Below are 113,756 nucleotides of genomic sequence, written 5' to 3' on the forward strand. Positions count from 1 at the left end.
ACGCCACCGGCATGGCTATCTGGTAGGCCTGCCAGACCAGCGACATGAAGCCCTCGGCCATCCCCGCGTTTACGGCCGTGATCACGATGGTCATCAAAAACGCCATGATCGAGGACATGTAGAAGGCGAAGACCACGGGCGTGAACTTCGGGTGCAGCTTGCGCGCCGCCAGCAGGCGCTGCTCGGGGTAGCGTTTTGAGCTCATGAACAGGGTCTTCGTCTATTTAATGAGCCTGCTATCTTAACGACTCCCGAGCGTATTATGAAGGCGGCTCAAGCGAAGCGTGCCTTGGCGCCCTTTTCCCGAATGAGACGCCCGATCCGGTAGAGATCGTTCAGGTAGAAATCCAGCTGACCGAGCAGATGATTCACCGGCAGAAGCAAAAAAATAAGCCCCATCAGGATCGCCGGCTCGTTGAGCCAGACAAGCGCCGGCGCTTGCACCGGGTAGAGCAGCGTATAGATGCTCATGCCGCCCAAAAACTGCGCGATCAGGCTATTGATGATCACCAGCGTAATGAACAGCGCCCGCCAGTCGCGCCGGGGCAAATGAGCGCGGCCCAACGGCCCCATGCGGGCGCTTACGCGTGAGCCAAAGCGTAGATCGTCGTGGCGGCGTAGCAGCGCGCGTGCGGCGTTCTCATCGTTGCTTTCGATCGCCTCACGCGCCAGCGTTTTATCGAAGTGCTCGCCCAGGGTCGCATCAACAGCGTGATCGAAGGTTTCCGCGTGCGTGTCTTTCCCCTGCCCGCCTTGCCCTGCCGCCGCGCCCAGCCGCGCAAGCTTTGCGCGATTGGTGGAGGAGAGCTTTTGTGCGTTGTCGAAATTGATGGCGTAGTTCACCGCGTAAAGCTGATAGAGCGTGGCGGTGACGCCGACGAAGATCAAACCGTAAACGAGTGCGATGAGCATGGGCCGGCCTATTGACGAGGGTGAAAGGAGGGGGTGAAGCGTGCGTCCTTCATATTTAACAGATCTACCACCATGGTCAAATGCGGCATGAAAGCGCAGGCGAGCCAGGCTACCATAGCGCCACGCTCAGCGAAGGCCATAACAATCATACCGCCTGGCTGGTTATCCGGCTCACAAGGAACTCCCAATGCCCTCTCAAGACTCCGCTTCACTGCGTGACGACGTGGCGCGCTCACCGTCGCGCGCCAAAAAGTACCTGGCCGCGCTTGGCCCCGGCTTCCTGTTTGCCGGCGCGGCCATCGGCACCTCCCACGTGGTGCAATCCACTCGCGCCGGCGCCGAGTACGGCGTAGGGCTTTTAGGATTTATTCTGCTCGCGGTGCTGTTGAAGTATCCGTCGTTTTTCTTCGGCCCGTTTTATGTCAGCGTGACCGGCAAGTCGCTGGTCGAAGGCTACCGTCAGACCTTCGGCCGCTCGGTGGTGGGGCTCTTCGCGCTGGTGCAGATTCCGGTCACCGCGATCATCATCGCCGCCATTGCGATCACCACGGCGGGTCTGGCCGGCAGCATCGTGCCGCTGACGCTCAGCCCGCCCACGGTGGCGGTGATTCTGATCGCATTATGTGGCGTGCTCACCTTCGCCGGCGGCTACCGGCTGCTGGACTGGGTGAACAAGGTGTTCGTGGTGATTTTGAGCGTGACCACGGTGCTGGCGGCGATCGTTGCCCTGCCGCTGGTGGACTGGACCTTTTATCCGGCGACCGCGGCCTCGCCGCTCTGGAGCGTGGCCACCTTCGTGACGCTGGTCGCGGTACTGGGCCTGATGCCCTCGGACATTACGCTTGCCGTCATGAACTCGCTGTGGTCCGAGGCGCGCAACAAAACCCAGGGCAAGCGTAGCGACACTACCGCCGAGAAGATCGATTTCAACATCGGCTATATCGGCGCCGGCGTTTTGGCAGCGTGCTTCGTGATCATGGGCGCCGGCGTCATGCACAGCCAGGGCGTGAGCCCCGCCGACGGCGCGGTAGGCTTTGCAAGCCAGGTCATCAGCCTTTACACCAGCACACTCGGCGAGTGGAGCGGCGTGGTCGTGGGCATTTCCGCGTTTACTGTCATGCTCACCACCCTGCTGACCGTGCTCGACGGCTTCCCGCGCATGATCAGTGCTTCCTGGTACACCTTCACCCGCCCGGTGGGCGCGACCGAAGAGTCGCGCACGATCGAGGGCAGCCCGGCGTTTCTGATCTCGCTGATCGGGCTTTCACTGTTCGCCGCGGTCATTCTCTACACACTGATGGGCAACTTTCGCCTGTTCATGGACTTCGTGATGGTGGTGGCCTTTTTGTTGAGCCCGATTCTCGCCGCACTCAACCACTTCACCGCCAACGGCGCCACCGTGCCGGTATCACTTCGCCCCTCCAAACTGATTAATGCCTGGAGCTGGCTGGCGATCGCCACGCTGACGCTGTTGTCGGTGGGCTATATCGTCGTCCAGTTCATCATGTAAGCCTCAGGCAAGCGCATCACGCACGTTCATCGTGCAAATTCGGCGGGCGGTCACGCAAGTGGGCCGCCCGCCACCGTTTTGCGAATCCCTTCGAGCACGCCGTGGCCATCCTCGCGGCCAAGCTCCTCGTACCAGGCCTGGGTCTCGGCGGGGTTCTCGCCGTGAATCATCGCCGCCCGCTTGCGCGCGCGCGCCACGATCTCCCCAACCCGCTCGACGCGCGCGCCGTCGTAGCGTTCGAGCGCTGTCGCAAGCGCCGTCGTGGTATCAGGCGCTTCATCAAGCGCGGCGCTGACGGCCTCGCTCAGCACCCAGGCATCCTCCATCGCCTGACAGCCGCCCTGGCCAAGATCCGGCGCCATGCCGTGGGCGGCGTCGCCCATCAGTGCCACCCGCGTGTCGGTCAGCCGCTCGAGCGGCTCGATGTCGTGAATCTCGACCCGCGCCATGCGAGCGGGGTCGAACTGCTCGATCAGCGCCTGCACCGCCGGGCTCCAGCCCTTGAAATGCGTCTTGAGCTCGTCGCGATAGCGGCTTGGGTCACTTTGCGAGCCTGCCGCCATCGGCACGTCGAAAAAGCAGTAGAACTCTTGCTGCCCCTCGTCATTACCGCCGGTCCCCATGGGCATGAGCGACACACGCTTGCCCTCGCCCACGTACTGATCCCAGCTTTCGAGCGGCGCCAGCGCCTCGGTGGCCGCCACGCGCACGTTCCAGTTCACATAGCCCACGTACTGGCGCGCCACCCGCTGCCCGACGATTTTATCGCGAAGCCTTGAGTGCGTGCCGTCGGCCACGACCAGCAGATCAGCGCTGACACGCTCGCCGTCCTCCATCACGGCCGTCACACCCTCATCATCGCTTTCAACATCCACACAGTGGCGCCCGAGCCGAATATGCTCGGCGCCCACGGCGTCGAACAGGGTCTTTTGCAGCGCGGCGCGGGAAATCGGGCAGGCGCGCTGATTCACCGCCTCGTAAAGCGGGGTGAGCGAGAAATCACTTAACAGGTGACCCTCGTGGCTCAGGTAGCGCATGCGCGTCATCTCGCCGCTGATCTGTTCTATGGCGCTGCCCAGCCCCAGCCGATGCATCACTTTTACCCCGTTGGGCCATAGCGAAATCGCGGCCCCCACCGGGCGCATCTGTTCGACGCGCTCGAAGACCCGCACGCGGTGGCCCTGGCGTTTGAAGGCCAGCGCCGCGCTCAACCCGCCCATGCCCGCACCAATGACGACAATATCCAGCGCCATAACGCCTCCTGATCAAAATGAAATTGCGTTGTGAAACGACGTGGCGACGCTCGTATACAAAACGCGTTCCTTCGAGCCTACCGCATCCGCCGGGCAAAGCGTATAGCCACGCCCTGCCAGCCACACGTCACCGGGTTCGATGCCGTGGGCCCGAACGTTACGGGCAAGAATCGGGCCAGCCCGAAGCCGTTTGGCTTGCGGCGAAGGCGCGAAGCTCATCGAACAACCAGGCCGTGGCGGGCTCGCGCGCGTAGAGTTCGTGCTGGATCAGGGTGAGCGTCAGCGCGCCGAGTTCCGGCGGCGCCTCGACCAGGCGCACCGGCAGTAGCGCGATGAAGCGCTCGGCCATGTGCCGGGGCAGCGTCATGATCGCCCCGGTTAGCGCCACGACCCGGGCCGCGGCGATATAGTTGAGATTGCGCGAGATCACCCGCCGGCTCAATCCGTGCGCACGCAGGCAGCCGTCGATGGGCCCCAACCCGAGCCCGCTGATGTCGGCGAGTTCGACGTGGGCAAGTGCGGCAAAGTCGCCAAGCGTTAGCGATGCCCCCACCTGGACATTGTCTGCCGCGGCCAAACACACCCACTCCTCATCGAGCCACGGCGTACTCACCACTCCGGTAGGCAGCTCGACGCGGCTATCGAGCCCGACCACCATATCCACCTGGCGGCTTTTTAGACCCTCGTCGAGTGCGTCAGGCGTGATCAGCTCGATCGAGAAACTCAGCCCCGGCGCCTGGCCGAGCAGCCGGCTCAAAAATAGCGGGTACATCACCTCCTCGAAGTAGTCCGTGGTGGCCAGGGTAAAGTGGCGCGCGCTGGTCGCCGGGGCAAAGCTTGCGGGCGGGGCGAGCCCCTGCTCGAGCAGCGCCAGTGCCTGCACGACGGTCGGCAGCAGCGCCTCGGCCCGTGGCGTGGGCTGCATGCCCTGCTCGATGCGAACGAACAGCGGATCGTCGAGCCCTTCGCGCAGCCGCTTGAGCGCGTGACTGATGGCGGGCTGGGAAAGATGCAGCTTTAGCGCCGCCCGAGTGACGTGGCGCTCCTGCATGAGCGTCACGAAAACGCGCAGCAGGTTCAGATCGAAATGCCGAAACAACTTCATGGCGAATCACCATTCATATAGCGAATGATCCGATTCTAAACATTCATTTCATTCATTACTCAAAACCTTTTATCGTCTTCGCCTTCACTCCCTTTCGAGGAGGCGCCCGCGAGTGGCCCAGTCCCCTATCATGCCAAGCCTGTTCGGCGATGTTATCTCGACGTTCATGAACGTGGAAAAAGCCACTGACCCAAAAGCGAGTAATGCGGACGTCGTGATCAGCGGTGTGCCCTTCGATCTCGCCTGCTCGGGACGCGCCGGCACGCGCATGGGCCCCAACGCCATTCGCCAGGCCACGGCGAATTTGATCTGGGAAGGCAAGCGCTGGCCCTGGGACTTTGCCCTGGAAGAGCGCCTTTGCGTGGTTGACGCGGGCAACCTGGACTACGCCTACGGCGAGCCGGAAAGCCTGGTGGATAACCTGGAGAGCCACGCCGGGCGCTGGCTGGCCGCGGGCAAGAAAATGCTGACGCTCGGCGGCGATCACTACATCAGCCTGCCGCTACTGCGCGCGCACGCCCGTGAGCATGGCCCGCTGGCGCTGATCCACTTCGATGCCCACACCGACACCTACGAGCAGGGCACGCGCTTCGATCACGGCACCATCTTTCACCACGCGCTCAAGGAAGGCCTGGTGGTGCCGGAGCACTCGCTGCAGATCGGCATTCGGACAAGCTATGATCGCCACAATCATCCGTATGAAGTGCTGGACGCCGACTGGGTGAACGACCACGGTCCGAAAGCCGTGCTCGAGAAGATCCGCGCCCGCGTCGGCCACCACCCGGCCTACGTAAGCCTCGACATCGACGGCCTCGACCCGGCGTTTGCCCCGGGCACCGGGACGCCGGTGTGCGGCGGCATGTCGACCGACCTGTTATTGAAGGTCATTCGCGGGCTGGTCGGCATGGAGCTTGTCGGCATGGATGTGGTCGAGGTGAACCCGGCGTATGATCACGGCGACATCACCTCGCTTGCCGCCGCGACCCTGGGGCTTGAATTTCTGTACGTGCTGGCGGCGGGCAAAGCCCACGCCTGACCAACGCCTTCGCGAGCGACGCCGTGACGCCCTGCGTTACGGCGTTTGCGTTTCCAGTGCCTGGCACAGATCCCCCAGAAAGTCCGCCACGCCCTTGGGCAGCACGCGCCCGGCAAGCGTTTGCACCTCCAGCGTGCGTCCGCTCATTTCCCGATCACGAATCGGCAGCGACACCAGCTCGGCGGACTCACCCAGATGCCGGATCGACACGTCACCGATCAGCGTGATGCCGCCCTGGCACATCGCAAAGTGCACCAGCGTCGTGACGAAGTTGCTGGTCATCACCGGCTCGATCAGAAGTCCCTGACGGCTGCAGCTGACGTTGAAGAGCTGGCGGATGGTGGTGTTCTCGGTGGGCAGCGCCAGATCGAAACTTCCCAGCTGCGCAAGCGACACCTGCTTTTTGTCGGCGAGCGGATGCGAGCGGTGCATGACCGCGTGAATCGGCGCCATGACGCGCTTTTCCACCTTGATGTTCTTCTCCGGCGACGGTGAGATGGTCAGTCCGATATCCACCAGCCCCTCGCACACCCGCTGAATCACGTCCGTCGAGGACGTCACCGTGACGTCGAAATGAATGCCGTGGTGTTTTTCGCGGTAGAGGCTGATCACGTGAGGCAGAAGATAGCTCGCCAGCCCCTCGATGCTGGCAATGCGCACCGTTCCCCGCTGAATACCCTCGAGCCCGGTGATCTCCTCGATCACCCGGGCGGCGTCCAGACGCGCCTTGCGCGCGTGAGCGGCCAAAAGCTCGCCGGAGGGGCTCAGGCGCATGCCGGCGGGGTGGCGCTCGAAGAGCTGGCTGCCAAGCTCCGACTCCAATCGTGCGATCTGACGGCTGACCGCCGAGGGCGCCACGTGCAGTGTCTGGGAGGCCTTGTTGATCGACCCGTGGCGCACGATTTCCAGAAAATAGCGCAGCGCGGGGTCGATCAGAAGCCGCTCGTTCATTGAAAACCTCCAGGTCGGGACGGGTTCGGGTATTGCTTAAAAGGCAATACCGCTTTCGAAAAATACCGCTAACGTGATGGGCTTTGCCAGCACTAGTATCGAGAAAGAAGCACCGCCCGAGGCAAATCGACAAGGCGCCCCACCAATAACAAGCGCCGATCTGCCCACCATCAACGTGGTAATCGCCAGCCGCCAACAATACCAATGGAGATTGCGATGAATCCGACGTTCCCTGCCCGTTTCCCCAAAAAAACGCTGCTGACCGCTTTGGGCTTGGCCAGTGCCTTATCCTTCAGCGCACAAACCAGCGCCGACACCACCGTCAACGCCGTGATGCACTCGGCGCTGCGCGCACTCGACCCGGTATCGAGCAGTGCCACCATCGCTCGCAACCACGGCTATATGATCTACGATACGCTGATTGGGCTGAATGCGGATCTGACGCCGCAGCCGCAGATGGCGGACTGGGAGGTCTCCGAGGATGGCCTCACCTACACCTTCACCCTGCGCGAGGGGCTGACCTGGCACGACGGAAGCCCCGTGACCGCGGCGGACTGCATCGCCTCGCTCGAGCGCTGGTCGAGCTTCGACCCGGGCGGCACACTGATCTTCGATCATCTCGAGAGCCTGACGGCGCTGGACGAACACCGCTTCGAGCTCAAACTGACCACCGAGCTTGGCGATGTCATCGGCCTTTTGGCCAAGCCCTCGGCGGTGGCCGCGTTCATGATGCCCGAGGCGGTCGCCTCGATCGAGCCGGGCCAGCCGCTGCCCAACCAGATTGGCTCCGGACCGTTTCGCTTCGTGAGCGACGCCTTCCAGCCCGGCGTGAAGGCGGTCTACGAACGCTTTGACGAGTACGTGCCGCGCGACGAGGCGCCTTCCGGCACCGCGGGCAGCAAGGAAGTGTTCGTCGACCGGGTGGAGTGGATCCACATGCCGGACGTGCAGACCATGGTCAACGCCATCAACAGCGGCGATATCGACTACATCGAACGCACGCCCTTCGATCTGCTGCCGCTTCTGGAGAGCAACCCCGAGATTCACGCCGAGGTGCTCGACCCGCTCGGCATGCTGACACTCGCCCGCATGAACTTCCTCCACCCTCCCTTCAACGACGAGCGCATCCGCCGCGCTGCGCTGCTCGCCATCGGCCAGGACGACGTGATGGCAGCTCTCGTCGGCGACCCGCGCTTCTATGAAACCTGCGCGTCGGTCTACGGCTGCAACACCGCGCTCTCGAGTGAGGCCGGCGGCGAGTCACTGACCAGCGGCGGCAATCTGGACGAGGCGCGCGCGCTGCTCGAGGAGGCGGGTTACAACGACACCCCCATCGTGCTGCTTCAGCCGTCGGATGTGGCCACGCTGACGCCACAGCCGCTGGTGGTCGCCCAGGCGCTTCGAGCCGCCGGCTTCAACGTCGAGCTTCGCCAGATGGACTGGCAGACCCTGGTCAGCCAGCGCGCCAGCCGCGAGGCCTCGAGCGACGGCGGCTGGGACATGATCTTCACCAACTTCGGCGTGGACAGCCTCTGGTCGCCGAGCATCAACCCACTGTTGATCAGCACCGGCGAAGAGGATAGCTGGTTCGGCTGGCCCACGGACCCGGACATGGAAGCGCTGCTCGACGAGTTTGCTCTCGCGACCGAAGGCGACGAGCGTCAAGCACTTGCCGAGGATATTCAGCGCCAAGCCATGGAGCAGGTCACTTTCGTGCCCCTGGGCCAGTTCCAGAACGTGATCTCCTGGCGTGACGAGTTAAGCGATGTCGTCGCCGGCCCCATCCCGGTGTTCTGGGGCATGCACAAGGCCGAATGACCCGCCGCCCCCGCCTGCGGGCGGGGGATTCTGCCTGCCCATGTGAGGAGTTTCCCATGCTCAGTTACTTCATTCGCCGACTGCTGGCGGCCATACCGGTAATGCTGGTAGTCGCGCTCAGCGTCTTTCTTCTACTGCGCCTGGCCCCGGGCGACCCGGCGGTGATCATCGCCGGCGACATGGCAAGCCCCGCCCAGGTGGAGAGCATTCGCGTAGCACTCGGGCTCGACCAGCCCATCTACACCCAGTTCGTCATCTGGATGGGCAACATGCTCCAGGGTGATTTCGGCACCTCGCTGATCTCCCAGACCTCGGTGCTGTCGATGATCACCCAGCGCCTTGCGCCCACCGTTAGCCTCGCGGTGGCGGCCATCGTCTTCACCGTGCTGATCTCGGTGCCCCTGGGTGTCATCGCCGCTTGGCGTCAGGGAAGCTGGATCGACAACCTCGTCATGTCGATTTCCGTGGTCGGCTTCTCCGTGCCCGTCTTCGTGATTGGTTACATCGTCATTCAGGTGTTCGCGATCAACCTGGGGTGGCTGCCGGTACAGGGCTATCGCAGCCTGGAACACGGCTTTACTGAATTCGCCAGCCGCCTGGTGCTGCCAGCGCTGACGCTGTCGTCGGTCTATATCGCGCTGATCGCGCGCATGACCCGCGCCAGCATGCTCGAAGTGCTCAAGGAGGATTACATCCGCACCGCCCGCGCCAAGGGCCTGGGCGAGCGGCTGGTGCTGTTTCGCCACGCGCTGAGAAACGCCGGCGTGCCGATTCTCACCGTTATCGGTACCGGTTTCGCGCTGATGGTCTCCGGAGTGGTGGTAACCGAAAGCGTGTTCAACATCCCCGGGCTCGGGCGGTTGATCATCGATGCCGTGCTGGCACGGGACTACCCCGTGATCCAGGCGATCATCCTGCTGACCGCCGGGCTTTACGTGCTGATCAATCTGTTGATCGATCTCTCCTACGCCGTGACCGACCCGAGGATCCGCTACTGATGACCACCTATACCTATCCCCGGAGGTTCGACATGCGCCCATCACTGCACGCCGTGACCTCTCGACTGCTGCACCTGCGCCCGCGCACCACCACGTGGATCGCCGCCATCATTTTGATCGTCATTACGCTGATGGCGCTGCTGGCCCCGCTGATCGCGCCTTTTGATCCGACTGCGATCAATCCCGCCAACCGGCTACAGGAGGCCAATGCCACCTACTGGCTGGGTACCGATGCCTACGGCCGCGATCTTTTTTCACGCGTGGTGTACGGCGCCCGCGTCTCGCTCACCGTCGGTGTCGGTGTGGCGGCGCTCACACTTCTGATCGGTCTGCCGCTGGGCCTCATTGCCGGCTACTTTCGCGCCATCGACGCGGTGTTGATGCGCTTCATGGACGGGCTGATGGCGATTCCCGGCATTCTGGCGGCCATTGCCATCGTCTCGCTCACCTCGGCGAATCTCTGGATGCTGATGATCGCGATCACGGTACCGGAGATCCCGCAGATCGTACGTCTGGTGCGCTCCAACGTGCTCGCCACGCGGGAAGAGGCCTTCGTGGAAGCCGCGACGCTCATGGGCACACCCACTCGCACGATTCTCTGGCGCCACCTGATGCCCAACACCTTCGCCCCGCTCATCGTGCAGTGCACTTACGTGTGCGCCGCGGCGATTCTGACCGAGGCCACGCTGTCGTTTCTGGGCGTGGGGCTAAGCTCTGAAATCCCCACCTGGGGCAACATCATGTCCGACGGGCGCATCTACTTTCAGCTCAAGCCGTCGCTGATCTTCTGGGCGGGCTTTCTGCTGTCGCTGTGCATTCTGTCGATCAACCTGCTGGGCGACGCGGCGCGCGACTCGCTGGACCCCACCATGAAGCGCAAGGAGAGTTGAGATGCCAATTGAGCCTCCCGTACTGAGCGTCGATCAGCTGATAGTCGATACCACCGACAAGACGCCCAAGCGCATTCTCAAGAGCGTCTCCTTCGACATTCACGCCGGCGAAACCCTGTGTCTGGTGGGCGAGTCCGGCTCCGGTAAATCGGTATCATCGCTGACCGCCATGGGGCTATTACCCAAGCGAAGCCTCATCGCCACCGGCGGGCGCATCACTCTGGACGGCGAATCGCTTTTAGAAGCCACGCCCAAGCGCCTGAGCCAGCTTCGCGGCAGCCGCATGGCGATGATCTTCCAGGAGCCGATGACCGCGCTCAACCCGGTGCTAAGCGTCGGCAAGCAGCTCGACGAGGTGCTGGCCTGTCACACCTCGCTATCCGGTGCCGAGCGCTTCGCCCAGGTGCTGGACGCGTTGGCCCAGGTACACCTGCCGGATATCGAGCGCATATATCACAGCTTTCCCCACCAGCTCTCCGGCGGGCAGCGCCAGCGCATCATGATCGCCATGGCGCTGCTCTTGAAGCCCAGACTCTTGATCGCCGACGAACCCACCACGGCGCTAGACGTCACCACCCAGCACCAGATACTCAAATTGATTCGCGAACTGCAAGAGCGCCACGGCACCGCGGTGCTGTTCATCACCCATGACATGGGCGTGGTGGTGGATATCGCCGACCGTGTCTGCGTCATGAAGACCGGCGAGATCGTGGAAACCGGCCCGGTGCGTGACGTTCTCGGCCGCCCGCAGCACGCCTACACCCGGCGCCTGCTGGAAGCGGTGCCCAGCCTGACCCCGCGCCCCGCCCGTCCCATCAAGAGCGAACGCCGCGTGCTCGGGGTTACCGAGCTGCACAAGGAATTTGCGCCCAAACGCGGCCTGTTGGGCTTTTTGAAACCGCGCCGCGCGGCCACCCACGCGGTCAATGACGTCAGCTTCGAGCTCCAGGCCGGGCGTACGCTGGGCATCGTCGGCGAGTCGGGCTCCGGCAAGTCGACGCTGGCGCGCTGCGTGATGCGCCTGATCACCCCGACCGGCGGCACCGTGCGCGTCAACGGCCAGGACATCGCCGCTCTTCGCTCGCGAAGCCTCAAGCCGCATCGCGGGCGCATTCAGATGGTGTTTCAGGACCCCTACCGCTCGCTGAACCCGCGTCTGACCATCGGCCAGAGCCTGACCGAAGGCCCAACCAACTACGGCAAGCCGTACCGGGAGGCCCTGGCCCGGGCGCGCGAACTGCTAGAACTCGTGGGTCTGCCGGCGGATGCCATCGAGCGCTACCCGCACCAGTTTTCCGGCGGCCAGCGTCAGCGGATCGCCATCGCCCGGGCGCTGGCGATGGAGCCGGACGTCATCGTGGCGGATGAAGCCGTCTCGGCGCTGGATGTCTCGGTGCAGGCCCAGGTACTAGCGCTTTTGGACGACATTCAGGAACGTCTCGGCGTGGCGGTGTTGTTCATTACCCACGACCTGCGCGTCGCCGCTCAGATCTGTGATGACGTCCTGGTGATGCAGCGTGGCCAGGTAGTCGAATACGGCCCCGCCGAGCAGGTGCTGGGCAACCCGCGCGCCGACTACACCCGCCAGCTGATCGAGGTCGCGCCCGGGCGAAGCTGGGATTTCACCGCCTTTGCCCCGGTCGCGTGACACGGGCCGCCCGGCCGATTTTTTGCTACAAGGAAGCGATATCGATGAATGCCTGTGACCTGAGCGCCGTCGAGGCGCGACGTTTGATGAGTACCAAAAAGCTCTCCGCCGTGGAGCTGACCGAGAGCTGTCTGGCCCGTATCGAAGCGATCAACCCTGCCGTCAACGCGTTGGTGGCCCAGGATGTCGACGCCTGGCGCCAGGGCGCGAAGAGCGCCCAGCGCGCCATCGACCAGGGCGAGCGTCTCGGGGCACTGCATGGCCTGCCGCTGTGCGTGAAGGATATGGTCGATGTGACCGGCCTGCCCACCACCTTCGGCAGCCAGATCTACGCCGACAACGTCGCCCAGGGCGACGACCCGATGGTGGCGCAACTGCGCGAGGCCGGCGCGCTCATGGTCGGCAAGACCAACAATCCTGAATGGAGCGCCGGGGGCAACACCCGCAACGCCGTTTATGGTGCGACCGCCAATCCGTTCGACGTGACGCGCTCCGCCGCGGGCTCCTCCGGCGGCTCTGCCGTGGCCCTGGCCTGCGGCATGGCACCGCTTGCCACCGGCTCCGACACCGGCGGCAGCCTACGCAACCCGGCGGCGTTTTGCGGCGTGGTGGGCTTTCGAGCCACTCCTGGGCTCGTGCCGGGCAACCGTGCCCAGGCCTGGCTTCCGATGTCGATGAACGGCCCCATGGCGCGCACCGTGGAGGACGCCGCGCTGATGCTTTCGACGATGATTCGCCCGGACCGCCGCGATCCCTGGACGCCGGTGGTCGACGGTCAAGCCGTTCACACGCCGGCAGCGTTTCGTCAGCTGCCCCGAGTGGATCTCTGCAGTCAGCGCGTCGCCTTCACGCCGGACTTCGGCTTCGCCATGACCGAAAAACTCGTGCGTCGAAGCTTCAGCGACAAGCTCGCCCGCTTTGGCCACGTGTTCGGCCGGCTCGACGACACCCACCCGGAATGCCCGGAAGCCGACGACACCTTCGCGGTGATTCGCGCGCTCTGCTTTTCCGGCATGCACCGCGAGCTCTTGCAGCAGTACCCGGAGCTGGTCGGCCCCAACGTGCGCGACAACGTGCGCGAGGGCGAAAGCTACTCGGCACTGGACGTGGTGCGCGCACTGACCAATCAACAGCATCTGTACCGCCATTGGCAGACGTTTTTCGAGCATCACGACTTCGTGTTGGCGCCTACTACCACCATCAGCCCGCGAGACTGGCACGAACTCTACCCCACCGAGATCGACGGCGAGCCAACCCAGAGCTACTACCACTGGCTCTCCATGGCCTACGCCTCCACACTCGCCGGCCACCCCTCGGTGACGCTGCCGACCGGTCGCGACGAAAGCGGCCTGCCCTTTGGGCTTCAGATCATCGGCCGGCGCGGCAGCGACCTGGAGACCCTGGCCTTCGCCCGGGAGCTCGAAACGCTCTTCGAGGGCGACGATGCGCTGGCACGCCCCCGGGTCGATCTGAACGATCTGCTGAAGGCGGCGCCGCTCAAGAGTGCCGAGGGCTTCATGGGGTTCTAGCGCGAACCTGACGCTTTACTTACGCCGACTGAACAAAAGGACACCGTATGGCCGACCACGCCCTCGACCACTGGCAGGCGCTCGCCCGCGCCGGCACCGACCCGCTGCTGCGCGCGCTGACCCGGCGCGAGGCGACCTTCTGGGTCAACTCGAAACGCACGATGTTTGAGAGCGTTCGCGACACGCTGCCGCTGCGCGCGGCGGACATCGACGAAGCCGCCGCACGGCTTGAGCGCTTCGCCCCCTACTTCGCTCAGGTGTTTCCGGAAACCGCCGCGGCCGGGGGCATCATCGAGTCGCCGCTACACCGCGCCGATACGCTCTCCTTCGCCGCCGCCCAGCGCTGGCGGGTCTCCGCGCCGGCAAGCCTGTGGATCAAGTGCGATAGCCACCTGCCGATTTCGGGCTCGATCAAGGCCCGAGGCGGCTTTCACGAAGTGCTGCTCCACGCCGAAACCCTGGCCCTGGAGCACGGACTGGTTGCACTCGCCGACGACTACGCCTGCTTCGCCACGGCGGCGTTCAAAACGCTGTTCGCGCACCACTCGATCGTGGTGGGCTCGACCGGCAATCTGGGGCTGAGCATCGGCATCCTGAGCGCCCAGCTCGGTTTCAAGGTCACGGTGCACATGTCCGCCGACGCCAGGCACTGGAAGAAGGCGCTGCTGCGCGAGAAAGGGGTTGACGTAGTCGAGCATCCCTCCGACTACAGCGTCGCCGTTGCCCAGGGCCGTGAGGAAGCGCTGGCCACACCGCGCTGCCACTTCGTCGACGATGAGGACTCGACGGCGCTGTTTCTGGGCTACGCCGTCGCCGCCCGGCGCCTGGCACGCCAGCTCGACGCAGAAGGCATTCGGGTAGATGCAGAGCACCCGCTGATCGTCTACCTGCCCTGCGGGGTCGGCGGTGGCCCGGGCGGGGTCGCCTTCGGTTTGAAACACGCCTTCGGTGACGCAGTGCACTGCGTGTTCGCCGAGCCCACGTCGTCACCCTGCATGCTGCTGGGCATGGCCACCGAACTGCACAACGCCATCAGCGTTCAGGATATCGGCCTCGATAATCTCACCTGCGCCGACGGCCTGGCGGTCGGGCGGCCCTCGGCGTTCGTCGGCACGCTCATGGAGCCGATGCTCGACGCGCTCTACACCGTCAGCGACGAGGAGCTCTACGCCCTGGTCGCCATGACGCAAAAGCACGAAAAGCTGGCGCTGGAACCCTCCGCCGTCGCGGGCCTGCCGGGCTTCGCGCACCTGGCCCGCGCCGACCGCGCCACGCTCGACACCCTCGGCCTTGCCGGCCACCTCGCCAAGGCCACCCACCTGGTCTGGGCCACCGGCGGCTCGATGGTGCCCGAGGAGCAGATGCGGGAGTATCTGGACAAGGGCCGCGCGGCGCTGTCCAGGGCCGAGGCGCCCATCGCCTAACCGGTCTGCGGATGCGAGCCCAGCAGGGCCTCGCGCCGCCCCGCCGGCCGCCGCAACCACAACGTCATCAGCACCACCGCCAGCAACACCTCGGCCAGGTCGCCGCCGTAGTACATCCACTGGGCGGCGGCCTGGACGTGCTCGAGAGCGTGGCCGGTGTCGCGGGGAAACCCCCAGCCGTACATCAGCTTGCCCAGCAGGCTGTGGGTGGCGATCGCGGCGAATAGCACGATCAGACGAAAGCACAGGCTTAACCGGTGGGGCGAGGTGTCGGGCTCGGCGAGGATCGCCCAGCAGAAGAGATACCCCGCAAGCAGAAAGTGCAGGTGAATCATGTAGTGAAGTAGGGAGCTTTCCAGCGAGGCGGCGTAGAGCGGCGTCAGATAAAGTACGTACATGCCGCCCACGTTGAGCAGCGTTGCGGTGACCGGGTGGGTCACCAGGCGCATGAAACGGCTGTGCAGGAACCTCACCATCCATTTCCCGCCCGCCTGGGGCAGCGTTTTGAGTAGCAGCGTCGTCGGCGCGGCCAACACCCAGAAAAGCGGCGCAAACATGCCGATCAAAAGGTGCAGCGTCATATGGCCGACCAGATCGCCATGCGCCCAGGCCATCAACAAGGGCCAGAAGGCAATGGCCAGAAGTGCGCTGCCAAAAAGGAAAAAGCCGCAGCGCCAGAGGCTCCAGCCAGACCCACCCGCCCGCTGAAGCCCGGCCGCCGCCAGATACTGGCAGGTGACGAGCACGACCAGTAAAAACGGCAGCCAGTCGAGCGGCGAAGCGGGGTGGCCGGCGTGCATTCAGCGCGCGGGCAACACGCGGGCGCGGCGCCAGAACCACGCACCGATCAGCAGAAACCCGACCGCGAAGGCATTCCAGACCAGGTCGTACATCAGCGGGTCCACTCCGTAGCGAATCTGGTGCAGGCGTAAAATCTTGTGGTTGATGAGGCCGTCGAAGAGCTGAAAGCCGCCCATCCCCAGAAAGAACCCCGCCTTCGCCCAGGCCACGCTCAAGCGCCCGCGCTGGGAGAGATCCAGCAAAAGAAACACGCCGACCACCACTGCCAAGAGCTCGAAGGCGTGCAAAAGGCCGTCGGAAAGAATGCCGAAAGCGGGGGTGGAAAAGTCGAAAAAGTGGTGCCACTGCAGCAGCTGATGAAAGACGATCTCATCGAGCGCCGCCATCGCGCCGATGCCGACCAGCACCGCCGCCCAGCGCGAGCGCTTGATGTCATGGATGTCGCGTTTGTTCGCATCGTACGTCATGGCCGAACTCCCTGATGTCGCTATCAGCGTAGGCAAGGCATTGGATGAGCGCCACCGCGGCGCGGGCCGTGATTGCCCTACCCTGCAGCGCTCTCTAGAATGGCCGGCATCGGTGTTCCGTACGGAACTTGATAGGGAATCCGAAGCGCTTCGCGCGAACCGGAACTGCCCCCGCAACTGTAGGCGGCGAGCGATGCTCACACGTGCCACTGGACATCCGTCCGGGAAGGCGAGCTAGCGACGACCCGTGAGTCAGGAGACCTGCCGACGCATCCTCACAACCAGGCCGCGCCATACGCGCGCCGATCATGCACGGGAGTGTACATGATGTTGAAGCGATCCCCGGCGCTGGCCCTGGCAGGGCTGTGCGTCTCTCTGGGCGCGCCCCCGCACGCCCAGGCCGCCACCGCCTACCCGCTAACGCTCGAAAGTTGCGGCCACGAAATCACCCTGGAAAAAGCGCCGGCGCGCGTGGTCACCATCGGCCAGGCGCCGACGGAAATGCTCTACCTGCTGGGCCTTGAAGAGCACGTGGCAGGCACCTCGCTCTGGGTCAATCCGGTGCTCGAGGCGTTTGCCGAGGCGAATGCCGACGTCGAGCGGTTGTCCGACAACGCGCCGAGCTTCGAGAGCGTGCTGGCGCAAGAGCCGGACCTGGTGATCTCTGCTTACGAGTGGATGGTCGGCCCGGCCGGCGTCGTGGGTACGCCCGCGATGTTCGATGACGCCGGCGTGCCGCTCTGGACGCTGCCCACCGAGTGTGTGGGCAAGGACAACCATCAGAGCATGGATGGCGCCCGCGAACGCCTGTTTGACCCGGCGCTGGTGTACCAGAGTATCGAAACGCTGGCCGAGATCTTCGACGTCGTCGAGCGCGGCGAGAATGCCGTGAGCGATCTTCAGGCGCGAGAAACCGCCGCAATCGAGGCCGCTCAGGCGCTCGATTTGCAGGGCGAACTGCGCGGGGTGTTCTGGTACTCCTCGGCGGACCTGGGGATCGATCCGTACGTTGCCGGCGTCAACAGCGTGCCGGACTGGATGATGACGACGCTTGGCATCGACAACGTGGTGCGTATTGATCAGGAGTGGCCGACGGTGGGCTGGGAGAGCATCGCCCGCGCCGACCCCACCTTCATCGCTGCCGCGCGCATGGATCGGCGCCGCTTTCCCGCCGACGACATCGCTGTGAAACGCGAATTCCTGCAAAACGATCCGGTCACCCGGCTGCTCGAGGCCGTCGAGCAGGACCGGCTGGTCGAGATCGACGCCCACGCCATGGATCCGTCGATTCGCAGCATCTACGCCCTCGAGACGCTGGTCGAGGCGCTGGCCGAGATGGATCTGTCGTCCTGATGGGGGCGACACGTATCGGCGCAGGTTCCGCGCGGTGGGTCTGGCTGATGCCGCTTTGTTTGATCGCGGCGCTTTTGGTCGGCGCCTCGATCGGCGAGACGCGCATCCCGCTCTCTACCGTGCTGAACGTATTGGCGAGCAAGCTTGGCATGATCGACCGGCCGCTTTCCACCCTCGACGAGGCGATCGTGTGGCACTACCGCCTGGCGCGCGCCGTCGTGGCGGCCTGCTGCGGCGCGGGGCTGGCGGTGTCCGGGGTGATTCTGCAGGCGCTGTTACGTAATTCGCTGGCCGACCCGTACCTGCTGGGCATCTCGGCGGGCGCTTCCACCGGCGCGGTCACGGTGACCGTGGCAGGCCTCGGGGCGGGAATGATCTCGATGTCCATGGGCGCCTTCGCCGGGGCACTTGCCGCCTTCAGCTTCGTGGCGCTGCTGGCGCATCTGGCCGGCGGCGGCCAGGGCGTGCGCGGCGCGGGCATTCTGATTCTCGCCGGTATCGCCGGGGCGCAGCTGTTCAACGCCTTGACCGCCTTCATCATCGCCCACTCCGCCAACGCCGAGCAGGCCCGGGGCATCATGTTCTGGCTGTTGGGCAATATGTCCGGCGTGCGCTGGCCGGACGCCTGGCTGGCGCTGCCGGTGGCCGGGGCGAGTCTGGCGGTGGCGCTTGGACACGTGCGCTCGCTCGACGCCTTCGCCTTCGGTGCGGAAAGCGCGGCGTCGCTCGGTGTGAATCTGCGGGCAACGAAGGGGCTTTTGATCGGCACGGCGGCGCTGGCGACGGCAGTGATGGTGTCGATCACCGGCGCGATCGGCTTCGTCGGGCTGGTGGTGCCCCACGCCTGTAGGCTGCTGGTCGGGGTGCGCCACCGCCGGCTGGTGCCGGCGACCGCCTTGTGCGGGGCGGTGTTCATGGTGCTGTGCGATGTCGTTTCCCGGGTGGTGATTCCCGGCCAGGTGCTGCCCATCGGCGTGATCACCGCGCTGGTCGGCGCGCCGGCGTTTGCCTACCTGATGGTGCGGGGGCGGCAGTGAGTCAAGCGATCCCGCCGCTACTGAGCGCCCGCGGCGTGAGCTTTTCGGCATCCGGGCGAAGGCTCGTCGACGGCATCGACCTCGACGTCTTTCCCGGCGAGACGCTGGGCGTGATTGGCCCCAACGGCGCGGGCAAGTCGACGCTTTTACGTCTGCTGGCCGGGCTCTTGCCGCCAGGCCGGGGCGAGGTGCGCTTCGAGGGTACGCCGCTTTCGCGCTTGAGCCGGCGCCAGATCGCCCGGCGCATGGCGCTGGTAGCGCAGCAGGCGGACACCGACGAGCGGCTCACCGCCCGCGACGCGGTGGAGCTTGGTCGCACGCCCTGGCTTGGGCGGCTGGGCCACTGGCGCGCCGAGGACACCGCCGCCGTCGACCGGGCACTTGGCGCGGTGGAGATGGAGGCGCTGGCCGACCGGCTCTGGGCCTCGCTTTCCGGCGGCGAGCGCCAACGCGTGCACATCGCCCGCGCCCACGCGCAACAACCGCAGCTGATGCTGCTCGACGAGCCCACCAACCATCTCGATATCCACCACCAGCTCGCCATTCTGGCGCTGATCAAGGCGCTGCCGATCACCGCCGTGGTCGCGCTGCACGATCTTTCTCACGCGCTGCGCTGTGACCGGGTGCTGGCGCTTCTGGAAGGCCGCGAGGTGGCGCTCGGCCCGCCGCTCGAGGTGCTGACGCCCACGCTTCTGCGCGCGCTGTTCGGCGTCGAGGCGCGGCTGGTGGACGACCCCGACGGCGACATCCCGCTCATCGCTTTCCGCCGGCTCTGCTGAAGGCGCCCACGCGGCCGGTTTCTCGAAGGGCGGCACTAGCCGCTATAATGAAACGTCAGACGCGCCCCGCCTCACTTGTCCGGGCCTTCTTCCGCTTTCAAACGAGCCTTTCATGACCCGCGTCGCCCTTTTCGTGGATACCCAGAACGTCTACTACACCGCGCGCGACGCCTTCGGTAAGCACTTCGACTACGGCGCCTTCTACCGCCGGGCGAGCGCCCATCGCGAGGTCGTCGCGGCCTTTTGCTACGCCACCGACAAGGGAGATTCGGGGCAGCGCAAGTTTCAAAACGCGCTGCGCCATATCGGTTTCGAGGTCAAACTGAAGCCTTTCATTCAGCGCGGCGATGGCTCCGCCAAGGGCGACTGGGACGTGGGCATTACGCTCGACGCCATCGAGTACGCCGAGCGGGCCGATGTCATCGTACTGGTGTCGGGCGACGGCGACTTCGACCTGCTGGCCGAGAAGATTCGCCGGGTGCACGGTAAGCGCGTCGAAGTGTACGGCGTGGCCGCCCTCACCGCCGCCTCGCTGATGCGCGCGGCGAGCGAGTTCGTGCCCATCGAGGGCGAACTATTGCTCAGCTAGACTGACCAAGCCAGGCATCGATTTCACGAATGACGGTCTCCGGGTGGGTCATGTGAGTGCAGTGCCCGACGCACGGTAGCTCCCGGAGCGTGCTCTGCGGCATGCGCGCATGCATATAGCGCCCCACCGCGGGGCTTGCCAGTGAGTCGACCTGGCTTTGCAGCAGCAGCGCCGGAGGCGTCACCCGGGGAAGCAGGTGCCGGTAGTCGGCGAAGAAGGTCGCCTTGGCGAATACCTTGGCCACGACCGGATCGGTGGAGCAGAAGCTTTCCGAGAGCTCGCCGATCAGCTGTTCCGAGCTTTCCGGGCCCATCACCAGCGGCGCCAGATAGTGAGCCCAGCCGATGTAGTTGCGATCCATCAGCTCGATCAGTTCTTCGAGATCGGCGCGCTCGAAGCCGCCCTGGTACTCCGGCCCCACGTTGAGAAAACAGGGCGAGGGGCAGATCATGATCTGGCTGGCAATACGCTCGGGGATCTCGAGCGCCGCCAGCTGCCCGATCGTGGCGCTGACGGAGTGGCCGACGAAATGAACGTCGCGTAAATCGAGCGTCTTACAGATCTCCACGACGTCCTGCGCGTAACCCTCCAGCGTGGCGTAGCGCGCCTGGCTGAACGCCGACAGCTGCGAGCGCCCCGAGCCGACGTAGTCGAACAGCACCAGCGTGTAGCGCTTTGAAAGCGTGGGCACGACGTACTGCCACACCCGCTGATCGCAGCCGAAGCCGTGGGCCAGCACGAGCGTTTTTGCCCCTTCTCCTGTCACGGTCACGTTATTGCGCGCCGTGATGGATGTCCTGTTCAGCAAACCCGGTGACTCCTCAGTTATCCTGTGTGCCGTGCGCTTGTGTGCCGTACTTTTGATCAAACTCGCTGTGTGTCCACCGCTCAACCCAGCCGGGGAACTCGTCAGCGGGCATGGGGCGGGCGATATAGTAGCCCTGGCCCGCTTCGCAGCCCAGCGCCACCAGCTTTTGACTGTGCTGCAGCGTTTCCACCCCTTCGGCGATCACGCCGCACTCGAAAGCGCCGGCAAAGCCGATCACCCCCTTGAGGATCGCCAGGTCGCCGGGGCGAGTGAGCATGTTCTGCACGAAGCTGCGATCGATCTTGAGCGTATCCACGGGCAAGTCGCGCAGCTGGCTCAGGGAGGAGTAGCCGGTACCGAAATCGTCCAGCGACACCTTGAGCCCCAGCGCGCGGCAGGCGTTGATGATCATGGCCGCCTGCGCCGCATCCTCGATCGCGCTGGTTTCCAGCACCTCCAGTTCGATATTTGCTTTCGGCACCTCGGGTACGTCCGCCAGCATCGTGCCCAGCTCCTGCAAAAATTGCGGATGCTGTAAATGGTAGCCATCGATATTGATGCTGACGCTCAGGTTCAGGCCCTGTTCGCGCCACGTCTGCATTTGCAGCAGCGCCGTCATGATCACCCAGCGCCCAAGCCGAATGCCGCTTGGCGTGTTCGAGAGCACCGGCAAAAACGCCTGCGGGCCCAGCAGGCCCTGCTCGGGATGCAGCCAGCGGATGAGCGCCTCGGCGCCCAGCACCTCCCCTGTTCGCATGTTGACCTTGGGTTGATAGAAGAGCCGAAACTGTTCGGCGACCAGCGCCTCGTCGAGGCCTGAAAGCGCGGCATGGCGTTCTTTCTGAACGATCTCGCCGTCGCTGTCGAAAAGGCAGACCTGGTTCTTGCCCGCCAGCTTGGCCTGATACATCGCCTGATCCGCTTGGCGAATCAGCTGGTCGGGCTCCAGCGTGTTGGACTGCGGATAAAACGTGATACCGATACTGGCCGAAAGACTCAGCGACACGCCATCGATCAATAGCGGCGCTGCCAGCCGTTGCGTCAGCCGGTTCCAGATCGGCTCATCCAGCGCCCGGGAAAAGCGGCCATCGAGCACCACGACGAATTCGTCGCCGCCGAACCGTGCGACCAGATCCTGCTGGCGCAGCGTGTCGGCCAAGCGCCTGGCGGCCTGCTGCAGCGCCTTGTCACCGGTCTCGTGGCCATGGCGGTCGTTGATCGCCTTGAAGCCGTCCAGATCGATGAGCGCCAGCGCGAAACCGGCGCTCCCCGGGCGGGCGCAGTCGATCTTGTGATCCAGATGTTTGCTCAAGGCTGCCCGGTTGGGCAGCCCCGTCAGCGGATCGGCGTGCGAGAGCGAACGCAGAAGCGCCACCTTCTGCTCCAGCAGTTGCTGGGTCTTCTTCAGTTCCACGTAGAGCTGCTCGGAGCGCTGGGCATTGGCGATGCTCCAGAAACAGCGCTGACAGGCGTCATCGTGCACTGCGCTGACCATCACCGGCAGGCTCTGGCCACTGGGCGACCTCATCGTCAAGCGAATCTCTTCGCACTGCCCCTCTCGCGCCAGCGCCGGAACGATGAACGACTCACAAAGAATCTGCGACGCCTTGCTGAAAAGATCGAACAGCTCCCTCCCCGCCAGCGCCGCGGGCGAGTGGCCATACTGCTCCATCATGTACTGATTGCTGTAAAGCACCCGGCGCCGCGCATCCGTCACCAGGCACCCCACCGGGAATTCATCTAACGAGAGCAGGCTGGGTGTGTACATGGCGGCGCGGGCCTTAAAAACGAACTGACGAGTTTAAATGGGGCGGCGATCATCCGGGGAAAAACGAGGTGTTCCATCGCGTCTGCCAACGTAAGGAATTGATACAATAGGGCAGGTTCTTACTGATCCCCATATGCTCAATAAATTACTTTAACTCATATTAAAGAATGAGTAATCCTTCATCGAAACCGACGATCCGCAGGGCTTGATGTAGCGGCGATGTCGCCAAAAGAAATCCCCTGTTTAAAACGCGCGAGATTTTACAGCAGGTCAACAATTACCTTAGCGGTTCCTGCTAGAGCGGCAAAATCGGAGGCGCAAGAGGTATCGCCCGTTTTGAGAGGCAGCATACGAGCGGCTACCTTGTTTATCATGGCAACCCGCTCAAACGAGTCATCCAACGAGGAAAAGCTTCATGCAGTATGTCATCACGGCCTACGACTTTACCGATGAAGACGCCCTTTCACGCCGAATGGCGAATCGTGAGGCGCATTTAGCAGGGGTTAAAAAGCTGATCGCACAAGGACGCTTTTTAAGCGGCGGTGCGATTCTGGATGACGAAGGGCAAATGATCGGCTCCACGATTCACGTCGCTTTCGAGAATCGTTCGGCGCTTGACGAGTGGATCGACCAGGATCCCTATACCCTGGGGCGAGTATGGGAAACCTTCGATATCCGCGAAGTACGCCTCGTGCCGGTCGACGCGTGAACGTACTTCTCTAAAACGCCACCGCTCCGTCGGCATCGAGCCGATGGGGCGGTGAGAGCGCTATCGTAAAGCAGCGCTATGATTTACGCTCGGCGTTTACTGGTCGCCTTTGAACTCGTCAAGGCCGTAGCTGCGCTCCATTTCGCGCTGGTCACCATCGAAGCCGCTGACGTCGACCGTACCGTCTTCATCAATGTCGATATCTTCGAAGCGGTCAAAACCGTCCTGGCTTGCGCGGTCGAGCACGCTGTTGAGCTGCTGCGCGTCCAGCCCCCAGGGCGCGACCTGGGTCGGGGTGGACGACTGCTCGTCCAGCCCCCAAGAGGCAACTTGGGTCTCGGTAGACGACTCGTGCATGACTTCCCCGCTTTCGACGTTAAGCGTCAGCTCATACCCTTGGCCGCCGGCATCCCAGCCTTCGACCTCAAACTCCATCGCGCCGCGTTCTTCATCGATTTGAATTTCACGAAACAAGGCGACACCGGCGTTGTTGGCTTGCTCAATCATGTTGGCAAACGCTGCCTGGTCGAGCGCTTGTTGGTAGTCGTCCTGCTCGGCCATGGCAGCTTGACCAAGACCCAGCGTGGCGATGGCGGTGATAGCGAGTGCGATTGCTGTCTTTTTCATGGTGACCATCCTTTTTCAATGAAATGACGCTTCGCTGTACAAGATAGCTTGTTGATGCTGGGCTGTCTCATTCAGTGGAGAGCACTCTACGGCGCGCTAACTTACTCGCGCGTGATGCATACGTTCACATTGCGTTCACACACCGAGACGTCACCTGCGGACTCGCTGTGCCTTGATTTTTTCATGCTGCACTCCGTTTGCCTCCTTATAGGCCGGAGAATATTGACGGCGCATGCACCTATTTTAGGGAATGGTTACGCAGGCAAACCGCTCCCTTACGTACGAAAACTACAAATTTTGATAAAAGGTGAAAAATGACTCTTCGTTATTCGACTAATTAATCATATGAGCAAATGATCAACCCGCCTTATATTCATGCAATTGATACACAAATTCGCGATACCAGCTTTAAACATGCAATCCATGCACGCCATAAATACCTTAAAAATACTATAAAATTTGAGTTTAGATATGCATTTCAACAAGTTGGACCTTAATCTACTGGTCGCCTTGGACCATATGCTAGCTCTTCAGTCGGTCAGCCAAGCGGCAGAGCGCATGAATCTTACCCAATCTGCCATGTCAAACGCCTTGACAAGATTAAGAGGCTACTTCGACGACCCTCTCCTTGTTCAGGTAGGACGTCGAATGGAACTGACCCCCCGCGCGCAATCAATGAAGCACTCTGTACGCGATATTTTGGTACGTGTAGAGGCTACAGTATCGACAGATATCTTATTTGACCCGAGTCAATCTACCCGCAAATTTCGTATCATCCTATCGGATTTCGTCATGTCCACGTTGATCCCCAGGGTGCTAGAACTAATCGATATAAAGTCATCAGGTATTTCGTTCAGCTTTTTACCTCAGATTGAAACACCTCACTTAGCGATCGAAAAAGGCGATGCCGATCTGTTGGTGGCGCCTGAGCCACTCCTCTCGACCGAGCATCCTAATGAGCACCTTTTCAATGAAAGATACGTATGCATAACGTGTGCTCAAAGCCGGCATCATGGCCAGGAAATGAACCTGGCACGCTACTGCGGCGCACGCCATGTAAAGATGGTACCTTCGACTGGAGCTGCAACGTTTGAACAAAAGTGGGTTGAAAAACTGGGTATAGAACGCGACATCGCTTTAACCAGCTATACGTTTTCTTCGCTTCCTCACTTGATTATGGGCAGCGACCGTATTGCCACTGTGCACGAGCAACTTGCAGAGACTTATAAAGAATCATTACCCATAGATATTCACCCTCTTCCCTTCGACATTCCTATGCTTGAAGAACGTATTCAGTGGCATGCCTATCGTGATCAGGATCCCGGTATTCAATGGTTAGTAGAAATGATGAGGCGAGCAGCAAAGGAGCTTCTTTAACCTATCGTCGCTTTCCTGAGGGGGCCATAAAATGATGATTGCCAAGGCATACCGTTATCGGTCAGCACTACTGTCAGGATATTAAAGGGACTCTTCTCTTCCACCCGCTTAATGAACGCCCGTGCATCTTTCATGGGCTGGCTGTGCCCGACTTTCCGATACACCCAGCACCCTGAACGATCAGTAGCCACGTACAGGTGTTTCTACTGCTCGGCAGGCATCTGGGGGAGGTGCTTGGATGACGAAGGGCGCATGATCGGCTCTACGATTCACGTCAATTTCGAGAATCGTTCGGTGCTTGACGAGTGGATCGACCAGGATCCCTATACCCTGGGACGAGTATGGGAAACCTTCGATATCCTCCAAGTACGCCTCGTGCCGGTCGACGCTTGAACGTACTTCTCTAAAACGCCACCGCCCCGTCGACATCGAGCCGACGGGGCGGTGAGAGCGCTATCGTAAAGCAGCGCTATGATTTACGCTCGGCGTTTACTGGCCGCCTTTGAACTCGTCAAGGCCGTAGCTGCGCTCCATTTCGCGCTGGTCACCATCGAAGCCGCTGACGTCGACCGAGCCGTCCTCATCGAGGTCGATATCTTCGAAGCGGTCAAAACCGTCCTGGCTTGCGCGGTCGAGCACGCTGTTGAGCTGCTGCGCGTCCAGTCCCCAGGGCGCGACCTGGGTTGCGGTGGACGACTCGTGCATGACCTCACCGCTTTCGCCATTGAGCGTCAGCTCAAACGCTTGGCCATCGGCATCCCAGCCTTCGACTTCAAACTCCATCGTGCCGCGCTCTTCGTCGATCTGTAGCTCACGAAACGATGCAACACCGGCGCTTTCGGCTTGCTGGATCATGTCGGCAAACGCGGCCTGGTCGAGCGCTTCCTGATAGTCGTTCTGGTCGGCCATGGCGGCTTGGCCGAGACCCAGCGTGGCGGCGGCGGTAATAGCGATGGCGATTGCTGTCTTTTTCATGGTGATCATCCTTTTCAATGAAATGACGCTTCGCTGTACAAGATGCCTGTTGGTGCAGGGCTGTCTCATCCAGTGGTGATCACTCTACGGCGCACTACCTTACTCGAGCGTGATGCAGACGTTCATATTTTGTTCACACTCCGCAACCTGGATTTCCCCTTCGCCACGCATGTGCGCAGGTCCCTGACAGCGGCGTTCATGCCTTGCAGAATTAAAGATCGTCGGTTACGGGTCGATTTAATAGGCCGGGGGCATTTCACTTTTCTTACAGGTTACCGAGCGCTCAATGACCGAAAACGCATCGACACCTTTCAGGAATGACGCGCACTACGCTGCCGCTACCCGGGGCGCCTCGCGGGTATTCATTGGTGTCATCTGCGCACTGTTTCTGGCAGCGGGAGCAACGCTCGTTTATCTGGCGCTTTCCCTGGATGCTCATCAGGTGCGCCAAAGCGAAGTCTACGCCGCAAGAGCGCTCCAGAGCCGCGAGGACAAGACCGGCACGGCACTGGCGGACTACGCGTTCTGGCTCGACGCCTATCGCTATACCCAGGATACCATCGATACGAACTGGACCTTCGAGCGCGACAATATCGGCCCGTCGCTCTTTGAGACGTACGGCCTGGAAGGCGTTTTCATTGTGGGGCCAACGGGCGCAACGCGCTACGCCGTTGTCAACGGCGCCCGCAGCGATGTCACCGCACGCGACTGGATCACGGGCGATTTGGTAGCGCTGCTTGACCGCGCTCAAACGGCCTCGCTGGAAGATGATATTTCCTACGCCTACTTTTCGGTCAACGGCACTCCCGCCATTACCTACGCCGCCGTCATCCGGCCGGACAGCACTTATCAACAGTTCGATCAGCTCTCCTACCTGGTGTTCGTCGATATATTGGGCAAGGCCGACCTTCTGGAGCTCGCGCAGGACTTCAACCTGCGCGAGCTGGCGGCGGTACCGGGTATCACTCGGGCGCCCTCCCCCTCGCTGGCGCTTCAACGGGGTATCGGCGAAGGTGTCACCTTTCAATGGAAAAGCGAAGCGATGGGCCGCTCGGTTCTGGTTCGCTTTTTGCCGATGCTGTTGCTGCTGGGCGTTCTGACCACGCTGCTGATCGTGCGCCTGCGTCGACGCGTTCATCAGGCGAGCGAAAAAATAGAGCGGGCACAGCACGAACTGCGTATCAGCGAGCAGCGGTTCAAGAACATCTCCGAGGCGTCATCGGACTGGATCTGGGAAACCGACGCCCAACAAACGCTGACCTATCTCTCCGAGCGCTTTGCGCAACTCACTGGCCTTGCGCGCCGCGACTGGATTGGACGCCCCTTGAGCGACCTGCTCGGCCACGACCCCGCCAGGCTTGCCTGCGCGGCGAAACACGGCAACGCGCCTGGACGCAAGCCGATAGCCTGTGACCTGCGCGACAGCCAGGGCCAGCGGCGCCATTGCCAGCTTTTCGCCTGTGAAGTGCGCGAGGCGCAGCGTCTTCAGGGCTATCAGGGCACCGTGTGCGACATCACCCCAGAAATCGAGGCGAGAGCCCACATCGAGCACATCAGTCATCACGATGCGCTGACCGGACTGGCGAACCGCCACTACCTACATGACTATCTCGATCACTGCCCTGGCATCAGTGCAAGCGCCAGCCAGCCGATGTTCCTGTTTGCCCTGGACCTTGACCGCTTCAAACCGGTCAACGACACGTTCGGTCACGCTGCCGGCGATACCGTGCTCAAGGAGGTAGCCCGCGCTATCCGCCGCTGCACTCGTGAAAACGACTTTATCGCACGCCAGGGCGGCGACGAGTTCGTCATCGTGGCCCCCGATTGCCATACGAAGGAGCACGCCGAGCGTCTGTGTCAGCGCCTGATCGAGCAGATCAACCAATCGATTAGCCTCGGCGACAGCGAGGTCAACATAGGCACCAGTATCGGCGTTGTCGCCGCCCCGGAACATGGCTCCAGCGCCGAGGAGCTCTTACGCTACGCCGATATTGCGCTTTACGAGGCAAAAGCAGGCGGCCGTAACCGCTTCTGCTTTTTTGAGCCGACGATGACTGAGCGCCTCATGGAGCGCCGGCAGCTGGAAATCGATATGCGTCAGGCGCTTTGCCGGGGCGAGTTTCGCATCGTTTTCCAGCCGCGTTACGACGCGCTCTCGCAAGCGGTGCTGGGCGCCGAGGCGCTGGTGCGCTGGGCGCATCCGACCCGCGAGCTGCTGAGCCCCGCCTGTTTTATTCCTTTAGCCGAAGAGACTGGATTCATCTTCGAGCTCAGTGATTGGGTGCTGCGAGAAGCTTGCCAAAATGCCCTGTCCTGGGAGGAGGCGCTGATCGTGTCGGTGAATCTCTCCGCCGTGGAGTTTCAGCGCTCGGATCTGGTCGAGCGTATCGATCGCGTGCTCAGGGAAACCGGCATCGCGGCACACCGACTGGAGCTTGAGATCACTGAAAACGTCATGCTCGAGGACGCTACGTCCGCGCTGACCACCATGCTCGAGCTCAAGGCGCTTGGGGTACGGCTGTCGATGGACGACTTCGGCACCGGCTACTCTTCGCTGAGCTACCTGCGCCGCTACCCTTTCGACGGCATCAAGATCGATCGCAGCTTCATCATGGGGCTGGATCAGTCGCAGAGCAGCCAGGCCATCGTGGACGCCATCATCAGCATGGGCCACGCGCTCTCCCTGACCGTGACGGCGGAAGGGATCGAAACCGCCGAGCAGCTGGGCCGGTTGACGGCGCTCACTTGCGACCAGGCACAGGGCTTCTACCTGGCCAAGCCCATGTCACCAGAAAGTTTTCAGCGCCTTCTCACAACGCCGACCAACCCGTAATGTAACCACCGCCGCCAGCACGGGTTTATCTCTTTAGCCACGCGAGCGTGGGCCGCACCCGTTTGTCTTGCGCACCAATGTTTTAACGCTCAACGCCGTCAAACGGGTAAGATGAGCGCATGCGCTCGCCTCTCTCTTGCTGGCGCAGCGTATCGGCATCTTTTTCCCGTTTGGGGCACAAGGAGCGTGGCTCGCTATGGTTCGACATCGCACACTGCTCGAGAGCGTTCTGCTCCTGATCCCCCGACTTGCGGCCTTCGCCTGGCGGGTGCTTACGCACTTTCTGCACAACCGCGGCATCCTGCTGGCCGGTGGCGTGGGCTACAACATCCTGCTTTCCATCGTGCCGCTTTTCGCCCTGCTGGGCGTGATGCTGACCCGCGTGGTGGACGAGCAGCATCTGCTCAACGTGCTCTCGGTGCAGGCACGCCACTTGGCCCCAGCGCACGCCGAGGTGGTGATGGACGCGGTACGCGGGCTACTGGATTCGCGCGATGTCATCAGCATTCTGAGCTTTCCGATTCTGCTGCTTTTAAGCTCGTTTGCCTTTCGCATGCTCGAAGACGCGCTGGCGCTGATCTTTCACACCTCGGAAACCCCACAGCGGCGCCTCTGGGTATCGGTGCTGCTGCCCTACGCCTTCATGCTGGTACTCGGCGCGGGGCTATTGGCGCTCACGCTGGTCGTCACGCTGATCAGCTCGCTCAATACGCTGGCGCTGGCGCTCTTTGCTCAGCAACTGCCGCTGGCCGGTCTCTCCGGGCCGGTGCTCAACCTGATCAGCTTTTTTGGGGTGTTTCTGCTCTTCAGCGCCGTCTACAAGATTCTACCGGTGGTCAAGATCGCCCTAAAGCGCGCGATCATCGGCGGCTTCGTCGCCGCGCTTTTGTGGGAAGGGGTCCGGCTCTTGCTGGTCTACTACTTCGCGCATCTATCCTTCGTCAACGCCATCTACGGCTCGCTGGCCGCGCTCATCATCGTGCTGCTGAGCCTGGAAATCGGCGCCATCATTTTGCTGTTGGGCGCGCAAGTGATCGCCGAACTCGAGCGTAACTCGCGGCTGGGGCTCAAGTGGTACGTGGATCCGGATCGGGCGGCGATTAGTCGGGTGGATTGAGGGAATGACTTCAAAAGAACTCGCTATTTTGTCGTCAAATCAAATGCTCTCCTCTATTTAGACCTATTAACACCTTACTGCGCTCAAAAGGGAACTGACCTTCAAAATGGCTTACGCCTTTAAACTCATGGTTTGTGGCAGCTAATCTCCACTCTTCCCTAGTGGTTAAGTGCAATTGACATAGCCTATACATGGGGTTACTTCGCCTCCTCTAGCCAGTGAAACAAATCACGTAGTGAAATTTGAACAGGATCAGGCTATCCATTTAAGAAGACTATCTACTCTGTATTTCACTCCTTACATGTTGCGTCATACGTCATCATTGGAGTAAAAAGAATTTATGAAAGCAATCAAGACGTAAAATATCATTCATATAGTGAGGTATATGACATGAATCCAACGCCAAGCCAGATACGAGTCGCAGTAAAACTGGTGCAAGAAACCGACTTTAACAAGCATGCTTATCTTCCCAGTCCTGAGCAGCAGGAAATTCTTCGGTTAGCAGGGATAGCTCCACTAGAGGGTGGAGATCCCGATGCTCCGGGGTTAAAAGGACTTTGGGTACCAAACCCAAGCTCTGGACAAGCGCCCTCACCTATTGAGTTCAGTTACTATAAGTCTCTTCGAAATGCTAGGCGAGCTCCCGAGCACCGGATAGGCAGGGAGGTCACTTCCAGAATTGAAGTAGGCAGGTATTTGTATATAGCGTGGGACGGTACTTCCGTATTATTTTATATGCGCAACTCTCCTGCTTCATCTGTATAAGTTATTTATACAAAGCAACATCGACAACTATATTATTCTTGGATTTTTTCGCTACAGAGCAACTCCAGGTTCAAAACAGGTTGGTGCATGTTCGTATTAAAAATACTCCCCCTTATGTTGATCATTTTCAATGCGAAGATGAGAATTGTTCTTATTAACCTGAGCAGTTACTAGCCATTCGTAATGGCCTACGCCCATTCCTGCAACTTGGTTGAATAAACAGAAACCCAATCTTTAATATTATATCGAACGCCCTTCCTAGACATAGCAATAGCAGCCTTGATCGCTTTTCGATGCAATAATCGGCTTATTAAAGGTAAGGAACAGTTAAAATCAAAAAGCCCACGACAACGTCGTGGGCTTTTTAGCAATTCTGGCGCGCCCGGCAGGATTTGAACCTGCGACCCTCGGCTTCGGAGGCCGATACTCTATCCAACTGAGCTACGGGCGCGTAGGGGGCGTATCCTACCTGTGTGGGCGGGCGCTGTCCAGCGGTGGGCGGTTTTAGACGGGGGTCGCATTGCCGCCCGAAGCGCCCTGGGGCATGCTGAACGGGCACGGCTTTTCGCAACCCATCGGGAACCCAATAACATGAAAAAATTCACGCTGAGCACGCTGACCCTTTCGGTCTCACTGGCGGCGGTGGGCAGCGCCCATGCCAATGATTTCGACGACATGGACCCGGTCACGCTGCGTCTGGCCCACGTGGTCAACGAGCAGGACGGCTTTCACATGGCCGCGACCAAATTCGAGGAGCTGGTAGAGGAGCGCACGGGCGGCAAGGTCGATATCGAGATCTACCCCAACGCGAGCCTCGGTGACGAGCGCACGCTGCTCGAAGGCATGCAGATCGGCACGGTCGATATGGGTGTGATCACCAACGGGCCGGTGGCCAACTTCGTCGAGGAGATGGCGGTATTCGAGCTGCCCTTCCTCTTCCCCTCCCCCGAGGCCGCCTACCGCGTGCTGGACGGTGAAATCGGTCAGGAGCTTCTGGATAAGCTCGCGGACGTGAACCTGAAGGGACTGGCCTATGCCGAGCGTGGCTTTCGCAACCTGACCAACAGCGAGCGCGCGGTGAATACACCGGACGATATGGACGGGCTGCGCATCCGCGTGATGGAGAACCCGGTCTACACCGACACCTTCCGGGCGCTGGGCGCCAACGCGGTGCCGATGGCCTGGACCGAGGCACTCACCGCCATGCAGCAGGGCACCATCGACGGGCAGGAAAATCCGGTCAACGTGATCCACTCCTTCAACCTGGAGGAGACCCAGAACTACATGACGCTGTCGCGCCACACCTACGCGCCGGCGATCTTCGTGATGGGCCTGCCCGCCTGGAACCAGCTCCCGGAAGCGGCTCAAACGGTATTGGAAGGCGCCGCTCAGGAAGCTGCGGAGTACGAGCGCGCGCTCAACGCCGACATGGAAGCCGAGCAGCTCGCCTCGCTCAAGGAGTCCGGCATGCAGATCAATGAATCGCCGGATATCGAGGCCTTCCAGAGCGCCGTCGAGCCGATCTACGAGCAGTACGGCGAACGCTTTGGTGACTACCTGCCGCGTATTCGCGAGGCGATCGCCCAGTAGGCGTTTTCGCCAGCGTCACAAAAAAAGGCCACCGTCGCGGTGGCCTTGTCGGCTCCAAGCGCCTCGAGGCGATCAGGCCAGAACCTTGCCCGGGTTCAAAAGCCCTTTCGGGTCGAGCGCGAGTTTCATACGCTTCATCAGCGCAATCTCTTCCGGCGTGCGGGAGATGCTCAGGTAGTCGCGCTTCTCGAGTCCGACGCCGTGCTCGGCGGAGATCGAGCCGCTGTACTGACTGAGCGTGCCGTAGACGATCTCTTCTACCGCGCGGCGGCTGTGCGGGCTCGGGTCGCGCACGGTGATCATGATGTGCAGGTTGCCGTCGCCCAGATGACCAAAGACCACGATTTTAGCAACGCCCGGCCACTGCGCCTCGAGCTTCTCCTCGAGGGTGGTGACGTAGGCGTCCATGTGTGCGATCGGCAGACTGATGTCATAGGAGAACATCGGGTTCAGCTCGTATACCAGCGTCTCGATGTCTTCACGAATATCCCAGATGCCTTGGCGCTGGGTGCTGGAGTTCGCCAGCACCGCGTCCGTGATCAGCTCCTCTTCCAGCGCCTTCTCGAGCACCGCGGCGAAGGCCTCGGCGTCCTTCTCTTCATCAGCGCCAAGGGTTTCGATGATGGCGTAGAAGGGCGAGTCGCCGGCGAGAATCTCCGCGTGTTTGGTGGCCTCGCTGGTCATCAGCGCGTAGTGATTGTTCCACAACGCCTCGAACGCGCTCAGGCTGTTGGCAAGCTCCTTGGAGGCGAACTGCAAAAGCCGCGTGAGCGCCTCAAACGACGGCACCGCGACCAGCGCGGTCTGCTCGCTGGGCATTTTGGGCTGCAGGCGCAGCACCGCACGGGTGACGATGCCAAGGGTGCCTTCGCTGCCGATAAAGAGCTGCTTCAAATCATACCCGGCGTTGTTCTTGAGCATGGTATTCATCGAGCTGACCACGGTGCCATCGCTGAGCACCGCTTCAAGGCCCAGCACCTGCTGGCGCATCATGCCGTAGCGAATCACGCGGATACCGCCGGCGTTGGTGGCGATGTTGCCGCCAATCGTACAGGAGCCGCGCGCGCCGAGATCCAGCGGGAATTGCATATCGATATCGTCGGCGGCTTCCTGCACGCGCTGCAGGGTCGCGCCCGCTTGTACGCGCATGGTCGAGCCCACCGCGTCGACCTCTTCGATCTGGTTCATCAGCTCGAGCGAGACCACGAGCTCGTTGGGGCTGGCGACGGCGCCATGCACGACGCCGGTCAGGCCGCCGTGGGTCACCACCGCCTGTTTGGCCGAATGACACGCCGCCATCACCTGGCTGAGCTGCTGCGTCGTCTGCGGCCGAATGATCGCCATGGCCTCGCAGGGGGCCTTGGTGAACCAGTCGACGCTTCGCTGGGCGACGTCGTCTCCCAGCAGAATGCCTTTTTTACCGACGATGTTTTCAAGCTCGTTAATCAGCGTGTTCATGATCTCTACCTGTCGAGCGAGGCCTGCAAAGCCGGCCCGCCTGTTTTAATTTAGCCAAAGCGAATGCAACGTTATCCTGTCATCGCCTCCCGCGAAAGCATTGATGATGTGTGCGGGGCCATGAAGGCTACCGCCAACGCCATGTTGGCTCAAGCGCCAGCCGCCTCCGCATGGTCTGGCGCCGTTATGATAAAGTGCCCCGGCAAAAATGCCCTCCAACGATTAAAACAGCGCTCTCAAGGAGTTCACGTGGAACACGCCCCCTCTCGTCTCACGCCCCGTCTGCTCGTTCTGGCTGCCGCCGGCCTGTTCGGCATCGCCACCGCCAGCGCCGATATTCCCTCAACCTCTCTGCGCCTGGCCCACGTGGTGAATAGTGACGACACCTACCACCTCGCCGCCACGCGCTTTCAGGAAATTCTGGATGAGCAGAGCGACGGCGCGGTCAGCGTGGAGATTTTCCCCAACGCGAGCCTCGGCGACGAGCGCACGCTGTTGGAAGGCATGCAGATCGGCACCGTGGACATGGGCGTGATCACCAATGGCCCGGTGGCCAACTTCGTCGACGAGTTTTCGGTGTTCGAACTGCCGTTTCTGTTCCCCACCGCCAACGAGGCGTATGACGTACTCGACGGCGAGATCGGCCAGGAGATTCTCGACAAGCTCGAAGGCGTGAACCTCAAGGGGCTGGCGTTTGCCGAGCGCGGCTTTCGTAATATCACCAATAGCCGCAACCCGATCAACGAGCCGGCGGATCTGGACGGGCTGCGCCTGCGCGTGATCGAAAACGAAGTCTACGTGGACACCTTTCGCACCCTGGGCGCCAACGCCGTGCCGATGGCCTGGACCGAAGCGCTGACCGCACTTCAGCAGGGCACCATCGATGGCCAGGAGAACCCGGTCAACGCCATCTACGCCTTTGACCTGGCCGAGACTCAGGATTATCTCACCATGACGCGTCACATCTACGCCCCAGCGCTGTTTGTGATGAGCCTGCCCAAGTGGAGCGCGCTGCCCGACGAGGTGCAGACGCTGGTGCAGGACGCCGCCCGTGAGGCGTCCGCCTACGCGCGCGCGCAAAACGCCGAGGCTGAAGCCGAGCAGCTCACAGCGCTGCGCGAAGCCGGCATGGAGATCAATGAGTCACCGGATATCGACGCCTTCCGCGAGGCCGTAGCGCCGGTGTACGAGCGCTACGGCGATCGGTTCGGCGACTACCTGCCGCGCATTCAGGCCGCCCTCGAGTAAGCCGCCATGTCCTCAAGACCGCCATCGACTTCGTTGCTCTCGTTGCTTGACCCCGTGGTGAGCGTTCTGCGGGCCATCGAGCGCGGCCTGGACGCCGTGCTCAAGCCCGTGGTGTTTCTCGGCATGGCCGCGCTGATCGTCGTGATCACGCTGCAGATCGTTTCCCGGGTGTTCTTCACCGCGGCGGGCTGGACCGAAGAGGTCGCCCGCTTTCTGCTGATCTGGATCACCTTTCTCGCCGGCACGCTGGCGTTTCAGCGCGGCCACCATATCGCCGTCACCTTCGCCGTCGACGCCCTGCCGCCCACGCTACGCCGGGTGGCGCGCTTTCTCGCCGTGCTGGCGGTGATCGCTTTCATGATCACGCTGATCGTGATCGGCTACCGCTACATGCAGGTGCAGAGCTTTCAAAAATCCGCTTCGCTTCGCGTACCGATGTCGTATGTCTACGCGGTGATGCCGGTCAGCGCGGCGCTCATGGCCTGGTACGCGCTGGTGGATCTTTTCGAAATCGTACTCGAGGGCGAGCCGCGAAAACCGATGGGAGAGCAGACACCATGACGCTTCTTCTCTTCGGGCTCTTCTTTCTCCTCATGCTGCTGGGCGTGCCGATCGCCTTCGCCATCGGCGCAAGCTCGCTCTACGCGCTCTACCAGGGCGGCGTGCCGCTGATGGTGGTCACCCAGCAGATGTTCCAGGGCATCAACTCGTTTGCGCTGGTCGCCATTCCGATGTTCATTCTGGCCGGCGATTTGATGGCCCAGGGGCGGGTGAGCGAGCGGCTGGTGAGCTTCGCCGACTCGCTGGTGGGTTTTCTGCGCGGCGGGCTCTCGATCGTCTCGGTCATGGCAGGCATGTTTTTCGCCGCGATCTCGGGCTCCGGCGCGGCCACCACCGCGGCGGTGGGGTCGAGTCTCGTGCCGGAACTCAAGCGCAAGGGGTATGAGCCGGCCTCCGCAGCGAGTTTGATCGCGGCGAGCGGCACCATCGGTGTGGTCATACCACCGTCGGTGCCGATGATCATCTACGCGGTGATCGCCCAGCAGTCGGTGTCCGAGCTGTTCTTGAGCGGCTTTCTACCGGGTTTGGCGATGGGGGTGGGGCTGATGGCGATCGCCCTGGTGCAGGCTTACAAGCGCCAGTACCCCAAGGGTACGCCGCTGTCGTCTGCCACCATCTGGCGCACCTTCAAGTCCGCCAGCTGGGGGCTGATGACCCCGGTGATCATTCTGGGCGGTATCTTCACCGGGATCTTTACCCCCTCCGAGGCCGCCGTGGTAGCGGTGAACTACGCGCTGTTGGTGTCGCTATTCGTCTACCGCGATTTGAACGTGGCCCAGGCGTACCGGCTGTTGATCCGTTCGGCGATGACCACGGCGGTGATCATGCTGGTGATCGCCATGTCGGCAGTACTCAGTTGGACGCTATCGAGCTGGCAGGTGCCCGGCGCCATCGCCGAGTCGGTGCTGTCGCTCTCCACCAATCCGCTGGTGATCATGCTGCTGGTCGTTGCGGTGATTCTGCTCACCGGCGTGTTCATCGAAACCGCCAGCGCCTTGATCATTCTCACCCCGGTGCTGCTGCCGCTGGTGCTACAGCTCGGGATCGACCCGATCCACTTCGGGCTGATCATCGTGGTGGGGCTCTCGATCGGCATGATCACCCCGCCGGTGGCGATCAACCTGTACGTGGCGTCATCGGTGACCCAGCTGCCGCTGGAGCGCATCACCCGCGCGATCATTCCCTATCTACTGGGGCTGATCGGCGTCTTGCTGCTGGTGGTGTACGTGCCGATTTTCATGGGCTGGTCGGGAAACTGACCATATAGTATCTGCGCGTCGAGGGAGCCCACATGGGCTCCCTTTTTTATGTTCAAAAAGCGGCGACGGCGCTCAGGCGCCCTGGTCACCCTGCTGGCAGGATTTGCGAAACTGCCCCGGCGTGATGTCGAAGAGCTGATAAAAACAGTTGCGAAAATGCGAGATGCTGACGAAGCCCGTGGCCACCGCCACCTCCGCCAGCGGTTTGTTGGTCTGCTGTAGAAGCTGACGCGCCCGGGTCAGGCGAAGCTCCATGTAGTAGCGTGACGGGCTTGCGCTGACGTAGATCGAAAACATGCGCTCGAGCTGGCGCCGGGAAATGTTCACCCAGTTACTGATCTCGGCAATCGAAAGGGGCTCTTCGATGTTGTTCTTCATCAGCTGCAGCGAGATCTTGAGCTTCTCCGGAAGGGTGTGGTTTTGATCGACCCGAAGTGTCGAGATATCCGGCGAGTCCAGACCCTTGTCGCAGCTGAGCATCTCCTCGACAGCGCCGACCACCGCGTTGCCGCAGTCGGAGCGAACCACTTCGAGCATCATACTCAGCGAGCTGCTGGCCCCGGCGCAGCTCAGTCGATTACGGTCGACGATAAAGCTTCTGCTGGTCACCGATACATCCCAGAACTGCTCCGCCATCATCGCCCGGCCGTCCGGGTGATAAGCGCACTGATAGCCGCTCATCAGCCCCGCCTCGGCCAGAAAATAGGCGCCGTTCCAGAGCCCGCCCAGCACCGCGCCGTGGTGATCCGCGCTCTTGAGCCGGCTGCGTAAAAGCGCGGTGGCCTGCGCCTTGACGCGCAGCCCACCGCAAACGATGACCACGTCTACGTCCAGCGCAGCACTGTCGAAATCTGCAAGCGTCATATCCGTCGACACTTCGATTCCCAGATCGGACACCGTCGCCGCTCGCTCGCCCACCACCCGCACCTCGTAGAGCGTCGAGGACTTCATCAGGTTCGTGGTCACCAGCGCATCCACCGCGCCGGTAAACGCCATCATCGAAAAGTTTTCCAGCAGGATGAAGGCCACGCGCCGCGTGCTTTTGGCGCTGTCATCCGTGTTTTTTGGGGCGATATACGCCATGTTCTTGTTCTTTAACGTACTCGAGAATCTGTCTCGCATAACGCCCCCTGACGTTAGGTCCACCTGATAGTAATGGCGCTTTTTCCAACTCCGCTCAAGTCTTTCACTCGCTTTGCGAATCGACATCCAGCACGCTCTCCACCTCCATCACTTCGCCACAGCGGCTCGGGCGATAGCCGGGCAGGGCTTGTACGGCCTGCTGGAATGCTTCGCCGCTGAGTACCTCGAGAAAGCTTTGGAGCCGTGGCTCCTTCAGGGCGTGGTGGTGGCAGGCGAGCAGGTAGTCCTCCACCGCCAGCGGGATGAAATCGAGGCCGAACTTTTCGGCGCCGGCCTGTACGCCGAAGCCGACGTCGGCCATGCCGGCGGCCACGTAAGCGGCGACGGCGGAGTGGGTGAACTCCTCGACTTCGAAGCCGCGAATGGCGACGCTTGCCACCTCCGCCTCGCTCAGCAGGCAGTCGAGCAGCGAGCGCGTCCCGGAAGAGGCCTGGCGGTTGACGAAGCGCACGCCCTCAAACGCGAGCGATGCGACACCCTGAATGCCAAGCGGATTGCCCGGCGCCACCATTAACCCCTGGGTGCGGGCGATGAAGCCGATCACCCGATGCTCGCGGGGTTTCAGCAGGCCCTGGTAGGTGGCGCGAATGCGCTCGCCCACCGCCCCGCGGGGCAAATGAAAACCCGCCACGTCACAGCTGCCGCGGTTAAGCGCAGCGAGCGACTCCTGAGGACTGCAGTACTGCAAGTCCAGCGGCAGCGCCGTGAGGTGTTTGGGCAGAAGCTCGACGGCGAAGCCGTGGCTGGCGTGCAGGCGCAGCACCGACACCTGGCCCTGCTGTTCGCGCGCGATGGCGAGATTCAGCTCCGAGCCGAGACTTTCGAGCTGCGGGCCCAGGCGCGCCACCGCGCGCTGCTCCGCCCATAGAAGCTTTTCACCCAGCGGCGTGAGCTGCGCGCCGCGCCCACGCTGCATCTCGACCAGCGCCACGCCGAAAAACGCACTCCCCTGGCGCAATAAGTTCCACGCGTGCCGGTATGAGATACCCACGTCCTCGGCGGCCTGGGTTAACTTACCCCGCCGGTAAACCGCGCCCAGAAGGCGAAGTAGCTGTAAATCCAGCTGGTTTCCCGCATCGTCACGAAAGCACCAGGTAGGAAGCACGGTGATTTTCTTCATTGGCAGCATCTTTCATATTTTGTCGTTATGGGCTTGATGCTAGCGTGACATTGACCGTGGTGCACGCCTTTTAAAATCGATTTCAAATAAGCATCAGCGTGCATATTGATAACAAACAATCCGTACCGGGAGAGACACGATGAAGCCGTCTCCAGAATGGTCGTCGGCGTCGATTCAAACCGAGATCGACGCGCTCAAACACAAGCCCGGCGCGCTGCTGCCGATTCTTCACGCCCTGCAGGACCGCTTCGGCTTCATCCCGACCGATGCGATCCCCCTGATCGCCGCCTCGCTCCAGCAGACCCGCGCTGAAATCCACGGCGTCATCAGCTTTTACCACCACTTTCGCACCACCCCGCCGGGGCGCCACGTGCTGCAGATCTGCCGTGCCGAGGCGTGCCAGTCCGTCGGCGCGCGCGCGCTCGAGGCCCACGCCAAGTCGCGCCTGGGCGTGGATTATCACCAGACCACGCCGGACCGTGAAATCACGTTAGAGGCCGTTTACTGCCTCGGCAACTGCGCCTGCGGGCCCTCGATCAGCGTCGACGGCCAGGTCCGCGGCCGCGTGACCCAGGACACCTTCGACGAGCTTGTCGATGAGCTGCAGACCCGGCCCTTGGAGATCAGCGCATGAGCATCCGCGTTTTCGTTCCCCGCGACACCACCGCGCTTTCACTGGGCGCCGACACCGTTGCGCGCCGCCTGGAGCGCGAAGCCGCCGCTCGCCACGAAGGCATCGATATCGTGCGTAACGGCTCCCGCGGGCTTTTCTGGCTCGAGCCGATGGTCGAGGTCGAAACACCGAAAGGCCGCGTCGCTTATGGCCCGGTCACGCCCGCCGATGTGCCCAGCCTGCTCGACAGCGGCCTGCTCGAAGGCTGCGTCAGCCACCCGCTGGCGCTCGGCCCGGTGGATGACATCGACTATCTCGCCCGCCAGCAGCGCCTGACCTTTGCGCGCATCGGCGTGACCGACCCGCTGTCGATTGACGACTACCGCGACCACCGGGGTTTTGCCGGGCTCGAGGCGGCGCTTTCGCTTTCGCCCCAGGCCATCGTCGATGAAGTGAAGGCCTCCGGGCTTCGCGGGCGCGGCGGCGCGGCGTTTCCCACCGGCATCAAGTGGCAAACGGTGCTCGACGCGCCTTCTGATCAAAAATACATCGTCTGCAACGCCGACGAGGGTGACTCCGGCACCTTCGCCGACCGGCTGGCGATGGAGTGCGACCCCTACATGCTGATCGAAGGCATGACGATTGCCGGGCTCGCGGTGGGCGCAACCCAGGGCTATATCTATCTGCGCTCGGAGTACCCGCTGGCGAAAGAGATCCTCGATGAGGCGATCGAGCGCGCCGAGGTAGCGGGGTATCTGGGCGATAACATCCGCGAAAGCGGGCGCGCCTTTCATCTGGAAGTGCGCCTGGGCGCCGGCGCCTATATCTGCGGCGAAGAGACGTCGCTGCTGGAAAGCCTCGAAGGCAAGCGGGGCCTGGTGCGCTTCAAGCCACCGTTGCCCGCCATCGAGGGTCTGTTTGGCCGGCCCACCGTGGTCAACAACGTGCTGTCACTTGCCGCAGTGCCGCTCATTCTGGCCGAAGGCGGCCAGGCCTATGCCGATTACGGCATGGGCCGCTCGCGCGGGACGCTGGCGCTGCAACTGGCGGGCAACGTCAAGCGCGGCGGATTAATCGAGCTTGCCTTTGGCACGACGCTTCGCACCTTGATGGAGGAGTTTGGCGGCGGCACGTTGAGCGGGCGGCCGCTTCGCGCGGTGCAGGTGGGCGGGCCGCTGTGCGCCTACCTGCCCGAAAGCCAGTGGGACATGCCGCTCGACTACGAAACCTTCGCCGAGGTCGGCGCGGGGGTGGGCCACGGCGGCGTGGTGATGTTCGACGATAGCGTCGACATGGCCGAGCAGGCGCGCTTTTCGATGGAGTTCTGCAAGGAAGAGTCCTGCGGCAAGTGCACGCCGTGCCGCATCGGCTCGACCCGCGGCGTGGAGGTGATCGACCGCATTCGCAAGGGCGAGAACCGCGACGCCAACCTCGCGCTGCTCAATGATCTTTGCGAGACGATGGTGGATGGCTCGCTGTGCGCCATGGGTGGCATGACCCCCTTCCCGGTGCAGAGCGCGCTCAAGCACTTTTCCGAGGACTTCCAGCGTCCAGCCAGCGGAGAACACTCATGATTGAACATTTCGATCCACGGCGTCAGGCCAATAGCGTCGATTTCGCGAAGGACGATTTCAGCAAGGACTATGGCACCCCCGCTGCCCGCCCGGGCGCGGCCTCGGTCAGCGTCGAAATCGACGGCATCACCTTGAGCGTGCCGGAAGGCACCTCCGTGCTGCGCGCCGCCGCCCTTGCCGATATCAGCATTCCCAAACTCTGCGCCACCGACAGCCTCGAGGCCTTTGGCTCCTGCCGGCTCTGCGCCGTCGAGATCGAAGGCCGCCGGGGCCTGCCGGCCTCCTGCACCACGCCGGTGGTTCAGGGCATGAAGGTCACGACGCAAAACGAGCGCCTGGCGAAGCTTCGTCGGGGCGTGATGGAGCTCTACATTTCCGATCACCCGCTGGATTGTCTGACCTGCTCCGCCAACGGCGACTGCGAGCTGCAGGACATGGCGGGCAGCGTCGGGCTTCGCGAGGTGCGCTACGGCTTTGAAGGAGAGAACCACCTCGACAAGCCAAAGGACACCTCCAACCCCTACTTCACGTTTGACCCGAGCAAGTGCATCGTCTGCTCGCGCTGTGTGCGCGCCTGCGACGAGGTGCAGGGCACCTTCGCGCTGACCATCGACGGGCGCGGCTTCGATTCCAAGGTCTCCGCCGGCCAGGACGAGGCGTTCATGGACTCGGACTGCGTCTCCTGCGGCGCCTGCGTGCAGGCCTGCCCCACGGCCACGCTGATGGACAACAGCGTAATCGACCATGGCGTGCCGGATCGCAGCGTAGTGACCACCTGCGCCTACTGCGGCGTGGGCTGCTCCTTCGAGGCCCAGATGAAGGGCGACAAGCTCGTGCGCATGGTGCCTTACAAGGGCGGCGACGCCAACCACGGCCACTCCTGCGTGAAGGGGCGCTTCGCCTTCGGCTACGCCTCTCACCCGGACCGGCTGACCACGCCGATGATTCGCGATTCCATCGACCAGCCCTGGCGCGAAGCGAGCTGGGAAGAGGCGATCAGCTTCGCCGCCAAACGCCTGAAAGCGATTCAGGCCGAGCATGGCCGCGAAAGCATCGGCGGTATTACCTCCTCGCGCTGCACCAACGAGGAAACCTATCTGGTGCAGAAGCTGATCCGCGCGGCGTTCGGCAACAACAATACCGACACCTGCGCCCGGGTCTGCCACTCGCCCACCGGCTACGGCCTGAAAACCACGCTAGGCGAATCTGCGGGTACCCAGACGTTTGATTCGGTGATGCAATCTGATGCGATCATCGTTATCGGCGCCAACCCCACCGATGCCCACCCGGTGTTCGGCTCGATGATGCGTAAGCGCCTGCGCCAAGGCGCGAAGCTGATCGTCGCTGACCCGCGCCGCATCGATCTGCTGAAAACGCCGCACCTGAAAGAGGCCCAGCACCTGCCGCTGCGCCCGGGTACCAACGTGGCGCTGGTCAACGCCCTGGCCCACGTGGTGATTACCGAAGGCCTGGAAGACAAGGACTTCGTCGCCAAGCGCTGCGATACCGATGCCTACCAGAGCTGGCGCGCGTTCATCAGTGAAGAGCGCCACTCGCCCGAGGTGTCTGAGCCCATCACCGGCGTGCCCGCTGACGCCGTCCGTCAGGCGGCGCGCACCTACGCAACCGTTCCCAACGGCGCGATCTACTACGGGCTGGGCGTGACCGAGCATAGCCAAGGCTCGACCATGGTGATGGGCATCGCGAACCTGGCGCTCGCCACCGGCAACATCGGCCGCGAAGGCGTGGGCGTGAACCCGCTGCGCGGCCAGAACAACGTGCAGGGCTCCTGCGATATGGGCTCCTTCCCTCATGAGCTTCCGGGCTACCAGCACGTGGCGGACCCCAACGCCCGCGGCCGTTTCGAGGCCAAATGGGGCGTGCAGCTTGACGATGAGCCGGGGCTGCGCATTCCCAACATGTTCGACGCGGCGATCGAGGGCACCTTCAAGGCGCTCTACGTGCAAGGCGAGGACATCGCCCAGTCCGACCCCAACACTCAGCACGTCGAAGCCGCCCTGCGCTCGCTGGACTGCCTGATCGTGCAGGATATTTTCCTCAACGAAACCGCCAAGTTCGCCCACGTGCTGCTGCCGGGCTCGAGTTTTCTGGAGAAGGACGGCACCTTCACCAACGCCGAGCGGCGCATCAACCGCGTGCGCAAGGTGACCCCGCCGGTGGCCGGCAAGCAGGACTGGGAAGTGACTCAGGATCTCGCCAACGCCCTGGGCTACCCGATGAACTACGCCCACCCGTCCGAGATCATGGACGAGATCGCAGCGCTTGCGCCGAGCTTTGCCGGGGTGAGCTACGAAAAACTCGAGCAGTACGGAAGCCTCCAGTGGCCCTGCAACGACGAAAACCCGCAAGGCATGCCGACCATGCACGCGCTCAACTTCCCGATCGGGCTTGGCCGCTTTGCGATCACCGAATACGTGGCCACCGAAGAGCGCGCCAACCGCCGCTTCCCGCTGCTGCTGACCACCGGGCGGATTTTGAGCCAGTACAACGTGGGTGCGCAGACGCGGCGCACGCACAACCAGCACTGGCACAACGAGGACGTGCTGGAGCTGCACCCGAGTGACGCCGAGCTTCGTGGCGTGAGCGACGGCGACTGGCTCGGCATCACCAGCCGCTCGGGCCAGACGGTGCTGCGCGCGCGCATTAGCGAGCGCATGCAGCCCGGCGTGGTTTACACCACCTTCCACCACCCGGGCAGCGGTGCTAACGTGATCACCACCGACAACTCGGACTGGGCCACCAATTGCCCGGAATACAAGGTGACCGCCGTGCAGGTAGAAAAAGTCAGCCAGCCCTCCGCCTGGCAGCAGCGCTTCAACGCCTTCGATCAGACCCAAAAGCGCCATTTGGCGAAGGCGCAGCAGGAGGCGCCGTGAACGCTACCGAGCGCGAAGAGCAGGCGCTAACGCGCCTGCCGGTCGAGGTGCGTCGCCACCAGAGCGGCTGGCAGGCTGATGTCGATGAGGACGCGCTGGCCGAAGAAGTGCCGGTCGCGCTGATCTACAACGGCATCTCCCACGCGGTGATGATGGCAAGCCCGAAAGAACTAATGGATCTGGCGCTCGGTTTTAGCCTGACCGAGGGCATCATTGCCCACCCGCACGAGTGCTACGACTGGGAGATCCGTGAGGAGGAGAACGGCCTGGCCGTTCACCTGACGATTGCCACCGAGCGCCTGATGGCGCTCAAGGAGCGCCGGCGCAGCATGACCGGGCGCACCGGCTGCGGGCTCTGTGGCACCGAGGCGCTCGATCAGGCGATCCGCCCGATTCCCGAGGTTCGCGCGCCGGTCCTTACGGATGCCGCCATCGCCCGTGCGCTCGACGCCTTCTCCGCCCACCAGCCGCTGAAAGCCGCCACCGGCGCGGTGCATGGTGCGGCCTGGTGCAGCCTGGAGGGAGAGATTCTCTGCGTGCGCGAAGACGTGGGCCGCCACAACGCATTGGACAAACTGATCGGCGCGCTGGCGCGCGAGAAAGCGGCGCTCGACAACGGTTTCGTGCTGGTCTCCAGCCGGGCCAGCTATGAAATGGTGCACAAGTGCGCCAGCGCCGGCATCGGCGCGCTGGTGGCGGTTTCCGCAGCCACGGCGCTCGCCGTGCGCCAGGCCCAGGCGGCGAAGCTGCTGCTCGTGGGCTTCGCCCGCCGCCACCGCCACGTGATCTATCACCGCCCGAGCGCGGCACCTTCCAAGGGAGCAACGTTATGTCGAACAACGACGACAACCTGATTCACATGGTCAACCAGATCGCCGCCAACCTGAGCGGCGGGCGCGATGACGACACCGCGGCCAGCGCCACCTGCCGTCACCTTGAAACCTTCTGGGCGCGGACGATGAAAAAGCGCCTGGCTGAGCGCGTGCAGGGTGACGCGACGGGCTTTTCGCCGGTGGCCAGGCAGGCAGCAATGCTGCTCGCCGAGCGGCTAAGCCAGCGCCAGGCCAGCTGAATACGAGTGCTATCAAAAAGCCCTAACGTGCGCGTTTGCCCTTTCACAATCGCCGGTTAACCAATCAAGTAGGCTACAAACGGTGTAAAACGCCTCTTATTAACCTGAGTTAAGGCGATTGAGAGGCGCGAGGTTCACTGTGGGAGCCTTGAGGCCAAAAACGGCCCACCTGGACACGGATGTGCCGCACCGTTTGGGCTGCTCTGACCATTTAACCGCCTGGCCAGGGCAGCCATTTTATTGCCTGTACGCCGACCTGTTTTTACGCGCTAGCGCTTTCGGGCCGGCGCTCCTCCAGCATCCCCTTGTCCAGAATGAAGCGGATGATCTCCTCGAGCCCGACACCGTCGTAAAGATTGGTGAATACGAAGGGCCGTTCGCCGCGCATCTTTTTCGAATCCCGCTCCATGACCTCGAGTGAGGCGTGCACCTGCTCGGCGATGTCGATCTTGTTGATGATCAGAAGATCCGATTTGGTGATGCCCGGGCCGCCCTTGCGCGGAATCTTGTCGCCGGCGGAGACGTCGATCACGTAGAGCGTGAGATCGGAAAGCTCCGGGCTGAAGGTCGCCGAGAGGTTGTCGCCGCCGGACTCCACCAGCACCAGCTCCAATCCCGGGTGGCGGCTCTGCAGCTCGTCGATCGCCGCCAGGTTCATCGAGGCGTCCTCGCGGATCGCGGTGTGCGGACAGCCGCCGGTCTCGACCCCGAGGATTCGATCTGCCGCCAGCGCGTCGTGCTTGAGCAGAAAATCCGCGTCTTCACGGGTGTAGATATCGTTGGTCACCACGGCGATATCGTAGTGATCGCGCAGCGAAAGGCAGAGCTGCTTGAGTAGTGCGGTCTTGCCGGAGCCTACCGGTCCACCGACTCCTACGCGTAAACAGTGTGTCATATCGTTCTCCTGAATCGGTCAATCAGCTTCTAAACGTTAACTTCTAAACAACCGGGAATACTGGGTTTCGTGCAGCGCGCTTGCCAGCGCCACGCCGGGCAGCACCGGGCCGAGCGCGTCATCATCAAGCGTTAGCGCCTGGTCCACAGCGTATGAAAGCGCAGGACGCAGCCGCTCGATGATGCGCTGGGCGGCCGTGTGGCCCAGCGGCAGCGCCTTGCACGCCACCGCCAGCTGGTTTTCGAGCCACGCCCAGCCAAAGCCGAGCAGGGCCTGGCGCGGGCTTACGCTGCGCGTAAAGGCGGTGTAGGCGAAAAGCGTTACGTAACCGGCCTGCTCGGGCAGCAATTTCCCTTCAGGCAGAAGCTCAAGACTGCCCAATAGCCGCTTGAGGGATGCGCCGAGGCGGCTGTCCTCGGCGACAAGCTCCGCGGTTTCCCGGGTGGCGGCAAGCCACGCGTCCCACTCGGCAACGTCGGCGGCGTCGCCGCGCTCGAAGGCCTCGAACAGGCGTGCGATCACCGGCAGCTCGCAGCGGGTCAGGCCGTCGTCGAGCACGCCGGACAGCCACTCGGTCAGGCTCTCTTCATCGTCCACCCAGCCAAGCTCAAACGCGCTCTCGAGCCCCTGGGAAAAGGCGAAGGCGCCGATCGGCAGCGCCGGGCTGACCAGCTGCAAAAGCCCCAGCAGCGCCAGATCGTTTTGGGACTCAGTGGCCATGGGTGTGGTCATGGCCATGTTCATGCGAATGCTCATGCGAATGTTCGTGAGAGTGTTCATGCGCCGTCTCCACCTCTTCACTGTCGTGGTGGCCGTGGTCGTGCGCATGCGCGTGGCCCAACTGCTGGTAGGCGCCGGGCTCCGGGTCGAAGGTATCGTTATGGTGCTCGAGGCGCGCGCCCAGAAGCGTTGCCAGCTCCTCCAGCACGTGATCCGGCGGGAAGCGCACCCAACCGCCCTTCTCGTCTTCGCCCAGCGCCAGCTGCACGTGGCGGTTGCCCAGGTGATAGGCCAAGCGCGCCAGCGGAAGGCCAGCGGATACGCGCGCGGTGACCACCGGCTCGATGGCAGCGCACACCCGCACCACGGTGCCGTCCTCGGCTTTCAGCCCCTCGCCGTCACGCAGTACCGGGCCGCGATCGAGAAACAGCCCCAGTGCCTGGCCGGCGTCGCTTTCGGCCTTCAGGCGGCCACGGATGCGCAGCTCGAAGGGCAGCGTGAGCGTATCGCTGGCGGCGCTCGCTTCCACGGGGCCTAACCGTTCTATCAGTTTCAGCATGATCGACCTCTTAGCCATTCAATAAGTGGCGCGCCTTGTCTCGTCCAGCCCCCCGTAGGAGCAGCTTCAGCTAGCGACCGACGGTGGCACCTCACCAAGGTAAGGCTAACGCCTTCCATCGCCGAAGTGTCGGACCACTAATAAATCGGGCTCCTACAATACGTTCGTGCACCGTAGGAGTAGCTTTAGCTAGCGACCTCTTTAAGGGGGCACCTCATCAAGGGAAGGCTAGCGCCTTCCATCGCCGGATGAATCCAGCTCCTACAAGGGCGAGCCCGCACCCTGTAGGAGTAGCTCCAGCTAGCGACCGCTCCTAGAACAGGTGATACCGCTGCGCCAGCGGCAGCTCCGTGGCGGGCTCGCAGGTCAGAAGCTCGCCGTCGCAGCGTACTTCATAGGTCTGCGGGTCCACGGTCAGTTCCGGGCAGGCGTCGTTGAGCTTCATGTCCTTCTTGCGCACCCCGCGCACGTTCTTGCACGCCGACAGCGCGCTTTGCAGCCCCAAGCGCTCCTTGAGCCCCGCATCGATGGCGGCCTGGCTGACAAAGTTGAGACGGGTCTGGCTCGCCGCGCGGCCAAAGGCGCCGAACATGTGCCGATAGTGCACCGGCTGGGGCGTCGGGATCGAGGCGTTGGGGTCGCCCATGGGGGCCGCAGCGATCATCCCGCCCTTCAGAATCAGCGAGGGCTTCACGCCAAAAAACGCCGGCTTCCAGAGCACCAGATCGGCCAGCTTGCCCACCTCGATAGACCCCACGTCGTGACTGATCCCGTGGGTAATCGCCGGATTGATGGTGTACTTGGCGATGTAGCGCTTGGCGCGCAGGTTGTCGGCGCCCAATGCTTCGTCTTCCGGCAGCAGGCCGCGCTGCACCTTCATCTTGTGCGCGGTCTGCCAGGTACGGCAGACCACCTCGCCCACCCGGCCCATGGCCTGGGAGTCCGAGGCGATCATCGAGATCACGCCCAGATCATGCAGGATGTCTTCCGCGGCGATGGTTTCCCGGCGAATGCGCGAGTCGGCAAAGGCGACGTCTTCGGGGATATTCGGGTCCAGGTGGTGGCAGACCATCAGCATATCCAGATGCTCGTCGATGGTGTTGACCGTGTAGGGGCGCGTCGGGTTGGTGGAGGACGGCAGCACGTACTCCAGCGAGCAGGCGGTGATGATGTCCGGCGCGTGGCCGCCGCCCGCCCCTTCGGTGTGGTAGGTGTGAATGCCGCGCTCCTTGAACGCCGCGAGCGTATCCTCGACGAAGCCCGACTCATTGAGCGTATCGGTGTGAATCGCGATCTGGACATCGTACTTCTCCGCCACGCTCAGGCAGGTGTCGATGGACGCCGGCGTGGTGCCCCAGTCCTCGTGAAGCTTGAGCCCCATGGCGCCGGCCTCGAGCTGCGCCTCGAGCCCTTCCGGCAGGCTGGCGTTGCCCTTGCCGAGCAGGCCGATGTTCATGGGCAGATCGTCCACCGCCTGGAGCATCTTGCCGATATGCCAGGCGCCGGGCGTACAGGTGGTAGCGTTCGAGCCGGTGGCGGGGCCAGTGCCGCCGCCGAGCATGGTGGTCACGCCGCTCATCAGCGCCTCCTCCACCTGCTGGGGGCAGATGAAGTGAATGTGGGCGTCGATGCCGCCGGCGGTCAGAATCTTGCCTTCACCGGCGATGATCTCGGTGCCCGGGCCGATGACGATCTCCACCTCCGGCTGGGTGTCAGGATTGCCCGCCTTGCCAATGGCAGCGATACGCCCGGCTTGCAGGCCGACATCCGCCTTGACGATGCCCCACCAGTCGAGAATCAGCGCGTTGGTGATGACGGTATCCATCACCGCGGAATCGACGCGCTGGCTCTGGCCCTGGCCATCGCGGATCACCTTGCCGCCACCGAACTTCACCTCGTCGCCGTAGTGGGTGGCGTCACGCTCGACTTCGATCCAGAGCTCGGTGTCGCCCAGGCGCACGCGGTCGCCTACCGTGGGGCCGTACATGTCGGCGTAAGCCTGACGGCTGATTCTGTTCGTGGTCATTGCGTGTCTCCTTCCAGCGCACCCATGACATCGCCACGGAAACCGTAGATCTCGCGCTTGCCGACGAACGGAATTAGCGTGACCTCGCGGCTCTGACCCGGCTCGAAGCGGATCGCGGTGCCAGCGGCCACGTCGAGCCGGTAGCCACGGGTTTTGGCGCGGTCGAACTCAAGCGCCGGATTGGCCTCGGCAAAGTGGTAGTGAGAGCCGAGCTGGATGGGCCGGTCGCCGGTGTTGGCGACCTCCACGGTGATGCGCTCGCGGCCGGCGCACAGCTCGATCTCACCCTCTTTTAACTGATACTCACCAGGAATCATGGCTGCCTCCAAGGGGTGTAACGCTAGTTGATCGGCGTATGAACGGTCACGAGTTTCGTGCCATCGGGAAACGTTGCCTCGACCTGCACCTCGTCGACCATCTCGGCCACGCCCTCCATGACGTCATCGCGGGTTAATATCTCGCGGCCGAAGCTCATCAGCTCGGCCACGGTTTTGCCGTCGCGGGCGCCTTCGATGATCTCGAAACTGATCAGCGCCACGGCTTCCGGGTAGTTGAGCTTCAAACCGCGCGCCTTTCTACGCTCGGCTAGCTGCGCGGCGGAGAACAGCAGCAGCTTGTCCTTGTCTCTCGGGGTCAGTTCCATGCGGCGTTATCCTCTCAAAAAGATGAAGCGTCAGGTCAGCCAGATGCGCGGCGTGTGGGCCTCGCGGTCGATCAAGCGCGGGCGCAGAAGCTGCCAGGCCCGCTCGCAAAGCGCCCAGGCATCCACCCGCGAGCCGCCCAGGTAGCGCAAAAGCAGCACGCCATGGCGAAGAGTCACTGCCCAGTTCGGCTCGGCCGCAAGCGTCTCGCGCAGCACCTCGATGGCGGCGGGGCCGTCCTCGAGTCCTATCGCCCAAAGGGTGGCCTGCACCGTGGCGCCGCCCTGGCCCCAACGGCCGACGAAACGCGGGTGCAGCGGGTCCAGCGGCTGGCGCTCGAGCCACAGGGGCTTGCCATCCAGCGTCAGGCGAAAGTGCTGCTCGATGCGCCCGGACACGAACGGAAGCTGACTTGCCGGGCGGCCCAGCGCCATCACCTCCCAGCCCAGGCATTTGGCACTACCGTGAAGGGCGATATGGGTGCGCTGCTCGCCTTTCGAGCCATCGAAGGCGATGGTTTCCTGGGGGAGCCACTCGAGCACCGCGCCATCCTCCACGGTAAGCGCAGTGCGCTGGGTCCAGGCCACGCCCTGGCTGTCTGCCTTGTAGAGCTTGTTGGCGGCGGGGGTGGTCAAAAGCGCGTGGGCGCCCTTTTCCACCTGTGCCTCGATGCTCAGCGCATCGCCGCTGACCAAACCACCAGGCGGGTGCAGCACGTAGATATGGCAGGCCTCACCGCGGCCTTCCGGGTAGAACGGGCGCTGTACGCGAAGCGGGCCCTGATGGCGCGCCTGAGTCATGCGCGTGGCGCCGTCGCGCTGGGCAAAACGCAGCGCAAGCGACGCCGCCCAGCGGCGCTGGTCGTCGAAACGGTGGCCGGAGGGGGTGTATGATGCGTTGCTATCGCATGCCGTCATCAGACGGTCGCTCTTGATCGATTGATTCATATTCCCTGACCAATGCAATTAATGCGCCAAAATGGTGAAAGGATGCCAAGCGGCCCTTTGCCGGGGCAGAGCAACTCATCGTGACCAACGTCATGCACCAGAATTGAACATTCTGACTGAAAAGGCACCATAAAAGCGCAAGCCGTGTAATAACGGGACCGAGCCCGGGACAAAAGGCCACATCGCGAACCTCTTAACGGGTCACGTTTTACGCTACCATGGCACGATCAATCGGGCCGCCTGCCCCTCAAGGCCCGCTATCGACGTTTTGCCAAGGGTCGTCATCTTGCCACTTCAGCGCTTTACCCATCGTCGTTGGTACCGCGTTGCGCTTCACGCGGCGCTCACGGCCATGCTGTTGCTGCTGATCGGCCCGCTGATTTCGCAGTCCCAGGCCGGTCATCACGAGGCGCATCGACACGCCGCCTCCGGCGCGCACCACGACCACCCATCCTCGGCGCACCGCTCTCACGCCGCCCCAGAAACGTCGCCTGAGCCGTCGATCGAGCCCATCTTCACCTGGTTTCACGAGTGCGGCTACTGCTCCCTGTGGCAGCAGTTTCCCTCGGCTCATGCGTTTTTGCCCGCCATTGCGCGGCAGGCATTCGTTCACCACGCCCCGCGGCCAAAGTCGCCGCATCAGGGGTTCGCGTCCTTCGACAACTACCTGCATGCGCCTGTCCGCGCCCCGCCGCTCGCCTGACGACACCCATCAGTTTGTATGACCCGATTCTGACGACCTGACGGCCGCCCCTGGCCGCCGGGTGCGTGTCGCTATCACTCGGGCGCCCCTTCGAGCGGGCGCTGCAGGAGCCGTAATGACTGCTCATGTCGACCCCCGATCGGCGGCGAAGACGCCGTTCGATCTCTACCGCGCCATCTGGCGCTGGCACTTCTACGCGGGCCTTCTGGTGCTGCCCTTTCTGATCACCCTCTCGATCACCGGGGCGCTGTATCTCTTCAAGGACGAGATCGATGCCATCGTCCACGCCGACGTCAAACGCGTCGCGGTGCAGCAAAGCGTAGAAACGCCCGCCGCTCAGGTGAGCGCCGCCCTCGACGCGCATCCGGGAACGGCGCTCAAGTACACGGCCCCGGCCACGCCGGAGAGCTCGGCGGAAGTCACCGTGCGCACGACCAACGACGAGCGCCTGGCGGTGTATGTGAACCCTTACACCGGGCGCGTGCTCGGCGCACTGGACGATCGCGGAACGATCATGTGGACGGTGCGAAAGTTGCACAGCTTCAAGCTCTTCGGCGCCACGCCGCGCAAGCTGATCGAGATCACCGGCGGCTTCGCGATTTTGCTGGTGCTCACCGGCGTGTATCTGTGGTGGCCACGCACCAACGCCAGGGGCGGTGTGGTCAGCGTACGCGGCGCGCCGCAAAAGCGTGTCTTCTGGCGCGACCTGCACGCGGTGACGGGGCTGTTCGTCGGCGCCTTCATCCTGTTTCTGGCGATCACCGGCATGCCCTGGTCCGGCGTGTGGGGCGCTCAGGTGAACCAGTGGGCCAACGGCAACAACTTCGGCTACCCCGCCGGGGTTCGAACCGAGGTGCCAATGTCCAGCACGCAACTGAGCGAGCAGGCGCCGACGAGCTGGTCGCTGGAGCAGGCGCAAGTGCCCGAATCGACCGAATCGACCGAGTCGACGGGCCAGGCGGATATCGGCCTGAACGAGGCCGTGGCCACCTTCGAGCGCCTTGGGTTGCACTCGGGCTTTGCGGTCAGCCTGCCCACTACCCCGACCGGCGTCTACTCCGGCTCGGTCTACCCGGACGAGGTGAGCCAGCAGCGGGTGGTGCATCTGGACCGCTACAGCGGCGAGCCGCTCGTGGACATGCGCTACGCCGATTACGGCCCGCTCGGGCGGTGGCTGGAGTTCGGCATCAACGTGCACATGGGTCAGCAGTTCGGGCGAGCGAATCAGCTGCTCTTTCTGGCGGTGTGCGTGGCGATCATCCTGCTGTGCGTCAGCGCCGGCGTCATGTGGTGGAAGCGTCGCCCGAAAGGCGGGCTGGGCGTGCCGCCGCTGCCGCGGGACAAACGCGCGTTTCGCGGCATTCTGGCGATTCTCGTCGGCGGCGGGGTGCTCTTTCCGCTGACCGGCGCGGCGATTCTCATCATGCTGCTCATCGATGGGTTTGTGGTGCGTCCTTTGCAGCAGCGCCGCCTCGCCGCACGCGGCGCTTGATCCTTTTCCCCGGCCCTTTTCCCGGGGGCCGGGGCACGTCTTCTCGCCCTTGCATCGCTTGACAGGCAGCGCCGCTGGCAGGAAACTTAGCAAAGGCTATACTTCTTACCAGACGCAAAAAAAACGCCCGCTTTTCGATCACCGCGAGGATCCATCATGGCCGTACAACGTCTCGTTGCCGCTATGGCGCTACTGCCGCTGAGCTCGCTGTCGCTGGCCGACGAGCCGCCGTTGAACGTGGTGGCGACCATCGGCATGATTGCCGATGTGGCCCAGAACGTGGGCGGCGAGTGCGTCAGCGTCGAGGCGATGATGGGCCCAGGCGTCGACCCGCATCTCTACCAGGCCAGCGCCAACGATGTGGCCATGCTGCGCGGCGCCGAGCAAATTCTCTACTCGGGTTATGCGCTGGAGGGCCAGCTTGGCTCGGTGCTGGAGAACTTTGCCACACGCACGCCGACGCTTGCCGTCGCCCCCGCGTCGATCGAGGAGGATGCGCTGATCACGTCCCAGGGCGCCTACGGGGTCGACCCGCACCTGTGGATGGATGTCTCGCTCTGGGCGAACATCGTCCCGACCTTGAGCGACACCCTGATCGAGGCGCGCCCGGCGTGTGCCGCAACCATCGAGGCCAACACCGAGCGCTACGAAACCGAGCTTCTCGCGCTGCACGAGTGGGTCAAGGAGAGCATCGCTTCCATTGCCGAGGAGCAGCGCGTACTGGTCACCGCCCACGACGCTTTCAGCTATTTTGGCCGCGCCTACGATATCGACGTCGAGGGCATCCAGGGCATCAGTACCGAAACCGAAACCGGCATTGCCGATATCCGCAACATGGCCAATAGTGTGGTAGAGCGCAACGTGCCGGCGGTATTCGTCGAAAGCACCATCAACCCGCGCACCATTCAGGCGGTGATCGACGCGGCGCGCCAAAAAGGTCATGAGGTCGTGGTCGGCGGCGAGCTCTACTCCGACGCCATGGGCGACGACGGCACCGTCGACGGCACCTACATGGGCATGATCTACCGCAATACCGAACACATCGTCGAGGCGCTGGGCGGCTCCCTCGCCCCCCTGCCACAAGCGCTCGAGGGCTGGGCAAGCGAATGGCAGCTCGACACCTGACGATCAAAGGCACTGTTTGATGACAACGACCGGTAACGCTGAGCCGGCACTCAGTATCAAGAACCTGACCGTGAGCTATCATAACCAGCCGGTGCTGTGGGATATCGAGCTGGATATTCCCGCCGGCGTCATGGCGGGCATCGTTGGCCCCAACGGGGCGGGCAAAAGCACGCTGATCAAGAGCCTTCTGGGGCTCGTACCGTCGCTTTCCGGCGAGGTGCGGGTGCACGGCAAGTCCTACGCCTCCCAACGCAAGCGCGTGGGTTACGTGCCGCAGCGCTCGAGCGTGGACTGGGACTTTCCCACCACGGCGCTGGACGTGGTGATGATGGGGCTTTACGGGCGCCTTGGCTGGCTCCGGCGCCCGGGCCGACGCGAGCGCAGCGAGGCCATGGAAGCGCTGGCGATGGTCGGCATGAGCGAGCTTGCCAACCGCCAGATCAGCCAGCTCTCCGGTGGTCAGCAGCAGCGGGTGTTTCTGGCCCGCGCGCTGGTGCAAAAAGCCGACGTCTACTTTCTCGACGAGCCCATGGCCGGGGTCGACGCCACCACCGAGCGGGCGATCATCGACATCCTGCGCCGCCTGCGCGATGAAGGCAAAACGGTGATCGTCGTTCATCACGACCTGCAAACGGTGAGTACGTACTTCGACTGGCTATTGCTTTTGAACGTGCGCGTGATCGCCGCCGGCCAGGCGCGCGACGTGTTCAAGATCGATCATCTGCGCAAGGCCTACGGCGGCCAGATCGCCCTGCTCGGCGACAGAGAATCGCTGATGTTCCCCGCCTCCAAAGTGACGTGATGCATGCACTGGCTTGAGCTTTTATCGGACTACACCTTTCAAAACGTGGTGATCGGCGCCTCGCTTCTGGGCTTGATCAGCGGGCCGCTGGGCTGCTTTGCGGTGCTGCGCCGTCAGAGCCTTCTGGGCGACGCCATCTCCCACGCCGCACTGCCGGGAATATGTCTGAGCTTCATCATCACCGGCAGCCGCGATCTGGGCGGCATCATTATCGGCTCGCTGGTCACCGGCACGCTGGCCGCGCTCACCATGCTGCTGCTCACACGTAAAAGCCGGCTTAAAACCGACGCCGGGCTGGGCGTCTGCCTGAGTCTCTTTTTCGCCGTGGGTATCGTGCTGCTCACCTACATTCAGGGCACCCGCAACGCCGCCCAGGGGGGGTTGGAGGCGTTTCTGTTCGGCCAGGCCGCGGCAACGCTGCGCTCGGATCTGTGGGTGATGGGCGCCATTACGCTGGCCACCCTCGCGCTGCTCGCCGCGTTCTGGAAACAGGCCAAGCTGGTTACCTTCGACCCCGAGTATGCCCGTACCCTCGGCATGCCCGCGGCGGCCATCGAGGCGGTACTCACGGCCATGGTGGCACTCGCCGTGGTGGTCGGCCTGCAAATGGTCGGGGTGATTTTGATGGCTGCGATGATCGTGGCGCCGGCCGCAGCAGCGCGGCAGTGGAGCCGCCATTTGGGCGGCATGCTGGTGATCGCCGCTGGCGTTGGCATCATTAGCGGCGTTTCGGGCGCCACCATCAGCACGCTGTCGCGCGGACTTGCCACCGGCCCGCTGATCGTACTGACCGCCACCGCCATCGTGTTGCTGTCGCTGGCGCTGGCCCCCGGCCGAGGGCTTTTGTGGGGCATCGTGAAGCACTATCGCCAGAAGCGCGAGCTGCACACCCAGCAGCTGCTCTACGCTCTTCACAAGCATCCGCAAACGCCGCCGCGCCTGAGCCCCAGCGCCCGGCGCACGCTGGCAGCGCTCACCCGTCAGGGCCACGTTGCCCGCTCGTCAAACAAGGCAGGCGTGGCGTTGACCGCGTCGGGCCGCGCCCGCGCCCGGGAAGTGGTCGCCGCTTTCGAGGAGGCCACGCCATGATCGCAGAGCTTTTGAACAGCACGGCGCTGCCGATCATTCTGGTCGGCGCCATGGTCGGCATCGCCTCTTCCGCGGTGGGCACCTTTCTGGTGCTGCGCGGCAACAGCATGCTGTCGGACGCGATCAGCCACTCGATCGTTTTCGGCATCGTCATCGTCTGGATACTGACCAAACAGCAAAGCGGCCCGGTGCAGCTCATTGGCGCCGCGCTGACAGGGCTTCTGACCGTTTTTCTCACCGAGGCGCTCGCCAGCACCAAGCGAGTGAAGCAGGACGCCGCCATTGGCCTCGTGTTCCCGGCGCTGTTCTCCATCGGCGTGTTGCTGCTCAACCTCTATGCCCAGGACGTTCACATCGACACCCACACCGTCCTGCTCGGCGAAATCGGCTTCGTCTGGCTCGACACCGTCGAGCTTTTTGGCCTCCCCATTCCTCAAGCGCTGGTGTCGATGAGCGCAATGACGCTGATCAACTACGCCTTCATCGGGCTCTTCTACAAGGAGCTGAAGCTCGCCACGTTTGATCCGGCGCTGGCCAAGACCTTCGGCTTCATGCCGACGATCCTCTTTTACGTGCTCCTGATGCTGACCAGTTCCACCGCCGTGGCGGCGTTCGACGCCGTGGGCGCGGTGCTGTTCATCGCCTTCGCGATCGTCCCGGCCTCGGCGGCATACCTGCTCACCGACCGGCTGTGGATGATGTTTCTCATCGGCGCGCTGATCTCGATCGCCTCGAGCATTAGTGGCTACTTACTCGCCGTGCACCTGAACGTCTCGATCGGCGGCATGATGGCGGTAATGACCGGCGCGTTCCTGATCCTCGCCTTCCTGTTCGGGCCGCGCTACGGGCTGGTCACGCGCGCCTTCAAACAGCGGCGGGCGCCGGTGGAGCCGCCTTTGGGCTTGTCCAAGGAGCATATACCGTGAGTATTTTCAACGCGCTCAAGGACTCCCTGGAAGAAGCCGTCGATATAAAGACGCAGAAACGCCAAGCCGACCGAGTCACGCGTTTCGAAGTAGCGGATGTCAAACAGATTCGGGCGTTACTCGCTGTTTCCCAAGCCGAGTTCGCCCAAGCAATGGGCACCAGTATCGATACCATCAAAAGCTGGGAAAATCGCCGTCGCAATCCAACAGGGCTGGCGGCCAAGGTGCTGGCCACCATTCAGGACAACCCAGCCTTCTACCGCGAACTGGCAGAGCACTAACGAACGACGCTCTTGTACATAAAATTGCGCCCGCCATCTGGCGGGCGCTTTATTTGTGGACTAAACCCATTGTGGATAACTCACACCGTCAGGTGCTGTTTGATCAACTGCTGGGATAATTCGCCGATCTCACCTTTTGCCACCGGGCGGCCGCGGTCCATGATCACGAAGCGGTCGGCGTATTTTCTGGCAAAGGGCAGCTTCTGCTCGACCAGCAGTACCGTCAGGCCGTCCTCCTCGATCAGCTGGCGGATCACCTGGCCGATCTGGGTGACGATATTGGGCTGAATGCCCTCGCCGGGCTCGTCCAGAATCAAGAGTTTGGGCTCGATCACCAGGGCGCGTCCGATGGCGAGCTGCTGCTGTTGCCCGCCGGAGAGATCGCCGCCGCGGCGGTGCTTCATTTCTTCGAGCACCGGGAAGAGCTCATGGATCCGCGCGGGGATCTTCTTGAGCCCGTCGCCCCGGGCGGCAAGGCCCGTGCGCAGGTTCTCCTCGACGGTCAGCATGGGAAAGATCTGCCGGCCCTGAGGCACAAAGCCTATCCCCAAGCGCGAGCGCGCCTCGATCGCCTTTTGGGTCAGCTCGACCTCGCCGCCTTCCGCCTGAAATTTGAGCGCGCCGCTTTTGACCGCGACCTCGCCCATGATCGCTTTCATCAGCGTGGTCTTGCCCACGCCGTTTCTGCCCATCACGCAGGTGCACTGCCCCTTCGGCACGTCGAGATCCAGATCCCATAGCGTATGGCTTTCGCCGTAAAACTGGTTAAGTTTTTCGATCGCGAGCATCAGGCGGCCTCCTCGTCGTCCGCACCCAGGTACACCTCGACCACGCTCGGGTCGCTTGCGACCTGATCCATGCTGCCCTCGGCCAGTACGCTGCCCTGGTGGAGCACCGTCACCTTGCGGGCGATGGAGCGCACAAAGCCCATGTCGTGCTCGACCACCACTACCGACTGCTTGCCGGCGAGACGCGTCAGAAGCTCGGCGGTGCGCTCCATCTCCTGCTCGGTCATGCCGGCCACCGGCTCATCGACCAGCAACAGGCGCGGGCGCTGCATCAAAAGCATACCGATCTCAAGCCACTGCTTTTGGCCATGAGAGAGAATGCCCGCCGGCTGGAATCGAAGAGCAGCCAACCCGACGGTCCCGAGCACCTCGTCGATGCGATCGCGCGCCTCACCGGTCATGCGTGCGGTGAGCGTCGGGAAGATGCGCTTGTCCGCGGCCATGGCGAGCTCCAGATTCTCGAACACGCTGAGCGCCTCGAACACCGTGGGCTTCTGGAACTTGCGTCCTATTCCCAAACTTGCGATCTCGGGTTCGTTCATTTTCAAGAGATTATGCCGGCTACCGAACCAAACGCTGCCCTCATTGGGCCGTGTCTTGCCGGTAATGATATCCATCATGGTGGTCTTGCCCGCGCCGTTGGGGCCGATGATGCAGCGCAGCTCGCCGTCATCGATGGTCAGGTTCAGCTTGTTGATCGCCTTGAAGCCGTCGAAGCTGACGGTGACGTCCTCCATGTAAAGGATCGGGCCGTGGCGCACGTCCACGGTGGATGCCTGAGGGGTCATGAAATCGAAGACCCGGTCGCGCTCTTTGAGCGACTCGAAAAAGCTCATGCGCTCGCCTCCGGTGAGTAGATGGAACCGCGTTGGCGACGGTGGGACAAGAGCCCGGCCACGCCCTTGGGCAAAAGCACCGTGACCAGCACGAAGAGCCCGCCAAGAGCAAACAGCCAGGCATCCGGCATCACGCCGGTGAACACGGTCTTGGCGTAGTTGACCAGAATCGCGCCGATCACCGCGCCATACAGCGTGGCCCGCCCGCCCAGCGCTACCCACAGCACGATCTCGATGGAAAACAGCGGCGAGAACTCGCTGGGGTTGATGATGCCGACCTGCGGCACGTAAAGCGCCCCGGCCACACCCGCGAGCATGGCAGATACCACGAACACGAAGAGCTGAAAGCGCTCGACCCGGTAGCCGATGAAGCGCGTACGCGCCTCGGCATCGCGGGTGGCCACGCAGACTCGGCCAAGCTTGCTGGTCACGATGGCCCGGCAGAGAAGATAGCCCAGCGCCAGTGCTACCCCGGACGCCAAAAATAGGCCAAGGCGCGTGTCACTGCTTCGCAGGTTGAAACCCAGAATCTCGCGAAAATCCGTCAGGCCGTTGTTGCCGCCAAACCCCATCTCGTTGCGGAAAAACGCCAGCATCAGCGCAAAGGTGAGCGCCTGAGTGATGATCGAGAGATACACCCCGGTCACCCGCGAGCGAAACGCCAGAAAGCCGAAGATCAGCGCTAAAAGCCCCGGCGCCAGCAGCACCATGGCAAAGGCAAACCAGGCCATGTCGAAGCCGAGCCAGTACCAGGGCAGGCTATCCCAGTTGAGAAATACCATGAAGTCCGGCAGTACCGGGTCGCCGTAGGTGCCGCGATCGCCGATCTGGCGCATCAGGTACATGCCCATGGCGTAGCCGCCGATGGCGAAAAAGGCGCCGTGGCCCAGGCTCAGAATGCCCAGATACCCCCACACCAGGTCCACCGCCACGGCCAGCAGCGCATAGCTCAAGTACTTGCCGAACAGGTTCACCGTGTAGGCGTTCACGTGCAGCGCGTGGCCTTGCGGCACGGCCACGTGCAGCACGGTGACGATGACGAGCGCGGCCAGCAGCACGCCGAGAAAGATTTGCGTCGCGCGCTCGGTGAAAGGGCGGGCGAGCCAGAAGCGGCTCGAGGTTGCCTGAAAGCTCATCGGTTAACCCTCCGCCGCGCGGCCCTTCTGCGGGAAGAGTCCCCGCGGGCGCTTTTGAATGAACAAAATGATGAATACCAGCACGATGATCTTGGCCAGCACCGCGCCCGCCCAGGGCTCGAGGACTTGGTTGATTACGCCAAGCGACAGCCCCGCGACCAGCGTGCCCCAGAGATTGCCCACCCCGCCGAATACCACCACCATGAACGAATCGATGATGTAGTTCTGGCCAAGGTTTGGCCCCACGTTGGTGAGCTGGGAAAGCGCAACGCCGGCAAGCCCGGCAACGCCGGAGCCGAGTGCGAAGGTCAGGATATCCACCCGGGTGGCGCGAATTCCCATCGAGCGCGCCATGGCGCGGTTTTGCGTCACGGCGCGCACCTCGAGCCCCAGGCGCGTGCGGCGCATGATCAGCATCAGCCCGACAAAAACCAGCAGCGCAAAGCCAAGTACGAACATGCGATTGAGCGTCAGCGACAGGGCGTCATTGATGACGAGCGACCCGCTCATCCACTCCGGGGTGATCACCGTGCGGTTGAGCGGCGAAATTACCGTGCGTACCAGTTGCTGCAGGATCAGGCTGATGCCGAAAGTGGCCAGCAGGGTTTCCAGCGGGCGGCCCTTGAGAAACTGAATGACGCTACGCTCGATGGCGATACCGGCCAGTGCGGCCACCAGAAAGCCGGCGGGTATCGAGAGCATCAGCGCAAGGCCGGGCTGGCCGGGCAGAAGCTGCTGCATCATCCACGTGGTGTAGGCGCCCAGCATCATCAGCTCGCCATGGGCCATGTTGATCACGCCCATCACCCCGAACGTGATGGCAAGTCCTATCGCGGAGAGCACCAGCACCGAGCCAAGGCTCAGGCCGAAGTAGAGCGTCTCGACGCCGCGGTTGATCTTCAAGTTCTGCTCGACGCTTGCAAGGGCTGAGCGGGCGGCGTCCGCCACCGCCGGGTTCTCGGCATTGGTGGCGCGGTTCAGCGCCACGCGGGCGCGCGGATGCAGGCTTCCGGCCAGCGCCTCGACCCCTGCCATCTCCCCGTTTTCGGTTTGGTAAATCGCCACCGCCTGGGCCAGGCGCCGGCGCACGTAGTCGTCCTCGGCCTCCTCGATCAGTGGGGTCAGCGTCTCGAAAAGCTCATCGTCCACCTCGCCCAGCAGGCGGTCGGCGGAGGTGCGTCGGCGCTCGACGTTGGGCGAGTAGAGATCCACCACGGCAATCGCGCTTCTAAGCTGATTGCGCAGCGCGTTGTTGATCCCGATACGGTCGAGCTCGCGGCGCGACATCTCACCCAGCGGCTCACCGCTCAGCGCGTCTTCGACGGGCCAACTGCGCCCGGTATTGTTCAGCACGATGACGAAGCGGCCGTCATCGGTGCGCTGCAGGCGGCCGTCGAGCAGCGCCTGCAGCCAGCCGCGGGCGCGCTCGTCATCGCTTTGCAAAATCTCGTTGATCGCCTCGCCCTTATCGCGGTAGGAGTCAACGTCCAAGGTTTCGAGCAGCGAATAGCCGGGGTCACTATCTTGTGCGCTGGTTTGTGCTGCGGCACCTGGCAGAAAACCGGCCAGCAACAAGCAGACGAACGACCAGAAAAGGAAGCGCCTCATGGGTTGTTCCTTTGAGTGTCAGTGGGAGGTGGCGTGCCCCGGGCCGCGACGGCGGCCCGGGTGAAGGGAGCGTTACTCGGCCAGCGCCGCTTCGGCTTCTTCCGCTGCGGTGCTGCCACCGCAAGAGCCGCTGACGACGTTGAAGTTGCCGCACGCCAGTGGCTTGCGCCAGTCAGCGATCAGATCGCGGGAGCCCGGCAGATAGTCGGACCAGGCGTCGCCGGCCACGGTAGAAGGTGTTTGCCAGACGATGTCGAACTGGCCGTTGTCCTGAATTTCACCGATCAGCACCGGCTTGGTGATGTGGTGGTTGGGCATCATGGCCGCATAGCCGCCGGAGAGGTTCGGCACAGAAACACCGATGATGGCGTCCTTGATCGCGTCGACATCTGTGGTGCCGGCCTTGCGCACCGCTTCGGCCCACATGTTGAAGCCAATGTAGTGCGCTTCCATCGGGTCGTTGGTCACCGACATCTCATCGCCGGTGTGATCGATCCAGGCGTCGATGAAGTCGTAGTTCTCGTCGGTATCCACGCTCATGAAGTAGTTCCAGGCGGCCAGGTGGCCGACCAGCGGGCCGGTGTCGATACCGGAAAGCTCCTGCTCGCCCACCGAGAAGGCGATGACCGGAATGTCGGCGGCGTCGATGCCCTGGTTGGCGAGCTCGCGGTAGAACGGCACGTTGGCGTCACCGTTGATGGTCGAGACCACCGCGGTGGGCTTGCCCTCTTCACCGAAGCGGCGAATCTCGGAGACGATGTTCTGCCAGTCCGAATGGCCAAAGGGCGTGTAGTTGACCATGATGTCTTCTTCCGCCACGCCGTGCTCGTCTTGCAGGTAGGCCTCGAGGATGCGGTTGGTGGTGCGCGGATAGACGTAGTCGGTGCCGACCAAGGCGAAGCGCTCGATGCCGACTTCGTTGATCAGGTAGTCGACGGCGGGAATCGCCTGCTGGTTGGGCGCGGCCCCGGTGTAGAAGACGTTCTCGGACGACTCTTCACCCTCGTACTGCACCGGGTAGAACAGCAGGCCGTTGAGCTCCTCGACCACCGGCAGCACGGCTTTACGGGAAACCGAGGTCCAGTTGCCGAAGATGACATCCACCTCTTCCTGAGCCAGCAGTTCGCGGGCGCGCTCGGCAAACAGCGGCCAGTTGGAAGCGGGGTCGACCACCACGGCTTCCAACTGACGGCCCAGCAGACCACCAGCCTCGTTCTGCTGCTCGATGAGCATTTCGACGGTGTCCTTCAGCGTCGACTCGCTGATCGCCATGGTGCCGGAGAGCGAGTGCAGGATACCGACCTTGATCGGGTCGTCGCTTTCCTGGGCAACGGCCTGAGCGCCGGCGCCCATGACGGCGGCGGCGAGAAGCGAGGTGACGAAACGGCGGGAGAGCGAATTGTGCGTTGGATGGACCACGTGAATCTCCTTGCACCCCTTGCGCGGGGATTGTTATTGAGCCCCATCGAGCACAGCCGCCCGATGACCACTAGCTCAATGACCCTGCAAGGAGTGCGCCACCTCGGAGCATTAACCGCTTATGCATTTTTAATCATAAACTTAAACACGCGATTTAAAATTGGACGCACCCCTTACGCACTAAAAGAGCGCGGCGTTTTCGCAGCGGCGGGCAAACAGGCTGCACCACTATGATCACGCGCACCATTAGCGTGCGCTCGCGCTCAAAACACGGCCCCCACAAAAAAGCGGGGCGCCGACTGGTGTCGACGCCCCGCTTTCAGAGCCTTGCGAGCAGCTGGATCAATCGCTCTCCGGCGTGCCCTTTTCAATGGGTTTATGCATACGCCGGCGCAGCAGCGGGCCCAGCAGATACGGCAGGATCAGCCCCACCCCGGCGAAGACCCACAGGCCGATCGCCAAGCCGCTGTCCCACAAGATCATCCAGTCGCCGTCGGAAATTTCCATGGCGTGGCGCAGGTTCTTCTCCATTTCCGGGCCCAGCAGCAGTCCCAGAATGACCGGCACCAGCGGTATTTCCAGCTTGCGCAGGATATAGCCGCCCACGCCGAAGGCCACCATGAAGTAAAGGTCAAACGTCGTGTTGCTGATCGAGTAGATCCCCACGAACGCGACCATCGTCACCACCGGCAGCAGGTACATCGGCGGAATCGACAAAAGCTTCACGAAGATGCCCACCAGCGGAATGTTGAGCACCAAAAGCAGGAAGTTACCGATCAGCAGCGCCGCGATCACGCCCCAAACGATATCGGCGTTCTGGGTGAACATGAGCGGGCCGGGGGTGATGTTCAGCGAAATCAAAAGCGCCAGCAGCACCGCAGTCGTGCCGCTACCGGGCACACCGAGGGTCAGCATGGGCACCAGTGCGCCGCTCGAGGCGCCGTTGTTGCCTGCCTCCGGGGCGGCCACGCCGCGCGGGTCGCCTTCGCCGAAGCGGCCTTTCTTGCCAACCGCTTTCTTTTCCAGCGTGTAGCTGATGAAACTTCCAAGCGACGCCCCGGCACCCGGCAGCACGCCGGCGACGAAGCCCAGCACCCCGCCGCGAAAGCTCGAGGGCAGAATCTCGCGGATCTCCCGCCAGCTTAGCGCGAGCTTGTTGACCTTCATGTTCTCCTTGCCACCGCCGGCGCGCTCCTCGATGAAGAACAAAAGCTCGGAAATGGCGAACAGGCCGACGATGGCGATGATGAAGTCGACGCCCTCGAACAGCTCGAGCACACCGAAGGTATAGCGCTGCACCCCGGTGTTATCGATCCCGACAGTCGCGATCATCAACCCCAGGCACGCCGCCACCACCGTCTTGATCGGGTTCTTGCCGGTGATGCCGCCCAGCGTTGCGAACGCCAGCATGAACAGCGCAAAGTACTCCGCCGGCCCGAAGGTCAGCGCGAAGTTGGCCAAAAGCGGCGCCAGCAGAATCAAGCCCACGGTCGCCACCAGGCTGCCGATGAAGGAAGCGATGGCAGAGATCGCCAGCGCCTCGGCGGCCTTGCCCTTCTGGGCCATGGGATAGCCGTCCAGGCAGGTCATCATGGCCGGCTCGTCGCCGGGAATGTTGAGCAGTATCGACGAGATACGCCCGCCGTACATCGCCCCGGCGTAAACCGAGGTCAGCATGATCAGCGCGGTTTCCGGCGCCAACCCCAGACTGAAGGCCAGCGGAATCAAAATGGCGACGCCGTTGGCCGGGCCCAGCCCCGGAAGCGCGCCGATCAGGGTGCCCAAAAAAGCGCCCAGCAAGGCGAACATCAGGTTGTGGGGCTGTAGCGCCACCCCGAACCCGTCCATCAAAAAGCCAAGGGTTTCCATCAGTTCACCTCCAGAAAGGAGAGCAGCCCCAGCGGCAGGGCAAGATCCAGCCCGTAGCTGAACAGGAAGTAGACGATCACCCCGGCCACAGCCCCGGTCACGTAAGCTTTCACGGGCGGTGCGCCCATGCGCCAGCAAAGCGTGCCCACGGCAAGCGTCGTGCTGATGATGAAGCCCAGCGGCTGCAAGAGCATCGCGTAGAGAATCAGCACCACCACGGCGACGATCAGCTCGACGCCGGTGCGACTCCAGGGCCAGGCGTTATCCGGGTCGGGGCGCACGATCAGGTAGAGACTGGAGATCGCCAATACCACGGCCAAAAGCTTGGGGAACGTGTCCGGCCCCACCGCCTCGCCGCCACCAAACGGTACGGGAAACTGCGAGGCGGCCCAGCCGTACGCGACGGCCAGGACGATAAGCAGGATCCCGAAGATGCGGTCGTTGAAGGTCATTACTGAATCAGCCCGATGTCCTGGGAAATTTGTTCGATTTCATCGATCTGATTGAGCACGAAATCCTCGAACTCGCCGGCGGTCATGTGAAACGGCATCAGGCCGTTTTGCGACATGACGCTTTGCCACTCTTCGCTCTCGTAGATCGTATCCATGGCGTCGGTCCAGTAGGCCAGGGCGTCGTCGGAGATATCGGCAGGCATGTAGAAGCCGCGCCAGTTGGGGCCGAGCGCATCGATGCCCTGCTCACGCGCGGTGGGGATGTCGGCGAACTCGCCGGGCAGGCGCTCTTCGGAAAGCACCGCCAGCACGCGCAGATCGCCGGACTCCATGAAGCCCTGGGCTTCGGTGATGTCGCCGGTGAAGGCGTCCACGTGGCCACCGATCACCTGGGTCAGCGCTTCGCCGCCGTTGTTGTAGGACAAATAAGCGACGCGCGGTAGATTCTCGACCTCGGCGGCCTGAGCGGCGATCAGCACCTTGAGATGATCCCAGCCGCCCCGGGCGCTGCCGCCGGCGAATTTGACGCTGCGCGGGTCCTCTTTTAGCGCGTCCATCAGGTCGTTGAGATTCTGGTATTCAGAGTCTGCCGATACCGCAATGATGCCGTAATCGGCGCCCAGCGCGCCGACCCAGTTGACCATGTCCGCGGAAAGCCCCGGAAACTGCCCCTGGGCCAGGCGCGTGGTGGTCGCGGTAGAGGCGGCGACCAGCAGCTGGTCATCGCCAGCGCGCTTGCTCACGACGTGGGCAAACGCCACGCCGCCGCCGGCGCCGGCCATGTTGATGGTCTGCACGTTGGCCGGCACCAGGTCGAGCTCCTGCATCACGTTACCGACGCTTCGGCAGGTGAAGTCCCAGCCGCCGCCCGGGTCGGACGGCGCGATGCACTCGACCTTACCCGTGGGATCGAAGGCGACGGCGGTGGTGGCGACGGAAGCGGCGGCCAGCGGCAGAGCCAGCAGCGTGACGTACTTGAATGAGGACGTGAGGGTCATGGCGCTCTCCTGAAGGTGATCTATTGTTGTGGTGCTTATTAAGTCGTGCGCAGCACTTATTGTGATGATGCACCGCGCTGATCATGCAACGCGTAACGGCGAGACGTTAGAAGAGGATAGGACTTGGCAACAAGCTTCTGAACATAATGCACAAAAAGAGCATTGTGGGCATTTTGTTCATTGTGTTCACGAGCGCCGGCCCAGACGTTGAAGGCGGGAACGGCGGCAACCATTACAGCGTTTCGAGATACTCGGTGCTGGTGCGCTGTAAGCGGTAGCGGCGTTCGGGCCTGCCTACATCACCATAGCCCAATTCCGCCTCGACCACGTGCACCGACACCAGATACTCCAGATAGCGCCGCGCGGTGGAGCGGCTGGCCCCCATGGCCCTGGCGACCTGAGCGGCGGCCAGCGGCTGGTCGGCGTGCTGCAGCGCCTCGACGATCGCGCGAAGCGTCAGGCGGTCGATGCCCTTGGGCAGGCTGCGCCCGGCGACCGGCGGGGCGGGCGGCTGCACGCGCGCCAGCATGCGATCGAGTTCGGCCTGGCTCATCTGCTGGCGACAGGCGAGCTGGGCCCGCTCGCGCTGAAAGCGCGCCAGCATCTGCTGCATGCGCTCGGCCTCGACGGGCTTGATGAGGTAGTCGAAAACGCCGCCGCGCAGCGCCTCGCTGATGGTCTCTACCTCGCGGGCGGCGGTGACCATGACGATCTCCACGTGGACATGATCGCGGCGCAGCGCCCAAAGGAGCTCGAGCCCCTGAACGTCCGGAAGGTAAGCATCCAGCAGCACCAGGTCGACGCTGTCGCCGCGGCGCGCCATCTGCTCACGGGCTTCAATGCCGCTTCGCGCCTGACCAACCACCTTGAACCCGTCGTTTTGTTCGATGAATGCGCGGTGAATATCGGCGATACGAAAATCGTCCTCCACCACCAGAATACCGTACTCGTGTGCCGCCATAGCGCTTCCAGGGTCGATGTCGTTATGGATGTTGTCTTTATTAATGTTGTCGTTATGGCACTGACGTGATGCGTCGCGCTGGCTTAGCAGTCTACCACGGGCGGCTCGGGCCCGGCCTGCACGCACAGCGAACGGTTCAATACGGCGATGAAGCAGGCCCCGCCCAGCTCGCTCTCCTCGAGTGTGATGCTTCCCCCGTACTGCCGGCAAAGCCGCGCGACCAGGGCCAGGCCCAACCCCTGGTGCTGGCCGGTCTTGGTCGAAAAGCCCTCGCTGAAAATCGACTCGACGTGCTCGGCGGACACGCCCGGACCGTTGTCGTCCACCTCGATGACGAGCTGCTCGCCCAGATCGGTAAAGAACAGCCGCACCGTCGGTGAATCCGCGCGGGGGCCGTGAAGCGCGGCAAAGAAAGCGTTGTCGAGCAAATTCCCCACCACGGTCATCATCGCCTCCTGGCCGCTCGGGGTCAGCGGCTGAGAGAGCGAGCTCTGCTCGTCGATCTCGAGCGCCACGCCAAGCTCACGGGCCCGGGTCAGCTTGCCCAAAAGCGTGCCGCTTAGCACCGTGTCTGCCACGTGGCTCATCAAAAAGCTCATCTGTTTTTGCGCGCGCTCGCTCTCCTGGTGGATCAGCTTGAGCGCCTCCTCAACACGCCCGAGCTGCAAAAGCCCGGAAATAGTGTAGAGCTTGTTGGAGAACTCGTGGGCCTGAGCGCGCAGCATGTCGACATCGCGACTCGCCTGGGTCAGCGCCTCGGATAGATCGACGATTTCGCGCCGGCTTCGAAAGGTCGCCACCGCCCCTTCGACCTCGCCCTCGTCGATGATCGGCACGCGGTTGACCACCACCGGATGATCACCCAGCCACATCTGCTGGTCGAACTCCTGCTCGCCACGCTTGAGCACCTCTAAAAGCCTCGAGTTGGGCACCACCTCGCGAATCGGCTGGCCCAGCAGCGCCTGGTCATCGGGCAGCTCCATTAGGCGGCGCGCCTGCTGGTTCACCAGCGTAATGTTTCCTTCCCGGTTCACCGCCAGAATGCCTTCGTGGATGGACTGCAAAATGGCCTCTTTCTCAAGCGCGAGCCGGGCGATCTCGTAGGGCTCGAGCCCGAGGATCACCTTTTTCAAGTGCTGGGAGAGCACGTACGCCCCGGCGAAACCGAGCAGAATCATCAGGCCCACCAGCATCCAGCCAAGGCTTGTGTAGCGCGCCGCATCCATCTCCACCCGGTCGACCAGAAAGCCCACCGAGACCAGCCCAATGATGTTGCCCGCCTCGTCTCGAATCGGCGCCTTGCCGCGCATCGCCGTGCCCAGCGTGCCAGTCGCCTCGGAGACGTAGGATCGTCCCTCGCGAAGCGCCTGGTCGTTGTCGCCGCCGACCATGCGCTGGCCAAGGCGCTCCGGCACGGGGTGGGAGTAGCGAATCGACTGGGTATTGCCCACCACCACGTAGCGGGCGCCGGTTTCCATGCGCACCCGCTCGGCCAGGGGCTGGATGATGCGCGCCGGGTCGTCGGTGTCAAAGGCGGCGACGATGCTCGGCATGCTCGCCACGGTGTTCGCCACCGCCAGCGCCCGCTCGCCCATCTGGGCGGTAACGATGTCGGCCTTGCGGTGATTCAGATACGTGCCCTGGGCCAGCAGCATACCGGCCAGCAACAATCCCACCAGCAGCATGACCTGCAGGCGAAAGCTGCGTTTGTACCAGCGGCGCCGTGAGCGGGGCCGCTGGCCGGGTTTCAAATCGGCAAGCGAAGGCCGTGACAACGTCATGGGGGGAACTCAGCGGGCGCAAAAGCGTCATTATGGCACGCAGGCCAAAGCCGGGGTAATCTATGGCGCTTTTGCGCGACCGGGCGTGGTTCGCTTTCGTGGATTCTGGAAAAGAAGGTAACGTGCTTACTTTATTGAGAAGCAGTGTACTGATGAGCTGGCCGCTCTTGGCTGGTGCAGCGCTGGCCAACCCGTTCTACGCCCCGCCCCCGCCGGATGACAGTTCACCGAACTTCACCGGCGATGCCGAACTCGGCTTCACCCATCTTTCGGGCAATACCGACAGCCAGACGCTGATCGGCAAGACCCGCTTGACCTGGCTGACCGGCGACTTAACCCACTCGCTGCGCGGTGAGGTCAGAAACGTCACCAAGGATGGCGAAACCAGCGCCGAGCAGTATCTGCTGGCCGGGCGCGAACGCTTTGATTTCAACGGCCCGCACTATCTGTTCGGCTTCGCCCGTTGGGAAAAGGACCGCTTCGCCGGCTACGACCAGCAGCTCTCGGTGATCGGCGGCTACGGGCGCCAGCTGCTTGCAGGCGATAGACAGTCGCTGTCGCTCGAGGCGGGCCCGGGCTATCGCAATGACCGGCTGCGCGAGTACGACGATCAGCGCTTGGCCGTCGCCTACACTGCGCTGGCGTATCGTTTCGGGTTCGCCGAGGGCACGGATTTCGAGCAGGAGATGTCCGTCGAGTACACGTCGGAAAACACCACTTCACGCTCCTTCACCGCCCTGACCGCTCGGGTGACGCCGCGCATCTCGATGCGCTTGTCCCACGAGATCAAGCACAACTCACAGCCGCCGCCGGATACCATCGAGCGCACCGACAACACCACCAGCGCCTCGCTTCTGTACCGCTGGTAAGGCGATGCGCATCCCCCCTTACTGACCGCGGTGCGCCCAGGCCGTCATGCGCTTTTCCAGCACCGCGAACAGCTCGTACATCACCATCGCCATGGCGCTGATCACGATCAAGCCCGCAAACACCAGCCCCATGCGCATCTGCGAGCCGGCGCTCATCATCAGATAGCCAATCCCCTGATTCGACGCCACGGTTTCCGACACCACGGTCCCCACGAAGGCGAGTGTGATCGCCACCTTCAGCGAGGCGAAAAAGTAGGGCAGCGAGCGCGGCATGCCGACCTTGAGCAGCACGTCGATGCGCCGCGCACCGAGCACGCGCAGCACGTCCTCCATCTCCGGCTCCAGCGTGGCAAGGCCCGTGGCCACGTTGACCACGATGGGGAAAAAGCAGATCAAAAAGGCGGTCAGGATCGCCGGGATCGAGCCGATGCCGAACCAGACCACCAGGATGGGCACGAAGGCGACCTTGGGAATGGCGTTGAAGCCGACCAGCAGCGGGTAGCAGGCGTTATACAGAAAACGTGACGAGCCGATGATGAAGCCCAGCACCAGCCCCACCGCCACGCCGAGGCCAAAGCCGATCAGCGTGGTCCAGAAGGTTTGCCAAGAGTGACGCCCGATGGGCCCGGCGTAGTCGACGAGCGCCTGGGCGGTGTCCAGCGCGCTTGGGAAGATGAAGCCTGGTACATCGAAAAGCCGCACCGCGGCCTCCCATACCAGCACCAGCACTGCCACGGCGATCCAGGGCGCCAGCCGCTCGGTGGTTTTACCCGGTCGTTTCATAAGACACCTTTTAGCTTGCACGCACGTCGCCGATCCGGCTTCGCAATGCGTGCACCAGATCGATAAAGGGCTTTTCGTAGGTGGAGTCGATCGAGCGCGGGCGCGGCAGGTCGATCGCGCGCTGCTCGATCACCCGGCCCGGGCGGCGGCTCATGACGTAGACGGTATCGGCCAGAAACGCGGCTTCACGCAGGTCGTGAGTAACCAGCACCACGGTAAAGCGCTGCGCCTCCCACAAATCGCGCAGCACGCACCAGAGCTCTTCTCGGGTGAAGGCATCGAGCGCGCCGAAGGGCTCGTCGAGCATCAGCAGTTTCGGCCGGTGGATCAGCGCCCGGCAGATCGAGGCGCGCTGCTGCATACCGCCGGAGAGCTGCCAGGGGTATTTATCCTCGTAGCCTTTTAGCCCAACGGTTTCCAGAAGCTCGCGCGCCCAGCCGACGAACTCGTCGCGGCGGCGGCGAAACTGATGGCGATAGGGTTTGACGATCTCCAGCGGCAGCAGGACGTTATCGAGCGTGGTGCGCCAAGGCAGCAGATTGGCGTTTTGAAACGCCATGCCGGTGATCTTGAGCGGGCCGGTCACCGGGTCGCCGTCCACGCTCACGGTGCCGCTACCTGGGGCTTTGAGCCCGGTGCAGAGCTTCATGAAGGTCGATTTACCGCACCCCGATGGCCCCACGAAAGCGACGAACTCACCTTCATGAATCGACAGGTCGATCTGCTCGATGGCGTTCTCCACGCCGTCATAGGAGAGGCTGACATCGTCAAAGTGAACGAACGCCTGCCCCATTACTCGGCCTCCGAAAACAGCGCCCGGTCCTCGGCAGCGGGAAGATACCGTGAGCTAAACACCTGTTCCGGCGTCGGCACGGTGGGTAAATCGTAAATGTCGGCGACCAGCTCGATCGCCTGGCCAAGGCGCTCTTCGTCGACGTCGCCCACGCCGTTGGCACGCGTGTAGGGCGTGTCGATGACGCTCTCGATGGCAAGCTCCAAACGCTTGGTCTCGACGGCGGCATCGATCAAGCCATCGCGCTCGCTGACGTACGCCACCGCGGCTTCGGGGTCGTCGATCGTCTCCACCAGCGCCCGGTTGAAGGCGCGCAAGAAGCCCTCCACCGCCTCGGGATGCGCCTGGGCGAAGGCGTCGCTTGCGATGATGGCATTACCGTAGATCGGCACGCCGAACTCGGGGAACGCCATGATCGTCAGATCCTCTTCGCTCATGCCGCGCTCTTCCAGATTCAGCAGGCTGGTGAAGTAGAAGCCCGTAATGGCATCGACGTCGCCGCGCATCAGCAGCGTTTCGCGAAGCGTAGGGTCGACGTTTTGCCACGTTACTGCGTCCGGGGCGAGATCGTTGGCCGCGGCAAAGGCGTCCCAGGCGCGGTAGCCCGTATCGAAGGTAGGCGCGGCAATGGTTTTACCGGCCAGATCCGCCGGGGTGTCGATGCCCCGGTCCTTGCGCGCAAAGACCGCCGCGGGCGTGCCGTCGTAGAGTACGTAGACCCCATGAACACCGGGGCCCTCGGGGTTTTCAGCCAGAAACTCGATCACCGCGTTCAAATCGCCAAAGCCCATTTCGTAGGCGCCGGAGGCCACCCGGTTGACCGCCCCGGCCGAGCCGCTGCCGGAATCGATCTGTACGTCCAGGCCCTCTTCGGCGAAATAGCCCTTCTCCTCAGCCATCAAAAAAGGCGCGGCCGGGCCCTCGAAGCGCCAGTCCAGCTGAAAACGAATCGGCGTGTCGGCCAACGTGACCGAGGGCACCATCGCCAGTGCGCAGGCGTGGCCCAGCCAGAGCGCTTTTTTTACCCCGAACGAGCTATTGCGATGAGTCATCGAGAGCACCTTGTATACAAATGAAAATGGTTTGAGCGTTGCAGCAACGCTGCCAGACCCAAGCAATCTCAATGAATTCAGCAGCTTGAAGTGCGCTACGAAGGATCCACCGTGTCACGGGCGCGCCCAAACGGTGCGCGAACCTTTTTTTACGCACCAAAGAAAAACATATTCGACTTTCGTCTACTCGGCTTGTATACTAAACACTGTTTCCTGTCCTCGCGCCATTTCCCCAATGGCGCTTTTTTTTACCCGCGATTTACGCACTGACGCGTTTTCTTCTCGTCCCACCAAAGGTGTTCTTCTTGATGAAACCATCGGCTCACGACGCTGACAGCCGCAGGCGTTCTACGCTAGGCGACCCCGTAGTACTTATCCTAAGTATCGGATTTATCGTCGCTTTCCTTGCCTTCTCTTTCTATGACCTGAATCTGGTCGCCGACACCATCAGCCAGGGCTTCGCCTGGAGCGCGCTCAAGTTCGGCACCTACTTCCAATTCATGATGCTGGTGACCTTCTTCATCGCCATCGGCCTTGCGCTGTCACCGGCGGGCAAGGCCAAAATTGGCAACCTGGATGCACCAGAATTGAGCACGTTCAAGTGGATCTCGATCATTCTGTGTACGCTTTTGGCCGGCGGGGGCGTATTCTTCGCCGCCGGTGAGCCGATTTACCACTTCGTGGTCGTGCCGCCGGCCTTCGACACCGACCCGGGCGTGCCCGCCGCGGTACCCGGGGCGCTGGCGCAATCCTTCACCCACTGGGGCTTCGTCGGCTGGGCGATTCTGGGCTCGCTCACCGCGATCGTGCTGGCCCACGCCCACTACGTGAAAGGCCAGCCGCTGCAGCCGCGCACCCTGCTCTATCCGGTGCTGGGCGAGCGCTTGCTGCGCGGCCCGCTGGGTGGGCTGATCGACGCCTGCTGCGTCATTGCGGTGGTCGCGGGCACCGTCGGGCCGGTCGGCTTTCTGGCAACCCAGGTGAGCTTTGGCTTGCACGACCTGTTCGGGTTACCCAACAACTTCTATACCAAACTGGCCGTGCTGGTCGTACTGGGCGTGGTCTACATATTGTCGTCGGTGAGCGGCGTGCAGAAAGGCATGCAGCTTCTTAGCCGCTTCAACGTCATCCTGGCGCTCATCATTGGCGCGGTGATCTTCGTGTTCGGCCCGACGCTATTTTTGTTCAACAGCTACTTCGCCGGCATGGGCACTTATCTGGGCGACTTCTTCAAGATGGTCACCATGACCGCGGAAACCGCCCCGGCGGAGTGGATGCAGTGGTGGATCGTCTTCTTCTACGCCTGGTTCATCGCCTTTGCGCCGCTGATGGCGATTTTCGTCGCGCGAATTTCCCGCGGGCGTACCATTCGCGAAATGATCCTCGCCGTGTCGGTCATCGCGCCCATTGCCACCACGGTGTGGTTCACGCTGCTCGGCGGCTCCGGCATCTTCTATCAAATGACCGGCGCGATCGATTTAAGCGATGCCCTGCAGGCCTTCCAGTTCGACATCGCCACGCTCACCGTGGCCAAAGCGCTGCCCGGCGGCACCTGGATGGCGCTGGCGATTTTGCTGCTGACCACGATCTTCGTCGCCACGACCGGCGACTCGATGAGCTACTCCATCGCCATGGTCGGCGCCGGTCACGACGAGCCCAGCCGCTTTCTGCGCGCCTTCTGGGGCGTGATCATGGCGATCATGGCCGCGGTGCTTCTGGCCATGCGCGAAGGCCAGATCGCCGCCCTCCAGCAGTTCATCGTCATCACCGCCGTGCCGGTCTCGTTGTTCCTGCTGCCCTCGCTCTGGAACGGCCCGCAAGCCGCGTTTGCGATGGCCCGCGAGCAGGGAATTATCGACTGACGTCTTTCGGGAGGCGCTGACGTTTGCGCTATGATGGCTCGCCCATCTGCTCCGACCATCGTCGGAGCAGCCCAGACGATCAGGAGCGCCCGTGGTATCGCGACATCTCCCCTCCACCGCCGCCATGCAATGTTTCGAGGCGGCGGCCCGCCATCTGAGCTTTACCCGCGCAGCCGAGGAGCTGAACCTGTCGCAGAGCGCGGTGAGCAAGCAGGTAGCGCACCTGGAGGCGACCCTTCAACACAAGCTGTTTCGCCGCGTGCGTCGAAGCCTTCTGCTCACGCCGGAAGGCGCCATGTTTTTGAGCGATGTGCGCAAGGTACTCATTCAGATCGAGATGTCGGCTCAGGCCGTCATGACCTATAGCGGCAACAGCGAAGTATTGAAGGTGGCCACCCTGCCAAGCTTTGGCAGCCGCTGGCTAGCGAACAAACTGCCCGATTTCATTGCCGCCAATCCGGGCATTAGCCTGGAGTTTCACGAGCGAGTGGAGGATTTCGATCTCGAGCAGCAGTCCATCGATGTCGCTTTTTTCTACGGGCACGGAAGCTGGCCGAACCTGGCCTGTCACAAGCTGCTCGACGAAGAGATGGTGGTCGTTGCGTCCCCGGCGCTGATCGAGCGCCACCGCATCACTCGGCCAGAGGATCTGGCTGGCCTGTCGCTACTGCATCTATCGACGCGCCCCGATGCCTGGCATCACTGGTTCGCCGACCAGAGTGTCGCGACCGATCGAAGCTATCACGGCCATCGCTTCGAGACCTTTCCCATGATTCTGCGTACGGCGATGGCCGGCGGCGGGGTGGCGCTGGTGCCCTACTTTACCGTGGAAGAAGAGCTGGCCGCTGGCAAACTGGCGATCGTCTGGCACCACCGGTTCAGTAGCGCCAACGCTTATTATCTGGTCTACCCGGAGCACCTGGGCGAGTTGGCCAAGGTGCGCCGTTTCGTCGAGCACCTGACCAGGTGTGCCGCCCAGGGCTGAGCCACCCTGCTTTGCGACCTACCCTGCTAGTGCCGCAAGCACTTGTTGCCGCGAGGTTCTCTCGCGTTCGGCGTAAAGCGCCAGTTCGTCGGTCACCGGTGCGCCGAGCGCTTGCTCGAAGGCATCGCGGTTGGCGTTGCCCGCATAGGCGTCGTTTTCGCCGCCGCCCAGGTTGGACTGGAAGATACCCGCAGCGCTGACCGGGAGGAAATCCTCGTAGGTGATCGGCTGCGCCTCGACCAGTCCCTCAGTGATCAGCGCCTCGATCTCTACACCGGGCTGAGGGGCAGACGCCTGGCCCGCCTCGGTCAGGTGGTAGTGAAAGTATCCCAGCTGCTCCTGACGCATGGCCTCCAGATCATCCGGGAAGGCCTCGAAGACTTGGCCCATTACCGCCTGGTGAGCGTCGTTGTCGAGCCCCGCCGCGCGCTTTCGCCCCTCACTCAGCAGTTGATCGTACAGGGCGCGCCCCTTGGGGGTGAGCGCCGTGCCGCGCTGCTCGATCTCGCCGAAACGCGCGGTGTGCGTGCCTTCGCCGTCGCCGGCAAAGCGGGTCGTCTCCTCCAGCGCCTTGAAACTGGTCTGGCGCAGCAGGATCGGGCACTCCCGGCGGGGTGGGCCTTCGATCACCGCCTTGGGCGTGATACCCACGCTTGGCATACGCCGCTGTACTTCGTCGATATCCAGCGTGCGCGGCGTCAGGTGATTGATGTGGGGGCCGCGAAAGCAGACCACGTCGGCAATGAGGCGGTGCTCATCGTGAAGCGCCTGATAGGTGTCGAGATCGACCGTGGCGTCCTTGTGCCAGCGAAAGGTTTCCAGCGCCTGCTCGACGAACTGCGCGGCCTCCTCCTCGGTGAGCCCGCCCTGGGCTTCGAAGCGTTCGATCAGCTCGCGGGCTTGCGGGGTGAAGATATCGCGCGCGTCAAGAATTCGCTTGGCGCGCTGGCGCAGCGCGTCGCTTTCGATCAGCTCGAGACGCAAAAGCGAGGTGAACACGCGAAAGGGGTTGCGCGCCAAGGCGTCATCGTCGATGGGACGAAAGGCGGTCGAGTGTACCGGCACGCCCGCCTCGGACAGATCGTAATACCCTACCGGGTACATCCCCATCACGGCGAACAGGCGGCGCAGCATCGAAAGCTCGTTGGGTGAGCCGACACGGATGGCACCGTGGCGCTCGACGCCGAGCCGGGTCATCTCGTCCTGCGCCTCCAGACGCTGGCGTAACGCCGGCCGTTCTTCTAGCGTTTCCCGGTTCACCTCGGCTACCAGCTCCAGCAGCGTACCGTACTGGGGCACTTCCGTTTGATACATATCGGACATCGCCTTCGAGAAGCGATCGCGAATCTCGTTGGCGGGCAGACAACGTTGCTGTGTCATGGGGGGGTCTCCGGGATGCGGTGCACGCCTGAGCGCACGGCCGGCGGCTCACGCGGCTAAAAAAGGATGCCTTTCATGAAAGCAGAGGTGCACGCCCTTCACAAACGAAAAAAACCGCCCAACTCATGCCCTGTAGGAATGCATCGAGCCGATAACGCCTTGCAGAAACTCGGCACTGGCCCGAAAAGGCAAAAAAGGATGTACTCGGTCATCGACCAGCCCGTGCCAACCCGCCGCACGATCACCTGTGGTTACGGGTTGGCCCGGGCAGTTGGGCGCCAAAGCCCGCGTGCCCAAACGCAGCGGGGCCGCCCGAAGGCGGCCCCGCTGGTCGTACTGACGAGTCCTTGAACGACTCAGGTCTCGTCGGCGTCGTCCACGTCGTCGTGGTGCGGCGTCTTGTGGTCCGCCTCGCTGGTCTGCTGGCTGGGCGGCGTCGCCTCGGAGAGGGGCGTTTGCACCGCGCTCTTCTCCCTGGCGGTCGAGTCCAGAATCCGCAGGTTCGCGGGCGGCGCCTTGCCGTCGCGGTCCTCGCCGAAGTAGAGCGTGGTATGCGGGAACGGAATCTCGATGCCGGCTTCGTCGAAGCGCATCTTGACCAGCCGGTTGAAGGCCCGGCCCACGCCCCACTGATCGCCCGGCGTGGTCTTGATGACGACCCGGATGTTCACCGAGCTGTCGGCAAGTGCGGTCACGCCGGCCACGGTCATGTCCGCCAAGAGCTTGAAGCCGTGCTCTTCGCTGGCCTTGAGATCCTCGAAGGCGAGCTGGAGCTGCTCGATGGCGTAATCGATGCTCTCGCGGTAAGCGATGCCGTACTCGCCTACGTGGTTGCCGTACTCGCGCATGTAGTTCGAGACGGTATCCACGCTCGAGAAGGGCACGATGTGGTAGGTACCGGAGAGATCGCGAATCGCCACCGAGCGAATGCTCAAACGCTCCGCGGTGCCGGTGATACCGCCCACCGTGACCACGTCGCCGGTGTTCATGGCGTTTTCGATCTGGATGAACACGCCGGTGATCACGTCCTGCACCAGTTTCTGGGCGCCGAAACCGATCGCCAGACCCAGCACCCCGGCACCGGCGATCAGCGGGCCGATGTTGATGCCGATTTCCGAGAGCAAAATCATGCCGGTGATGGTCACCATGGCGATCGCCAGGGCGTTACGGAACAGGCTCAAAAGCGTTTTGGCCCGCGCCGAGGGCTCGCCGCCACCGGTTTCCGGGTTGAGCTTGTGCTCGATCAGACTCGCCAGCGCCAGCCAAATACCCAGCGAGACGATGAGAATTACCGCGATGCTGATCAACCGACCCACGATCAAAACGCCGCGCTCGGAGGCGTACCAGGCGGCCAGATTGAAGGCGCCCCAGGCATCCAGTACCACCATGATCACGGCCACCAGAATGATGACGCGAATCACGCGCAGCGCGTTGGGGATGTAGCTATTGAGCCGGTGTTCGAGCATCGGAAGCTTACGGCGCAAGTCATCGGAGAGCTCGATACGCCGACCGATGAACTGGGTCAAGAAGCTCGAAAGCAGAATACCGACGACCACCGCGACCAGCGTCTTGAGCGTGGCGAACAGCACGAAGGGCAGCGCGTCGCCCGGGCGCACCAGCACCAGCACGAACACGATCAGGAAATAGAGCAGCGCGAACAGGTGCCAGGTACGGGCAAAGAGTTTCAGGGAGACGCGGCTCGCCGCCATCGTACTCTGACGGCTCATGCCGTTCAGGTTGTCGCGCAGGCGCACGCGGTTTCTCAGCACCACGGCCACGGCGTAGATGAACGCCAATACCATGATCAACGTACCGACCGCCTGGCCCAGCGCCGGGGCGATGTAGAAGTTGATCAGCGGTACCACGACCATCAGGCCGTAGCCGACCATGCCGACCAGCCGGGCAATCCAGCTGTTCCAATAGCCGGCCTCTTTCGCCGAGATGGGCAGCAGGCGCAGCCCTTCATAGCGCGACGAGAAGAGCATGCGAAACGCGGCCTTGATCAGCTCGATGACCAAAAACGCGTTGAGGAACAGCGAGGCGCGCGTGGAGAGCTCGCCGGTTTCGCCCACGGCGAAGGTCGCGATCAAATTACCCGCCACGTAGGCCGCACCGATGATCAGCGCATCGATCAGCGCGGCGACGATCACGCAGCCGATCAGACGCAGAATCGAGATCGAGCGCTCGCCGTGCTGCGACCAGCCGCTGAGCTTGGTGAACAGCGACTTCGCCAGCCGCCGAAACAGCATGAAAACGACGAAGGTGGAGGCGATCACGATGCCCAGATTGATCGCCGCAGTGATGAAGGCCGCGCTGTCGAAGGTGCTGCCGCCCTGGCCACTAAAGATTCCGGTGACGACGCCCGCCGCCTGCTCGAGCTGGGAGCCGATATTGCCCACCACGCTGCTGGTGAGCTCGGCGAGCTGGCGTGGCAGCGACACCTCTTCCGGGGCCAGATTGCCCCCTTCGGCGGCGGCTTCCGGCGAGAGTTCGGCATCGAGCCCGCCCGGCAGCGAAGAGGCTTCACTGCGCAGACGTTCGATGAGCTCCTGACGCGCCTGATCGTTTTCGAGCAGGTCGGCCAGCGCCTCGTAGGAGGGAGGCGAGTCGGCGGTTTCGTCGTCGGCGCTAAGCGTGGTTTGAGCCAGCGCCGGGCTCATCATGGCAAAAAGCGCAAGCAGCCAAACGCCCAGCCAAGGTAGTAAACGTGATGGCGTCACACCGGAGTCTCCCTTTGGGTGAGGTAGTGTATTCAATCTAACGGCTTAGCCGCGTTATGCAAATCATAGCGGGCAGGCGCGCCGCGTCCAGCGCAGCGCCTTTTTGTAGCGCCCCATGCAGCGCGTGGCAGGGTAACATGGGCGGCCTTTGGCGGGTTATCCGCCGCAGGCATTAAAGACAGTAAGACGCCAGCCACTGCGCGGAAAACGCCAGCACCAGCGCGTAGCGCGCGCCCTTGGCCAGCAGGATCAGCGCCACCGCACGCCACCACTCAAGGCGTAAAAGTCCGGCCACCACGGTGAGCGGGTCGCCGATGATCGGCACCCAGCTCAGCAGCAAACTGTAGGCGCCAAAGCGCTGGTACCAGCGGCTGGCGCGGGCAAGCTGGGCGGAAGAGGCGGGAAACCAGCGCCGGTGCTGGAATCGGCGGGCGTAGCGGCCCAGGGCCACGTTGATCAGGCTGCCCAGGGTGTTGCCGAGCGTGGCCACCAGCCAAAGCGCCGCCCAGGGCTCGCCCTGGCACCACTGGCGGGCAAGCCACACCTCGGAGCCGCCGGGCAAAAGCGTGGCGCTCAAGAGCGCGACCCAGAAAAGGCTGAACACGGGCGTCAGGCGCTACGGGAGAGAAATTCGGTACGCTGCGAGCTAGGGCAGCCGGCCGCCGAGCCGGGCGGTGATGTTGTTCGCCGCCTCACGCACCAGCGCCCCCAGCGCCATCAGGCGCTCTTCGGGAATGCGCGCCATCGGTCCGGACACGGAGATCGCCGCCAGCGGCATGCGTCGCTCATCGAAGATGCACGCCGCCACGCAGTGCAGCCCAATGGCGTGCTCTTCGCGGTCGCAGGCGAAACCCTGGGCGCGGATGGTGCGCACTTCCGCCTCGATCGCCTCGGGGTCGAAGAAGGTATTGGGTGTGACGCGCGACAGCGCATCGCCTTTCAAGAGCTCGGCGCGCTCGTCGTCGCTCATGCCGGCCAATAGCGCCTTGCCCACGCCGGAGGCGTGCAGCGGCGCGCGCGAGCCGAGCTTGGTGATCATGCGCATCATCTGGGTGGATTCGTGCTGGGCGAGAAACACGGCCGTAGCGCCATCGCGAATGCCGAGATTGGCGGTTTCGCCAGTCTCCATGGTAAGGCGGCGCAGAAACGGGCGGCTGGTGGCGACCACGTCACGCGCCTCGAGAAAGCTATTGCCGATGCGAAACGTCTTGACGTCGATGCGCCAAAGCCCCTGCTCGCCTTCCTGGGTGACGAAGCCCTGGCTTTGCAGCGCCTGAAGCAGGCGGTGGGTGGTCGAAGGCGCCAGCTGTGCCGTCTCGGCGAGCTCGGAAAGCGCCATCCCCAGCGGGCTTGCCGCCAGATGCTCGAGCAGCGTCAAGCCGCGTACCAACGACTGGCTGTGCCCACCGCTGGCTTTCGCGGCCCCGGCCGGGCGTCCTACGGACCTGCGCTTGGCCTCACTCACCGTACGTTCTCCTTGACTCGATTGCCGCGCAGCGCTCGCCGCGCAAAACGAGCAGGATAACGCGAGGCGCTGGTGAATGTCGCGTTTGCGGAAATAAATCCCATTCTGGCGGTAAAAACGCCGATAGCGCCCACCGGCGCTATCGAACGAGAATCGAAAGGGTAAAGCAGATCAGGCGCGCCGGCGCTGGTCATGGCCAAGCGGGTGGGGCTCGCCGCGGGCCTTGGCCAGATCGATCTGGCGCTGGCGCTCGCGGGCCGCCGCGCGGGTCTTCTCCGGCAGCGAGTCGATGCAGTGCGGGCAGCTGATGCCAGGCTCATAAGCCGCATCCGCCATATCCTCTTCGGAAATCGGCCGGCGGCAGGCGTGGCACTGCTCGAAAGCGCCTTCGCTCAGGTCGTGGCGCACGGTGACGCGGTTGTCGAACACGAAACACTCACCGCGCCACAGCGACTGCTCCTCGGGTACTTTTTCGAGATAGTTCAGCACGCCGCCCTTGAGGTGGAACACCTCTTCGAAGCCCTCGTTCAGCATGAAGCTCGACGCCTTCTCGCAGCGAATGCCGCCGGTGCAGAACATGGCGACCTTCTTGTGTTTGGCCGGGTCGTAATGCTTGCGAACGTACTCGGGAAACTCACGGAAGGTCGCGGTTTTGGGGTCGATGGCGCCTTCGAAGCTGCCGATCTCCACTTCGTAGTCGTTGCGCGTGTCGATGACCAGCACTTCCGGATCACTGATCACGTCGTTCCACTGCTCCGGCTCGACGTAAGTACCCACGGTGTCGTTGGGGTCGACGCCGTCGACGCCCAGGGTGACGATCTCGCGCTTGAGCTTCACCTTGGTGCGATAAAACGGCATCTCGTCACAAAAGGACTCCTTGTGGTCGAGATCCGCAAGGCGCTCATCGCTACTCAGCCACTCGAGCAGCGCGTCGATGCCCTCGCGCGAGCCGGCCACGGTGCCGTTGATGCCCTCGCGGGCGAGCAGCAGCGTGCCTTTCACGCCGTGATCGACCATGGTCTGTCTAAGCGGCTCGCGCAGCGCCTCGAAGTCGTTCAGGGTGACGAATTTATACAGCGCGGCCACCACGATGGGGGCCGTCGAGGAAGGTTGGGTCATGAAACTCTCCTGGTAGTCGCCCTCGCAAAGGGCGGACCGGGTCAAAAAACGCACCCATTCTAACGCAAAGCCTTGCCCGAGGGCAGCCTGGCGGATTGACGCAGATCAAGCGGGCTTGCCGGGTATCGATCGATTTTATCGACGCGATCGAGAGAAAAGCATCACTTTGCCCGCGCGGCGGCGGGCGTATAGTGAGCGGCATTGGTTAATGCCCTGGATCGACACGGAGAACCTTCATGAAAATTCGCCGCTCTCAAGATCGCGGCTACGCCGACCACGGCTGGCTGCGCTCGTACCACACGTTTTCGTTCGCCAACTACATGGACCCGGCGCACATGGGCTTTCGCACGCTGCGGGTTATCAACGAGGACCGCGTCGCCCCGGGTCACGGCTTCGGCACTCACCCGCACCGCGACATGGAAATCATCTCCTGGGTGCTCGACGGTGAGATGGCGCACGAGGACAGCCTGGGCAATGGCGAAACCATGCGCCCGGGGGACGTGCAGCGCATGTCCGCCGGTACCGGCGTGCGCCACAGCGAGTACAACGCCTCCAGCACTCAAGGCCTGCACTTTCTGCAGATCTGGATCGAAACCGCCACTCCCGGCATGGCGCCGAGCTACGCGCAAAAGCACTTCCCCCGCGCCGAGCGCGAGCAGCGGTGGTGCCTGCTCGCCTCGCAAAACGCCCGTGATGGGTCGATCAGCCTGCATCAGGACGTCAACCTGTATACCGGCCTGTTCGACGGCGACCTGCCCACCCCGCCGCCTCATCGCCATGCGTGGCTGCACCTGGTCAAGGGCGAGCTCACGGTCAACGGCACGCGCCTGCTGGCCGGCGACGCCGCCGCACTCGACCCCACGGAGCCGCTCGAGCTGACCGACGCCGCCGGCGCCGATGTGCTGCTGTTCGATCTGGCGTAACGCCTGCACACGGTGCATAAAAAAACCGGCCTCCCGAAGGAGGCCGGTTTGAAGCGATGATCAGCCTGCGGGGCTTAGCTATTGTGCGCCGAGTAGAGCACGCGAATCTTCAGCGTATGCTCGACCTGCTTGAGCGCCTCCAGCGCCTGGGGGCCGTAGGCCTTGTCCACGTCGATCACCACGTAGCCGACCTTTTCGTTGGTCTGCAGGTACTGCCCGGAGATGTTGATGCCGTCTTCCGAGAGCACGCGGTTGATCTGGGACATCACGCCGGGCACGTTGTCGTGAATGTGCAAAAGGCGGTGCTTGTCCGGGTGCGCGGGCAGTGCCACTTCGGGGAAGTTGACCGAGGTAATGGTGGTGCCGTTGTCGGAGTAGGTGGTGAGTTTCTCTGCCACCTCGATGCCGATGTTCTCCTGGGCTTCCAGGGTCGAACCGCCGATGTGCGGTGTAAGGATGACGTTCTCGAGACCGCGCAGCGGGCTTTCGAAAGTTTCGCTATTGCCCTTGGGCTCGACCGGGAAAACGTCTACCGCCGCGCCGTTGAGATGACCGGACTTGATCGCCTCGGCCAGCGGCTCGATCTCGACCACGCTTCCACGCGAGGCGTTGATGAAGATCGCCCCGGGTTTCATCGCCGCGATCTCTTTCTTGGTGATCATCCAGCGCGTGGAGGGCAGATCCGGCACGTGCAGGCTGACCACGTCGGAGCGGCTCAAAAGCTCCTCGAGGCTGCCGACCTGGCTTGCGTTGCCCATGCCGAGCTTGGTGATGACGTCATAATAGATGACGCTAAAGCCCAGCGACTCGGCCAGCACCGAAAGCTGCGCGCCGATGCTGCCGTAGCCAACGATGCCCAGGGTCTTGCCGCGCGCTTCGTGGGAGTTGGCGGCGGATTTCAGCCAGCCGCCCTGGTGGGCGCGGGCGTTTTTCTCCGGAATGCCGCGCAGCAGCATGATCGCTTCGGCCAGCACGAGCTCCGCTACCGAGCGGGTATTGGAGTACGGCGCGTTAAATACCGCCACCCCGCGCTTGAGCGCGGCGTTCAAATCGACCTGATTGGTCCCGATACAGAAACAGCCAACCGCCACCAGCTTCTCGGCCGCGGCGAACACGCGCTCGTTGAGCTGCGTGCGCGAACGAATGCCGATGAAGTGAACATCGTGGATCTTCTCGATCAGCGCCTCTTCGTCCAGCGACGTGGGCAGGTGCTCGATATTTTCATATCCGGCGTTGCGAAAATTGTCCACCGCGCTCTGGTGGACGCCCTCGAGTAGCAGGATTTTGATCTTGCTCTTGTCCAGGGACGTTTTGGCCATGACTGAATCAACCTCTATGGTCGGCGACGCGCGCCGTTTATCGGTTCATGAAAGGCGGACATGGTAGCACAGCCCGCGCCTTTCCCGGCGCCTGGGCTGGATGAAAAGTGTGCGTTTTCAAAATGAACGCGGCGCACGTTGCGGGCGCCGCGCCGCGGGCGCAAGGGCAGACCACCTCTGGGTCTGGGTGTATACTGTGGCCTCGATAGCAGGCACACTCGCCGCCCAACGCATGGGCGCCAACAGGCAGGCACGGGTCAATGAGCGATACCACTCCCCCTTCACAGGATTTTGCCGCCACGGTTTCCCGCCTGGAAACTCTGGTGGAGCGGCTGGAATCAGGCGAGCTCTCTTTGGAAGAGGCGCTGACCGCGTTCGAAGAGGGCGTGCAGCTTACCCGCGACGCCCAGAAGCGCCTGGACAGCGCCGAGCTCAAGGTGCGCGCGCTGAGCGAAGACGGTGACGGCAAACTCACGATGACGCCTTTCGAGAGCCCGGCCGACGCCGCGGCGAGCGCCTCCCCCGACGACGACGCCGAGGATACGCCCCCATGGTAAGCGAGCGCCCCATCTCCTTGAGCGAGCACCGCGACATCAGCCGCGCCCGAGTCGACACCACCCTGAAGGCGCTTTTGGCCGACGGCGCCGTCGATGCGCGCCTGGACGCCGCGATGCGCCACGGCCTGCTGGTCGGCGGCAAACGCCTGCGCCCACTGCTGGTCTACCTGGCAGGCCAGGCGCTGGGCGCCGATGACCAAGCGCTCGACGCCCCGGCCGCCGCCATCGAGCTGATTCACGCCTACTCGCTGATCCATGACGACCTGCCGGCCATGGACGACGACGACCTGCGCCGCGGCCAGCCCACCGTGCACAAGGCGTATGACGAGGCCACCGCGATTCTCGCCGGCGACGCTCTGCAGGCGCTCGCCTTCGAGGTGTTGGCGCGCCCGCGCCCGCCGCGCCTGGCCGCCATGGTGACCACCCTGGCCGTCGCCTCCGGGCGCCAGGGCATGGTGGCCGGCCAAGCCCTGGATCTGGCCGCCGTGGGCGGGCTTCCCGATGTCGAAGCACTCAAGCACATGCACGCGCACAAGACCGGCGCGCTGATCGAAGCCGCGGTGCGCCTGGGCGGGCTTTGCGCCGTCGACGAGGACGACCCGCGCCTCGAGGCGCTGGCTCGCTACGCCCGCGCCATTGGGCTAGCCTTTCAAATTCATGACGATGTGCTGGACGTGACCGGCGATACGGCCACGCTTGGCAAGATTTCCGGCGCCGACGCCGCGCGCGCCAAGCCTACCTATTCGAGCCTTTTGGGCCTTGAGGGGGCCCGGCAGAAGGCGCGCGAGCTGGTCGATGAGGCCCAAACGGCGCTTGAGGGGCTTGGCGAGGACGCCGCGCCCTTGATCGAGCTTGCCGCCTACATGATCGAGCGCGACCACTAAACGAGCGCTGTCTCGACAGTGTCTGTACAAAAAATGACCGTGACTACATGCCCATGAAGCTGTTCGACGAGATTTCCCGCGAGCGCCCGGCAACGCCCTTGCTCGACGCCATTGATCACCCGGCCGCCCTGCGCGCCATGAACGACGCTCAGCTCGCCGAGCTTGCCGACGAGCTGCGTGCCTACCTTCTTTACAGCGTGGGCGTTTCCGGCGGCCACTTTGGCGCGGGCCTTGGCGTGGTCGAACTCAGCGTGGCGCTGCATCACGTCTTTGATACGCCCAGAGACCGGCTGGTGTGGGACGTGGGCCACCAGGCCTACCCGCACAAGATTCTGACCGGGCGGCGCGAGGCGATGACCGGTATTCGCCAGCACGGCGGCCTGGCCGCCTTTCCGCGACGCGCCGAATCGGAGTTCGACACCTTCGGTGTGGGCCACTCGAGCACGTCGATCTCGGCGGCGCTCGGCATGGCGCTGGCCGCTCGCGCGCAAAACGACGACCGCCGCGTCTGCGCGATCATCGGCGACGGCGCCCTGACCGCGGGCATGGCGTTTGAAGCGCTGACCCACGCCGGCCATGTCGATGCCAACATGCTGGTGGTGCTCAACGACAACGAGATGTCGATTTCGGAAAACGTGGGGGGCCTGGCGACCTATCTGGCGCGCATGCTGTCGAGCAAGCCGTATCTCAAGATGCGCGAAGAGAGCAAGAAGGTGCTCTCGCACCTGCCCGGCGCCTTGAAGCTCGCCAAGCGTACCGAAGAGCACATGAAGGGCTTCGTCAGCCCCGCCACGCTGTTCGAGGAGCTTGGCTTCAACTACGTCGGCCCCATCGACGGCCACGATCTGGAAGCGCTGACCGATACGCTGAGCGCGCTGCGCGAACAGAGCGGCCCGCAGTTTCTCCATATCAAGACCGTCAAGGGCAAGGGCTTTTTGCCCGCGGAAGCCGACCAGATCGGCTATCACGCCATCACCAAGCTGGAAAAACCGCGCGGTGCCAACGCCGAGGCGAAAAAGCCCGCCGCCGCCCCGGCCGCGCCCAAGCAGAAGTACTGCAACGTGTTCGGCCACTGGCTGTGCGACATGGCCGCTCATGATGCACGGCTGATGGGCATTACCCCGGCCATGCGCGAAGGCTCGGATCTGATCCGCTTTTCGAAAGAGTACCCCGAGCGCTACTTCGACGTGGCGATCGCCGAGCAGCACGCGGTGACGCTGGCCGCCGGCATGGCCTGCGAGGGCATGAAGCCGGTCGTGGCGATCTACTCGACCTTTTTGCAGCGCGGCTACGATCAGCTGATTCACGATGTGGCGGTGCAGGGGCTCGACGTCACCTTTGCTATCGACCGCGCAGGGCTGGTCGGCGAGGATGGCCCGACCCACCACGGCAGCATGGACATCTCGTTTCTGCGCTGCGTGCCCAACATGGTGATTCTGGCCCCGGCGGACGAAGCGGAGTGTCGCGCCATGCTGAGCGCCGCCTACCAGCATGAAGGACCGGCGGCGGTGCGCTACCCCCGCGGCACCGGCCCCGGCGTGGCGGTGCCCGAGCACCTGGAGCCCTTGACCATTGGCCGCGCCGACACGCGCCGACGCGCCGACGGCGACGGCCCCAGGGTGGCGCTTCTGGCGTTTGGCAGCATGAACGGCCCGGCCGAGGACGTCGCCGAGCGCTTAAGCGCCACGCATATCAACATGCGCTCGATCAAACCGCTGGACCGCGACGCGGTGCTGAGTGCCGCCGCCGAGCACGACCTTCTGGTGACGCTCGAAGAGAACGTGGTGGCCGGCGGCGCCGGCAGCGCCATCAGCGAGCTACTGCACTTTGAAAACGTAACGGCCAACGTGCTGCACCTGGGCCTGCCCGACAGCTTCGTCGAGCACGGCACCCCGGACGAGCTTCTGCGCGACTGCGCCTTGGACGCGGCGGGCATTCAGGCGGCGATCGAAAAGCGTCTTGCGGCGTTAAACGACTAGCTCCAACGACCACCGGCCGGCAGAGCGGCCTGCCGGCTGGCGGCGTCTGGTTTTACACGCGCGCCGAGTGCGCTACTCGCCCGCCTTCGTCAGGCGTTCGATCGCCTCACCGGGAAGTACCAGCTCGACCGCATCCAGCGTATCGTCGAGCTGTTCGAGCTTCGTGGCGCTGGCGATCGGCGCGGTGACGCCGTTTCGGGCGAGCAGCCAGGCCAACGCCACCTGGGCGGGCTTGACTCCAAGTTCATCGGCCACGCTCAGAAGTTCGCTCAGCACGCGCTTGCCGCGCGCATCGAAGTAGTGGCCGAGAAACTGCTCACGGTCACTGCCCTTGGTGTCTTCCAGCGTCTTGTACTTGCCGGTGAGAAAGCCGCTGGCGAGCGAAAAGTAGCTCACCACGCCAATCTCCTGCTCACGTACAAGCGTGGCCAGCTCGCCTTCGTACTTGTCGCGCTCGACGAGGTTGTAAAGCGGCTGGATCAGCTCGTAGCGCGGTAGGCCCTGCGCTTTCGAGACGTCCAGCGCCTGGCGCAGGCGCCCGGCCGAGTAGTTGGACGCGCCGATCGTGCGTACCTTGCCCGCCTCGATCAGCTTCGAGAACGCGGTGAGCGTCTCCTCGAGCGGCGTATCCTGGTCGTCGGTATGGGCGAAGTAGACATCGAGATAGTCGGTGTTCAGCCGCGTGAGCGAGTCGTTCACCGCCGCTTCGATATTGGCCGCCCCCAGCCCCTTGCGCGCCTCCCAAAGCCCCAACTTGCTCATCAGCACGATGTCGTCGCGCTTGCCGGTCTGCTTGAGCCATTTGCCCAGCACCGTCTCGGACTCACCGCCTTCGTGGCCCGGCGCCCAGGACGAGTAAACGTCGGCGGTGTCGACGGCGTTGAAGCCGCGCTCGACGAAGCGGTCCAAAAGCTCGAACGAGCGTTTCTCATCGGCGGTCCAGCCGAACACGTTGCCACCAAACGCGAGCGGCGCGATTTCGATGCCGGAGCGGCCCAGTGGGTGTTTGTTCATCATCCTACTCCCTGTTGGATTTTGAGGTGTGCGAGGGTTTGAGATAGTGCGCTTTCGTCAGCCTGGCAGGCGGTGGCGGCGACGCCAGCGCGACTGTTAAGTCAACGTGTTCGATAAGGAGCGCACAAGCTCGATGCGCAGCGCCGGTGACGGCCCGCCGCTTGAAGTGAGGCGCACCCAGCCCTGGGCTTCGAGCTCGGCCAGCGCGCGGCGGATCAGCGCGTGCTCGATTTCCAGGCGCCGCGACAGCCGCACGCTGGAAATCCCTGGCTTGCCCTGCTCATCGAGGGCCAGCAGCACCAGCGCTTGCAGCGCGTCGAGCGCCGGGTAGGCGCGCTGCAGGTTCTCAAGCGCGCGTTCGAGTGTTTCCATCAGGCAATGCGGGCGCTGGGTTCCAGGCGAATGGCGATGGATTTATACGCCGGGGTATGGCTGCCTTCGCCCTTGTGGGAAAGCGGCACCAGCGGATTGGTTTCCGGGTAGTAGGCCGCCGCGCAGCCGGCCGGGGTGTCGTAAGCCACGACCTTGAAGCCCTCGACCCGGCGCTGGACGCCGTCGTCGGATTCGCCCACCAGATCGACCCACTGCCCGGCGGATACACCCAGGCGCTCGATGTCCGCCTTATTCAGAAACACGACCTGGCGGCCATTTTCGATGCCGCGGTAGCGGTCGTTGTAGCCGTAGATGGTCGTGTTGTACTGATCGTGAGAGCGCATGGTCTGAAGCGTCAGCCAGCCCTCGCGGGCGGCCATGCGCTGGTGCATCACGTCTTTTGGCAGCGGCGCGTCGGAGAACACGGCCTTGCCGCTTTCGGTCGGGAACGTGCGCTCGGCGGTGGGGTTGCCGAGCCAGAAACCGCGCGGCACCCGCACCCGCTCATTGAAGTTGTCAAAACCGGGGATCACCTCGGCGACGTGCTCACGAATCACGTCGTAGTCGTTTCGCATCGCCGCCCAGTCGACCGCCTCGCTTCCCACCAGCTTCTCGCCAAGCTGGGTCAACAGCGCAATTTCCGAAGGCAGATGGCGGCTTGCCGGGCGATTGATGCCCGCGGAGCCGTGCACCATGCTCATGGAGTCCTCGACGGTGATCAGCTGGGTCTTGCCGCCGGTCTTGTCGATTTCGCTGCGCCCAAGGCAGGGCAAAATCAGCGCTTTCTCGCCGGTGATCAGGTGGCTTCTATTGAGTTTGGTGCTGATGAACGCGGTCAGCCGGCACTGGCTCATCGCCGCCTCGGCCACGAAGGTATCCGAAATCGCCCGAGTGAAGTTACCCGCCAGCCCCACGAACACCTTGCCCGGCGCGTCGCGCATCGCGGCGACCGCGGCCACGGAATCGACCCCGTGTTCGCGCGGCATGGAACGCTTGTAGCGCGCCTCGAGGGCGTCCAGAAGCTCGTCGGAAGGCTGCTCGAAAATGCCCATGGTGCGGTCGCCCTGGACGTTGGAGTGGCCGCGCACCGGCGAGGTGCCGGTACCGAGCCGGCCCAAATTGCCGCGTAACATCAGCAGGTTGACGATCTCGCGCACGGTGGGCACCGAGTGCTCGTGCTGAGTGATGCCCATTGCCCAGCAGATGATCGTGGCATTCGAGCGGGCGTAAAGCTCGGCGGCCTTCTCCATCTCGGCCCGGGTGAGGCCGGACTGCGCCTCAATCTCCCCCCACAGGGTCGCCTCGACCAGCGTCTGGTACGCCTCGAGCTGCTCGGTGTGCTCGCTGAGAAAGGCGTGGTCGAGCACCGTTTCGCCGCCAGCCTCGCGCTCGAACAGCGCCTTGGCAATGCCGCGCACCGCCGCCATGTCGCCGCCAAGCTTCGGGCAGAAGTAGTGCGAGCTGATGCGGTGGCTACCGTTGTGCAGCATCTCCAGCGGCTTCTGCGGGTCGGCGAATTTCTCGAGGCCACGCTCGTGAAGCGGATTGAAGCTGGCGATGATGGCGCCGCGCTCGGCGGCTTCGCGCAGCGTCCCCAGCATGCGCGGGTGGTTGGTGCCCGGGTTCTGGCCGAACACGAAGATCGCCTCGGCGTGCTCGAAATCCTCCAGCCGCACGCTGCCCTTGCCGGTGCCCAGCGCATCGCCCAGCGCCACACCGCTCGCCTCGTGGCACATGTTGGAGCAGTCCGGCAGGTTATTGGTGCCGTAAAGACGCGCCAGCAGCTGGAACACGTAGGCGGATTCGTTACACGCCTTGCCGGAGGTGTAGAAGATCGCGTCATCCGGGGTGGGCAGGGCCTTGAGCTCATCGGCGATCAGCGTGAGCGCCTCGTCCCAGCCGATCGGCTCATAGTGGTCGGTCTCGGCATTGTAGACCATGGGCTCGACCAGCCGGCCCTGATCCTCGAGGCGATAGTCATCCCAGCTCTTGAGCTCGGTGACGCTGTAGCGGGCGAAGAAGTCGCGCTTGACCTTCTTGGCCGTGGCCTCCCAGGTCACCGCTTTCACGCCGTTTTCGCAAAACTCGAACGACGAGCCATGCTCCGGGTCGCCCCAGGCGCAGCCGGGGCAGTCGAAGCCGTCGGGCTGGTTGAGCTTCAACAGCGAACGAGCGTTGGTCGCCGGCGAGCGGCTGTGCAGAAGATGCTGGCCCACCGCCTTGAGCGCGCCCCACCCGCCGGCCGGGTTGCGATACGTGCCCACGTCCGGGTCGTGTTCGCGGGCTTTTTTATCGGCAGGCTTTTGGCTGCTGGGCGAGGTCATTGCGCATCTCCTGGCAAGGCATTCGGGGCGGCCATTGGCGTGGCCGCCGACCGTTATCAAGCTCATAAAGTCTGGACAAAAGTCCGACAAGGTCAAGCGAGAGAAACCAATCCTTCTATACTGACTCTCAATTCTCGATATAGTGGCGCTGGATAACCACTTAGCCCGCCCTTTTTTCACCCGTTTTGAGAGAGCCATGGTATTTCTAACGATTTCGACGCTGCTGTTTGGATTATTGGGCCTTGCCCTGTTCGGCCCGGTGGGGCTACTGATGGGCGGTGCCTTCGGCTTCTGGATCGCCCAGCGCGCCGTGCGCCGGCTGCTGGCCGCCCGCGTGCAAATCGAGCAGGGGTATCTGGAGTCGGTGTTTTCGGTCATGGGCTGTCTGTGCCAGGCCGATGGTCGCGTCAGCGACGGCGAGCGCGACATCGCCGAGCGCCTGTTCACCCAGATGCGTTTTAACGACGCCCAGCGCCGCCAGGCGCGCGCCGCCTTCGAGCGCGGGCGCGGCGACGATTTCGACCTCGAGGCTGAGCTTGCCACGGTCGGGCAGCTGACTCGCCGCCAGCCGATGCTGCGTCAGATCTTTTTGCAGGTACAGCTCAACGCCATCGCCGCCGACGGCGAGATTCACGACGACGAGCGTGCGATGATGATGCGCGTAGCCCGCGGCATCGGCTGCAGCGACACCGAGATTCAGCAGCTCGAAGCGATGCTCGAGCGCGCCGCGAGCAACGGCCAGGCGACCAGCGAAGCCTCATTGAAGGATGCCTACCGGGTGCTCGGCGTCAGCGAAGAGGCGAGCGACGCCGAAATCAAAAAGGCCTACCGGCGCCTGATGAGCCAGAATCACCCGGACAAGCTGGCCAGCAAGGGCCTGCCCGAGAGCATGCGCGACATGGCCCAGCAGCGCACCAGCGAGATCAGTAACGCCTTCGAGCGCATCAAAAGCGCGCGCGAGGCGAATTAAATCGGTCGCGCCCGGCGGCGTCGGCTCACTGTTCGACCAATGGAGATTTCACCATGCGTCTATCCGTTTCACTGGCTTCTCTTGCCCTCATTGTTAGCGGCGTTTCAGCGGGTCAGGCGCTCGCCCAAACCGTCGGCGAGCGCCTGACCGGCAACGAAATTCGTGAGCTGATCTGGGGCCATCAGGTGCAGGGCGCCATGGCGGGAGACCAGGCGTACAGCGAGATTTACCTGCCCAACGGTGAAATCGTCGGCGACGGCTACTCGGGCCAGGCCAGTATCGAAGGCGACACCATGTGCTTCGACTACGGCGGCGACGACGTCAGCTGCTACGGCGTGCAACTGGATAACGACGGCCGGATCGAATGGATCGAAGAGGATAGTGTTGTCGGCTACGGTGACATCAGCGACGCTCCCTGATTTCCTTTAACCACTGGCACTCTTGTTTCAAGTCAGGTGACCCATGATCACACTTTACGGATACCCCCATTCCCGCTCGCTGCGCGCGGCCTGGACCCTCGAGGAGCTGGGCGTCGAGTATCGCTGCCAGCACGTGGCGCTGGACAAGGGTGAAGGTCGCTCCGAGGCGCACCTGGCGCGCCATCCGGGGGGCAAGGTCCCAGTGCTCGAGGACGGCGATTTGGTGCTGTTCGAGTCTGTCGCCATTTGCCGCTACCTGGCCGAGCGCCATGGCGAAGGCAAACTTTTACCCGCCTCCGCCGAAGGGCGCGCCGAGGTCGATCAATGGCTCTGCTTCGTGACCACGGAGCTTGAACAGCCGCTTTGGAATCACGCCAAGCACACCTTCGCACTGCCCGAAGAGCACCGGGTAGCGGCGGTCATCCCTACGTGCGCCTGGGAGTTTGCGCGCGCGCTCAAGGCGCTCGAGCGCCGCTATCAGGGGCAGACATATCTGGTGGGTGAGCACTTCACGCTGGCAGATCTGTTTTTGGCCCATACGCTGAGCTGGGCGAAGAGCATGAAGTACCGCCTGCCGGAAACGCTCGAGCACTACATGACCGCACAGCTCGAGCGCCCCGCCATGGCCCGCGCCGTCGCACAAGAGAAAGCCGCCGCCGAAAAAGCCGGCAGCGAGCCGACCGGCTAACCCGTTTGATGGGCGCTGGTCACACTTTTGGCGCCGACCTACAATGACGGCCTCGCTTTCAAGGGAATCAACGATGCCCGCCTCCAGGCCCGTATTGCTGTTCGACGTCTTCAAAACCCTGCTCGTCTTCGACGGTGACCACGTCGATGCGGGCACCTTCGCCTTTCTAGCCGACTGGCTGCGCTACCGTCAGGTCTTCATCGAGGCGCCCAGGCTCGAGCAGCGCTTTTGGGCGATTACCCGAGGCCAGCTCGAGGCCGCCGGCGGCGAAGCGCCAGACGTCGACGTGCGCCGGGTGTGGGAGGCGCTGCTTGCCGAGGCAGGCGTGCCCGCCGCGCGCCGCGACGCGCTGGCCTCGGAGCTCGCCCTGACCTATCGTCAGATCACGACCCGCGAGATCGGCCTATGGCCGGGCACGCGCGCGATGCTCGACGCCTGTGCCGCAGATTTTCGCCTTGCCATCGCCTCCAACACCCAGCGCGCCTACACCGAGGCCGAGCTTTCCATGCTCGGGCTTTGGGACGACTTCGAGCTCGTGCTGTTCAGCTCTGACGTGTTGGCCTGCAAGCCGGACCCGGCCCTGTTTCGCGCCGCCCTCGAGGCGCTCGACTGCCCTGCGGACAACGTCATCTACGTCGGCGACAACCCTTTTGATGACGTGCTGGGCGCCCGTCAGCTCGGCATCCCGACGATTTTGCTCGACCGCGGCACGCCGGCGCCGGAAGGCGTGGCGCTGCCAATACCGCTGGCCACGCTCCAGGATGGCGACCCGCTGGCGGTGGCCCGCATCGCACGCCAGCACTTCGGTTTGGAAAGCGCTCCGTGAAGCGGCTGAGCGCGGCACAGGTCGATGAGCGGCTCGCCGCTCGCCAGAACGACTGGGTCGACTTCGTCGGGTGCGCGCTCGAGGAGGTCGACTTCGGCAATCCGCACTACGCCACGCTACTCGAACGCTTCGACTTTCGCGACGCGCGGCTCTTTCGCTGTACCTTCACCAACGCACAGCTTCGCGACGTGAAGTTTCAACAGGCCGAACTGATCGACTGCGACCTGCGCTACGCCGAGTTCGAGCGCGTCTCTTTCAAGCGCGCACGGCTCAAGGGCTGCGATTTCTACCGGGCGCGACTGGGGATGAATACCGTCTTCGAGGCCTCGGACATCAGCGCCTGCTCGCTGCATCTGGCGGTGTTCGACGGCGTGGCGCTACCGCGAGAGGCGATTGAGGAAGGATTCAAAAGCGGGCTGTTGCAGGAGCGCGAGGAGGACTTCGCCGCGTTTCACGCCGATTTGGCGGCGCGCGGCCGGGGCGACGATCCACGACGTACCCCGCTGCATTTGTCGCGCCGCCATCGCGAGGCGGCGGATATCTACCGCGCGCTGTCGGCCCACTGGAGTGCCAAGGGCAGCACGCGGGATGCGGGCTGGGCCTATTATCACGCCCGTCGGCTGGAAACGCGGGCGGTACGCCCGGACCAGGTGTGGCGGCGCCGGCGCATCGAGCGAGAGCTGGATACGCCAACGCGCCCGGGGCTCTTTCGTGCGACGCTGCGCTGGCTGTTGGGCACCAGCGCCGATCTGGTCGCCGGTTTTGGTGAAAGCCCGCTGCGCGTGGTAGTAACGCTGCTGGTCGTGATGCTCGCCTTCGCCGGCCTCTACGCGGTGACCGGCGTGGCAGGCGCACAAGGCGAAACGCTGAACACGCTCAACGACGCGCTGTTGTTCAGCGCCCAGGCGATGACCGCCTCGCTCGATGCCGAGCTCTCGAGCCGCTGGCTGAAGTGGGCCACGACGCTCGAAACGACGCTCGGCATCACGCTGCTCGGGCTTTTGGGGTTTTGCCTGGGCAACCGGCTGCGAAACGCCTGAGAGGCAGGCCTCAAGCAGGCCGACGCACCAGCGTTAGCCAGTACTCTTCCAGCGAACGAATCGAGGCGATGAACCGCTCGATGTCCATCGGCTTGACGATGAACCCCGCCGCGCCCAGGTCGTAGGAGGCGAAAATGTCCGCCTCGGCCTCCGAGGTGGTCAATACCACCACAGGAATCCGGCGCAGTGCCTCGATCGTTTTGATGCGTTTCAAAAACGTCTTGCCATCCATGCGCGGCATGTTGAGATCCAGCAAAATCAGATCCGGTTTCGGCGCATCGGCATATCGCCCTTCCCGCTGCAAAAACGCCAGCGCCTCGACACCGTCGCCGACGTCGAACACCTCCACCAGCATCTGGCCCTCGCGAAAGGCCATCCGGCTCAAGTGCACATCAGCGGGTTCGTCTTCCACCAGCAGTACGACAAACGGCTCACTCATTGACGCTTCTCCCCGGGCAGCGGCAGGTCGAACACGAAACACGCACCGCCGTCCCTGCCATCCTCTATTGTTATTTGGCCATCCGCCTTGCGCAGCAGCTTCACTAAAATCGCAAGCCCCACCCCGGTACCGGGATAGGCATCTCCATTGGGCACGAGCCGATTGAACATCTCGAACACCTGCCGGCGATACTCCGGCGCGATGCCCTGGCCGTTATCGGCCACGCGGTACTGAGCGCGCCCCCTGACCACTTTCCCGCTGATTTCGACCGTCAGGGGGCGCGAAGGGTGACGATACTGCCAGGCGTTATGCAGCAGCAGCTTGAAGATCAGGCCCAGCTGCTTGCGATCGAAAAAGGCCTCGGGCAGCGGATGATCGATCGATAGCGCTTTTTGGTCGCGCAGCGGCCCCAGAAGTGGGTCTCGTTGATAAAGCTCGTCAATAATGCGCTCGACGTTGAGACGTTCAAGGGTCAAGGGCGTTTGATCCAGGCTCAAATAGCGCTGCACGTCACTGACCAGTTCGCTCAGCCGCTGCGCCTGGGTGTTGATGAACCCCACCGCCACGTTCGAGGAGTCGTCGAGCACCTCCGGCGGCAGGCGCTTCAACTGATGGGAGAAACTGACCAGGCGGCGGCTGGGCTCCTGAAAGTGATGCGCCATGGCCTGGCTGATGCGCTCGAGCTCGTGATTGCGAAACGATAGCTCGTCGATCAGGCGCGTGCGCTCACGCTGGGCGCCACGCAGGCGCCATAGGGCAAGAGCCAGCAGCACGATCACGATGCCCTGTGCCAGGGCGCTGCCGATCCAGAGCCAGCGCGTTCGCTCGCGGGCATGCTCGAGTTCCATCGTTTGCAGATCGACCTGCTCTTCGATCGTGGCGACATAGCGCCGACCGGTCACACCATCCACCGCGCTCATGTCATAAAGTGAGGAGAGCAGCACGGCTTCGCCCTGCCACTGATAGGGCTGGGTGTAAACGCCGACCAGTCGGGTCGACCCATCTGCCAACCGATGGCGGAAAATCAGATGGTTTCTCTCCTGACGACTGGCCAGCTGGATCTCGGCGCGAAGCTGCTCCGGTGTAAAGGTGTTGATCTGATCGATCTGCATCTTCTCCAGATTCGGGTAGCCATAGAACGCCTTGGCGGCGGGATTGGCACGCACAATCTCGCCATCGTCGACAGCCACCATCCACATCGGCGAAGGGCTATTCTGAAAAAACTCATCGAAGGTGGTTTGCCCCCAGGCGGTCAACGGAGCGAGCAGAAAAGTCAGCGCCAGTTGCGCGTATCGGCTTGACACGAAAAGGCGCTTCACGCGGCCACCTCCTCGGCCAGCACGACATGAAAACAGCTGCCCGTGCCCTTGCCCGCCGAGGTCACCCAAATACGGCCCTGGTGACGCTCGACGATCTTGCGACACAGCGCCAGCCCTACCCCGGTGCCTTCGAATTCGTCGCGCCCGTGCAAACGCTGAAACACCTTGAATAACCGAGGGATCTGATTCGGGTCGATGCCGATGCCGTTGTCGGCAATGGTGATATAAACCCCCTCTTCACGTCGCAGGCAGTCGATGCGCACCTCGACTGACGTGTCAGCGGCGTGATACTTGAGCGCGTTGCCGATCAGGTTTTGAAACAGCCGCGTCATTTCATCGTGGCTTGCGCGAAGCCTGGGCCACTCGCCCTCGATGCGGATCGTCGCGCTGGCCTCTACCACCGCCGGGGCGAGAAAGTGCAGCGCTTCATCGAGGGTCTCGCGAAGCGCCACTTCGGTGAAGGATTCCCCCTGGCGGCCAATACGAGAGTACTCCAGCAGCGAGAGCAGCATGTCATCCATGCGTTTGGCGCCATCGCTCATGTAATGCAGCATGGTCTGGCCGTCGGCGTCGAGCTGATCGCCCAGGTGGCGCTTTAAAAGCCCGGCGTAGCTGGTCACCATGCGAAGCGGCTGGCGCAAATCGTGAGAGGCGGCGTAGGCGAAGTGCTCGAGTTCAGCGTTGGATTTTTCCAGCGACTCACGGTAAACGTCGCGCTCTTTTTGCAGCTCGTGGCTTTCGGTAATGTCACGCAAGTAGCCATGCCACATCGTGCTGCCATCCTCTAGCCGCTCAGGAACGGCGTTCCCTTCGATCCAACAAAGCCCTTTAGCGGGGTGATGGACGCGGAATATCTCGCTCCAAAGCGTTAGCGTGTTGGTAGAGACCTCAATGCTGGCCGATACACTCGCCAGATCATCGCGATGAATAATCGCAAAAACCTTATTAACGTCCCGGTTGGCCTCTTCCGGCGTAATACCATAGACCTCCTTCATGCCCTCGCTTGCGTAGGGAAAACTCATGGACCCATCCACGCCCCGCCAGAACTGATAGATCGTGCCGGGCAGGCGTGCACTGAGCTTGGTTAGACGCTCATGGATGACGCGCGCCTGGGTTTCGGCCTCCTTGCGCGCATCGATATCGATATGGATGCCCGCCATCAACAGCGGCGCGCCCTCCGGGTCCCGGGCCAGAACGCGCCCGCGCGAGTAGATCCATAGGTAGCGCCCGTCGCGATGGCGCAGGCGAATCTCGACGCCGTAGCTTTCGGCGCTCCCGTCGATGTGAGTCGAAAGCGCCTGGCGCGCTCGCTCAAGGTCTTCCGGGTGGCAAAGCCGCTCCCAGGTGGCGATCGTAACCGGCGCCAGCTCCTCGAGCGTATAGCCGAGCATGTCGGCCCAGCGCTCGTTGAGATGCAGCTCGTCAGTTTTGACGTTCCACTCCCAGGAACCCGCCGAGGTACCCCACAGAATGCCGTTGAGCGCCTGCTGCTGGCGACGCAGAATGCGAAGGTGCTGACGGCTTCGCCCGTAGACGTAGGCCAGCAGCAACAGCGAAGCGGCAAGCCCCGCCAGAAGCGCTGCCATCAACCAATCGTCTGAGAAAAAAGTCGCTGTGTTCGGGGGAGCAGCATCACCGGCGTACAGCGCCACAGGATAAAACGTACCCACGCACCAAAGTCCACGGCACCAGACCGCTCTTTGCACTTTGTTGGCGGCACGCCGTGAGTTCACGCCGACTCCTCGCATTGACAAGGTCCTTCGATGATAGGGTCCTTCAATGCGTATCGGCCAAATCGTCTTAAACGTTAATACACACCTGGTTGCGGCCGCTGTTTTTGGCCTCGTAGAGGGCGCTGTCGGCGCGGGCGAGCGCGCTATCGGGGAGTATGTCGCTGCTTTTTAACACCGCCACGCCGATACTGGTGGTGACCTTGAGCGGCTCGCCGAAGCTTGGCACGCGTACCGTCATCGCCTCGACGGCGCGACGCAGCTTCTCGGCGGCGACCTGGGCGCCGCTGACATCGGTATCCGGCAACATCACTGCAAACTCCTCGCCGCCGAGCCGGCCAAACACATCCATCTTACGAAGCTCTGCGCTGACGGTATCGGCAAAGCGTTTCAGTACGGCATCGCCGGCGCCGTGGCCGTAGCGGTCATTGACACTTTTGAAGCGATCCAGGTCCAACATCACCATGCAGGTGACGTAGCCGGGCTTGCGTTTGACCCGGGCAAGCTCACGCTCGGCCAGGTCCATGAAGCTGCGCCGGTTGAGCTGACCCGTCAGCTCGTCGTGCATGGCAAGTCGCGTCAGCTCTGCTTCCATGGCCTTGCGCGCACTGATGTCCTGCTGAACACCCACCATGCGAAGCGGTTTGCCGGAGGCGTCGCGGCTAACGATATGGCCAGACTCCAGCACCCACACCCAGTGGCCGCTACGGTGCTGCATGCGAAATTCGCACTCATAGTGGGCATTTTCGCCCTGAACATGGCGCTCGATGGCAAGCTCGATGCGTTCACGATCCTCCGAATGAACGCGCATGAACCAGGCGTTGGCGTCCGTGGGAAGGTCAGCATCGTCGCGGTGATAGCCGAGCGTTTCCAGCCAGCGGTCGCTGTAGATGAATGTCTGGCTATCGAACAGCCAATCCCATACACCGAGCTTACCGCCGTTGATAGCGGCGGCCATGCGCTCCTCGGACAGCACCAGCCGCTGCTCCAGCTTGGCGCGACTCATGGCGTAGCGAATGGCGCGATTGAGCGAGTCGGCGTCGATGTTGCCCTTGATCAGGTAGTCCTGGGCGCCAGCTTCGAGCACCTGAAGCGAAAACTCGGCGTCGTCGTAGCCGGTCAGCACCACGATAGGAATGGCGCCGACGGTCTGTTTACACGTCAAAACGGTTTGAATACCGCTGGTATCGGGAAGGCTGAGATCCAGCAGAATGACGTCGGGCAGGCGGCTCGCTCGTTCGAGCGCGTCGGCAAGTGCCGTCAGGCTTTCGACCCAGATCAGCTCGCTCTCCTGATGATCGTACTTGAAGGTGTACTGAATCAGGGTGGCGTCGCCCGGGTCGTCCTCCACCAGTACGATCGACAGCTGACGGGGTATCTGAGTCATGTCATGCCTTTTGATGAGTCGTTAGGCAAGATTGAGCAGAAGCGCCTTAAGAGTCAAGTGACATCAATCACTTACTTTTTACGTTCGATATCCACGCTGTCGGCCTGGGTAAAATCGCCTAGCGCCATCATGTGGCCGAGCTTGCCGGCCTTGGTGGCCAGGTACTGCTCGTTATGCGGGTTGAGTCCGGTGGTGATGGCCAGGCGTTCGACGACGTTGACGCCGTCGCTTGTCAGCGCGGCGACCTTGCGCGGGTTGTTGGTCATCAGCTTGAGCGCCTTGATCTCCAAGTGCTCGAGCATCGGTACGCACAGATCGTAGCGGCGCAGGTCGGCGCCAAAGCCCAGCTGCTCGTTGGCCTCAACGGTATCGGCGCCCTGGTCCTGAAGCGCATAGGCGCGAATCTTGTTCAAAAGCCCGATGCCGCGCCCTTCCTGGCGCAGATACAAGAGCACCCCGCGCCCCTCTGCGGCGATGCGCTTGAGCGCCTCTTGGAGCTGATAGCCGCAGTCGCAGCGCATCGAGAAAAGCCCATCGCCGGTCAAACACTCCGAATGCACGCGCCCCAGCACCGGCTCATCGCTTGTCACGTCGCCCAGTGTCAAGGCGATATGATCCTTGCCCGTCGCCTCGTCCTCGAAGCCGTGCATGGTGAAGGTGGCCCAGGGCGTGGGGAGCCGACAAGCGGAAATGAAGCGGATGGTCACGGATTACCTCGCAAATCGACTGGAGCCGTCAACGATGTGAGTATCAAAGCGCGGTAGTCTATCAAAAAGGCGCGCCGGTCTCACGGCCTGCGCCGAGCCGGCTATCCCACAGTGCACCACCTCGCCTACAATAGGGCAAATTTCTCAAGAGCAGGCGTTTATGTCTTCCTTTGCGACTCCCCCTCCCTTGCACAACGACCGCTTTCTTCGTGCGCTCGCCAAAGAGCCGGTCGACCGCACCCCGGTGTGGATGATGCGCCAGGCCGGACGCTACCTGCCGGAGTACCGCGAGCGCCGCGCCCAGGCGGGCAGCTTCATGGATCTGTGCCGCAACCAGGAGTTCGCCTGCGAGGTCACGCTGCAGCCGCTGGAGCGCTTCCCGCTGGACGCGGCCATCCTGTTCTCCGACATTCTGACCATCCCTGACGCCATGGGTCTGGGGCTCTATTTCGAAACCGGCGAAGGGCCCAAGTTTAAAAAGACCGTGCGCACTCCGGAAGAAGTCGCCGCGCTGAGCGTGCCCAACGCCGAGCGCGACCTTGATTACGTGATGCGCGCGGTCTCCACCATCCGCCGCGAATTAAACGGCCGCATGCCCCTGATCGGCTTTTCCGGCAGCCCCTGGACGCTGGCCACCTACATGGTCGAAGGCGGCTCGAGCAAGGATTTTCGCCACCTGAAAACCATGCTCTACGACACCCCGGACACCATGCATCAGCTGCTGGATACGCTGGCCCACGCGGTGACCGACTACCTCAACGCCCAGATTCGCGCCGGCGCCCAGGCGGTGCAGATCTTCGACACCTGGGGCGGCTCGCTCTCCACGCCCGCCTATCTCGAGTTCTCGCTGCGCTACATGGAGCAGATCGTTTCGGGTCTGATTCGCGAGCACGAAGGCCGCCGGGTGCCGGTGATCCTGTTCACCAAGAACGGCGGGCAGTGGCTCGAGGACATCGCCTGCGCCGGCTCTGACGCGGTGGGGCTCGATTGGACCACCGAACTCAGTGATGCCCGCGCGCGTATCGGCCACAAGGTGGCGCTTCAGGGCAATCTCGACCCCAACGTGCTCTTCGCCCGCCCGTCCGCCATTCGCGCCGAGGTCGCGCGGGTGCTGGAGAGTTACGGCCATGGGCCGGGCCATGTATTCAACCTGGGCCACGGCATCAGCCAGTTTACCAACCCGGATAACGTGAGCGCCTTTATGGAGGCGCTTCACGAACTCAGTCCGCAGTATCACCAGAACGACACCGGAGACGTTCGATGAGCGATTTCAATCAGGACCAATGGTTTACCGAAGTATTCGACAGTCACGGCAGCGCCTTTTCGATGAAGATCACCGAGAAGCTTTGGGACGTGCAGAGTGACTATCAACACCTCGAGGTGTACGCCACCGAAACCTACGGCAACCTGATGGTGCTGGACGGCTGCGTGATGCTGACCGACCGCGACAACTTCCTCTACCACGAAATGATCGCTCATCCGGCGCTCTTTACTCACAAAGACCCGAAGCGTGTGGTGATCATCGGCGGCGGCGACTGCGGCACGCTCAAGGAAGTACTGCGCCACGAAGGCGTCGAGAAGGTTACCCAGATCGATATCGACGAGGAAGTCACTAAAGCTTCCGAGCGCTTTTTCCCGGCGCTGGTCGAGTCCAATAGTGACCCGCGTGCCGAGCTTCTGTTCGCCGACGGCGTGAAGTGGGTCAATGACGCCGAGGACGAAAGCATCGATGTCCTGATCATCGACTCCACCGACCCGGTCGGCCCGGCGGAAGGGCTGTTCAAGACCGACTTTTTGAAGCGCTGCCACCGGATTCTCAAGCCCGGCGGCGTGCTGGTGCAGCAAAGCGAGTCGCCGCTTTATCACTCGGGCTCGATCATTCGCGAGCTGCGCACGGACATGCAGGCGGCAGGCTTTGAAAGCGTGGCGACCCTCCCCTTCCCGCAGCCGGTCTATCCGTCCGGCTGGTGGAGCGTGACGCTGGCCGGCAAGGGGGCAAGCGTTGAAACCTTCCGTGAAGAGGCTGCCGCAGGCCACGAAATGCCGCTACAGTACTACACGGTAGAGGCTCATCGCGGCGCCCTGGCGCTGCCGCCGTTCATGCGCGCCGCCTTCGCCTAACGCTCATCGAGCGGCCAAAACGTTGACGAGACCGGGCACTGCCCGGTCTTTTTGATGGTATTTGTAGATCGCACGACTTTCCAATCAGAGGGAGCAATAACAATGAACAAACTCCATCGATGCAGCGGTATGGCCGGCGTGCTGGCCGCGGCGCTGTTACTCCCGGGCCTGGCCCAGGCCAATACGCTGGAGACGGTCAAGGAGCGCGGGTCGCTGCGCTGCGGGGTCAACGCCGCCCAGCCCGGCTTTTCGGCGCTGGACGACGAGGATACCTACCGGGGGCTGGATACCGACATCTGCCGGGCGGTGGCCGCCGCCGCGCTTGGCGAAGGCGCACGCGTCGAGTTCGTGCCGCTCGATTCCGTCGAGCGCTTCGCCGCGCTCCAGTCCGGTGAAGTCGACGTGCTGGCTCGCACCACGACCTGGACCTCGAGTCGCGACACGACCCTTGGCCTTCACTTCACCGGGGTGAGCTACTTCGATGGTCAGGCGTTCATGGTGGCAAGCGACCTGGGGGTGCAAAGCGCGCGCGAACTCGACGGGGCGGCGGTGTGCACCCAGTCCGGCACCACCAGCGAGCTCAACCTGGCCGACTACTTTCGCCGCCACGACATGACCTTCGAAGCAGTGGTCTTCGACGCCCCGGAGCAGTCGATCATCGGCTTCGAGGAGGGCCGCTGCGACGTGCTGAGCTCGGACTCTTCGCAGCTCTACGCCCAGCGCATGCAGCTTCGTGATCCGGACATGGCGGTGGTGCTGCCCGAGGTCATCTCGAAAGAGCCGCTGGGGCCGGCGGTGCGCCAGGGCGACGATCAGTGGTTCAACATCGTCAAGTGGTCGCTCTATGCCATGCTCAACGCCGAGGAACTGGGCGTGAGCCAAACCAACGTCGATGACATGCTCAAGGAGGACGCCCCGGAGGTGATGCGCCTACTGGGCCGCGACGGCGATTTTGGCGAGGGCATGGGACTTGACGCCGACTGGGCCTATCAAATCATCAAGCAGGTCGGCAACTACGCCGACGCCTTCGATCGCAACGTTGGCACGGGTTCACCGTTTAATATCGGCCGCGGGCTAAACGCGCTGTGGAAAGATGGCGGTGTGCAGTACGCCCCGCCCATTCGCTAGGCGCGCCGGCGCTATTTGGCTGTTTTTGCTCGACGAATTTCAAACAAACGTTTGGAAGTCGCACCAAAAGAGAGCGATGCGTAGCCGATTCCGCACCGTTTTACACCACCACTTTGGTCATAACGTTGGCGCTTTTGCGTTGAAAAGCGCTGAATGAGTCGCCAAGTCCTTTCTGGCATCTTCCTTGCTAGCGTTAGAGGTGTCATGCACTACCGGCATGTATAACGATATTCAAATAACAGGACGGGAAACACCATGTTCAATAAGAAAAACGCGGTACTGCTGGCCTCTGCCGGCGCTCTTACCCTATCCGGTGTCGCGAGCGTTCAGGCGGACGTATTGGAAGATACGCGCTCACGAGGCGCCGTGCAGTGTGGCGTGAGCGATGGCCTGCCGGGGTTCTCCGCCCCCAACGATAGCGGCGAGTGGCAGGGGCTCGACGTCGATATCTGCCGCGCCGTGGCCGCCGCGGTACTGGGCGATGCCGACGCGGTCAACTACATCTCGCTCAACGCCGTCGAGCGCTTCACCGCGCTGCAGTCGGGCGAGGTCGACGTGCTGTCGCGTAACACCACCTGGACCACCACCCGCGACACGACACTCGGCCTCAACTTCGCCGGCGTCACCTTCTACGACGGTATCGGCTTCATGGTCAACCGCGACTTAGGGCTCAGTGGCGCCGATGAACTCGACGGTGCGGCGATCTGTATTCAGTCCGGCACCACCACCGAGCTCAACGTGGCGGACTACTTCCGCGCCAACGACATGGCGTTCGACCCGATCGTTTTCGACACCTCCGAGCAGACCGTGGGCGGCTTCCAATCCGGGCGCTGCGACGTACTGACCTCCGATACCTCTCAGCTGGCGGCGCTGCGCATCCAGCTCGACGACCCGGAAGGCGCGGTCATCCTGCCGGACATCATCTCGAAAGAGCCGCTGGGCCCGGTGGTACGCCAGGGCGACGACACCTGGTTCAACATCGTCAAGTGGTCGCTGTTCGCGATGCTCAACGCCGAGGAGTACGGCATCACCTCTGAAAACGTCGACGACATGATGGACAGCGAAAACCCGGACGTCGCGCGTATCCTGGGTCAGGACGGTAATTACGGCGAAGGCATGGGCCTTGAGGCCGACTGGGCGTACAACATCATCAGCCAGGTCGGTAACTACGCCGAGAGCTACGACCGAAACGTCGGCATGGATTCCCCGCTCGAGATCGAACGCGGCGTCAACGCGCTGTGGAACCAGGGCGGCTTCCACTACGCACCGCCGATTCGCTAAGCGTCTCGCAATACCCGGCCCGCCGTGCATCGCCCGGCGGGCCGTTTGATCGATCCTGCCGTATCGCGGAGACGCCTTCATGTCAGCAAGACCAACCGCTCGCCCGGGGGGCCACAAGCCCCCCTTCTGGCGAGACCGCGCCAAGCGCGCGCTCATTTTTCAGGTGCTGGTGGTGGCGGCCGTCGCCGTCTTTTTGCTCTACATCGTGAGCAACACCCAGGACAACCTGGCCGCCCGCGGCATCACCACGGGCTTTGGCTTTCTGGACAACACCGCAGGCTTTGGCATCGTTCAGAGCCTGGTCGACTACTCCTCGCAGAGCACCTACGGGCGTACCTTTTTCGTCGGGCTTTTGAACACGCTGCTGGTGGGCGGGCTTGGCGTACTGGCCGCGACCCTCATCGGCTTCATCGTCGGGATCGCCAGGCTCTCGCCCAACTGGCTGATCGCCAAGCTGGCCGCCGCCTATATCGAAACCTTTCGAAATATCCCGCTGCTTTTGCAGATCTTTTTCTGGTACTTCGCGGTGCTGCGCACGCTCCCCGGCGCTCGCGAGAGCATGGCGCTTGGCGACGTCATCTTCTTGAACGTGCGCGGGCTCTACCTGCCCAAGCCGCTGTTCGAGTCCGGCTTCGGGCTGATTCCCGCTGCGTTTCTGGTCGCGATCGTGGCCAGCATCGCGCTGATCGTGTGGAACAAGCGCCGCCACGAGGCCACTGGCAAACGCCTGCCCGCCTACTGGATAGCGCTTTTACTGCTCATCGGCCTGCCGCTTCTGGTGCTGCTCGCCACCGGCGTGCCGATCACCTGGGACGTGCCGGCGCTGGGCGGGTTCAACTTCCGCGGCGGCGTGACGGTGATTCCGGAGTTTCTGGCGCTATGGCTGGCGCTTTCGATCTACACCGCCTCGTTCATCGCCGAGATCGTGCGCTCGGGTATCCAGGCGATCTCCCACGGCCAGACCGAAGCCGCCCAGGCGCTGAGCCTGCCGCGCAATCTGATTTTGCGGCTGGTGGTAGTACCTCAGGCGATGCGAGTGATCATTCCACCGCTCACCAGCCAGTATCTGAACCTGATCAAGAACTCGTCGCTGGCGACGGCCATTGGCTACCCGGATCTGGTGTCGGTGTTCGCCGGTACCACGCTGAACCAGACCGGCCAGGCCATCGAGGTCATTGCCATGACCATGGCGGTCTATCTGACCATCAGCCTCACGGTTTCCCTGTTCATGAACTGGTTCAACGCCCGCGTGGCGCTGGTCGAACGCTAGGCGAGGATGACACTCCATGATTCACAATAAAACCATGATCGCCCAGCGCCCGGCGCCGAAAAGCACCATTGGCCCTGCGGCGTGGCTGCGCGGCAATCTCTTCAACGGCCCGCTCAATACGCTGTTCACGCTGGTCGGGCTCTACGTGCTGTACCTGCTGGTGGTGCCTACCGTGCAGTGGGCGTTCATCGACGCCAACTGGGTCGGTACCACGCGCGAAGACTGCACCCGTGAAGGCGCCTGCTGGGTATTCGTCAAGGCGCGCTTTACCCAGTTCATCTACGGGCTCTACCCACGCTCGGAGCTTTGGCGCGCCAACATCGTCTTCGTCGGCTTTTTCGCGCTGATCGCCTGGCTTGCCATCCCGCGCCTGCCGCTCAAGCGCTGGGTGGCGGTGTTCGCGCTGGTGGTGTTCCCGGTGATTGCCTACGTGCTGCTTCACGGCGGCCACTTCGACCTGCCGCGAGTGCCGACCCACCGCTGGGGCGGGCTGATGCTGACGCTGCTGCTGGCCTCGGTCGGTATGATCGGGGCGCTGCCGATCGGCATCGTGCTGGCACTCGGGCGGCGCTCGAGCATGCCGATCGTCAAGAGCTTTTCGGTGGTGTTCATCGAGTTCTGGCGCGGCGTGCCGCTGATCACCGTGCTGTTCATGGCCTCGGTGATGCTACCGCTGTTTCTGCCCTCGGATCTCTCCGTCGACCGGCTGATCCGCGCGCTGATCGGGATCACGCTGTTTCAAAGCGCCTACATGGCCGAAGTCATCCGCGGCGGGCTGCAGGCGATTCCGCGCGGCCAGGACGAAGCCGCCGCCGCGCTCGGCATGACCTACTGGAAGCGCATGGGGCTGATCGTCATGCCCCAGGCGCTGAAGATGATGATTCCCGGCATCGTGAACACCTTCATATCGCTGTTCAAGGACACCACGCTTGTGATGATCATCGGCCTGTTCGATCTTCTGGGCATCGTGCAGGCGGCGCTGTCCGACTCGCGCTGGCTGGGCTTTTCGCTGGAGGGCTACGTGTTCGCCGCGTTCGTGTTCTGGATCTTTTGTTTCAGCATGTCGCGCTATAGCCAGTATCTCGAACGCCGCCTCAACACCGGCCACAAGCGCTAACGCCGCCCCCTTTCAAGGATAACCTCATGAGTGAAGCAGCTTTAAAACCTCAGGATTCGATGGTCGAGATGCGCGGCGTCAACAAGTGGTACGGCGACTTTCACGTGCTGCGTGATATCGACCTCGACGTAAAGCGCGGCGAGCGCATCGTCATTTGCGGGCCTTCGGGCTCGGGCAAGTCCACCATGATCCGCTGTATCAACCATCTGGAAGAGCATCAGCAGGGTGAGATCGTCGTCGGCGGCGTACCGCTCACCCAGGACGTCAAGCGTATCGAGCAGGTGCGCAGAAGCGTGGGCATGGTGTTCCAGCACTTCAATCTGTTTCCTCACCTCTCGGTGCTGGAGAACTGCTGCATCGCGCCGATGTGGGTGCAGAAAAAATCACGCCGCGAGGCCGAGGCCGAGGCGATGCAGTACCTGGAGCGGGTGCGCATCGCCGAGCAGGCGAAAAAGTACCCGGGCCAGCTCTCCGGCGGCCAGCAGCAGCGCGTGGCGATCGCCCGCTCCTTGTGCATGCACCCGGACGTGATGCTATTCGATGAGCCCACCTCGGCGCTCGACCCGGAGATGATCAAGGAGGTGCTCGATGTCATGGTCGAGCTCGCCGAGGAAGGCATGACGATGCTCTGCGTGACTCACGAAATGGGCTTCGCCAAGACCGTAGCGGACCGGGTGATCTTCATGGACCAGGGCCAGATCATCGAGGAGAACGCCCCGGAGCCGTTCTTCAACGACCCGCAGTCCGAGCGCACCCAGCTATTCTTGAGCCAGATCCTCGGCCACTAGGCGCTTTTGTCGACCAGCGTGATGCTGGCAGGCTCTAGCGGTGTCTGGTCGCGATGGCCGGTGAGCGGTTTGCCGGCTATCGCGGTCAGCAGTATCTGCAGCGGGTCGCCGTGGCTGACCAGCAAAATCGTTTCGCCGCTTACGCGCGCCTCCCACGCCTCGATCACTGCCTGCATGCGCGCCGCCACCCGGGCGACTGGCTCGACCCCGTGCGCGGCGTGCTCGGCGTTTCGGTCATCGAGCACCCAGACGCCCTCATAAAGCGCCGCTTTCTGCCCCTCGAACTCGCCGAAGTAGCGCTCGCGCAGGCGCTCGTCTTTCTCTATCGGTACACCCAGCGCATCCGCCACCCGGCGCGCCGTCTCAGTGGTGCGCAGAAAATCCGAGTGCACGATGCGCGTGGGTGTCGGCCAGACCCAATTTTTCACTACCTCGTCAAGCTGGCGCTCGCCGGTTTCGGAAAGCCCGAAGGCGTCGAGTCCGCGCTCGGGAGAGCTAATGATCAGTCCTTGCTCGTTGGCCTGGCTATGGCCGTGGCGCATCAGCAGATAGCGGTTGCGCCAATGGTAGTAGGAACCCTGTAAAGTACTTGACATATGTTTGTCACAAACCCTAGGTTGAAGAAGCGTCGTTTTCGAAAAACAAGCATTAAATGCGCAGTAACGAAACCAAAAAGCGCGCTGACCGCCGCCATAACGCTCGAAAGTGCGCGCCGGTCATAAAAACCGTCACAACACGTCTTTATAAAAACAAACTACCTCCGAGGTTTCCATGAACAAGCTTCTCTCCTCCAGGCCCGCGCTGTCATGGGCGGCGGCACTGCCTCTTGCGCTACTCTCATCCATAGCGTTTGCCGAGTGCGAACGTGGCGACCTCGACGCCATTTACTGCGATGAAAATGGCGACATGGTCGCCGACCGCCCCGCCGATGAGTCCGAATGGGCCAACCCGGACACGCTGATTTTCGCCTATACCCCGGTCGAGGATCCGGCCATCTATTCCGATATCTGGCAGCCCTTCATTGAGCACTTGTCCGAGGTGACCGGGCGCGACGTGCGCTTTTTCGCCGTGCAGTCCAACGCCGCCCAGGTCGAGGCAATGCGCAGCGGCCGGCTCCATATCGCCGGCTTCTCGACCGGCCCCACGCCCTTTGCCGTCAACCTGGCCGGTGCGGTGCCATTTGCGCTGATGGGCTCCGACGACGGCCAGTTCGGCTACACCCTTCAGCTGTTTACCCACGTTGACTCCGACATCGAAACCGTCGAGGATCTCAAGGGCAAGCGCGTTGCGCACACCTCACCGACCTCCAACTCTGGCAACCTCGCCCCTCGGGCGCTTCTGCCCGAGCTCGGCGTCACTCCGGACGAGGATTACGAGGTCGTCTACTCCGGCAGCCATGACCAGTCGATGCTCGGCGTGGTGGCGCGCGATTATGACGCCGCCCCGGTGGCCTCGGAAGTGGTCGAGCGCATGGCCGCCCGCGGACTCTACGATGAGGAGGACGTACGCCTGATTTATGAGTCCGACCGTTTCCCCACCACCTCCTACAATTACGCCTACAACCTGCACCCGGATCTGGTCGAAAAGATCGAAGAGGCATTTTTCAGCTTCGACTTCGCCGGCACCGAGCTTGGCGAGGAGTTCGACGGCGTCGAGAAGTTCATCCCGATCAACTACAAGGATAACTGGCAGGTGATTCGCACCATCCAGGCCGCCAACGGCGTGACCTATACGCCCGAGAATATGGAAGAGTAAATCGCACTGCGCCTCAAGGCGCGGTTTGCTGGCTGCCGATGGAAGCGACAACATGCTGGAAATCAAGAATCTGGTCAAACGCTATGGCCACAGCGAGCCCGTGCTCAAGGGGCTCGATCTCAAGGTCGAAGGTAACAGCGTGGTGTCCATCGTGGGCGCCTCGGGCGCGGGCAAAAGCACGATGCTGCGCTGTATCAACCGACTGGTGGAGCCGACGTCGGGGTCCATCACGCTCAACGGGGTCGAGCTCGTCCACCTCAAGGGCGCCGAGCTCAGACGTGCCCGGCGCAAAATCGGTATGGTCTTTCAGGGCTTCAACCTGCTCGACCGGCTAACGGTGATGGAGAACGTGCTGGCCGGGCGGCTTGGCTACGTCAATCTGTTTCAGGCCATCTCCAGACGCTACCCGCAGGGGGATATCGACCGCGCCTTTCATCTGATGGAGCGCGTGGGGATCGCCCACTACGCCAACAAGCGCGCCGACGAGCTCTCCGGCGGCGAGCGTCAGCGCGTCGGCGTGGTGCGTGCACTGATGCAGGAACCGGACGTGCTGCTGGCAGACGAACCGACCGCCTCACTCGACCCGCGTACGTCCGAACAGATCATGGTGCTGTTGCAAAGCCTGGCGAGTGAGCTTTCGCTGCCGGTGCTGATCAACATCCACAATGTCGCCCAGGCCAAAACCTATACCGAGCGTATCGTGGGGCTTCGCCACGGCAAGATGATCTTCGATGGGGCTCCGGCGGCGTTCGACAAGGACGCACTCGACGAGATCTATGGCGGCATCGAGGCGCCGGACGGCGATATCACCGCAGATTCCGAGGCCCCGGAGGCGACGCATGACGCCCACTGAGTCCTCGCCACCACGCCGGTGGAAAAAACCGCCGTTCATCGCTAACCCGTTGGTACGCTACGGCCTTTTGATCGTCGCCGCCGCGTATCTGATATGGGCGTTTGGTTCGCTGCCGTTCAACTGGGCGCGCATCAGCGAAGGCGTACCGCGGGCAGCGCGCATCTTCAGCGGTGGCTTTCCGCCCAACTTCGACCGCTTCGAGCTGCTGGTGACCGGCTTCAAGGAGAGCTTCCAGATCGCGATTCTGGCCACGCTGCTGGGCGTTTTGCTCTCGATTCCTTTCGCCGTGATGGCGGCGCGCAATATCGCTCCGATGCCGATCTATCTGGTCGGGCGCGCGATCATCATCGTATCCCGCAGTTTTCACCCGGTGATCGTGGCGATTCTGTTCGTCGCCGCGGTGGGCTTTGGGCCGCTGGCGGGCATTTTGACGCTGACGCTCTACTCGATCGGCTTCGTCGGCAAGCTGTTGGCCGAAGAGATCGAAGAGATCGACTGGGGCCAGGTCGAGGCAATGCGCGCCGCGGGGGCGGGCTACCTGGCCACGCTCTTCTACGCCGTGTTCCCGCAAATACTGCCGCGCCAGATCGGGCTTTCCATGTATCAGCTCGACAGCAACCTGCGCGCCTCCGCCGTGGTCGGTATCGTCGGCGCCGGCGGTATCGGCGGCACGCTGATGAACGCCTTCGGACGCTACGACTACGACTTCGCCTTCGCGATTCTTTTAGTGATCATCGCGGTGATCCTGTTGAGTGAAGGTATCAGCGGCTGGGTGAGGAAAAAGATATGGTAGATCACGCCGAACAACTCGCCGACCGCGTCTGGCAACGTTTCGATCGCAAGGAGCGCCTGATTCGCTACGCGGTGCTGCTCGCCACCTTGATGCTCGTGGTCTGGGCGCTGAGCGATATCGATATTTTCTGGCCTTGGGTGTGGGACGCGCCCAATCAGATCTCCGGGCTGGCGGCGCGCATGTGGCCGCCGAGCCCGGCGGGCTTTGCCAACATCGTAAGCGCTTTGCTCGAAACCGTGCACATCGCCACGCTCGCCACTTTCCTCACCATCTTTCTCGCGCTGCCGGTGGCCTATATCGCCGCGCAGAACACCACACCCAACCGGGCGTGCCTGTGGCTTGGGCGCTTCATTCTGGTCTCGAGCCGCTCGGTGAATACGATCATCTGGGCGCTGCTGTTCGTGGCCATTTTCGGCCCCGGGGTGCTGGCGGGCATTCTCGCCATCGTGTTTCGCTCGATCGGCTTCATCGGCAAGCTGATGGGCGAGGCGATCGAGGAAATCGACCGGCGCCCGGTCGAGGCGATGGAGGCGACCGGCGCCTCGAAAGCCAAGGTGATCGCCTACGCTATCGTGCCCCAGGTAATGCCGGCGTTTTTCGCCATCGTCATTCTGCGCTGGGATATCAATATTCGAGAATCCACCGTGCTGGGGCTGGTGGGCGCCGGCGGCATCGGCGTGATCCTCCAGGGCGCGATCGATACCTTCGCCTGGCCGACGGTTGCAACGATTCTGCTGGCGATCATCGTGCTCGTGCTGATTGGGGAGGCGCTTACGAGTATCTTGAGGCGCAAGGTGCTTTAACGCGGCCAGCGGTTGACCGAACGTCGATCGCTTGCCATGTTTAATCAACCACTAACGACACGGAGGACGTTTGATCATGCCAACTTACATTGTGGTGGCCGACGCAGGACGCGCGCGCATCTTCACCCATGCCGCGAACAAGCTCACCGAGAAAGAGAGCCTGGTGCACGCCGAAGGGCAAATGCACGAAGGCGACCTGGTGACCGATAGCCCCGGGGCGGACGTACATACTGGCTCACAAGGCTCTGCCCGCT

The 113,756-nt window shown here is 63.0% G+C and carries 106 protein-coding genes, 1 tRNA gene and 1 riboswitch (2 of these 108 cut by a window edge); of the genes, 57 read left to right on the plus strand and 50 right to left on the minus strand.

The window, feature by feature from the left end; all coding sequences use genetic code 11:
* On the minus strand, positions 1-205 hold the 5' portion of the coding sequence (locus OCT39_RS15680) for a DUF2798 domain-containing protein (protein ID WP_263585370.1). The gene continues 68 nt to the left of window position 1, outside the view; only the first 205 of its 273 coding nucleotides appear in the window; it begins with the start codon at positions 203-205; its stop codon lies beyond the left edge, outside the window.
* Positions 206-273: 68 nt separating this feature from the next.
* Complete coding sequence (locus OCT39_RS15685) at positions 274-912, minus strand: hypothetical protein (RefSeq protein ID WP_263585371.1); 639 nt, start codon at positions 910-912, stop codon at positions 274-276.
* Between the two features lie 187 nt (positions 913-1,099).
* Between OCT39_RS15685 and OCT39_RS15690 the strand changes: the two genes are divergently transcribed.
* Positions 1,100-2,422, plus strand: coding sequence for an NRAMP family divalent metal transporter (locus OCT39_RS15690; RefSeq protein ID WP_263585372.1), 1,323 nt, complete (start codon positions 1,100-1,102; stop codon positions 2,420-2,422).
* Between the two features lie 50 nt (positions 2,423-2,472).
* Here the strand turns inward: OCT39_RS15690 and hpxO are convergent, their stop codons facing one another.
* Complete coding sequence (gene hpxO, locus OCT39_RS15695) at positions 2,473-3,675, minus strand: FAD-dependent urate hydroxylase HpxO (RefSeq protein ID WP_263585373.1); 1,203 nt, start codon at positions 3,673-3,675, stop codon at positions 2,473-2,475.
* 157 nt (positions 3,676-3,832) lie between these two features.
* Entirely contained in the window at positions 3,833-4,780 is a 948-nt protein-coding gene (locus tag OCT39_RS15700; protein WP_263585374.1) for a LysR family transcriptional regulator, read from the minus strand.
* Between the two features lie 130 nt (positions 4,781-4,910).
* Here OCT39_RS15700 and speB point away from each other — a divergent pair, with 130 nt between their 5' ends.
* Positions 4,911-5,816, plus strand: coding sequence for an agmatinase (gene speB, locus OCT39_RS15705; protein WP_263587358.1), 906 nt, complete (start codon positions 4,911-4,913; stop codon positions 5,814-5,816).
* Positions 5,817-5,852: 36 nt separating this feature from the next.
* Here speB and OCT39_RS15710 read toward each other — a convergent pair whose 3' ends face one another.
* Positions 5,853-6,767: a LysR family transcriptional regulator gene (locus tag OCT39_RS15710; RefSeq protein ID WP_263585375.1), complete on the minus strand. Its 915-nt coding sequence runs from the start codon at positions 6,765-6,767 to the stop codon at positions 5,853-5,855.
* 216 nt (positions 6,768-6,983) lie between these two features.
* Between OCT39_RS15710 and OCT39_RS15715 the strand changes: the two genes are divergently transcribed.
* From OCT39_RS15715 to OCT39_RS15740, 6 genes are read left to right on the plus strand one after another with little or no spacing between them, the layout of a single operon-like run.
* Entirely contained in the window at positions 6,984-8,585 is a 1,602-nt protein-coding gene (locus OCT39_RS15715; protein ID WP_263585376.1) for an ABC transporter substrate-binding protein, read from the plus strand.
* A gap of 56 nt (positions 8,586-8,641) precedes the next feature.
* The gene (locus tag OCT39_RS15720; RefSeq protein ID WP_263585377.1) at positions 8,642-9,583 is read left to right on the plus strand and encodes an ABC transporter permease; all 942 of its coding nucleotides are present in this window, start codon (positions 8,642-8,644) and stop codon (positions 9,581-9,583) included.
* 32 nt (positions 9,584-9,615) lie between these two features.
* Positions 9,616-10,473 (plus strand): ABC transporter permease, encoded by an 858-nt coding sequence (locus OCT39_RS15725; protein WP_263585378.1) that lies wholly within the window; start codon positions 9,616-9,618, stop codon positions 10,471-10,473.
* Between the two features lies 1 nt (position 10,474).
* Entirely contained in the window at positions 10,475-12,121 is a 1,647-nt protein-coding gene (locus tag OCT39_RS15730) for an ABC transporter ATP-binding protein (protein ID WP_263585379.1), read from the plus strand.
* 44 nt (positions 12,122-12,165) lie between these two features.
* Complete coding sequence (locus OCT39_RS15735; RefSeq protein ID WP_263585380.1) at positions 12,166-13,650, plus strand: amidase; 1,485 nt, start codon at positions 12,166-12,168, stop codon at positions 13,648-13,650.
* 47 nt (positions 13,651-13,697) lie between these two features.
* Entirely contained in the window at positions 13,698-15,074 is a 1,377-nt protein-coding gene (locus OCT39_RS15740; RefSeq protein WP_263585381.1) for a D-serine ammonia-lyase, read from the plus strand.
* Here OCT39_RS15740 and OCT39_RS15745 read toward each other — a convergent pair.
* Positions 15,071-15,874 carry a cytochrome c oxidase assembly protein gene (locus OCT39_RS15745; protein ID WP_263585382.1) on the minus strand — a complete coding sequence of 268 codons (804 nt, stop codon included), beginning with the start codon at positions 15,872-15,874 and terminating at the stop codon, positions 15,071-15,073. The two genes, OCT39_RS15740 and OCT39_RS15745, sit on opposite strands and share 4 nt — an antisense overlap.
* A complete protein-coding gene (locus OCT39_RS15750) occupies positions 15,875-16,342 on the minus strand; it encodes a DUF2243 domain-containing protein (RefSeq protein WP_263585383.1) in 468 nt (155 codons plus the stop codon).
* A 93-nt stretch (positions 16,343-16,435) separates the two neighbouring features.
* Positions 16,436-16,626: riboswitch (cobalamin riboswitch) on the plus strand.
* Between the two features lie 43 nt (positions 16,627-16,669).
* On the opposite strand from OCT39_RS15750, the gene OCT39_RS15755 reads away from it, so the two are divergent.
* The 4 genes from OCT39_RS15755 (at position 16,670) to OCT39_RS15770 (ending at position 20,100) form a co-directional block, all read left to right on the plus strand.
* Positions 16,670-17,695, plus strand: a complete 1,026-nt coding sequence (locus tag OCT39_RS15755; RefSeq protein WP_263585384.1) for an ABC transporter substrate-binding protein — start codon at positions 16,670-16,672, stop codon at positions 17,693-17,695.
* Positions 17,695-18,732 carry a FecCD family ABC transporter permease gene (locus tag OCT39_RS15760; protein WP_263585385.1) on the plus strand — a complete coding sequence of 346 codons (1,038 nt, stop codon included), beginning with the start codon at positions 17,695-17,697 and terminating at the stop codon, positions 18,730-18,732. Before OCT39_RS15755 ends, OCT39_RS15760 begins: the two co-directional genes overlap by 1 nt.
* Positions 18,729-19,511 (plus strand): ABC transporter ATP-binding protein, encoded by a 783-nt coding sequence (locus OCT39_RS15765; protein WP_263585386.1) that lies wholly within the window; start codon positions 18,729-18,731, stop codon positions 19,509-19,511. Before OCT39_RS15760 ends, OCT39_RS15765 begins: the two co-directional genes overlap by 4 nt.
* Positions 19,512-19,623: 112 nt before the next feature.
* A complete protein-coding gene (locus tag OCT39_RS15770; protein WP_263585387.1) occupies positions 19,624-20,100 on the plus strand; it encodes an NYN domain-containing protein in 477 nt (158 codons plus the stop codon).
* Here OCT39_RS15770 and OCT39_RS15775 read toward each other — a convergent pair.
* On the minus strand, positions 20,093-20,908 hold the full coding sequence (locus tag OCT39_RS15775) for an alpha/beta fold hydrolase (RefSeq protein WP_263585388.1): 816 nt from the start codon (positions 20,906-20,908) through the stop codon (positions 20,093-20,095). The two genes, OCT39_RS15770 and OCT39_RS15775, sit on opposite strands and share 8 nt — an antisense overlap.
* 13 nt (positions 20,909-20,921) lie before the next feature.
* Entirely contained in the window at positions 20,922-22,676 is a 1,755-nt protein-coding gene (locus OCT39_RS15780; RefSeq protein WP_263585389.1) for a GGDEF and EAL domain-containing protein, read from the minus strand.
* A 415-nt stretch (positions 22,677-23,091) separates the two neighbouring features.
* On the opposite strand from OCT39_RS15780, the gene OCT39_RS15785 reads away from it, so the two are divergent.
* Positions 23,092-23,385, plus strand: coding sequence for a YciI family protein (locus tag OCT39_RS15785; protein ID WP_263585390.1), 294 nt, complete (start codon positions 23,092-23,094; stop codon positions 23,383-23,385).
* A gap of 96 nt (positions 23,386-23,481) precedes the next feature.
* Here OCT39_RS15785 and OCT39_RS15790 read toward each other — a convergent pair whose 3' ends face one another.
* Complete coding sequence (locus OCT39_RS15790; protein WP_263585391.1) at positions 23,482-24,012, minus strand: PepSY domain-containing protein; 531 nt, start codon at positions 24,010-24,012, stop codon at positions 23,482-23,484.
* 471 nt (positions 24,013-24,483) lie between these two features.
* Between OCT39_RS15790 and OCT39_RS15795 the strand changes: the two genes are divergently transcribed.
* Both OCT39_RS15795 and OCT39_RS15805 read left to right on the plus strand, forming a co-directional pair.
* A complete protein-coding gene (locus OCT39_RS15795) occupies positions 24,484-25,389 on the plus strand; it encodes a LysR family transcriptional regulator (protein WP_263585392.1) in 906 nt (301 codons plus the stop codon).
* Between the two features lie 252 nt (positions 25,390-25,641).
* Positions 25,642-25,782 (plus strand): hypothetical protein, encoded by a 141-nt coding sequence (locus tag OCT39_RS15805; RefSeq protein WP_263585393.1) that lies wholly within the window; start codon positions 25,642-25,644, stop codon positions 25,780-25,782.
* A gap of 96 nt (positions 25,783-25,878) precedes the next feature.
* Here OCT39_RS15805 and OCT39_RS15810 read toward each other — a convergent pair whose 3' ends face one another.
* Positions 25,879-26,364 carry a PepSY domain-containing protein gene (locus OCT39_RS15810; RefSeq protein WP_263585394.1) on the minus strand — a complete coding sequence of 162 codons (486 nt, stop codon included), beginning with the start codon at positions 26,362-26,364 and terminating at the stop codon, positions 25,879-25,881.
* A 286-nt stretch (positions 26,365-26,650) separates the two neighbouring features.
* On the opposite strand from OCT39_RS15810, the gene OCT39_RS15815 reads away from it, so the two are divergent.
* Together OCT39_RS15815 and OCT39_RS15820 are read left to right on the plus strand one after the other, a co-directional pair.
* A complete protein-coding gene (locus OCT39_RS15815; protein ID WP_263585395.1) occupies positions 26,651-29,197 on the plus strand; it encodes an EAL domain-containing protein in 2,547 nt (848 codons plus the stop codon).
* Positions 29,198-29,393: 196 nt separating this feature from the next.
* Entirely contained in the window at positions 29,394-30,314 is a 921-nt protein-coding gene (locus tag OCT39_RS15820; protein WP_263585396.1) for a YihY/virulence factor BrkB family protein, read from the plus strand.
* Between the two features lie 1,139 nt (positions 30,315-31,453).
* On the opposite strand, the gene OCT39_RS15825 is transcribed toward OCT39_RS15820, so the two are convergent.
* Positions 31,454-31,530, minus strand: a tRNA-Arg gene (locus OCT39_RS15825).
* Between the two features lie 140 nt (positions 31,531-31,670).
* On the opposite strand from OCT39_RS15825, the gene OCT39_RS15830 reads away from it, so the two are divergent.
* Entirely contained in the window at positions 31,671-32,669 is a 999-nt protein-coding gene (locus OCT39_RS15830) for a TRAP transporter substrate-binding protein (RefSeq protein ID WP_263585397.1), read from the plus strand.
* 72 nt (positions 32,670-32,741) lie between these two features.
* Here OCT39_RS15830 and OCT39_RS15835 read toward each other — a convergent pair whose 3' ends face one another.
* The gene (locus OCT39_RS15835) at positions 32,742-34,127 is read right to left on the minus strand and encodes an FAD-binding oxidoreductase (protein ID WP_263585398.1); all 1,386 of its coding nucleotides are present in this window, start codon (positions 34,125-34,127) and stop codon (positions 32,742-32,744) included.
* A gap of 249 nt (positions 34,128-34,376) precedes the next feature.
* On the opposite strand from OCT39_RS15835, the gene OCT39_RS15840 reads away from it, so the two are divergent.
* Genes OCT39_RS15840 through OCT39_RS15850 form a run of 3 tightly spaced genes read left to right on the plus strand, consistent with a single transcriptional unit; the run spans position 34,377 to position 37,195 of the window.
* Entirely contained in the window at positions 34,377-35,375 is a 999-nt protein-coding gene (locus OCT39_RS15840) for a TRAP transporter substrate-binding protein (RefSeq protein ID WP_409335778.1), read from the plus strand.
* Positions 35,376-35,381: 6 nt separating this feature from the next.
* Positions 35,382-35,936 (plus strand): TRAP transporter small permease, encoded by a 555-nt coding sequence (locus OCT39_RS15845; RefSeq protein WP_263585399.1) that lies wholly within the window; start codon positions 35,382-35,384, stop codon positions 35,934-35,936.
* Positions 35,933-37,195 (plus strand): TRAP transporter large permease, encoded by a 1,263-nt coding sequence (locus OCT39_RS15850; RefSeq protein WP_263585400.1) that lies wholly within the window; start codon positions 35,933-35,935, stop codon positions 37,193-37,195. The genes OCT39_RS15845 and OCT39_RS15850 overlap by 4 nt, the downstream gene beginning before the upstream one ends.
* Positions 37,196-37,267: 72 nt before the next feature.
* Here OCT39_RS15850 and OCT39_RS15855 read toward each other — a convergent pair whose 3' ends face one another.
* Both OCT39_RS15855 and OCT39_RS15860 read right to left on the minus strand, forming a co-directional pair.
* Complete coding sequence (locus OCT39_RS15855) at positions 37,268-38,278, minus strand: GlxA family transcriptional regulator (protein ID WP_263585401.1); 1,011 nt, start codon at positions 38,276-38,278, stop codon at positions 37,268-37,270.
* Positions 38,279-38,381: 103 nt separating this feature from the next.
* The gene (locus OCT39_RS15860; protein ID WP_263585402.1) at positions 38,382-39,458 is read right to left on the minus strand and encodes a helix-turn-helix transcriptional regulator; all 1,077 of its coding nucleotides are present in this window, start codon (positions 39,456-39,458) and stop codon (positions 38,382-38,384) included.
* Between the two features lie 139 nt (positions 39,459-39,597).
* On the opposite strand from OCT39_RS15860, the gene OCT39_RS15865 reads away from it, so the two are divergent.
* Genes OCT39_RS15865 through OCT39_RS15885 form a run of 5 tightly spaced genes read left to right on the plus strand, consistent with a single transcriptional unit; the run spans position 39,598 to position 45,614 of the window.
* The gene (locus OCT39_RS15865; RefSeq protein ID WP_263585403.1) at positions 39,598-40,092 is read left to right on the plus strand and encodes a formate dehydrogenase subunit gamma; all 495 of its coding nucleotides are present in this window, start codon (positions 39,598-39,600) and stop codon (positions 40,090-40,092) included.
* Positions 40,089-41,645: a formate dehydrogenase beta subunit gene (locus OCT39_RS15870; RefSeq protein ID WP_263585404.1), complete on the plus strand. Its 1,557-nt coding sequence runs from the start codon at positions 40,089-40,091 to the stop codon at positions 41,643-41,645. Before OCT39_RS15865 ends, OCT39_RS15870 begins: the two co-directional genes overlap by 4 nt.
* Positions 41,642-44,542 (plus strand): formate dehydrogenase subunit alpha, encoded by a 2,901-nt coding sequence (fdhF, locus tag OCT39_RS15875; RefSeq protein ID WP_263585405.1) that lies wholly within the window; start codon positions 41,642-41,644, stop codon positions 44,540-44,542. The genes OCT39_RS15870 and fdhF overlap by 4 nt, the downstream gene beginning before the upstream one ends.
* Positions 44,539-45,396, plus strand: coding sequence for a formate dehydrogenase accessory sulfurtransferase FdhD (gene fdhD, locus OCT39_RS15880; protein ID WP_263585406.1), 858 nt, complete (start codon positions 44,539-44,541; stop codon positions 45,394-45,396). Before fdhF ends, fdhD begins: the two co-directional genes overlap by 4 nt.
* Positions 45,372-45,614: a formate dehydrogenase subunit delta gene (locus tag OCT39_RS15885; protein WP_263585407.1), complete on the plus strand. Its 243-nt coding sequence runs from the start codon at positions 45,372-45,374 to the stop codon at positions 45,612-45,614. The genes fdhD and OCT39_RS15885 overlap by 25 nt, the downstream gene beginning before the upstream one ends.
* Before the next feature lie 262 nt (positions 45,615-45,876).
* Here OCT39_RS15885 and ureG read toward each other — a convergent pair whose 3' ends face one another.
* The 7 genes from ureG to OCT39_RS15920 form a co-directional block, all read right to left on the minus strand.
* Complete coding sequence (gene ureG / locus OCT39_RS15890; RefSeq protein WP_263585408.1) at positions 45,877-46,509, minus strand: urease accessory protein UreG; 633 nt, start codon at positions 46,507-46,509, stop codon at positions 45,877-45,879.
* A gap of 36 nt (positions 46,510-46,545) precedes the next feature.
* Entirely contained in the window at positions 46,546-47,241 is a 696-nt protein-coding gene (locus OCT39_RS15895) for an urease accessory protein UreF (protein ID WP_263587360.1), read from the minus strand.
* Positions 47,219-47,788 carry an urease accessory protein UreE gene (ureE, locus tag OCT39_RS15900; RefSeq protein WP_263585409.1) on the minus strand — a complete coding sequence of 190 codons (570 nt, stop codon included), beginning with the start codon at positions 47,786-47,788 and terminating at the stop codon, positions 47,219-47,221. The genes OCT39_RS15895 and ureE overlap by 23 nt, the downstream gene beginning before the upstream one ends.
* 313 nt (positions 47,789-48,101) lie before the next feature.
* On the minus strand, positions 48,102-49,814 hold the full coding sequence (gene ureC / locus OCT39_RS15905) for an urease subunit alpha (protein WP_263585410.1): 1,713 nt from the start codon (positions 49,812-49,814) through the stop codon (positions 48,102-48,104).
* Positions 49,811-50,131 carry an urease subunit beta gene (locus OCT39_RS15910; RefSeq protein WP_263585411.1) on the minus strand — a complete coding sequence of 107 codons (321 nt, stop codon included), beginning with the start codon at positions 50,129-50,131 and terminating at the stop codon, positions 49,811-49,813. The genes ureC and OCT39_RS15910 overlap by 4 nt, the downstream gene beginning before the upstream one ends.
* 23 nt (positions 50,132-50,154) lie before the next feature.
* A complete protein-coding gene (locus tag OCT39_RS15915; RefSeq protein WP_263585412.1) occupies positions 50,155-50,457 on the minus strand; it encodes an urease subunit gamma in 303 nt (100 codons plus the stop codon).
* A gap of 30 nt (positions 50,458-50,487) precedes the next feature.
* A complete protein-coding gene (locus OCT39_RS15920; RefSeq protein WP_263585413.1) occupies positions 50,488-51,372 on the minus strand; it encodes an urease accessory protein UreD in 885 nt (294 codons plus the stop codon).
* Between the two features lie 316 nt (positions 51,373-51,688).
* On the opposite strand from OCT39_RS15920, the gene OCT39_RS15925 reads away from it, so the two are divergent.
* The 7 genes from OCT39_RS15925 to nadS all read left to right on the plus strand — a co-directional run bounded on the left by OCT39_RS15925 (position 51,689) and on the right by nadS (position 57,820).
* Entirely contained in the window at positions 51,689-52,105 is a 417-nt protein-coding gene (locus OCT39_RS15925) for a DUF2946 family protein (protein ID WP_263585414.1), read from the plus strand.
* A 115-nt stretch (positions 52,106-52,220) separates the two neighbouring features.
* Positions 52,221-53,597 carry a PepSY-associated TM helix domain-containing protein gene (locus OCT39_RS15930; protein ID WP_263585415.1) on the plus strand — a complete coding sequence of 459 codons (1,377 nt, stop codon included), beginning with the start codon at positions 52,221-52,223 and terminating at the stop codon, positions 53,595-53,597.
* A gap of 156 nt (positions 53,598-53,753) precedes the next feature.
* Positions 53,754-54,722 carry a metal ABC transporter solute-binding protein, Zn/Mn family gene (locus OCT39_RS15935; protein ID WP_263585416.1) on the plus strand — a complete coding sequence of 323 codons (969 nt, stop codon included), beginning with the start codon at positions 53,754-53,756 and terminating at the stop codon, positions 54,720-54,722.
* A 19-nt stretch (positions 54,723-54,741) separates the two neighbouring features.
* Positions 54,742-55,524, plus strand: a complete 783-nt coding sequence (locus OCT39_RS15940) for a metal ABC transporter ATP-binding protein (RefSeq protein WP_263585417.1) — start codon at positions 54,742-54,744, stop codon at positions 55,522-55,524.
* A 3-nt stretch (positions 55,525-55,527) separates the two neighbouring features.
* The gene (locus OCT39_RS15945; protein WP_263585418.1) at positions 55,528-56,613 is read left to right on the plus strand and encodes a metal ABC transporter permease; all 1,086 of its coding nucleotides are present in this window, start codon (positions 55,528-55,530) and stop codon (positions 56,611-56,613) included.
* Positions 56,610-57,539, plus strand: coding sequence for a metal ABC transporter permease (locus OCT39_RS15950; RefSeq protein WP_263585419.1), 930 nt, complete (start codon positions 56,610-56,612; stop codon positions 57,537-57,539). The genes OCT39_RS15945 and OCT39_RS15950 overlap by 4 nt, the downstream gene beginning before the upstream one ends.
* A complete protein-coding gene (gene nadS, locus OCT39_RS15955) occupies positions 57,536-57,820 on the plus strand; it encodes a NadS family protein (RefSeq protein WP_263585420.1) in 285 nt (94 codons plus the stop codon). The genes OCT39_RS15950 and nadS overlap by 4 nt, the downstream gene beginning before the upstream one ends.
* A gap of 80 nt (positions 57,821-57,900) precedes the next feature.
* On the opposite strand, the gene urtE is transcribed toward nadS, so the two are convergent.
* The 10 genes from urtE to OCT39_RS16005 all read right to left on the minus strand — a co-directional run bounded on the left by urtE (position 57,901) and on the right by OCT39_RS16005 (position 69,668).
* The gene (gene urtE, locus OCT39_RS15960) at positions 57,901-58,608 is read right to left on the minus strand and encodes an urea ABC transporter ATP-binding subunit UrtE (protein ID WP_263585421.1); all 708 of its coding nucleotides are present in this window, start codon (positions 58,606-58,608) and stop codon (positions 57,901-57,903) included.
* Complete coding sequence (gene urtD, locus OCT39_RS15965) at positions 58,608-59,444, minus strand: urea ABC transporter ATP-binding protein UrtD (protein ID WP_263585422.1); 837 nt, start codon at positions 59,442-59,444, stop codon at positions 58,608-58,610. The genes urtE and urtD overlap by 1 nt, the downstream gene beginning before the upstream one ends.
* Positions 59,441-60,580: an urea ABC transporter permease subunit UrtC gene (gene urtC / locus OCT39_RS15970; RefSeq protein ID WP_263585423.1), complete on the minus strand. Its 1,140-nt coding sequence runs from the start codon at positions 60,578-60,580 to the stop codon at positions 59,441-59,443. The genes urtD and urtC overlap by 4 nt, the downstream gene beginning before the upstream one ends.
* 3 nt (positions 60,581-60,583) lie before the next feature.
* Complete coding sequence (gene urtB, locus OCT39_RS15975; RefSeq protein WP_263585424.1) at positions 60,584-62,188, minus strand: urea ABC transporter permease subunit UrtB; 1,605 nt, start codon at positions 62,186-62,188, stop codon at positions 60,584-60,586.
* 72 nt (positions 62,189-62,260) lie between these two features.
* Entirely contained in the window at positions 62,261-63,541 is a 1,281-nt protein-coding gene (gene urtA / locus OCT39_RS15980) for an urea ABC transporter substrate-binding protein (protein WP_263587361.1), read from the minus strand.
* Positions 63,542-63,949: 408 nt separating this feature from the next.
* Entirely contained in the window at positions 63,950-65,476 is a 1,527-nt protein-coding gene (locus OCT39_RS15985; protein WP_263585425.1) for a tripartite tricarboxylate transporter permease, read from the minus strand.
* A complete protein-coding gene (locus OCT39_RS15990; RefSeq protein WP_263585426.1) occupies positions 65,476-65,928 on the minus strand; it encodes a tripartite tricarboxylate transporter TctB family protein in 453 nt (150 codons plus the stop codon). The genes OCT39_RS15985 and OCT39_RS15990 overlap by 1 nt, the downstream gene beginning before the upstream one ends.
* Positions 65,928-66,926: a Bug family tripartite tricarboxylate transporter substrate binding protein gene (locus OCT39_RS15995; RefSeq protein WP_263585427.1), complete on the minus strand. Its 999-nt coding sequence runs from the start codon at positions 66,924-66,926 to the stop codon at positions 65,928-65,930. Before OCT39_RS15995 ends, OCT39_RS15990 begins: the two co-directional genes overlap by 1 nt.
* A gap of 232 nt (positions 66,927-67,158) precedes the next feature.
* Positions 67,159-67,887: a response regulator gene (locus OCT39_RS16000; protein ID WP_263585428.1), complete on the minus strand. Its 729-nt coding sequence runs from the start codon at positions 67,885-67,887 to the stop codon at positions 67,159-67,161.
* An 83-nt stretch (positions 67,888-67,970) separates the two neighbouring features.
* Positions 67,971-69,668 (minus strand): sensor histidine kinase, encoded by a 1,698-nt coding sequence (locus OCT39_RS16005; protein WP_263585429.1) that lies wholly within the window; start codon positions 69,666-69,668, stop codon positions 67,971-67,973.
* 152 nt (positions 69,669-69,820) lie between these two features.
* Here OCT39_RS16005 and OCT39_RS16010 point away from each other — a divergent pair, with 152 nt between their 5' ends.
* A complete protein-coding gene (locus OCT39_RS16010) occupies positions 69,821-70,537 on the plus strand; it encodes a YdiY family protein (protein ID WP_263585430.1) in 717 nt (238 codons plus the stop codon).
* 18 nt (positions 70,538-70,555) lie between these two features.
* On the opposite strand, the gene OCT39_RS16015 is transcribed toward OCT39_RS16010, so the two are convergent.
* Genes OCT39_RS16015 through OCT39_RS16025 form a run of 3 tightly spaced genes read right to left on the minus strand, consistent with a single transcriptional unit; the run spans position 70,556 to position 73,165 of the window.
* Positions 70,556-71,320 carry an ABC transporter permease gene (locus tag OCT39_RS16015; protein WP_263585431.1) on the minus strand — a complete coding sequence of 255 codons (765 nt, stop codon included), beginning with the start codon at positions 71,318-71,320 and terminating at the stop codon, positions 70,556-70,558.
* Positions 71,321-71,330: 10 nt separating this feature from the next.
* The gene (locus OCT39_RS16020) at positions 71,331-72,113 is read right to left on the minus strand and encodes an ABC transporter ATP-binding protein (protein WP_263585432.1); all 783 of its coding nucleotides are present in this window, start codon (positions 72,111-72,113) and stop codon (positions 71,331-71,333) included.
* Complete coding sequence (locus OCT39_RS16025) at positions 72,113-73,165, minus strand: ABC transporter substrate-binding protein (protein WP_263585433.1); 1,053 nt, start codon at positions 73,163-73,165, stop codon at positions 72,113-72,115. Before OCT39_RS16025 ends, OCT39_RS16020 begins: the two co-directional genes overlap by 1 nt.
* Before the next feature lie 308 nt (positions 73,166-73,473).
* Between OCT39_RS16025 and OCT39_RS16030 the strand changes: the two genes are divergently transcribed.
* Positions 73,474-75,027: a BCCT family transporter gene (locus OCT39_RS16030; protein WP_263585434.1), complete on the plus strand. Its 1,554-nt coding sequence runs from the start codon at positions 73,474-73,476 to the stop codon at positions 75,025-75,027.
* Between the two features lie 91 nt (positions 75,028-75,118).
* Entirely contained in the window at positions 75,119-76,012 is an 894-nt protein-coding gene (locus tag OCT39_RS16035) for a LysR substrate-binding domain-containing protein (RefSeq protein WP_263585435.1), read from the plus strand.
* Positions 76,013-76,030: 18 nt separating this feature from the next.
* Here OCT39_RS16035 and OCT39_RS16040 read toward each other — a convergent pair whose 3' ends face one another.
* The 5 genes from OCT39_RS16040 to OCT39_RS16060 form a co-directional block, all read right to left on the minus strand.
* Positions 76,031-77,392, minus strand: coding sequence for a VOC family protein (locus tag OCT39_RS16040; protein ID WP_263585436.1), 1,362 nt, complete (start codon positions 77,390-77,392; stop codon positions 76,031-76,033).
* 356 nt (positions 77,393-77,748) lie between these two features.
* Positions 77,749-80,112: a mechanosensitive channel protein gene (gene ybiO, locus OCT39_RS16045; protein WP_263585437.1), complete on the minus strand. Its 2,364-nt coding sequence runs from the start codon at positions 80,110-80,112 to the stop codon at positions 77,749-77,751.
* Positions 80,113-80,284: 172 nt separating this feature from the next.
* Positions 80,285-80,716 carry a YqaA family protein gene (locus OCT39_RS16050; protein ID WP_263585438.1) on the minus strand — a complete coding sequence of 144 codons (432 nt, stop codon included), beginning with the start codon at positions 80,714-80,716 and terminating at the stop codon, positions 80,285-80,287.
* Positions 80,717-80,758: 42 nt separating this feature from the next.
* On the minus strand, positions 80,759-81,577 hold the full coding sequence (locus tag OCT39_RS16055; protein ID WP_263585439.1) for an IclR family transcriptional regulator C-terminal domain-containing protein: 819 nt from the start codon (positions 81,575-81,577) through the stop codon (positions 80,759-80,761).
* 171 nt (positions 81,578-81,748) lie between these two features.
* Complete coding sequence (locus tag OCT39_RS16060; protein WP_263585440.1) at positions 81,749-82,696, minus strand: rhodanese-related sulfurtransferase; 948 nt, start codon at positions 82,694-82,696, stop codon at positions 81,749-81,751.
* A 236-nt stretch (positions 82,697-82,932) separates the two neighbouring features.
* Between OCT39_RS16060 and OCT39_RS16065 the strand changes: the two genes are divergently transcribed.
* Complete coding sequence (locus tag OCT39_RS16065; protein ID WP_263585441.1) at positions 82,933-83,619, plus strand: pirin family protein; 687 nt, start codon at positions 82,933-82,935, stop codon at positions 83,617-83,619.
* A gap of 74 nt (positions 83,620-83,693) precedes the next feature.
* Here the strand turns inward: OCT39_RS16065 and serA are convergent, their stop codons facing one another.
* A complete protein-coding gene (gene serA, locus OCT39_RS16070; RefSeq protein ID WP_263585442.1) occupies positions 83,694-84,938 on the minus strand; it encodes a phosphoglycerate dehydrogenase in 1,245 nt (414 codons plus the stop codon).
* Positions 84,939-85,198: 260 nt separating this feature from the next.
* Between serA and OCT39_RS16075 the strand changes: the two genes are divergently transcribed.
* From OCT39_RS16075 to dxs, 3 genes are read left to right on the plus strand one after another with little or no spacing between them, the layout of a single operon-like run.
* The gene (locus OCT39_RS16075; protein ID WP_263585443.1) at positions 85,199-85,495 is read left to right on the plus strand and encodes an exodeoxyribonuclease VII small subunit; all 297 of its coding nucleotides are present in this window, start codon (positions 85,199-85,201) and stop codon (positions 85,493-85,495) included.
* Positions 85,489-86,379 carry a farnesyl diphosphate synthase gene (locus OCT39_RS16080; RefSeq protein ID WP_263585444.1) on the plus strand — a complete coding sequence of 297 codons (891 nt, stop codon included), beginning with the start codon at positions 85,489-85,491 and terminating at the stop codon, positions 86,377-86,379. Before OCT39_RS16075 ends, OCT39_RS16080 begins: the two co-directional genes overlap by 7 nt.
* Positions 86,380-86,426: 47 nt before the next feature.
* Positions 86,427-88,358 (plus strand): 1-deoxy-D-xylulose-5-phosphate synthase, encoded by a 1,932-nt coding sequence (dxs, locus tag OCT39_RS16085; protein ID WP_263585445.1) that lies wholly within the window; start codon positions 86,427-86,429, stop codon positions 88,356-88,358.
* A 72-nt stretch (positions 88,359-88,430) separates the two neighbouring features.
* Here the strand turns inward: dxs and OCT39_RS16090 are convergent, their stop codons facing one another.
* From OCT39_RS16090 to OCT39_RS16100, 3 genes are all read right to left on the minus strand, one after another.
* Entirely contained in the window at positions 88,431-89,372 is a 942-nt protein-coding gene (locus OCT39_RS16090; RefSeq protein ID WP_263585446.1) for an aldo/keto reductase, read from the minus strand.
* A gap of 96 nt (positions 89,373-89,468) precedes the next feature.
* On the minus strand, positions 89,469-89,744 hold the full coding sequence (locus tag OCT39_RS16095; protein WP_263585447.1) for a MarR family transcriptional regulator: 276 nt from the start codon (positions 89,742-89,744) through the stop codon (positions 89,469-89,471).
* Positions 89,744-92,068, minus strand: a complete 2,325-nt coding sequence (locus tag OCT39_RS16100) for an FdhF/YdeP family oxidoreductase (RefSeq protein ID WP_263585448.1) — start codon at positions 92,066-92,068, stop codon at positions 89,744-89,746. The genes OCT39_RS16095 and OCT39_RS16100 overlap by 1 nt, the downstream gene beginning before the upstream one ends.
* Positions 92,069-92,264: 196 nt before the next feature.
* Here OCT39_RS16100 and djlA point away from each other — a divergent pair, with 196 nt between their 5' ends.
* From djlA to OCT39_RS16125, 5 genes are all read left to right on the plus strand, one after another.
* The gene (djlA, locus tag OCT39_RS16105; protein WP_263585449.1) at positions 92,265-93,038 is read left to right on the plus strand and encodes a co-chaperone DjlA; all 774 of its coding nucleotides are present in this window, start codon (positions 92,265-92,267) and stop codon (positions 93,036-93,038) included.
* 53 nt (positions 93,039-93,091) lie between these two features.
* Positions 93,092-93,457 (plus strand): hypothetical protein, encoded by a 366-nt coding sequence (locus OCT39_RS16110; protein ID WP_263585450.1) that lies wholly within the window; start codon positions 93,092-93,094, stop codon positions 93,455-93,457.
* 43 nt (positions 93,458-93,500) lie between these two features.
* Complete coding sequence (locus OCT39_RS16115) at positions 93,501-94,145, plus strand: glutathione S-transferase family protein (protein ID WP_263585451.1); 645 nt, start codon at positions 93,501-93,503, stop codon at positions 94,143-94,145.
* A gap of 73 nt (positions 94,146-94,218) precedes the next feature.
* The gene (locus tag OCT39_RS16120) at positions 94,219-94,971 is read left to right on the plus strand and encodes an HAD family hydrolase (protein ID WP_263585452.1); all 753 of its coding nucleotides are present in this window, start codon (positions 94,219-94,221) and stop codon (positions 94,969-94,971) included.
* Entirely contained in the window at positions 94,968-96,011 is a 1,044-nt protein-coding gene (locus tag OCT39_RS16125; protein ID WP_263585453.1) for a pentapeptide repeat-containing protein, read from the plus strand. Before OCT39_RS16120 ends, OCT39_RS16125 begins: the two co-directional genes overlap by 4 nt.
* Positions 96,012-96,021: 10 nt before the next feature.
* On the opposite strand, the gene OCT39_RS16130 is transcribed toward OCT39_RS16125, so the two are convergent.
* From OCT39_RS16130 to ribA, 5 genes are all read right to left on the minus strand, one after another.
* Entirely contained in the window at positions 96,022-96,450 is a 429-nt protein-coding gene (locus tag OCT39_RS16130; protein ID WP_263585454.1) for a response regulator, read from the minus strand.
* Complete coding sequence (locus OCT39_RS16135; RefSeq protein WP_263585455.1) at positions 96,447-97,769, minus strand: ATP-binding protein; 1,323 nt, start codon at positions 97,767-97,769, stop codon at positions 96,447-96,449. The genes OCT39_RS16130 and OCT39_RS16135 overlap by 4 nt, the downstream gene beginning before the upstream one ends.
* On the minus strand, positions 97,766-99,355 hold the full coding sequence (locus tag OCT39_RS16140; RefSeq protein ID WP_263585456.1) for a sensor histidine kinase: 1,590 nt from the start codon (positions 99,353-99,355) through the stop codon (positions 97,766-97,768). Before OCT39_RS16140 ends, OCT39_RS16135 begins: the two co-directional genes overlap by 4 nt.
* A 214-nt stretch (positions 99,356-99,569) precedes the next feature.
* Positions 99,570-100,886 (minus strand): diguanylate cyclase, encoded by a 1,317-nt coding sequence (locus OCT39_RS16145; protein ID WP_263585457.1) that lies wholly within the window; start codon positions 100,884-100,886, stop codon positions 99,570-99,572.
* A 71-nt stretch (positions 100,887-100,957) separates the two neighbouring features.
* A complete protein-coding gene (gene ribA, locus OCT39_RS16150) occupies positions 100,958-101,593 on the minus strand; it encodes a GTP cyclohydrolase II (RefSeq protein WP_263585458.1) in 636 nt (211 codons plus the stop codon).
* Between the two features lie 160 nt (positions 101,594-101,753).
* Between ribA and hemE the strand changes: the two genes are divergently transcribed.
* The 7 genes from hemE to OCT39_RS16185 all read left to right on the plus strand — a co-directional run bounded on the left by hemE (position 101,754) and on the right by OCT39_RS16185 (position 109,298).
* The gene (hemE, locus tag OCT39_RS16155; protein ID WP_263585459.1) at positions 101,754-102,857 is read left to right on the plus strand and encodes a uroporphyrinogen decarboxylase; all 1,104 of its coding nucleotides are present in this window, start codon (positions 101,754-101,756) and stop codon (positions 102,855-102,857) included.
* Positions 102,854-103,714: a polyamine aminopropyltransferase gene (gene speE, locus OCT39_RS16160; protein WP_263585460.1), complete on the plus strand. Its 861-nt coding sequence runs from the start codon at positions 102,854-102,856 to the stop codon at positions 103,712-103,714. Before hemE ends, speE begins: the two co-directional genes overlap by 4 nt.
* Before the next feature lie 102 nt (positions 103,715-103,816).
* The gene (locus tag OCT39_RS16165) at positions 103,817-104,842 is read left to right on the plus strand and encodes an amino acid ABC transporter substrate-binding protein (protein WP_263585461.1); all 1,026 of its coding nucleotides are present in this window, start codon (positions 103,817-103,819) and stop codon (positions 104,840-104,842) included.
* A 255-nt stretch (positions 104,843-105,097) separates the two neighbouring features.
* Positions 105,098-106,123, plus strand: a complete 1,026-nt coding sequence (locus OCT39_RS16170; protein WP_263585462.1) for an amino acid ABC transporter substrate-binding protein — start codon at positions 105,098-105,100, stop codon at positions 106,121-106,123.
* A gap of 79 nt (positions 106,124-106,202) precedes the next feature.
* Positions 106,203-107,393 (plus strand): amino acid ABC transporter permease, encoded by a 1,191-nt coding sequence (locus OCT39_RS16175; RefSeq protein ID WP_263585463.1) that lies wholly within the window; start codon positions 106,203-106,205, stop codon positions 107,391-107,393.
* A 16-nt stretch (positions 107,394-107,409) separates the two neighbouring features.
* On the plus strand, positions 107,410-108,510 hold the full coding sequence (locus OCT39_RS16180) for an amino acid ABC transporter permease (RefSeq protein WP_263585464.1): 1,101 nt from the start codon (positions 107,410-107,412) through the stop codon (positions 108,508-108,510).
* 59 nt (positions 108,511-108,569) lie between these two features.
* Positions 108,570-109,298, plus strand: coding sequence for an amino acid ABC transporter ATP-binding protein (locus OCT39_RS16185; RefSeq protein WP_263587362.1), 729 nt, complete (start codon positions 108,570-108,572; stop codon positions 109,296-109,298).
* Here OCT39_RS16185 and OCT39_RS16190 read toward each other — a convergent pair.
* Positions 109,295-109,894 (minus strand): histidine phosphatase family protein, encoded by a 600-nt coding sequence (locus OCT39_RS16190; protein ID WP_263585465.1) that lies wholly within the window; start codon positions 109,892-109,894, stop codon positions 109,295-109,297. The genes OCT39_RS16185 and OCT39_RS16190 overlap by 4 nt on opposite strands.
* 175 nt (positions 109,895-110,069) lie before the next feature.
* Here OCT39_RS16190 and phnD point away from each other — a divergent pair, with 175 nt between their 5' ends.
* The 5 genes from phnD to OCT39_RS16215 form a co-directional block, all read left to right on the plus strand.
* Positions 110,070-111,053, plus strand: a complete 984-nt coding sequence (phnD, locus tag OCT39_RS16195; protein WP_263585466.1) for a phosphate/phosphite/phosphonate ABC transporter substrate-binding protein — start codon at positions 110,070-110,072, stop codon at positions 111,051-111,053.
* Positions 111,054-111,105: 52 nt separating this feature from the next.
* Positions 111,106-111,906, plus strand: coding sequence for a phosphonate ABC transporter ATP-binding protein (phnC, locus tag OCT39_RS16200; protein ID WP_263585467.1), 801 nt, complete (start codon positions 111,106-111,108; stop codon positions 111,904-111,906).
* A complete protein-coding gene (gene phnE, locus OCT39_RS16205) occupies positions 111,893-112,699 on the plus strand; it encodes a phosphonate ABC transporter, permease protein PhnE (RefSeq protein ID WP_263585468.1) in 807 nt (268 codons plus the stop codon). The genes phnC and phnE (OCT39_RS16205) overlap by 14 nt, the downstream gene beginning before the upstream one ends.
* Complete coding sequence (gene phnE / locus OCT39_RS16210) at positions 112,693-113,502, plus strand: phosphonate ABC transporter, permease protein PhnE (RefSeq protein WP_263585469.1); 810 nt, start codon at positions 112,693-112,695, stop codon at positions 113,500-113,502. Before phnE (OCT39_RS16205) ends, phnE (OCT39_RS16210) begins: the two co-directional genes overlap by 7 nt.
* A gap of 76 nt (positions 113,503-113,578) precedes the next feature.
* Positions 113,579-113,756 carry the start of a host attachment protein gene (locus tag OCT39_RS16215; protein WP_263585470.1) on the plus strand. The gene runs 251 nt beyond the window's last position, so the window shows 178 of its 429 coding nt (coding positions 1-178); the start codon lies at positions 113,579-113,581; its stop codon lies off the right edge, out of view.

This window comes from Halomonas sp. GD1P12 (assembly GCF_025725645.1).
Classification (GTDB): domain Bacteria; phylum Pseudomonadota; class Gammaproteobacteria; order Pseudomonadales; family Halomonadaceae; genus Vreelandella.

Bases quoted from the DNA above. Each gene is read 5' to 3' on its own strand.
- OCT39_RS15685 (WP_263585371.1), bottom strand. From the start codon at position 912: ATGCTCATCGCACTCGTTTACGGTTTGATCTTCGTCGGCGTCACCGCC.
- OCT39_RS15690 (WP_263585372.1), top strand. From the start codon at position 1,100: ATGCCCTCTCAAGACTCCGCTTCACTGCGTGACGACGTGGCGCGCTCA.
- hpxO (WP_263585373.1), bottom strand. From the start codon at position 3,675: ATGGCGCTGGATATTGTCGTCATTGGTGCGGGCATGGGCGGGTTGAGC.
- OCT39_RS15700 (WP_263585374.1), bottom strand. From the start codon at position 4,780: ATGAAGTTGTTTCGGCATTTCGATCTGAACCTGCTGCGCGTTTTCGTG.
- speB (WP_263587358.1), top strand. From the start codon at position 4,911: ATGCCAAGCCTGTTCGGCGATGTTATCTCGACGTTCATGAACGTGGAA.
- OCT39_RS15710 (WP_263585375.1), bottom strand. From the start codon at position 6,767: ATGAACGAGCGGCTTCTGATCGACCCCGCGCTGCGCTATTTTCTGGAA.
- OCT39_RS15715 (WP_263585376.1), top strand. From the start codon at position 6,984: ATGAATCCGACGTTCCCTGCCCGTTTCCCCAAAAAAACGCTGCTGACC.
- OCT39_RS15720 (WP_263585377.1), top strand. From the start codon at position 8,642: ATGCTCAGTTACTTCATTCGCCGACTGCTGGCGGCCATACCGGTAATG.
- OCT39_RS15725 (WP_263585378.1), top strand. From the start codon at position 9,616: ATGCGCCCATCACTGCACGCCGTGACCTCTCGACTGCTGCACCTGCGC.
- OCT39_RS15730 (WP_263585379.1), top strand. From the start codon at position 10,475: ATGCCAATTGAGCCTCCCGTACTGAGCGTCGATCAGCTGATAGTCGAT.
- OCT39_RS15735 (WP_263585380.1), top strand. From the start codon at position 12,166: ATGAATGCCTGTGACCTGAGCGCCGTCGAGGCGCGACGTTTGATGAGT.
- OCT39_RS15740 (WP_263585381.1), top strand. From the start codon at position 13,698: ATGGCCGACCACGCCCTCGACCACTGGCAGGCGCTCGCCCGCGCCGGC.
- OCT39_RS15745 (WP_263585382.1), bottom strand. From the start codon at position 15,874: ATGCACGCCGGCCACCCCGCTTCGCCGCTCGACTGGCTGCCGTTTTTA.
- OCT39_RS15750 (WP_263585383.1), bottom strand. From the start codon at position 16,342: ATGACGTACGATGCGAACAAACGCGACATCCATGACATCAAGCGCTCG.
- OCT39_RS15755 (WP_263585384.1), top strand. From the start codon at position 16,670: ATGTTGAAGCGATCCCCGGCGCTGGCCCTGGCAGGGCTGTGCGTCTCT.
- OCT39_RS15760 (WP_263585385.1), top strand. From the start codon at position 17,695: ATGGGGGCGACACGTATCGGCGCAGGTTCCGCGCGGTGGGTCTGGCTG.
- OCT39_RS15770 (WP_263585387.1), top strand. From the start codon at position 19,624: ATGACCCGCGTCGCCCTTTTCGTGGATACCCAGAACGTCTACTACACC.
- OCT39_RS15780 (WP_263585389.1), bottom strand. From the start codon at position 22,676: ATGTACACACCCAGCCTGCTCTCGTTAGATGAATTCCCGGTGGGGTGC.
- OCT39_RS15785 (WP_263585390.1), top strand. From the start codon at position 23,092: ATGCAGTATGTCATCACGGCCTACGACTTTACCGATGAAGACGCCCTT.
- OCT39_RS15790 (WP_263585391.1), bottom strand. From the start codon at position 24,012: ATGAAAAAGACAGCAATCGCACTCGCTATCACCGCCATCGCCACGCTG.
- OCT39_RS15795 (WP_263585392.1), top strand. From the start codon at position 24,484: ATGCATTTCAACAAGTTGGACCTTAATCTACTGGTCGCCTTGGACCAT.
- OCT39_RS15805 (WP_263585393.1), top strand. From the start codon at position 25,642: ATGATCGGCTCTACGATTCACGTCAATTTCGAGAATCGTTCGGTGCTT.
- OCT39_RS15810 (WP_263585394.1), bottom strand. From the start codon at position 26,364: ATGAAAAAGACAGCAATCGCCATCGCTATTACCGCCGCCGCCACGCTG.
- OCT39_RS15815 (WP_263585395.1), top strand. From the start codon at position 26,651: ATGACCGAAAACGCATCGACACCTTTCAGGAATGACGCGCACTACGCT.
- OCT39_RS15820 (WP_263585396.1), top strand. From the start codon at position 29,394: ATGGTTCGACATCGCACACTGCTCGAGAGCGTTCTGCTCCTGATCCCC.
- OCT39_RS15830 (WP_263585397.1), top strand. From the start codon at position 31,671: ATGAAAAAATTCACGCTGAGCACGCTGACCCTTTCGGTCTCACTGGCG.
- OCT39_RS15835 (WP_263585398.1), bottom strand. From the start codon at position 34,127: ATGAACACGCTGATTAACGAGCTTGAAAACATCGTCGGTAAAAAAGGC.
- OCT39_RS15845 (WP_263585399.1), top strand. From the start codon at position 35,382: ATGTCCTCAAGACCGCCATCGACTTCGTTGCTCTCGTTGCTTGACCCC.
- OCT39_RS15850 (WP_263585400.1), top strand. From the start codon at position 35,933: ATGACGCTTCTTCTCTTCGGGCTCTTCTTTCTCCTCATGCTGCTGGGC.
- OCT39_RS15855 (WP_263585401.1), bottom strand. From the start codon at position 38,278: ATGGCGTATATCGCCCCAAAAAACACGGATGACAGCGCCAAAAGCACG.
- OCT39_RS15860 (WP_263585402.1), bottom strand. From the start codon at position 39,458: ATGAAGAAAATCACCGTGCTTCCTACCTGGTGCTTTCGTGACGATGCG.
- OCT39_RS15865 (WP_263585403.1), top strand. From the start codon at position 39,598: ATGAAGCCGTCTCCAGAATGGTCGTCGGCGTCGATTCAAACCGAGATC.
- OCT39_RS15870 (WP_263585404.1), top strand. From the start codon at position 40,089: ATGAGCATCCGCGTTTTCGTTCCCCGCGACACCACCGCGCTTTCACTG.
- fdhF (WP_263585405.1), top strand. From the start codon at position 41,642: ATGATTGAACATTTCGATCCACGGCGTCAGGCCAATAGCGTCGATTTC.
- OCT39_RS15885 (WP_263585407.1), top strand. From the start codon at position 45,372: ATGTCGAACAACGACGACAACCTGATTCACATGGTCAACCAGATCGCC.
- ureG (WP_263585408.1), bottom strand. From the start codon at position 46,509: ATGACACACTGTTTACGCGTAGGAGTCGGTGGACCGGTAGGCTCCGGC.
- OCT39_RS15895 (WP_263587360.1), bottom strand. From the start codon at position 47,241: ATGACCACACCCATGGCCACTGAGTCCCAAAACGATCTGGCGCTGCTG.
- ureE (WP_263585409.1), bottom strand. From the start codon at position 47,788: ATGCTGAAACTGATAGAACGGTTAGGCCCCGTGGAAGCGAGCGCCGCC.
- ureC (WP_263585410.1), bottom strand. From the start codon at position 49,814: ATGACCACGAACAGAATCAGCCGTCAGGCTTACGCCGACATGTACGGC.
- OCT39_RS15910 (WP_263585411.1), bottom strand. From the start codon at position 50,131: ATGATTCCTGGTGAGTATCAGTTAAAAGAGGGTGAGATCGAGCTGTGC.
- OCT39_RS15915 (WP_263585412.1), bottom strand. From the start codon at position 50,457: ATGGAACTGACCCCGAGAGACAAGGACAAGCTGCTGCTGTTCTCCGCC.
- OCT39_RS15920 (WP_263585413.1), bottom strand. From the start codon at position 51,372: ATGACGGCATGCGATAGCAACGCATCATACACCCCCTCCGGCCACCGT.
- OCT39_RS15930 (WP_263585415.1), top strand. From the start codon at position 52,221: ATGACTGCTCATGTCGACCCCCGATCGGCGGCGAAGACGCCGTTCGAT.
- OCT39_RS15935 (WP_263585416.1), top strand. From the start codon at position 53,754: ATGGCCGTACAACGTCTCGTTGCCGCTATGGCGCTACTGCCGCTGAGC.
- OCT39_RS15940 (WP_263585417.1), top strand. From the start codon at position 54,742: ATGACAACGACCGGTAACGCTGAGCCGGCACTCAGTATCAAGAACCTG.
- OCT39_RS15945 (WP_263585418.1), top strand. From the start codon at position 55,528: ATGCACTGGCTTGAGCTTTTATCGGACTACACCTTTCAAAACGTGGTG.
- OCT39_RS15950 (WP_263585419.1), top strand. From the start codon at position 56,610: ATGATCGCAGAGCTTTTGAACAGCACGGCGCTGCCGATCATTCTGGTC.
- urtE (WP_263585421.1), bottom strand. From the start codon at position 58,608: ATGCTCGCGATCGAAAAACTTAACCAGTTTTACGGCGAAAGCCATACG.
- urtD (WP_263585422.1), bottom strand. From the start codon at position 59,444: ATGAGCTTTTTCGAGTCGCTCAAAGAGCGCGACCGGGTCTTCGATTTC.
- urtC (WP_263585423.1), bottom strand. From the start codon at position 60,580: ATGAGCTTTCAGGCAACCTCGAGCCGCTTCTGGCTCGCCCGCCCTTTC.
- urtB (WP_263585424.1), bottom strand. From the start codon at position 62,188: ATGAGGCGCTTCCTTTTCTGGTCGTTCGTCTGCTTGTTGCTGGCCGGT.
- urtA (WP_263587361.1), bottom strand. From the start codon at position 63,541: ATGGGCGCCGGCGCTCAGGCCGTTGCCCAGGAAAGCGACGACCCGATC.
- OCT39_RS15985 (WP_263585425.1), bottom strand. From the start codon at position 65,476: ATGGAAACCCTTGGCTTTTTGATGGACGGGTTCGGGGTGGCGCTACAG.
- OCT39_RS15990 (WP_263585426.1), bottom strand. From the start codon at position 65,928: ATGACCTTCAACGACCGCATCTTCGGGATCCTGCTTATCGTCCTGGCC.
- OCT39_RS15995 (WP_263585427.1), bottom strand. From the start codon at position 66,926: ATGACCCTCACGTCCTCATTCAAGTACGTCACGCTGCTGGCTCTGCCG.
- OCT39_RS16000 (WP_263585428.1), bottom strand. From the start codon at position 67,887: ATGGCGGCACACGAGTACGGTATTCTGGTGGTGGAGGACGATTTTCGT.
- OCT39_RS16005 (WP_263585429.1), bottom strand. From the start codon at position 69,668: ATGACGTTGTCACGGCCTTCGCTTGCCGATTTGAAACCCGGCCAGCGG.
- OCT39_RS16010 (WP_263585430.1), top strand. From the start codon at position 69,821: ATGAGCTGGCCGCTCTTGGCTGGTGCAGCGCTGGCCAACCCGTTCTAC.
- OCT39_RS16015 (WP_263585431.1), bottom strand. From the start codon at position 71,320: ATGAAACGACCGGGTAAAACCACCGAGCGGCTGGCGCCCTGGATCGCC.
- OCT39_RS16020 (WP_263585432.1), bottom strand. From the start codon at position 72,113: ATGGGGCAGGCGTTCGTTCACTTTGACGATGTCAGCCTCTCCTATGAC.
- OCT39_RS16025 (WP_263585433.1), bottom strand. From the start codon at position 73,165: ATGACTCATCGCAATAGCTCGTTCGGGGTAAAAAAAGCGCTCTGGCTG.
- OCT39_RS16030 (WP_263585434.1), top strand. From the start codon at position 73,474: ATGAAACCATCGGCTCACGACGCTGACAGCCGCAGGCGTTCTACGCTA.
- OCT39_RS16040 (WP_263585436.1), bottom strand. From the start codon at position 77,392: ATGACACAGCAACGTTGTCTGCCCGCCAACGAGATTCGCGATCGCTTC.
- OCT39_RS16060 (WP_263585440.1), bottom strand. From the start codon at position 82,696: ATGACCCAACCTTCCTCGACGGCCCCCATCGTGGTGGCCGCGCTGTAT.
- OCT39_RS16065 (WP_263585441.1), top strand. From the start codon at position 82,933: ATGAAAATTCGCCGCTCTCAAGATCGCGGCTACGCCGACCACGGCTGG.
- serA (WP_263585442.1), bottom strand. From the start codon at position 84,938: ATGGCCAAAACGTCCCTGGACAAGAGCAAGATCAAAATCCTGCTACTC.
- OCT39_RS16075 (WP_263585443.1), top strand. From the start codon at position 85,199: ATGAGCGATACCACTCCCCCTTCACAGGATTTTGCCGCCACGGTTTCC.
- OCT39_RS16080 (WP_263585444.1), top strand. From the start codon at position 85,489: ATGGTAAGCGAGCGCCCCATCTCCTTGAGCGAGCACCGCGACATCAGC.
- dxs (WP_263585445.1), top strand. From the start codon at position 86,427: ATGCCCATGAAGCTGTTCGACGAGATTTCCCGCGAGCGCCCGGCAACG.
- OCT39_RS16090 (WP_263585446.1), bottom strand. From the start codon at position 89,372: ATGAACAAACACCCACTGGGCCGCTCCGGCATCGAAATCGCGCCGCTC.
- OCT39_RS16095 (WP_263585447.1), bottom strand. From the start codon at position 89,744: ATGGAAACACTCGAACGCGCGCTTGAGAACCTGCAGCGCGCCTACCCG.
- OCT39_RS16100 (WP_263585448.1), bottom strand. From the start codon at position 92,068: ATGACCTCGCCCAGCAGCCAAAAGCCTGCCGATAAAAAAGCCCGCGAA.
- djlA (WP_263585449.1), top strand. From the start codon at position 92,265: ATGGTATTTCTAACGATTTCGACGCTGCTGTTTGGATTATTGGGCCTT.
- OCT39_RS16110 (WP_263585450.1), top strand. From the start codon at position 93,092: ATGCGTCTATCCGTTTCACTGGCTTCTCTTGCCCTCATTGTTAGCGGC.
- OCT39_RS16115 (WP_263585451.1), top strand. From the start codon at position 93,501: ATGATCACACTTTACGGATACCCCCATTCCCGCTCGCTGCGCGCGGCC.
- OCT39_RS16120 (WP_263585452.1), top strand. From the start codon at position 94,219: ATGCCCGCCTCCAGGCCCGTATTGCTGTTCGACGTCTTCAAAACCCTG.
- OCT39_RS16130 (WP_263585454.1), bottom strand. From the start codon at position 96,450: ATGAGTGAGCCGTTTGTCGTACTGCTGGTGGAAGACGAACCCGCTGAT.
- OCT39_RS16140 (WP_263585456.1), bottom strand. From the start codon at position 99,355: ATGGCAGCGCTTCTGGCGGGGCTTGCCGCTTCGCTGTTGCTGCTGGCC.
- OCT39_RS16145 (WP_263585457.1), bottom strand. From the start codon at position 100,886: ATGACTCAGATACCCCGTCAGCTGTCGATCGTACTGGTGGAGGACGAC.
- hemE (WP_263585459.1), top strand. From the start codon at position 101,754: ATGTCTTCCTTTGCGACTCCCCCTCCCTTGCACAACGACCGCTTTCTT.
- speE (WP_263585460.1), top strand. From the start codon at position 102,854: ATGAGCGATTTCAATCAGGACCAATGGTTTACCGAAGTATTCGACAGT.
- OCT39_RS16165 (WP_263585461.1), top strand. From the start codon at position 103,817: ATGAACAAACTCCATCGATGCAGCGGTATGGCCGGCGTGCTGGCCGCG.
- OCT39_RS16170 (WP_263585462.1), top strand. From the start codon at position 105,098: ATGTTCAATAAGAAAAACGCGGTACTGCTGGCCTCTGCCGGCGCTCTT.
- OCT39_RS16175 (WP_263585463.1), top strand. From the start codon at position 106,203: ATGTCAGCAAGACCAACCGCTCGCCCGGGGGGCCACAAGCCCCCCTTC.
- OCT39_RS16180 (WP_263585464.1), top strand. From the start codon at position 107,410: ATGATTCACAATAAAACCATGATCGCCCAGCGCCCGGCGCCGAAAAGC.
- OCT39_RS16185 (WP_263587362.1), top strand. From the start codon at position 108,570: ATGGTCGAGATGCGCGGCGTCAACAAGTGGTACGGCGACTTTCACGTG.
- OCT39_RS16190 (WP_263585465.1), bottom strand. From the start codon at position 109,894: ATGTCAAGTACTTTACAGGGTTCCTACTACCATTGGCGCAACCGCTAT.
- phnD (WP_263585466.1), top strand. From the start codon at position 110,070: ATGAACAAGCTTCTCTCCTCCAGGCCCGCGCTGTCATGGGCGGCGGCA.
- phnC (WP_263585467.1), top strand. From the start codon at position 111,106: ATGCTGGAAATCAAGAATCTGGTCAAACGCTATGGCCACAGCGAGCCC.
- phnE (WP_263585468.1), top strand. From the start codon at position 111,893: ATGACGCCCACTGAGTCCTCGCCACCACGCCGGTGGAAAAAACCGCCG.
- phnE (WP_263585469.1), top strand. From the start codon at position 112,693: ATGGTAGATCACGCCGAACAACTCGCCGACCGCGTCTGGCAACGTTTC.